We start from the raw sequence: 113928 nt of genomic DNA, 5'->3' as shown, positions 1-113928 counted from the left end.
AGCGCATCCTTCTTGAGCGCGGCCGACAGCACGCCCACGCCCAGCGGTTTGCCCAGCACCAGGCGGTCGCCCGCGCGCGCGTCGGCGTTGCGCTTGACGCGTTTCGGGTGCACCAGGCCCAGCGCGACCAGGCCGTAGATGGGCTCGACGGAATCGATGGTGTGGCCACCCGCGATCGGGATGCCGGCGGCCTGGCACACGCTCTGGCCACCCGCCAGGATCCGGCCGATGGTCTCGGTGGAGAGCACATTGATCGGCATGCCCACCAGCGCCAGCGCCATGATGGGCGTGCCGCCCATGGCGTACACGTCGCTGATGGCGTTGGTGGCGGCGATGCGCCCGAAGTCGAAGGGGTCGTCGACGATGGGCATGAAGAAATCGGTGGTGGCGATCAGCGCCTGCTCGTCGTTGAGCTGGTAGACCGCCGCGTCGTCGGCGGTCTCGATGCCGACCAGCAGTTCCTTGGGAATGGGCATCGCGCTGGTGCCCTTGAGGATGTCGCTGAGCACGCCGGGCGCGATCTTGCAGCCGCAGCCACCACCGTGCGAGAGGCTGGTGAGGCGGGGTTCTGCGCGGGGGGATGAGAGGGTGGGAGTGGTCATGCCCGCCATTGTGCGTGCTTCTCGCCACACATGCGGATGGCGGATTCCACCTTCGCCATGCAGTCCAGCAGGAAATCCGAGAACCAAATGATGAATATCCAGACTTCTACGGCAAGTCGAGGGAATCGTTCGCCGACATCACCGCTAGGCAATTAATGAAAGCAGCTGTCTTGGGATTTGGAAACGTCGCAGCCGCGACGATCGAGCATTTCATGCGCAATGAGGATCTCATTCGGTCCAAAGTTCGAACACCTATCGAGTTCGTGCACGTCGCAACACGCTCGCCCGCACGTGCCCAAGGGCGGGTGCCGCAAGGATGCCACGTCTCCAACGATTGCTGGGCCCTCGTCAACGATGTAGACGTGGACGTGGTGTTGGAACTGACGGGCGATGTGGCGCTGGCTCGACAGCTTTTGCTGCAAGCGCTGGCCAATCGCAAGCACGTCATCACCGCCAACAAGGCCTTGCTGGCCCAACATGGCGAAGAGATCCTGTGCAAGGCAGACGAAGTAGAACGCAGCGTGCTGTTCGAGGGCGCCGTCGCCGTATCGATTCCCATCATCAAGACCCTTCGTGAGTCGGCGGCGGCCAACCGCATTTCATCGATCACGGGCGTTCTGAACGGTACCTCCAACTATGTGCTGTGGCAGATGAGCGAGCACGGCGTCGACTTCGCCACCGCCATCGCGGATGCCCAGCGCAAGGGCTATGCCGAGGCGAACCCGTCCCTCGACGTCAGTGGCGAAGACGCCGCACACAAACTGACGCTGCTGGCCTCATTGGGCTTCGGCGTCCCAATCAACTTCGGCGCGGTGGAGTTCCAAGGTATCGAGGCCATCGATCAACGGGACATTCAGTTTGCTCAACGCCTGGGTTACCGGATCAAGCTGATCGCACAGGCCAGGATGGCGTCCTCCGGACTCTTCGTCAGCGTGCGGCCAACGCTGGTCCCCATAGCATCGATGCTGGCTCAGGTGGGCGAAGCCATGAACGGCATCACCCTACAAGGTGACCTGCTGGGGACGGCCTTCCTGTACGGCTCGGGGGCAGGTGGACGTCAGACCGCCAGCGCCGTGCTGGCCGACCTGATCGAACTCGCCAACCGCGGAGGTTCTGCGAACACGGGTGGCGCATTCAACATGGGGTTTCGCCGCAGCCATGTCGCGACCCGCAACGTGCACTACAGCCGTGAGCATGTGGCTGCGTTCTACATCCGGCTGACATTGGATGACCAAGCGGGCATGCTGGCCAAAGTCAGCCAAGTGCTGGCAGACACCGATGTCTCAGTCAATGTGTTGCTTCAGGACGTTGGGCATGGCGGACAGACCGACTTGATTGCCATCACCCACAAGACCACCAGCCGCCAGCTGCGGAACATGCTGCCCAAACTGCAGGAAGCTGCGGGGCCGGGCCACTCGGTGGTCATCCACCCCGTCTTGGGCGAGGTGGATTGACCTCCGCTACGCCGGCGCCCAGAACACACTGAACCACCCATTGGCGTCCGTCCAGTGCCGGGGCGCGCCGAAGCCGGCTTCGCGCAGCAGCGTCTCGAAATCCTCGGGTATCCACTTGTACGAATTCTCGGTGTGCAGGCGCTCGCCATCGGCGAAGCGGCGCTCGCCGCCGGGCCAGCGCACGGTCTGCGCGCCCATGGATTGCAGGTGCATCTCGATGCGCGATTCGTCCGCGTTGTACAGCCCCACGTGCTGCCACGCGGCGGGTGCGAAGTCGGCGGCGAGCAGGCGGTTCACGTGCCGCAGCAGGTTGCGGTTGAAGGCCGCGGTCACGCCCAGCGCGTCGTCGTAGGCCGGCTCGAGCACGGCGCGCGGTTTGACGCGGTCCACGCCGATCAGCAGCCCGCCGCCGGTGCCGCCGGCTTCGCACACCGCGTGCGCCTGGCACAGCAGGGCCAGGGCCTCGTCGGGCAGGAAGTTGCCGATGCTGGAGCCGGGGTAGAACACCACGCGCGGCTGCTGCGCCAATGCGCGTTCGCTCAGCCAGGTGGTGGCGTCGGCGCCCAGCGCGAAGCGCGTGGAGAAGTCCATGCCCAGGCCGAGCATGGGCAGGTCGGCGTGGCGCTGCTGCAGGGCCACGAGCGTGTCGCGCAGGTAGTCCACCGAGATGTCCACCGGCACATAGGCCGAGGGCTGCAGCACGGGAAACAGGCGCGCGGCCTTGGTGCAGCTGCCTGCGCCCAGATCGACCAGCACCGCGCCCTCGGGCACGTGGCGCGCCATGTCGGCGCCATGCTCGGCGAACACGGCGGCCTCGGTGCGTGTGGGGTAGTACTCGGGCAGTTCGGTGATGGCATCGAACAGGCGCGAGCCCAATGCGTCGTAGAAGAACTTGGGCGCGATGCGCGCCGGTGTCGCCATCAGGCCGGCAATGAGTTCCGGGTGCGTGGCGCCGGGGCGCGGGTGGTGCAACTGGACAAAGTGCGGCGCCTGGTCGATGTATCGCATGGGAAGTCTCCTAGGCGCTTCGCGCCAGCCGCAGGCCGCTGAACTGCCAGCGCGCGTCGGTGGGGAAGAAATTGCGGTAACTGTCGCGCAGGTGCGACGTCGGCGTGGCACACGAGCCGCCGCGCAGCACGTACTGGTTGATCATGAATTTGCCGTTGTACTCGCCGACCGCGCCTTCGGCGGGCTGGTAGCCGGGGTAGGCGTTGTAGCTGCTGCTGGTCCATTCCCACACATCGCCGTACATCTGCAGCAGGCCCTCGCCGGCGGCGCGCGCGGGCAGCGGGTGCAGCGCGTGGCCTTCCTGCAGGTTGCCCTGCACGGGCAGCGCGGCCGCAGCCGCTTCCCACTCGGCCTCGGTGGGCAGGCGCGCGCCGCGCCAGTCGGCGTGTGTGGCGGCGGCCCAGCGCGCGAAGGCGTCGGCTTCGAAGTGGCTGATGTGCGTGACCGGGGTATGCGGGTCCAGCGGTGCTTCGCCGTGCAACGTGAACACGGTGGGCAAGGTGGCCGAGGCTTCGGGCGGCAGCGTCCAGTACAGCGGTGCGCGCAGGCCCTGGGCCCGCACCCAGTCCCAGCCGGCGGCGAGCCACCAGCGCGGCTCGGTGTAGCCACCGTCCTGCACGAAGGCCCACCACTCGCCGTGCGTCACCAGCCGGTTCATGAGGGCGTAAGGCTCCAGCCACTGGCGATGGCGCGGCAGCTCGTTGTCGAATGCGAAGCCCTCGCCCGCGTGGCCGATCTCGACCAGGCCACCGGCTTGCTCGACCCAGCGCGGCGCCACCGTGGTCACCGACACCAGCGGCCAGTGGCGCTGGTAGACCGGGCGCAAGGGGTTGATGGACAGCAGGTGCTTCACGTCGGTGAGCAGCAGTTCCTGATGCTGTTGCTCGTGGTGCAGGCCGAGTTCGATCAGGCGCAGCGCGTCCGCGCTGTCGGTGTGTTCGATGAGGTGGGCGATGCGCGCGTCCACCTGCTCGCGCCACTGCCACACGGTGGCGAGGTCGGGCCGCGTGAGCAGGCCGCGCTGCGGTCGCGAGAAGGGCTCGCCGACGCCCTGGTAGTAGCTGTTGAAGAGCACGCGGAACGCGGGGTCGAACGGCCTGAAGCCCTGCTCGAAGCGTTCGAGCACGAAGGTCTCGAAGAACCACGTGACGTGCGCGAGGTGCCATTTGGTCGGGCTGGCATCGGGCATGGACTGGGCCTGGCAGTCCTCGGGCGAGAGCGGCGCGGCCAGCGCGCGGCTGCGTTCGCGCACCGATGCGTAGTGGCGCGCGAGCCCCGCGCGGTTGGGCCGTGGGTCGGAAGAACGCTGTGGAGCAACCGGTCGGGGCGTGGGGTTCATGGTGTCAGCTTCCGGGCTTGAGCCGCAACAGCTGGCCGTCGCGGTCGTCGGTGAGGAGGTAGATGAAGCCGTCCGGACCCTGGCGCACGTCGCGCACGCGCTGGGCCAGTTGGGGCAGCAGTTTTTCTTCGCGCGCCACGCGGTCGCCGTCCATCACGAGGCGCACGAGGTACTGGAACTTGAGCGAGCCCACCAGCAGGTTGCCTTGCCAGTCCTTGCCATAGGGGCCGCCTTTCACGAAGGCCATGCCCGAGGGCGCGATGGAAGGTTTCCAGTACAGCAGTGGCTGCTCCAGGCCGTCCTTGCTGGTGAGGCCGTCGCCGATCTGACCGCCGCCGTAGTTCTCGCCGTAGGTGATGACGGGCCAGCCGTAGTTCTTGCCGGCGTCGGTGCGGTTGAGTTCGTCGCCGCCCTGCGGGCCGTGTTCGATGGTCCAGAGGCGGCCATCGGGGCCGATCGCCGCGCCCTGCACGTTGCGGTGGCCCAGGCTCCAGATCTCGGGCAGGGCGCCGGCGCGGCCGATGAAGGGGTTGTCGGGGTGCGCGCGGCCATCGGGGCGCACGCGCACCACCTTGCCATGGTGGTTGTCCAGCGTCTGCGCATCGGCCATGCGCTGGAAACGGTCACCAAGGGCCAGGAACAGGCTGCCGTCCTCGGCCTGCGCGATGCGGCAGCCGAAGTGCAGCCGGCTGCTCACCTTGGGTTGCTGGCTGAAGATGACTTTCACGTTCTCCAGCGACCGGGCATCGGCCGAGAGGCGCGCCGAGGCCAGCGCGGTGGAGTTGCGCATGCCCATCGCGCCGGGCTCGGCGTAGCAGAAGTGCACCGTGCGGTTGCGCGCGAAGTCGCGGTCGGTCACCAGGTCGAGCAGGCCGCCCTGCCCCACCGCGTCCACGTCGGGCACGCCCTTCAGGGGCTCACCCACGCGGCCATCGGTGCCAATCACGCGCATGCGGCCGGGCCGCTCGGTCACCAGCATGCGGCCCTCGCCGATGAAGGCCACCGCCCAGGGGTTGTGCAGGCCGCGCGCGACGACTTCGGTGGTGACAGCGGGGGCTTGCGCATGCGCGGCAGGGGCAAGCAGCGTGCCCAGGAGGGCGCACAGAGGCAGCAGGGGGGCGGTGAAGGGACGGGTCATGATGGTGTGGAAGGGATGGCGGAAAAAGAGGCGGCAAGGCGGTTGGTGCGCGCGAACCGCTCAGGGTTCCCCGTCAGCCGCCCATGGGGCGCACGCCGAACAGCCAGGCGTGGGCCCAGAACACGAGGAGAAGGTAGACCACCAGCCCGCCGACCAGGGCGATCGCGTCGTTGGCCGTGCTGCCGGGCAGCGCGGGCGGGCTGCGCAGCAGGCCGGCGGCCGCGCGGCGCTTGACCGAGATGCGGTCGGCCACGGCCCAGGCCAGAAAGCCGCCGAACAGCAGCACATCGGCCAGCGTGCCATTGGCCAGCAGGTGGGCCAACGCCCAGCACTTCACGGCCAGCAGCATGGGGTGTTTGGCCGCGCGCTGGATGCGCCCGGGCAGGTAGGCCGCGAACAGCAGCACGAACACCGGCAGCATCAGCAGCAGCGCCAGGTGGCGCAGGCCGGTGGGCGGCGTGTAGAGCAGCACCGGGGCCTGGCGCGCGAGGCCGTAACCCCAGACGATCAGCGCCAGACCGACGAAGGAGACCAGCGCGTACGCGCCCTTGTAGCCGCCCTCGCCGATGCGCCCGGCCAGGGCATGGCGGCCTTGCGGCGAGACGATGGACACCGAGTGCACACCCAGGAACAACACCAGGCCGATGATCAACCACGTCATGACAACCCCTTTGGCTGGTGCGGCACCAGACCACCCGGCGCCGCGTTGGCGAAAGGGCACTGTAGCGCCGCTGGCGCGGCGGTCAACCCGCCGGGGTGGTGGCGCCGGGCGGTGGGCGCCGGTCGGTGGTGACGAGCCAGATGCCGCCGCACACCAGCAGCAGGGCCACGGCATTGCGCCAGGCCAGGATCTGCTCGCCCAGGAACAGCGCGGAGAGCAGCGCGCCGAACACCGGAATGAGGAAGTTGAACACCGAGACCATGCCGACGCGGTTGTATTTCAGCAGCGCGGCCCACAGCGCGAAGGCCACCGCCGAGAGCACGGCCATGTAGAGCAGCAGCACGGCCGGCGCGAGCGACATGCCGTGCAGTGCGCCGCCGAAGGCGTGGCCCGCCAGCAGCAGCGCCAGGCCGCCGATGGCCAGCTGGTAGCCGGTCATGACCATGGCGTCGATCCGCTGCGACAGCCGCTTGCCGTAAATGCTCGCGGCCGAGAGCACGAAGGCCGCGATGACGATGAAGCCCTCGCCCAGCAGCGTGAAACCAGCATCCAGCCCCTGGCCACCGCTCCGCAGGTTCACCGCCATCACGCCCGCGAAGCCCACCAGGCAGCCCAGTGCCTTGCGGTGATCCAGCCGGTCGTTGTGGTAGATGAAATGCGCCAGCAGCACGCTGAAGAAGGTGCCGGTGGCGTTGAGGATGGACGCCTTGACGCCGGTGGTGTGGGCCAGGCCGACGTAGAAGAACACGTATTGCAGCGAGGTCTGCGCCAGCCCGAGCAAGGCGATGCGCCCGATGCTGGCGCGCGGCAGCGCGAACACCGGCCGCCCGATGGCGCGCGCGATGCCGAGCAGCAGCACGCCGGCGAGCAGGAAGCGCCAGCCCGCGAACACGAGTTGCGAGGCCGTGTCGTCGCGGCCGATGGACAGCAGCGCATAGCCGCTCTTGATGGCCGGGTAGGCGCTGCCCCAGAGCAGGCAGCACAGGGTGGCGAGCAGCACCACGTTGCGCGGCCGGCTGAAGAAGGCCGCGCCGCCGAGGCGGTCCGTCATGCCGGGCTGTCGGGTTGGGCGCGGCGCAGGCGTTCGCGGCTGTTGGAGAGGTGCAGGCGCATGGCCTGGCGAGCGGCCTCGGGCTCACGCAGGCGGATCGCGTTGTAGATGCTCTGGTGCTCGCCGTGCACGCGCCGCAGGTAGGCCAGGCGGCCTTCGGGCGCGCTGCTGGCGGTATTGAGGCGGGTGCGCGGAATGATCATCGTGCCCAGGTAGGTCATGAGGTCGGCGAAGTGGCGGTTGCCGGTGGCGCGCGCCACTTCCATGTGGAACTGGAAGTCCGAGGGCACGGCGTCGGAGACGTCGTCGATGGAGGCCTCGAAGGCCGCGAGCGCGGCGGCCATGTTCTGCAGGTGGCTGTCGTCGCGGCGCTGCGCGGCCAGGCTCGCGGCCTCGCTCTCCAGGCTGATGCGCAGCTCCAGCAGCGAGATGACGTCGGCCACGGTGGCGAAGTCCTCGGGCGCGACGCGGAAGTTGCTCTGCTCGGGCGGGGCCATCACGAAGGTGCCGATGCCGTGGCGCGTCTCCACCTGGCCCGAGGCCTGCAGGCGCGAGATGGCCTCGCGCACCACGGTGCGGCTGACCGCGAAACGGGCCATCAGCTCGGATTCGGTGGCCAGCTTGTCGCCCGTCTGAAGGCGGCCTTCGCGCACGTCGGCCGTCAGCGTATCGACGATCTCGGGCACCAGGCCGCGCTGCCGGCGGGGGCGCGGTGGCGGCGCTGCCATCGGCATCGCCTCGTCTCCTAGGGTTTTCACGGGGAGCATTGTTTTTTCCTTGACACGCCATTGTGGCGTTCACACAATTCGCCCAAGTTGTCTGACAACCGACAACAGACAACAAGATGGCCGGACTGTAGCAAACCCCTCGCGAAAGTCCAAGCCCTTCGAGACAAGACCGCACACACCATGGACGTCATTCTCAAAACCCACCACCGCCTGCTGCTCACCGGCGCCGCCGGCGGCCTGGGCACCGCCCTGCGCGAGCGCCTCAAGCGCAATTGCGAAGTGCTGCGCCTCTCGGACCGCGCCGACCTGGGCGCGGCACAGGCCGGCGAGGAAGTCGCGCTGGCCGACCTGGCCAACGCGGAAGAGGTCGACGCCATGGTGAGCGGCTGCGACGCCATCGTGCACATGGGCGGCATCTCGGTGGAGGCGCCCTTCGCCGCCATCCTGCAGGCCAACATCCTGGGCGCGTACCACCTGTACGAGGCCGCGCGGCGGCACGGCGTCAAGCGCATCGTGTTCGCCAGCTCCAACCACGTGACCGGCTTCTACAAGCAAAGCGAGACCATCCACGCCGACCACCCGGCCCGGCCCGACGGCTTCTACGGCCTGAGCAAGGCTTTCGGCGAGGACCTGGCGCGCCTGTACTACGACCGCCACGGCATCGAGACCGCCTGCGTGCGCATCGGCTCCTCGTTCCCCGAACCCAAGGACCGCCGCATGCTCGCCACCTGGCTGAGCTTCGACGACCTGCACCGCCTCATCAGCGCCTGCCTGAGCACGCCGGTGCTGGGCCACAGCATCGTGTTCGGCATGTCGGACAACGCCGTGACCTGGTGGGACAACAGCCGCGCGCGCCACGTGGGCTACGTGCCCCGGGACACCTCGGACGTGTTCCGCGAGGCCGTCTTCGCGCGCACCAGCGCGCCCGACCTGAACGACCCCGCCGCGATCTACCAGGGCGGCGGCTTCGTCAAGGCCGGCCCGTTCTGAACGGCACGCCCACCATGACCACGCAGGCCGACCTGGTGCTCGACGCGCGCAACGGCGTGGGCGAGAGCCCGGTGTGGGACGCGCAGCGCCAGTCCCTGTTCTGGCTGGACATCCCCGGCCGCGCGCTCTGGTGCTGGAACGCGGCCACCGGGCAATCGCGCCAGTGGGCCACGCCCGAGATGGCCGGCTGCATGGCGTTGGCCGCCGGCAGCGAAGCGACGCCGCACGGCCGCTGGGTGGCCGCCATGGAAACCGGCGTGGCGGTGCTCACGCCGCAGGACGACGGCACGCTGACCCAGGAAGCGCGCGCCCGCGTGCGGCACCCGCAGGGCGGCATGCGCTTCAACGACGGCCGCTGCGACCGCCAGGGCCGGCTGCGCGCCGGCACCATGGTGATGGACATGTCGCTGGCCGCGCCCGCTGGCAGCCTGTACGCCTTCGACGGCGCCGCGCTGCGCGCGCTGCAGGGCGGCTTCATCACGCCCAACGGCATGGCCTTCAGCCCCGACGGCAAGACCATGTACCTCTCGGACTCGCACCCCAGCGTGCAGACCATCTGGGCCTACGAGTACGACACCGACAGCGGCACGCCGCACCGCCCGCGCGCCTGGGTCGACATGAAGGCCCTGCCCGGCCGGCCCGATGGCGCGGCGGTGGACGAAGACGGCGGCTACTGGATCTGCGGCAACGACGCCGGCCTGGTGCACCGCTTCACGCCCGACGGCCGGCTCGACCGATCGCTCGCCGTGCCGGTGAAGAAGCCCGCCATGTGCGCCTTCGGCGGCAGCGGGCTCGACACCTTGTTCGTCACCTCCATCCGGCCCGGTGGCGACCTGTCCGACCAACCGCTGGCGGGCGGCGTGTTCGCGCTGCGCCCCGGCGTGCGCGGGCTGCCCGAGCCCGCCTGCACGATTTTCTGAGCCCTGCATTCCCACAAGAGGCCCCAGGCCCAAGCCCCTGTTTTCAACCACCCAACCGAAAGCGCTGAGGACGACATGAACATCAAACCCCTCCTGACCATCGTGGCCGCCTGTGCCGCCCTCGCGGCCCAGGCCACCGAGTTCCGCTCGGCCGACACGCACAACGCCGACGACTACCCCACCGTGGCCGCCGTGAAGCACATGAGCGAGCTGCTGGAGAAGAAGAGCGGCGGCAAGCACAAGATCTAGGTCTTCAACAAGCAGGCACTGGGCAGCGAGAAGGAAACGATCGACCAGGTGAAGATCGGCGCGCTGGACTTCACGCGCGTCAACGTGGGCCCGATGAACGCCATCTGCCCGCTGACCCAGGTGCCGACCATGCCCTTCCTGTTCAGCTCCATCGCGCACATGCGCAAGTCGCTGGACGGCCCGGTGGGCGACGAGATCCTCAAGAGCTGCGAGTCGGCCGGCTTCATCGGCCTGGCCTTCTACGACAGCGGCGCGCGCTCCATCTACGCCAAGAAGCCGATCAAGACCGTGGCCGACGCCAAGGGCCTGAAGATCCGCGTGCAGCAGTCCGACCTGTGGGTCGCGCTGGTCAGCGCCATGGGCGCCAACGCCACGCCCATGCCGTATGGCGAGGTCTACACCGGCCTGAAGACCGGCCTGATCGACGCCGCCGAGAACAACATCCCCTCGTTCGACACCGCCAAGCACGTCGAGGCCGTGAAGATCTATTCCAAGACCGAACACTCGATGGCGCCCGAGATCCTGGTGATGTCCAAGGTGGTCTACGACAAGCTGCCCAAGGCCGAGCAGGACATGATCCGCGCCGCCGCCAAGGAGTCGGTCGCGTTCGAACGCCAGAAGTGGGACGAGCAGGAAGCCAAGTCGCTCGCCAACGTGAAGGCCGCCGGCGCCGAGATCGTCGAAGTCGACAAGAAGTCCTTCCAGGCTGTGATGGGCCCGGTGTACGAGAAGTTCATGATCACGCCGGACATGAAGCGCCTGGTCAAGGCGATCCAGGACACCAAGTAAACGGCGTCCCTTTTTTTCCCCCCATCCCTCTCCTCCAGCCCTCGTCCGCTCCGGCGGGCGGGGGAGCAAGGTTTCCCATGTTCACCAAATTGTGTGCCGGCTTGTCCAAGCTGTGCCTGATGCTGGCCGTGGCCGGGCTGATCGCGGTCGTTCTGTGCGTGCAGTGGCAGGTGATCGGCCGCTACGTCTTCAACGACACGCCCACCTGGGCCGAGGCCCTGGCCATGCTGCTGGTGCTCTTCGTCACCGCCTTCGGCCTGGCCGTGGGCGTGCGCGACGCGGGCCACATCGGCCTGGAGTCGCTGGTGAGCCTGCTGCCCCTGCGCTGGCAGCGCCGCATCGAGTACGTGATCCACACCCTGGTGGCGATCTTCGGCGCGCTCATGGTGCAAAGCGGCTGGCTGTGGATGACCGCCAAGTGGGGCGAGAAGAAACCCATGCTGCCGGTGCCCGACGGCATCGACTACCTGCCCATCGTGATCGCCGGCGCGCTCATCGTGCTGTTCTCGATCGAACACATCGTCGCGCTGATCCGCGGCACCCTCGTGGAGCCCGCATGGAACTGACTGTCCTGGGGTTGAGCTTCACCCTGTTCCTGATCCTCGGCGTGCCGGTGGCCTTCGCCATCGGCCTGTCCTCGGTCGCCACCATCCTCGTGGCCGGCCTGCCGGTGGCGGTGGTGTTCCAGAAGATGGTCGGCGGCATGCAGGTGTTCAGCTTCCTCGCCATCCCCTTCTTCGTGTTCGCCGGTGAGCTGATGCTGTACGGCGGCATCGCCGACCGCATCGTGCGCTTCGCCAACAGCCTGGTGGGCCACGTGCGCGGCGGCCTGGGCATGAGCAACGTGGTGGGCTGCACGCTGTTCGGCGGCGTGGCCGGCTCGCCGCTGGCCGACGTCTCGGCCATCGGCTCGGTGATGATCCCGTTGATGAAGAAGGAGGGCTACGACGCGGACTACGCGGTCAACGTCACCACCCACGCCTCGCTGGTCGGCGCCATCATGCCGACCTCGCACAACATGATCATCTTCACGCTGGCCACCTCGGGCATCGCCTCGGTGAGCGTGCTCAGCCTGATCCTGGCCGGCCTGATCCCGGCGCTGATCCTCACGATCTGCAACCTGGGCGCGGCCTACTACGTGGCCGTCAAGCGCGGCTACCCCACGCACGGCAAGTTCCCCGGCTGGGGCGAGGTGCTGCGCGCCTTCGGCGCCGCGCTGCCGGGCCTGCTGGTGATCGTGATCATCCTCGCCGGCATTCTCTCGGGCGCGTTCACCGCCACCGAGTCGGCCTCCATCGCGGTGGCCTGGGCATTGGCCATCACCGTGCTGGTGTACCGCACGCTGTCCTGGCACAACTTCCTGAAAGCCTGCGCCAAGGCCTGCAAGACCACCGGCGTGGTGCTGCTGCTGATCGGCATCTCGGCCGCCTTCGGCTACTTCATGGCGCTCTACGAAGTGCCGCAACTCACCGGCGAGCTCATGAAGTCGGTGTCGGACAAGCCCTGGGTGATCTTCCTCATGATCAACCTGCTGCTGTTCGTGCTCGGCACCTTCCTGGACATGGCGGCCACCATCCTGATCTGCACGCCGATCTTCATGCCGATCGCGATGCAGTTCGGCATGGACCCGACGCAGTTCGGCATCGTGATGCTGATCAACTGCGCGCTCGGTCTCAACACCCCACCCGTGGGTTCGGTGCAGTTCGTGGGCTGTGCCATCGGCGGCATCTCGGTCGGCCAGGTGATGCGCACCATCGCACCGTTCTACGGCGCGCTGGGCATCTGCCTGATGCTGGTCACCTACGTGCCCGCGTTCTCGCTCTGGCTGCCCGGCCTGGTCAAGTAAACCCTTCAAGGAGAGATCACCATGTCCATCAACCGCCGACAACTGCTCGCCTCGTCCGCCGCGCTCGCCGTGACCGGCCTGCCCGCCGCGCACGCGCAGGGCTTTCCGAACAAGCCGCTGAAGATCATCGTGCCCTACCCGCCGGGTGGCTCCTCGGACATCATCGCGCGCGCCATCAGCCAGCCGCTGTCCGACAGCCTGGGGCAGCCGGTGATCGTGGAGAACCGGCCCGGCGCCAACGGCAACCTGGGGGCCGATCTGGTGGCGAAATCCACGCCCGACGGCCACACCGTGCTGCTGTGCGACGTGGGCGCGCTGGCCATCAGCCCGGCGGTCTACACCAAGCTCTCGTTCGACCCGAGCAAGGACCTGCGCGGCGTGACCATGCTGGCGTACTCGCCGCACATGCTGGCCGTGCACCCCTCCGTCAAGGCCAACAACCTCAAGGAACTGGTGGCCCTGTCCAAGACCACCGACCTGAACTTCGCGGTGACGGCCGTGGGCAGCGCGCCGCACGTGGCCGGCGTGGCCGTGGAGCGCGCCACCGGCGCCAAGTGGACCTACGTGCCCTACAAGGGCGGCTCGCAGGCCGTGACCGACACGGTGGCCGGCCAGACCCAGGTCATCATGAACGGGATGCTGGCCACGCTGCCGCACGTGCAGAGCGGCCGGCTCAAGGTGCTGGGCATCTCCAAGAAGACGCGCATGCCGCTGGTGGGCGAGGTGCCGACGCTGGCCGAACAGGGCGTCAAGGACTTCGAGTCCGGCACCTGGCAGGGCGTGCTGGTGGCCAACGGCACACCGGCCGCGCTCATCGCGCGCCTGAACGCCGAGCTGATCAAGGCCATCCGCAGCCCCGACGTGCGCGCCCGCCTGACCGGCCAGGGCGCCGAGGTGGTGACCATGCAGTCGGCCGAGCAGGACCGCTTCTTCGACGCCGAACGCAAGCGCTGGGGCGCGGTCGTCGCCGAGGCCAACATCAAACTGGACTGAGCTGCCCCGTGAACCCCCAGGAACTCCAATCCATCGTCGGCAGCGGCCTGCTGTCTTTCCCCTTGACCGACTTCGATGCGCAGGGCGACTTCAACGCCCGAGGCTATGCCGAGCGCCTGGAGTGGCTCGCGCCCTACGGGGCCAGCGCGCTGTTCGCCGCGGGTGGCACCGGCGAGTACTTCTCGCTCTCGGGCGCCGAGTACAGCGAGGTGGTGCGCACCGCGGTGACCACCTGCCGCGGCAAGGTGCCCATCATCGCGGGCGCGGGCGGGCCCACCCGCACCGCCATCGCGCACGCGCAGGAGGCCGAGCGCCTGGGCGCGCACGGCGTGCTGCTGTTGCCGCACTACCTCACCGAAGCCAGCCAGGCCGGCCTGATCGCCCACGTGGAGCAGGTCTGCAAGAGCGTGGACTTCGGCGTGATCGTCTACAACCGCAACGTCTGCAAGCTCACGCCCGACTCGCTCGCCATCCTGGCCGAGCGCTGCCCCAACCTGATCGGCTTCAAGGACGGCATCGGCGACATCGAGCTCATGATGTCGATCTACCTGAAGATGGGCGATCGTTTCTCCTACCTGGGCGGCCTGCCCACCGCCGAGGTGTACGCGGCGGCCTACAAGGCGCTGGGCACCCCGGTGTACTCGTCGGCGGTGTTCAACTTCATCCCGAAGACGGCGATGGCCTTCTACGAGGCGGTGCGCCGCGACGACCACGCCACGCAGCACGGTCTGCTGAAGTCCTTCTTCATGCCCTACCTCGACATCCGCAACAAAGGCGCGGGCTACGCGGTGAGCATCGTGAAAGCCGGCGCTCAGCTCGTGGGCCGCGGCGCCGGCCCGGTGCGCGCGCCGCTCACCGACCTGCAGCCCGCCGAGCGCGAGCGCCTGGGCGAGCTGATTCACGCGCTCGGCCCACAATAGGGCCGATGAACCCAGCCGCATTCCCTCATCTGCTCGACCCGGCGCGCTTCCAAGGCGAAGTGGACGGCCGGCCCACCGCCCTCTTCTTCCTGCGCAACGCGCGCGGCATGGTGGTGGCCATCACCAACCTCGGGGCCAAGGTGCTGCAGATCGTCGTGCCCGACCGCTCGGGCGCGCTGGACGACGTGGCGCTGGGCTACGACCAGCTGGCCGACGTGATCACCGGCTCACCCTCCATGGGCGCTTTCGTGGGCCGCTACGCCGGGCGCATCGGCGGCGCGCGCTTCACGCTCGACGGGCACGAGCACCACCTCACGCCCAACGCGGGCGCGCACTGCATCCACGGCGGGCCGCGCGGCTCGCGCCACCGCGTGTTCGACGCCACGCAGACCGACGCCCAGACCCTGCGGCTGCACCACCGCTTCCTCACCGCCGAAGACGGCTTCCCCGGCACGCTGGACCTGCAGCTGACCTACCGGCTCGACGACGACAACGCGCTGGTGCTCGAACACACGGCCACCGCGCTCGACGCACCCGGCCCCGCGAGCTTCACCAGCCACATCTACTTCAACCTCGATGGTGTGGGCCAGGGCCAGCGCATCGATGGCCACGTGCTGCAGGTGCCCGGCTCGCGCGAGGTGCTGGCCACCGGGGCCGACGGCATCGCCACGGGGGCCCTGGTTTCGCTCGACGGCCACCCGCAGAACCTGCGCACGGCCCAGGTGCTGGGTGATTTGCCCGACATCGACCTGAGCTACGTGCTGGAACCCCGGCTCACATCCGCCGCACGCCTGTGCGCGCAACTGCGCAGCGACACCAGCGGCCGCACCCTGGACGTGTGGACCACCGAACCGCTGCTGCAGGTGTACACCGCCGGCCAGCTCGGGGTGGCGGAGCGCCCCGACCTCGGCAAGTGGGGCGTGCGGCACCGGCCCCGCTCGGCCGTCTGCCTGGAGCCCCAGCATTTTCCCAACGCCCCCAACTGCCCGGCGCTGCCGCAGAACACCGTGGCGCCCGACCGGCCTTACCGCGCCACCACGGTCTATCGTTTCGGCACGGTCAACGATTGAACACCGGCTCTCGTCGGACGCACTCCGGCGGCTCGCCATAACCCGCTGAGCGCACCACGTTCTCCAGGGAGATCTCGACCTGGAACCAGCGGCAGAACGGGTTCACGAAGCGGTAGCTCCAGACCATGCCGCGCTCCCGCCCCAGTCCTTGCACCTCGCCCGGGCGCCCCAGCCTGGCGCGAACCTCGTCGGCGCTCATGCCGGGGTTGATCTGGGTGAAACGCGCCTCGGTCAGCACCTGCTCCGAGCGGACCACGCGGCCCGAGGCATCGAGGTCCACGAACCAGGTGTGCAGGCCATAAGGGCCCCGGGGATATTCCAGCCGGGTGCCCCCGTCGATCTGGCGCGTGGTTTCCGGTGGACCCATCCGCGCCACGACCTGGTCGCGGTTCTGGCCGGCCATGTCGGCCGTCGGTCCGTAGCCCGCGCACGCGCTCAGGAAGGCCACACCGACCAAACACCACAAGCGCAAACGCATGGACAGCTCCTGTTCGGTGGCTCAAGCCATTTCGATGGTTTTCAGGGAGGCGAGTTCCTGCCGTTCAGCCCAGCAGCGCGGCCAGGCCGTTCTCGGGCTCGAAGCGCTGGTTGCGGTGCAGCAGGCGCGTCGGGCCGGGCCAGACCCGGGTGGCGATGCTGTGCCTCGGGTCGCCGGGATAACAGATCACGCGCCGGCCGTCCTCGTCGAACGGCTCGGGCTCGATCAGCGAGGGCGGGCGGCTGCGCGCGGTGGCCAGCACCTGCGCCACATCGGCCAGGCGGCTGAGCTCGCTCAGGCTCATGATCTGCGGCGGCGCCAGGTCGATCTCGCCGGCCCAGTAGCGCTCCAGGCCAGTGCGCGGCGGAAGCCACACGGCTTCCGTCGCTTCGTGGGCGCAGTGCTCCACCGTCTGGTCATCGGGTGCCACGGCCACGAAGAAGCGCGTGTCGAAGCGCTTGTTGGTCACCGAAGGCACGCGCGGCGTGACCCAGCGCGACCACGGCAGCACACAGGCGGTGGGAATGGGCAGGCCCTGGGCCTGCAGGGCGGCGGCGAACGCGATGCCGGTGGCCGTCTGCTCGCGCACGGGCTGCACGTGCCTGGCGCCGTTCGCCTGGCCCAGCAGCAGGCCGCATTCCTCGAAGGTCTCGCGCAACGCCGCCACGTGCAGGCCCAGGGCCGTGTCCACGTCCAGGCCGGGTTCGCCCAGCCCAGCGAGGCAGGTGGCGGCGGGTCGGTCCAGCGCCGCTGGGTCGGTCCGCCGGTCGGCCGCATCCAGCTTGCCACCCGGGAAGACATGCACGCCACCGAGCACGCCCGAATTGCCATGCCGGCGCACGAGCAGCACCTCCAGGCCAGCAGGCCCGTCGCGCACCACCATCACGGTGGCAGCGGCCACGGGCGGGGTGAGCACTTCGTCGGAATTGATGGCAATGGGCATGGACCGATTGTCGGTGCATGGGCGAAGGCCTGCAGTCGCCGTGGCGCAACCTCCAAAAATGGATACTTTTTTATCAAATGAATGACGGTGAATGCAAAACCGCATCCGGCCAAGGGCAAGGAACTTCTGCTTTAGCACTCGCTCCTAGAGAGTGCTAATATTCTTCGCAGACACCTGAGGAGGGTTCACATGTCCCACACGCTTGCTCCTGTTGCCACCGCCACCACCGGCTCGATCGCCGTGGCGAATCCGTGGGCGCTCGTGCCGCCCCTGGGCAACCTGGACGCCTACATTTCCGCGGTCAACCGCCTGCCGTTGCTCACGCTGGAGCAGGAGCAGCAGGCCGCCCGCCGCCTGCGCGACGACAACGACCTGGACGCCGCCGGCCAACTGGTGATGTCCCACCTGCGCCTCGTCGTGTCGATCTCGCGCCAGTACCTGGGCTACGGCCTGCCCCATGGCGACCTGATCCAGGAAGGCAACGTCGGCCTGATGAAGGCCGTCAAGCGCTTCGACCCCGACCAGGGCGTGCGCCTGGTGAGCTACGCCATGCACTGGATCAAGGCCGAGATCCACGAATACATCCTGAAGAACTGGCGCATGGTCAAGCTGGCCACGACCAAGGCCCAGCGCAAGCTGTTCTTCAACCTGCGCTCGCGCAAGCAGGGCTTCCGCGCCGATGCGGTCGATGGCGACACCCACCGCGAGGTGCTGTCCGACAGCGAAGTGGGCGTGATGGCCCGCGAACTCAACGTGAAACCCGAAGAAGTGCGCGAAATGGAAACGCGCCTCTCCGGCGGCGACGTGGTGCTGGACCCGGCCCCGGGCGACGACGGCGAAGACAGCTTCGGCCCCATCGCCTACCTGGCGGACGCCACCCACGAACCCACCGCGGTGCTCGAATCGGCCCAGCGCGATGCGCTGGCCACCGAAGGTGTGGCGCGCGCCATGAGCGAGCTCGACGAACGCTCGCGCCGCATCGTGAGCGAGCGCTGGCTCAAGGTGAACGACGACGGTTCGGGCGGCATGACGCTGCACGAACTGGCGGCCGAGTACGGTGTGAGCGCCGAACGCGTGCGCCAGATCGAGGTGGCGGCCATGAAGAAGATGCGCAAGGCGCTGGCCGCTTACGCCTGATCCACGGCCCCCATTGCCACCACGGCCCCGGCGGTTTCGCGACCCCGGGGCTTCTTTTTTACGAACGGCGCCCGTCGCCGGACCTGCGTCACGCCCGGTCAATGTCACAGGCGACACAATCGGGGGATGTCTGACGTTTTGTGGAAGGGCGCGACGCCCGGGATCCGTCGCGCTCGCAGGCTGGCCGCCTGGCTGGCGCTGGCCTTCTTCTCCCTTTTTCCTGTCCTGCGCGGCGTGGCCGCCGAGCTGCCGCCTGTGGTGCTCGACGGCACACAACCCAGCGTGCCCCTGGCCCAGCGCAGCCTGTATTGGGTGGATACCGGCGGCCAGCTGACGGTGCAGGAGGTGGAAGCCCAACAGGACCAACTGCCGTTTGCGGTGCGCAGCGCCGAACACCGCCTCCTCCTTCCGGACGGCGGCGCGCTGTGGATTCGCTTCGATGCCGAGGCCCGCGACGACCATTCGCGCTGGGAGCTGGAGCTGGCGCGCTCGGGCACCGACCGCATCAGCCTCTACCACCGGCTGTCCAATGGCGAATGGAAAGCGCAAAACGCCGGCGACCGCCTCGCGGTGAGCCACTGGGCCTTTCCCGACCGCTACCCGGTGTTCTCGCTCGACCCCCGCACCGACGCTGTAGTGACCTACTGGGTGCGCATCGAACACGCTCGCGTGCCGTTCTCCGGCACGCTGCAGATTCACGACCACCACACCTTGCGCGAGCTGCGCATCCACCAGCAGTTTCTGCTGGGCGCCTACTTCGGCATGGCGTTGCTGCTCACCGCGACCGCAGTGGCCAATGCGCTGGTGTTCCGGGACACCAGCTTTGCCGCCTATGCCATCTACATCACAGTCCTCGGGCTGGCCATGGCCGCGTCGCTGGGTGTGGCCGGCCAGTTCCTCTGGCCGAACTCGGCGCAGTGGAACGGATTGGCCGAGTTCGTGCTGATGCCGATGGCGGCGGTGTTCGGTCTGCTGTTTGTGCGGCAGGTGGTTCAACCCAGGCGCATCGGTCGCTGGCTGGACCGCTCCGCCCTGGCACTGCCCGCGGTTCTGGCGGGCTTGATTCTGTGGGACACGCTGTACCCCACCCATGGCAGCCTGCAGGCCGTGACGGCCGCCTCCGCCGCCACGCTCGCGTTGGTCTACGCCATGCTCTGGGCAGCCTGGCGCACGGGGGACCGCTGGGTGCGCTGGATCGCGCTGGGCATGCTGCCGGTGCTGCTGGCCGGGGCGCTGCCGGTGATGCGCAACTTCGGTCTGATCTCATCGGGTTTCCTGTCGCAGTACGGCATGGTGATCGCCGCCGCCCTCGAGGCGCCCTTGCTGATCTACGGCCTGCTGCAACGCTCGTCCCTGCAGCACGAGGCCCAGGCCCGCGCCCGCGCACTGGCCCTGACCGAGCCGCTCACCGGCCTCACGAACCGGCACAACTTCATGTTGCGGCTGCACGACAGCGTGGTGCGGGCCCAGCGCTACGGGCACCAGAGCGCGCTCCTGCTGATCGGCCTGGACAACCACGGCTGGTTTGCCGAGCAGCACGGCCGCGAGGTGGCCGACCGCGCGCTGGTGATCACCGGCTCGCTGTTGCGCTCGGTAGCGCGCGACGTGGACACGGCAAGCCGGGTCGACGACAGCACCCTGGCGCTGTTGATGGAAGGGCCGGTGCGCGAGGCGCAGGCCCTGGCCGCGGCCACCAGCATCGTCGCGGGCGGCCTGCGCCCCTCGGTGCAACTGCCCGTGGGCACCACGCTGAAGTTCAAGATCGTCGTGGCGCTGCTGCCCGATCCCACGCCCGAGCTTCAGCAGGACGCCCAGGCGCACCTGGACTGGCTGCGCCAGGCGCTGGACGCCCTGCGCAAGGACCCGCGCAAGGCCATCCTCAAACTGAATTTCTGATCGTTCCTGACAGCTTCGGAGCGCCAACAGCGCCCACCAGGGGCATCAAGGGTCCGGCTCCGCCGGCCCAAGATGCCGTCCCCCTCCCAGCCGAAGGCGCCAGAGAGGGGGAAGCCGCGAAGCGGCGCAGGGGGTGCCCTCTTCAAACCTCGCGGCGCAGCGCGGGGAAGAGGATCACGTCGCGGATGCTGGGGCTGTCGGTCAGCAGCATCATCAGGCGGTCGATGCCGATGCCACAACCGCCGGCGGGCGGCATGCCGTACTCCAGCGCACGGATGTAGTCGGCGTCGTAGTACATGGCCTCTTCGTCACCCCCGTCCTTGGCCGAGGCCTGCGCCTGGAAGCGCGCGGCCTGGTCCTCGGCGTCGTTGAGTTCCGAGAAGGCATTGCCGAACTCGCGCCCGGTGATGTAGAGCTCGAAGCGCTCGGTGACGGCAGGGTTCGCGTCGTTGGCGCGCGCCAGCGGCGAGATCTCCGTCGGGTGGTCCATGATGAAGGTCGGGTTCCAGAGCTTGTCCTCGACCTTCTCTTCAAAGTACAGCACCTGCAGGCTGGGCAGGCTGCGGCCGGAGAGCTGGTGCTTTTCCTCGCTCAGGCCCAGCTTCTTGAGCTGTGCCTGCAGCCAGGCGGCATCGTCCACGCTGTCGCCCGCCTCGGTGTACTTGACGATGGCTTCGCGGATCGTCAGGCGCTCGAACGGCGACAGGATGTCCACCGGCTGGCCCTGGTAGGTCAGCGGCTCGTCACCGCGCACCTGGCGCACCACGTGGCGAATGAGCTGCTCGTTGAAGTCCATCAGGTCCTGGTAGTTCCAGTACGCCGCGTAGAACTCCATCATGGTGAACTCGGGGTTGTGGCGGACGCTGATGCCTTCGTTGCGGAAGTTGCGGTTGATCTCGAACACACGGTCGAAACCGCCCACCAGCAGGCGCTTGAGGTAGAGCTCGGGCGCGATGCGCAGGAACATCTCCTGGTCCAGCGCATTGTGGTGGGTCTTGAACGGCTTGGCGTTGGCACCGCCCGGGATCGGGTGCAGCATGGGCGTTTCCACCTCGAGGAAGCCGTGGCTCACCATGAAGTCGCGGATGCTGGCGAGGGCCTGGCTGCGCGCGACGAAACGCTTGCGAGCGGTTTCGTCGGTCATCAGGTCCACGTAGCGCTGGCGGTACTTGATTTCCTGGTCGGCGATGCCGTGGAACTTGTCGGGCAGCGGGCGCAGGCTCTTGGTGATCAGGCGGATGCGGTCGGCCTGGATGGTGAGTTCGCCGGTGCGGGTGCGCATGAGCACGCCCTCGACCGCGATGATGTCGCCCAGGTCCCAGTGCTTGAAGGCGCTGTGCTGAGCCTCGCCCACGCCGTCGTTGTTCAGATAGATCTGGATGCGGCCACCCGAGGGACCGAAGGACGCGTCCTGCAGCGTGGCGAAGCTGGCCTTGCCCATCACGCGCTTGAGCATCATGCGACCGGCCACGCTGGCGCGCACCGGCTCGGCTTCCAGCGCTTCCTTGGTGGTCTCGCCATAGCGGGCGAACAGGTCGGCCGCCTTGTCGGCGGGTTTGAAGTCGTTGGGAAACGCCACCCCCTGGCCCTGTTTCTGCGCCTCGCGCAGCGCCTTGAGCTTCTCGCGGCGTTCGGCGATGAGCTGGTTGTCGTCGTGCGCCGCAGGCGCACCGGTCTCGGCGGTGGGGGGGTTTGGGCTTGGGTCATGAATGAAAAATGGGTTGGGCACCGAGGTGCGCAACCCATGATTGTAGTTTTCGGCCCGATACGGGCCGATTTCGTGTTATTCGCCCAAATAGGCGGCGCGCACCTTGGGGTCGTCGAGCATGTCGCGGCCCACGCCGGTCATGATGATTTCGCCCGAATCCATCACGTAGCCGCGGTCGGCGATCTGCAGCGCGCGGCGGGCGTTCTGCTCCACCAGCAGGATGGTCACACCCTGGGCGGAGACGTCGCGCACGACCTCGAAGATCTTGTCCACCATGATGGGCGACAGGCCCATGGACGGCTCGTCGAGCAGCAGCACCTTGGGCTGGCTCATGAGCGCGCGCGCCATGGCCAGCATCTGCTGCTCGCCACCGCTCATGGTGCCGGCCAGCTGGTCCTTGCGTTCGCGCAGGCGCGGGAAGATGCCGAACATCTTCTCGATGTCCTGCGCGATGCCGGCCTTGTCCTTGCGGATGTAGGCGCCCATCTGCAGGTTCTCGGTGATGGTCATGCGGGTGAACACGCCACGGCCTTCCGGCACCATGGCCAGGCCCTGCTTCACGAGATCCCAGGCGCCCTTGCCCTTGATGCTCTGGCCCAGGTACTCGATGTCGCCGGCCTCGTAGGCGAGCGAACCGGTGACGGCCTTCATGGTGGTGGTCTTGCCGGCGCCGTTGGAGCCGATGAGCGAGATCAGCTCGCCCTCGCGCACTTCGAGATCGATGCCCTTGACGGCCTTGATGCCGCCGTACGCGACCTTCAGACCGCTGACTTTGAGGAGTGTGTTTGCCATTTGCGTCAATCCTTGATCAGTGGCCGCCAGTGCCGAGGTAGGCCTCGATTACCTTGGGGTCCTTCTGCACGTCGGCCGGTGAGCCGGAGGCGAGCTGCTTGCCGTAGTCGAGCACGGTCACGCGGTCGCACAGGCCCATCACCAGTTTCACGTCGTGTTCGATCAGCAGGATGGTGCGATTGTCCTTGCGGATGCGGTCGATCAGCTCGCGCAGCTGCACCTTTTCGGTGGCGTTCATGCCGGCGGCCGGTTCGTCCAGCGCGATCAGCTGCGGGTCGGTCGCCAGGGCGCGCGCGATTTCCAGGCGGCGCTGGTCGCCGTAGCTCAGCGTGCGCGACTTGTAGTCGGCGAACTTCTCAATGCCCACATAGGCCAGCAGCTCGCGCGCGCGCGCCGTGATCGCGGCCTCTTCGCGCTTGAAACCGGGCGTGCGCAGCACGGCGCCGATCAGGCCCGAATGGGTGCGCACGTGGCGCCCGACCATGACGTTTTCCAGCGCGGTCATCTCGGCGAACAGCCGGATGTTCTGGAAGGTGCGGGCAATGCCGGCCTTGGCCACCTCGTGCACCGCGCTGGGCGTGTAGGGCTTGCCCGCGAGCTCGAAGGAACCGCTGTCGGGTGTGTACAGCCCGGTCAGCACGTTGAAGAAGGTCGTCTTGCCGGCGCCGTTGGGGCCGATCAGGCCATAGACCTGACCGCGCTTGATTTCGATGCCCACATCGCTCAGGGCCTGCAGGCCCCCAAAGCGCTTGGAAACATTCGCCACTTTGAGAATGGTGTCGCTCATGTGAATGCTCCGCTTACTTGGTCAGGGACTTGCCGTGCTCGGGCGAGGGCCACAAGCCTCTGGGGCGCAGCAGCATCACGACCACCATGGCCAGCGCGATGAGCAGTTGGCGCAGGATCTCGGGGCCAAGGCGACCCCCCGTCAGTTCGGTCAGCGGGTGTGCCACATGGCGCAACACCTCAGGCAGGCCTGCCAGCAACAGAGCACCCAGCACCACGCCCGGGATGTGCCCGATGCCGCCCAACACCACCATGGCCACCACCATCACCGACTCCATCAGCGAGAAGGACTCGGGCGAAACGAAGCGCTGGAACGAGGCGAACAACACGCCGGACACGCCACCAAAGGACGCGCCCATGCCGAAGGCCAGCAGCTTGAGGTTGCGGGTGTTCAGGCCCATGGCCTTGGCGGCGATCTCGTCTTCACGAATGGCCATCCAGGCGCGGCCGATGCGCGAATCCTGCAAGCGGTAGGAGATGACGATGGCCAACACCACGAAGAACAGGAACAGGTAGTAGTACAGCGTGACCGGCTGGAAGGTGTAGTCACCGATGGTCAGGCGCTTGCCGAGGTCGAGGCCGAACACCGAGATGGTGTCGATCTGGCTGATGCCCTTGGGACCGTTGGTGATGTTCAACGGGCGGTCCATGTTCAGCAGGAAGATGCGGATGATCTCGCCGAAGCCCAGGGTGATGATGGCGAGGTAGTCGCCACGCAGCTTGAGCGTGGGTGCCCCCAGGATCATGCCAACCACCCCCGCAATCGCCGCCGCCAGGATCATCACCAGCCAGATGTTGTAGTGCAGGCCGTTGGGGAACATGGCCTTGATGGCCGGGAAGGTGTCGGCGAGGTGGGGCGAACCCAGCAAGGCAAACACATAGGCCCCCACCGCGAAGAACGCGATGTAGCCCAGGTCCAGCAGGCCGGCGTAGCCGACCACGATGTTCAGGCCGAGGGCCAGCAGCACGTACATGAGCGCGATATCGACAATGCGCACCCAGGAGTTGCTGCCGGTGGACTGCAGGATGATGGGCAGCAGCAGCAAAGCCACCGCCGCGATCAGGAAGACGATCAGCTTGCCGGTTTTGGTGTTCATCATGGTGTTTCTCCCGGACGGTCAGGCACGGTCCGCCACACGTTCACCCAGCAGCCCCGAGGGACGCAGCGTGAGCACGATGGCCAGCACGATGAAGGCGAAGATGTCGGTGTACTGGCTGCCCAGCACCCCACCGGTGAGCTTGCCGAGGTAGCCGGCGCCCAGGGATTCGATCAGGCCGAGCGCAATGCCCCCGACCACCGCACCGGCGAGGTTGCCGATGCCGCCCATCACCGCGGCCACGAAGGCCTTGAGGCCGGGCATGAAGCCCATGGCGTGCTGCACCGTGCCGTAGTTGGAGGCCCACATCACGCCGGCAATGGCCGCGAGCATGGCGCCGATGATGAAGGTGGCGGAGATGACCACGTCGGGCTTGATGCCCATGAGCGCGGCCACACGCGGGTTCTCGGCCGTGGCCCGCATGGCTCGGCCCAGATTGGTGCGGTTGACCAGCCACATCAGGAAGGCCAGCGTGACCGCCGTGGTGGCCAGGATGACGACCTGCGTCACCGAAATCACCGCGCCACCGAACGCGATCGGCTCGCGAGACAGCATCGAGGGATAGGACTTCGGGTTCGGCGCCCAGATGATCATGGCGAAGGTCTGCAAGAGCAGCGACATGCCGATGGCGGTGATCAGGGGCGCGAGTCGGTTGGAATTGCGCAGCGGCCGGTAGGCCAGTTTCTCGATCGTGAAGTTGAGCGTGGCGCAGACCACCATCGCGATGATGGTGGCCAGCAGGAGGACCACCCAGGTCGGTAGTCCGGTGGACGCACTGGTCATCCAGCCGATGACCGTCCAGCTGGTGAGGGCCCCCACCATCAGCACGTCGCCGTGCGCAAAGTTGATCAGTCCGATGATGCCGTACACCATGGTGTACCCCAGTGCCACCAGCGCATACATACTGCCCAACACCAGACCGTTGATGATCTGCTGCAGCAAAACTTCCATGAATGTTTCTCCGTGTTTTGTGACAGGCCGGGAAGCGCTTGTGGCGCCGGCCCGTTTCAACCTAGCAAAAAACCCGCCAGACATGACCTTGAAACAGGACCGACTGCGGGTTGGTGGACGGATTGTAATGAGGGGCTTTTGGGGCCCACATGCGTGTAAGCCCTTAGCGGACGCGGGTTTACCCTGGTTTTAGGTGCAACTCCCCAGACCGCATCAGCGCGATTGGCAGTGCATTAGTCTTTTTGATTGTTGAGTTTCTTGAGCTCGCGCAGCTTATCGGCGATGCGCAACTCCAGCCCACGCTCGACCGGGCGGTAGAAGCCCGGGTCGGCCATGCCATCGGGCAGATAGCGTTCACCGGCCGCGAAACCGCCCTCTTCGTCGTGCGCGTAGCGGTAGCCCTTGCCGTAGTCCAGCGACTTCATGAGCTTGGTCGGCGCGTTGCGCAGGTGCATGGGCACGGGGCGGGTGCCGTCCTTCTTCACAAAGGCCTTGGCTTCATTGAAGGCTTTGTAGACCGCGTTGGACTTGGGCGCCACCGCCAGGTACACCACGCACTCGGCCAGGGCCAGCTCGCCCTCGGGACTGCCCAGGCGTTCGTACACCTCGGCGGCGTCCAGGGCCAGGCGCAAGGCGCGGGGATCGGCCAGGCCGATGTCCTCGCTGGCCATGCGGATGAAGCGGCGGGCCATGTACCGGGGTTCGGCGCCCCCGTCGAGCATGCGCACGAACCAGTACAGGGCGGCATCGGGGTCGGAACCGCGCACGCTTTTGTGCAGGGCGCTGATGGTGTCGTAGAACTGTTCGCCGCCCTTGTCGTAGCGGCGCATGCGCTCGCCCAGGACCTTGAGCAGCCAGGCATCGCTCACCTCGGCGAGTTTTTCCCGCCCGGCCGCCACCGCCAGGGTCTCCAGCGTGTTGAGCAGGCGGCGCGCATCCCCATCGGCGTAGGCGATAAGGCGGTCCACGGCGGTCGATTCGATGGCCGGTACCGCGTCGATCGCCTGGGACTTGGCCACGATCTGACGCAGATCGTCTTCCGACAAGGGTCGCAGCACGTAGACAGCCGCGCGCGAGAGCAACGCCGAATTGACCTCGAACGAGGGGTTTTCGGTGGTGGCACCTATGAAGGTGAACAGGCCGCTTTCCACGTGCGGCAGGAAGGCGTCCTGCTGGCTCTTGTTGAAGCGGTGCACCTCGTCCACGAACAGGATGGTGCGCTGGGGCGAGAGGCCACTGCGCGCCACCTCGGCCCGCTCCACGGCCTCGCGGATGTCCTTGACGCCGCCCAGCACCGCGCTGATGGTGAGGAACTGCGCGTCGAACGCGTCGGCCATCAGGCGGGCGATGGTGGTCTTGCCCACGCCCGGTGGGCCCCAGAGAATGCAGCTGTGCGGCTGTCCCGATTCGAAGGCCAGGCGCAAGGCCATGCCCTCGCCCAGCATGTGCTGCTGGCCGATCACCTCGGCCAGCGTGCGCGGGCGCAGGCGCTCGGCCAGGGGCACGTGGGTACTGGCGGTCGACACGGCGAAACGATCAGGGTTTGACGACAGCGGCACCCGGTGGCGGCTGGAACTTGAAGTCCCCCGCCTTCAGCGGCGCATTGGCCTGCCAGCTGTTGAAGGTGAGCACCGAGCGCTGGCCCAGGCTGTCCTCGATGTCCAGCACCGACAGCTGCCCCTGGCGAAAGCCCACGCGCACCACTTGCAGCTGGCCGTTGCGATCCTTCGGGCGGGCTTCCAGCCACTCCAGGCCATCGCGGGCGGCGGCCGGCTTGAGTTCGAACGCGTCCGAGAGCCCTTTGAGATCGGTCCCGGCCGCGATCAGCGCGGCAGGCGTGCTGCCCAAGGCTTCCTTCTGCGAACGCGATGTCACCTGGTTCAGGTCCACGTCGTAGAGCCACAGGGTCTGGCCGTCGGCCACGATGGTCTGCTCGAACGGCTTGGCGTACACGAAGCGGAAACGGTTGGGCCGCAGGAATTCGAACGTGCCGCTGGAGGTCTTGCTGCGCGCCACGGTTTCGTTGGCGCGCTTGGGCGAGGTCACGACCTGGGTGAAGCCGGCCTTGCCGCTGTCCACTTCACGCAGGAATCTTTCGAGGTCTTGCAGGCCATCGGCGTGGGCGGCGAGCGCGGCCAGCGACAACGCGCAGGAAGTGAGGAGTTGCTTGATCATGGACGGTAGGACCCGGTTGCGCCGACTTGGTTGCATGCCGGCGGGCTTCATTCCCCGCCGCGCGAGGGCACCAGGATGTCGCGCTGCCCGCTGGAGGTGAGCGCGCTGACCAGCCCCGCGTTCTCCATATCCTCCAGCAGACGCGCCGCGCGGTTGTAACCAATCTTCAGCTTGCGCTGCACATAGGAGATGCTGGCCTTGCGGTCCTTGAGCACGATCTCGACGGCCTGGTCGTACAGCGCATCCTTCTCGCCACTGCCACCCTCGCCACCGCCTTCGCCGAACAGGTCGCCCCCTTCGCCGTCGCCCATGCTGCCTTCGAGCACGCCGTCGATGTAGTTGGGTTCGCCGCCCTGCTCTTTCAGGTAGGCCACCACGCGGTGCACCTCGTCGTCGCTGACGAAGGCGCCGTGCACGCGGATCGGGAAACCCGTGCCGGAGGGCATGTAAAGCATGTCGCCCATGCCCAGCAGGCTTTCGGCGCCCATCTGGTCGAGGATGGTGCGGCTGTCGATCTTGCTGCTGACCTGGAACGACAAGCGCGTGGGGATGTTGGCCTTGATCAGGCCGGTGATCACGTCCACGCTCGGGCGCTGGGTCGCCAGGATCAGGTGGATGCCGGCCGCGCGCGCCTTCTGGGCCAGGCGGGCGATCAGCTCCTCGATCTTCTTGCCCACCACCATCATCAGGTCGGCGAGTTCGTCGATCACGACCACGATGTAGGGCAGGCGCTCCAGCGGCTCAGGCTGCTCCGGCGTGAGGCTGAACGGGTTGCCGATGATCTCGCCGCGCGCCGTGGCCTCGTCGATCTTGGTGTTGAAGCCCGCGAGGTTGCGCACGCCCATCTTGCTCATGAGCTTGTAGCGCTTCTCCATCTCGGCCACGCACCAGTTCAGGCCGTTGGCCGCGTGCTTCATGTCCGTCACGACCGGCGCGAGCAGGTGCGGAATGCCCTCGTAGACGCTCATCTCCAGCATCTTGGGATCGATCAGCAACAGGCGCACGTCGCGCGCGTCGGCCTTGTAGAGCAGCGACAGGATCATCGCGTTGATGCCCACCGACTTGCCCGAACCGGTGGTACCGGCCACGAGGCAGTGCGGCATCTTGGCGAGGTCGGCCACCACGGGCTGGCCCCCGATGTCCTTGCCCAGGCCCATGGTCAGCATGGACTTGGCGTCGTTGTAGACCTGCGAACCCAGGATCTCGCTGAGCTTGATGGTCTGGCGCTTGGCGTTGGGCAGTTCCAGCGCCATCAGGTTCTTGCCGGGGATGGTCTCGATCACGCGGATCGACACCAGCGACAGCGAACGGGCCAGGTCACGGCCCAGGTTGACGATCTGTGAACCCTTCACTCCGGTGGCGGGTTCGATTTCATAACGCGTGATCACGGGGCCCGGGGCCGCCGCCACCACGCGCACTTCCACGCCGAAGTCCTTGAGCTTCTTCTCGATCAGCCGGCTGGTCATCTCCAGCGTCTGGCTGTCCACCCCGGCCTGGTGCAAGGGGGCGCTGTCGAGCAGGTCCACCTGCGGCAGCTTGCTGTCGGGCAGCTCGGTGAACAGCGGTTTCTGGCGCTCCTTGGCCACGCGCTCGCTCTTGGGCACATCGACCAGCGTGGGTTCGATCACCACGGGCACCGGGTGGTGCTCCTCGATCTCGACGCGCTCGACCTTCACCACCTCTTCGCGCTCGCGCGCGGCCTTCTCGCCGATGCGCTGGTCCTCCACCGCCTCGCGCTTCTCGCGCCGGGCCTCGAACCAGCCATCCAGCGTGTGCCCGACTTCCTCTGCCCAGTGGCCCCAGGAGAAGCGGAAGACGGTGGGCAGACACACCAGCAGCACCGCCAGCATGGCCAGCGCCGAACCGGTGAAGCCCAGCCAGCGCATCGCCACAGGCCCCAGCGCATGGCCCAGCACGCCCCCTGCGTGGTCGGGCAACAAGGCTTCCAACCGGTAGAGGCGGCTCCATTCCAGCACCGTGCTGGCCGCCATCAGGCCGACCAAGGCCAGCCAGAACAGCGCGCGGCGCGCCCAGGGGCGGTGCCAGAGGCGATCGCCGGCCATGGCTTCATCGCCCGAACCTTGCGCGCCGCGGATCCAGCGCGCCAGGGTGGACAACCAGGCCCGCACCCCGGCGAGAAACAGCCACCAGACCGAAAAGCCGAGCAGGTAATAGCTCCAGTCCGACAGCATGGCGCCCAGGCGGCCACCCCAGTTGCTCACCTCGGTGGAGGTGCCCGTGGTGCTCCAGGCAGGGTCGGCCAGGGAATGGCTGAGCAGCGCCAGCAGCCAGAACGCGAGCGCCGCAGCGCCCAGCACCAGGCCGATTTCCTGGGCAAACCGGGACACACCCGCTGGCGCCGCGGAACCGCGGTCGGCGTTGAGGGTGTTGAGTGAATAAGTCATAGGCCTCGCTGAAATCCAGCGACAAGCTTACCCCATGACAGCCACCGACCGGGCGACGCCGGCCGGGTGCGAAAGAGCCCTCAACCGAGCGAGTTGAGGCGCTCCTTGATGACGGTGCTGCCCTCTTCGGTCACCTCGATGAAGCCCCGGTCTTCCAGGTCCTTCATGACGCGACTGACCATCTCGCGGGAAGCCCCGATCATCTTGGCCACGTCCTGGCGCGAGACCCGGTCCTTGATGGTCAGGACGCCGTCCTTGTCGGGCTGGGCGAACTCCAGCAGGGCTCGGGCGACACGCCCATACACATCCATCAGCGCGAGTGACTCGATCTTGCGGTCCGCGTGGCGCAGGCGCTGCACCAGGCCGCGCATGACCGCATAAGCCATGGAGGTGTTTTCCGGCAGGCAGCGCGCGAATTCGGTGCGCCCCAGGATCAGCACGTCGGTCTGCACCTCGGCGCGCACGGTGGCCGAATGCGGCTGGTTGTCGATCAGGCTCATCTCGCCCACGTAGTCGCCCGGGTTCATGGTGGCCAGGATCACCTCACGCCCCCGGGTGTCGGTGGTGACCACCCGCGCCCGCCCGGTCAGCACGATGGCCAGGCAGTTGGACTTCTTGCCCTGCTCGACGATGCACTCCCCCCGCTTGAAGCGCCGCTTGACCACCGAATCGGCCACCGATTCGGCCTGGGCCTGGGTCAAGGTGGAAAACAAGGGAACCCTGCGGATCAGGTCGAGATTGGACAGGAGAGACATGCGTGTATTCCTTGGTTGGGACGGCGCGCGCGGCGCTCTTTCATACAATGATTCGCACACATTGGGCGCCACGCGGCACTGGATTTGCCCCCGAACGCGCCCATATAACCACCGACTCTAAACCACTTGGCCCCAAATTCGATGGGGCGCTCAACATGAAACACGCGAAAGTCCTCATCCTGGGTTCAGGCCCTGCCGGCTACACCGCGGCCGTCTACGCCGCGCGCGCCAACCTCAACCCCGTGCTCATCACCGGCATCGCCCAGGGCGGCCAGCTCATGACCACGACCGATGTGGACAACTGGCCCGCCGATGCCGAAGGCGTGCAGGGCCCCGACCTGATGCAGCGTTTCCTGGCGCACGCCGAGCGCTTCAAGACCGAGATCATCTTCGACCACATCAACGCGGTCGACTTCTCCAAGCGCCCCTTCGTGCTCAAGGGCGACAGCGGTGAATACAGCTGCGATGCACTCATCATCGCCACCGGCGCGTCGGCCAAGTACCTCGGCCTGCCCTCCGAGGAAGCCTTCATGGGCAAGGGCGTGTCGGGTTGCGCCACCTGCGACGGCTTCTTCTACCGTGGCCAGGAAGTCAGCGTGGTCGGCGGCGGCAACACGGCCGTGGAAGAGGCGCTGTACCTGTCCAACATCGCCAGCAAGGTCACGCTGGTCCACCGCCGCGACACCTTCAAGGCCGAAGCCATCCTGATCGACAAGCTGATGGAGAAGGTCGCCGCCGGCAAGATCGAGCTCAAACTGCACAGCACGCTGGACGAGGTGCTGGGCGACCCGACCGGCGTGACCGGCGTTCGCCTGAAAAGCGTGAAGACCGGTGCGACCGAAGACCTGGATGTCAAAGGCTGCTTCATCGCCATCGGCCACCAGCCGAACACCGACATCTTCAAGGGCCAGCTGGACATGAAGGACGGCTACATCACCACCCGTTCGGGCCTGCAGGGCATGGCCACCATGACCAGCGTGCCCGGCGTGTTCGCCGCCGGCGACGTGCAGGACCACGTGTACCGCCAGGCCATCACCAGCGCCGGCACCGGCTGCATGGCCGCCCTCGACGCCCAGCGTTTCCTGGAGCAGAACGCCGCCTGAACGCGGGGCTGATGGCCGGCCTTGGCGGCTTGGCCGCCAGTTGGCTATAATTGCGGGCTTTGCTGAGATTTACCGGCTTGCCCGGGCACGAAGCAGATTCGGGTTACCGCCACCCTTTCCTGGCGAGGTGAGGCTGATGGGCCGACACGGAGACACCTCCGGTTCGCGGTCCGCAGCTGTTTGAAATGATCGGAGTGTCCTCATGGCACGCGTCTGCGACGTCACGGGCAAGAAGCCCATGGTCGGGAACAACGTTTCCCACGCCAACAACAAAACCAAGCGCCGGTTCCTGCCGAACCTGCAATACCGCCGATTCTGGGTCGAGAGCGAAAACCGCTGGGTGCGTCTGCGCGTCTCCGGTGCCGCCCTGCGCCTGATCGACAAAAACGGCATTGACGCCGTGCTCGCCGACCTGCGCGCACGCGGTCAAGCTTAAGGAGAACCGAACATGGCAACCAAAGGCGCACGCGAGAAGATCAAGCTGGAATCCACCGCTGGAACCGGCCACTTCTACACCACCACCAAGAACAAGAAGACCACGCCCGAGAAGATGCTGATCAAGAAATTTGATCCCAAGGCTCGCAAGCACGTGGACTACAAGGAAATCAAGCTCAAGTAATCGAGCCGATTCCCAACAAAAAACCCGCTGTGAAAACAGCGGGTTTTTTTATTCCTTCCAAGGGCCACGGATCCGGCTTTGCCAGTAGTCCGTCAGCGCCGCCCCCTTGAGGGGGGTGACGCGCCGCAGGCACGGCGCAGGGGTGGGCCAATCAGGCGTGGGCGGAACGCAGGCGGATCGAGAAGTCGCGCAGTGCGGCGATGCCACTTTCCTCAGCGCGGCGGCACCAGGCCTGCAGATCCACGGCGAGCTGTTCGCGGGTGGAGTTCGTGCTCGACCACAGGGCGCGCAGTTCTTCGCGCATGGTCACCATCTTGTCGAGCACCGGGTGCTCGGCGCGCACCTGGGCCAACTGGGGCTTGACGTTGGCCGGCACCTTGTCGTCATCGCGGTGCAGCCAGCGGCGCGCGGCCTGCAGCACGGTGGCGTCGCCGCGGCGCTGCTTCAGGGCCTCGAGTTCGTGCTTGCAGGCGGCGCGCATTTCGCGCGCATAACCGGCCATCACCTCGTAGCGGTTGGCGATGATCGCCTCCAGCGTCTTCTCGTCGGCCACCGGGCGCACGGCGCCATAGGCCATCTTCGGCGGCACCTTCTTCACCGAGGCCAAGCCCACGGACTTCAGCATGGTGATGTACATCCAGCCGATGTCGAATTCGTAGGGCTTGACCGACAGCTTGGCCGAGGTCGGGTAGGTGTGGTGGTTGTTGTGCAGCTCTTCGCCGCCAATGAGGATGCCCCAGGGCGACACGTTGGTGCTGCCGTCGGCGGCTTCGAAATTGCGGTAGCCCCACCAGTGGCCGATGCCGTTGATGATGCCGGCGGCGGTGATGGGAATCCAGGCCATCTGCAGCGCCCAGACCGACAGGCCCAGGACCCCGAACAGCGCCACGTTGATGATCAGCATCAGGCTCACGCCCAGGCGCGAGCGGCCGGTGTAGAGGTGCTTTTCAATCCAGTCGTTCGGCGTGTTGTGGCCGTAGCGCTCCATGGTCTCGGCGTTCTTGGCCTCGGCCCGGTAGAGTTCGGCGCCCTCGTAGAAGACCTTCTTGATGCCGAAGATGTGCGGGCTGTGCGGATCACCTTCGTGTTCGCATTTGGCGTGGTGCTTGCGGTGGATGGCCGTCCACTCCTTGGTGACCATGCCGGTGGTCATCCAGAGCCAGAAGCGGAAGAAGTGCGACGCGATCGGGTGCAGGTCCAGCGACCGGTGTGCGGAATGGCGGTGCAGGTAGATGGTGACGCTGGCGATCGTGATGTGCGTGAACACCAGGGCCACGATAAGCACCTGCCACCAGGCGGCGCCCGTCAGGCCGCTGGCCAAAAACTGGATCAGGCCATCCCAGACAGCAGAGAAGATTCCGGAATCGGAAGAAAACATGGGGTTCCTAAAAGACCGCCCTGGGTCACGGACATGGAGGGGCGCCAAGCCCATGGGCGGTGTGGGCCAGCGAAGCTTGGATTTTAAGGCCGGGGGTGCAAATCACCAACCCATGGACGGCCAGGGATGAAAACTTAAGCCTTTATTTCAGGCGACTTGAACACAATTCAAGCCTTTTTCCGCCAAACGGCAGCAAAAAAGCCGTCTGTTGCGTGCCGATGCGGCCACAAACGCAGCCATTTCCCATTGTCGCCCGCACACAGGGTGGATGCCCCGAAAACGTGCACCCCCTCCAGCAGGCTGGCTACCGGCATCGGTTCGAAGTCCGGGTGGGCCGGTTCGAATGCCGCGCACACGGCCTCGTTTTCGGCCTGGAGCAGGCTGCAGGTCGCGTACACCAGCCGGCCGCCGGGCTTGAGCAGGCGGGCGGCGCTGTGCAGGATGGCCTGCTGCAGCTCGGCCTGGGCGGCCACGGTCTGCGGCGTCTGGCGCCATTTCAGGTCCGGGCTGCGCCGCAGGGTACCCAGGCCCGAGCAGGGCGCGTCGACGAGCACGCGGTCGATCTTGCCGGCCAGGCGTTTGATGCGGTCGTCCCGCTCGTGGGCGATCGCCACCGGGTGCACGTTGGACAGGCCGCTGCGCGCCAGCCGGGGCTTGAGCGCGTCGAGCCGGTGGCCGGAGGTGTCGAAGGCATAGAGCCGGCCGCTGTTGCGCATGGCGGCGCCGATGGCCAGGGTCTTGCCCCCGGCACCGGCGCAGAAATCGACCACCATCTCGCCGCGCTTGGCATCCAGCAGCAGGGCCAGCAGCTGAGAGCCTTCGTCCTGCACTTCCACCTCACCCTGCACGAAGGCCGGCAGTTTGGCCAGCGAGGGCTTGCCCTGCAGGCGGATGCCCAGGGGCGAATACGGCGTGGCCGCCCCCGTGAGCCCGGCCTTCTGCAGGCCGGCCAGGGCGGCATCTCGCTTGGCCTTGAGCACGTTCACCCGCAGGTCCAGGGGCGCGGGCTGGTTCAGGCTGGCGACCAGCGCGTCGAATTCGTCGCCCACCTGCTCGCGCAGGGCCGTGGCCAGCCATTCGGGCAGGTTGTGGCGGTGCGGCGCCATCAGGTCGGCGTCGGTGACGGCGTCGCAATGGTCGAGCCAGCTTTTTTCGGCGTCCGTCAGGGCGCTCTTGACGAAGTCGCGGTCGCCCGGAAAGGCCAGGATCGCCAGCCGGCGCCATTTGGAGCCGCTGCCGGAGCGGGCCAGCCACTCCAGCTTGAGGCGCTCGCGCAGGATGGTGTAGACGGTGTCGGACAGCGTGGCCCGCTCGCGTGGGCCCAGGGAACGGTTTTCACGGAAATGGCGCGCGACGACCGCGTCGGCGGGGTGCTCGAACTTGAAGACCTGCTCGATCAGGCTGGCGCTTTCGTCCAGAAGGGCTTTGGGGTGCATAAGCCGTATTGTCCACCGGGGATAATCAGAGGCTATGTCCGACATCCCGAACCAGGTGCGCCGCCGGCGCACTTTCGCCATCATCTCCCACCCCGACGCGGGCAAGACCACCCTCACCGAGAAGCTGCTGCTGTTCTCGGGCGCGATCAACATCGCGGGCAGCGTGAAGGCGCGCAAGGCCGCGCGCCACGCCACCAGCGACTGGATGGAAATCGAAAAGCAGCGGGGCATCTCGGTCGCTTCATCGGTGATGCAGATGGAGTACCGCGACTGCGTGATCAACCTGCTGGACACCCCGGGGCACCAGGACTTCTCGGAAGACACCTACCGCGTGCTCACGGCCGTGGACGCGGCGCTGATGGTGATCGACGCCGGCAACGGCGTGGAGCCCCAGACCCGCCGCCTGCTGCAGGTCTGCCGCGCGCGCAACACGCCCATCCTGACCTTCGTCAACAAGATGGACCGCGAGGTGCAGGCCCCGCTGGACCTGATGGACGAGATCGAGCGTGAGCTGGGCATGACGGTCGTGCCCTTCACGTGGCCGGTGGGCATGGGCAAGACCTTCCGGGGCGTGTTCGACCGCCGCACCGACCAGATGCGCGTGTTCGCCGCCGGTGAAGATCGCCGCGGTGGCGACGAGGACGTGCTGGCCGGCCTGGACAACCCCGAGAGCCTGCAGCGCTTCGGCGCCGAGTTCGCGCAGGCGCGCGACGAGCTGGAGCTGGTGGCCGGCGCCTCGCCCGCGTTCGAGGAGGCCAAGTTCCTCGCCGGCCAGCAGACGCCCATGCTGTTCGGCTCGGCGGTGAACAACTTCGGCGTGCGCGAGGTGCTCGACGCCCTGGTCGATCTGGCGCCGCCCCCGGGCGAACGGCCCGCGATCCAGCGCGTAGTGAAACCCGAGGAGACCAAGTTCAGCGGCGTGGTCTTCAAGATCCAGGCCAACATGGACCCGGCGCACCGCGACCGCATCGCTTTCGTGCGCGTGGCCAGCGGCCATTTCGAGCGCGGCATGAAACTCAAGGTGGTGCGCTCGGGCAAGGACCTGCGACCCAACACCGTGGTGAGCTTCCTGTCACAGCGCCGCGAACTGCTCGACGAAGCCTTTGCCGGCGACATCATCGGCATCCCCAACCATGGCGTGCTGCAACTGGGCGACACCCTCACCGAGGGCGAAAGCCTGCAGTTCACCGGCCTGCCCTTCTTCGCGCCGGAAATCATCCGCAGCGTGGAAGTGGCCGATCCGCTGCGCAGCAAGCAGCTGCGCGCGGGCCTGACCCAGCTCGGCGAAGAGGGTGCCATCCAGGTGTTCCGCCCTGTGGCGGGTTCGGTGCTGCTGCTGGGCGCCGTGGGTCAGCTGCAGTTCGAGGTGGTCGCGCACCGCCTGGAGCACGAGTACGGCGTGAAAGCCCGCATCATGAACAGCCCCTACCAGGTGGCGCGCTGGGTGACCTGCGCACCCGAGGACGGTGGCGAGGTCGAACTCAAGCGCTTCATCGACGCCAACAGCCACCGCGTGGCGCTGGACGCGGTGGACGCGCCCACGCTGCTGGTGGACCACTCGGCCACCCTGCGCGCCGTGGAGGCCAACTGGCCGAAGATCAAGTTCCACGCCATGCGCGAACACGCGGGGCTGGTGTTCGCCAAGGGCGTCTGATCAGGCGGCGGCCAGCAGCCGCTCCACCGCGCGGGGGTAGATCACATGCTCCTGCGTGAGCACCCGCGCCGCCAGCGCCTCGGGCGTGTCGCCCGGCAGCACCGGCACCACCGCCTGCGCCAGGATCTCGCCGTGGTCGAGCTCGCTGGTCACGCGGTGCACCGTGGCACCCGCGAAGCGGCAACCCATCTCGATCGCGCGCTGGTGCGTCTTGAGCCCCGGGAAGGCGGGCAACAGGCTGGGGTGGATGTTCACCAGCCGGCCTTCGTAGTGCTGCACGAAACCCGGGGTGAGAATGCGCATGAAGCCCGCCAGCACCACCAGCGCGGGGCCGTGGCGGTCGATCTCGGCCATCAGCGCGGCGTCGAAGGCCTCGCGGCTGGCGTAGGTGGTGTGGTCCAGCGCGGCGGTGGCGATGCCCTGTTCCTTCGCCCAGGCCAGGCCCTGGGCCGCGGCCTTGTTGCTCACCACGGCCGACACGCGCGCGCCGAACCGGGCCTGCCAGCGGTGCGTCCGGGCGGTTTCCACGATGGCGGCCATGTTGGAGCCGCTGCCGGAGATGAGAATCACGATGTTTTTGTTCACGCCAGACATGGCCGGGAAGTGTAATGACCTCAGACCTGCAAACCCCTTCAGCCGGCCGCCCGCGCGGCCACGATTTCCAGCAGCGCCCGCTCTCGCCCGCCGAGGCGCGCGTGCTCGGCACCCTCATGGAGAAGGCGCGCACCGTGCCCGACAGCTACCCCATGACGCTCAACGCCCTGGTGACGGGCTGCAACCAGAAGTCCAGCCGCGACCCGGTGATGAACCTGGCCGACGCCCTGGTGCTGGAGGCGCTGGACGAGCTGCGCAGCCTGCACATGGTGATGGAGGGCAGCGGCAGCCGGGTCACCCGCTACGAACACAATTTCGCGCGCGCCGTGGGCGTGCCCGAACAATCCGCCGTGCTGCTGGGCATGTTGATGCTGCGCGGCCCGCAGACCGCCGGTGAGCTGCGCCTGAACACCGAGCGCTGGTACAAGTTCCTGGACATCGCCTCGGTCGACGGCTTCCTGGAGGAACTGCAGGGCCGCAGCGCCGAGAAAGGCGGCCCGCTGGTGGTGAAGCTGCCGCGCGCACCCGGCGCCCGGGAGCAGCGCTGGGCCCACCTGCTCTGCGGCCCGGTGGACACCAGCGCCGTCGCGGCGGCGCCGTCCACCCAGGGCAGCGCGGCCACCGAAGACGAACTGATCGCCCTCACCCGCCGGGTGGCCACGCTGGAAAACACCGTGGCCCAGTTGCAGGACCAGCTTCAGAATCTGAATGAGCAGCTCGGCTTGTCGCAGCCCGGACAGCCATAAAACGAACGGTCGTGCGAAACTGGCCGGCGTTGTTCAATTTGCCGGCACACATCCTGTGGCGGCCACCAGGAGACATTCCATGGATTTGGCATTCACGCCCGAAGAACAGGCGTTTCGCGAAGACATCCGGGGCTGGGTCAAGGCCAACCTGCCCGCCGAGATCGCCCACAAAGTGCACAACGCGCTGCGCCTGACGCGCGACGACATGCAGCGCTGGGCCAAGATTCTCGGCAAGAAGGGCTGGCTGGGCTGGGGCTGGCCCAAGGAGTTTGGCGGCCCGGGCTGGACCGCGGTGCAGAAGCACCTGTTCGAGGAAGAATGCGCCCTGGCCGGCGCTCCGCGCGTGGTGCCCTTCGGCCCCGTGATGGTGGCGCCGGTGATCATGGCCTTCGGCAACAAGGAACAGCAGCAGCGTTTCCTGCCCGGCATCGCCAGCGGCGAGGTGTGGTGGAGCCAGGGCTACAGCGAACCCGGCTCGGGCTCGGACCTGGCCTCGGTCAAAACCCGCGCCGAGCGCCAGGGCGACAAGTACATCGTCAACGGCCAGAAGACCTGGACCACGCTGGGCCAGTACGGCGAGTGGATCTTCTGCCTGGTGCGCACCAGCACCGAGGGCAAGCCGCAGACCGGCATCTCCTTCCTGCTGATCGACATGAAGTCTCCCGGCGTCACCGTGCGGCCCATCAAGCTGCTGGACGGTGAGAGCGAGGTGAACGAAGTCTGGTTCGACAACGTCGAGGTGCCAGCGGAGAACCTGATCGGCGAGGAGAACAAGGGCTGGACCTACGCCAAGCACCTGCTCAGCCACGAACGCACCAACATCGCCGACGTGAACCGCGCCAAGCGCGAGCTCGAGCGCCTGAAGCGCATCGCCAAGACCGAAGGCGTGTGGGACGACCTGCGTTTCCGCGACCAGATCGCGCTGCTCGAAGTCGACGTGGTGGCGCTGGAGATGCTGGTGCTGCGCGTGCTCTCGGCCGAGAAATCGGGCAAGAACTCGCTCGACATCGCCGGTCTGCTCAAGATCAAGGGCAGCGAGATCCAGCAGCGCTACAGCGAACTCATGATGCTCGCGGCCGGCCCTTACAGCCTGCCCTTCATCGAGGAGGCCATGGAAGCCGGCTGGCAAGGCGACTTCCCTGGCGGCGTCACCGCCAACGCGCCGCTGGCGTCCACCTACTTCAACATGCGCAAGACCACCATCTACGGCGGCAGCAACGAAGTGCAGCGCAACATCGTCGCGCAAACCGTTCTGGGCTGAGGAGAAAAACATGGACTTTGATTTCAGCGACGACCAACAGCAACTGCGCGACGCCGTGCGCAAATGGGTCGACAAGGGCTACACCTTCGAGCGCCGCAACGGCATCGTGGCCGCGGGCGGCTTCGCCCGCGCCGCCTACGGTGAATTGGCCGAACTCGGCCTGGCCGGCCTTTACGTGAGCGAGGACGACGGCGGCCTGGGCATGGGCCCCATCGAAGGCATGGTGGTCATGGAAGAGCTGGGGCGCGGCATCGTGCTCGAACCCCTGGCCCAGACCCTCATCACCTCCGGCGTGCTGGGCGGTTACGCGCCGGCCGACCTCAAGGCCGCGTGGTTGCCGCGCATGGCCTCGGGCGAAGCGCTGGTGGTGCTCGCGCACCAGGAGCGCAAGGCCCGCTACAAGCTCGACGTGTGCGCCACCACCGCCACCCAGGCCGGCAGCAGCTGGACGGTCTCGGGCAGCAAGAACGTGGTGCCCGCCGCCGACCAGGCCGACGCCTTCGTCGTGCCCGCCGTGGCCGGCGGCAAGCTCGCCCTGTTCCTGGTGGAGCGCACCGCCGCTGGTGTGGCCACGCGCGGCTACGGCACGCAGGACGGCGGCCGTGCGGGTGACCTCACGCTCAAGGACGCCCCGGCCCAACTGATCACCACCGATGGCCTGACCGCGCTGGAACACGCCGTGGACATCGGCATCGCCGCCGCCTGCGCCGAAGCCGTGGGCGTGATGGACAAGACCGTGGCCATCACCGTCGAGTACATGAACACGCGCAAGCAGTTCGGCGTGGCCATCGCCAGCTTCCAGGCGCTGCGCCACCGCGTGGCCGACATGAAGATGCAGCTGGAGCTGGCGCGCTCCATGAGCTACTACGCCAGCCTCAAGCTCAACGCCCCGGCGCCAGAGCGCCGCGCGGCCATGGCGCGGGCCAAGGTGCAGCTGGGCACGGCCATGCGCTTCGTCGGACAACAGGCGGTGCAGCTGCACGGCGGCATCGGCGTGACCGACGAGTACATCGTGAGCCACTACTTCAAGAAGCTCACGCAGCTGGAAATGACCTACGGCGACACCCTGCACCACCTGGGCGAGGTCTCCGCCCGGATGCAGGACACGGCCGGCGTGTTCGCCTGATCCCCCCAGCGGCCCGCACCCAGCGGGCCGCGGTGTTTTGGCCACCCCTTCAACAGGAGAGACCCGATGCCCACCCGCCGAACCGTTTTCGCCACCGTCGCCAGCGGCCTGTTGCTGGCGGCCTGTGCCAGCGCACCCCGAGGTGCGGGGCAGCCACCCATCGTGTTCGTGCACGGCAACGGCGACTCCGCCTCGATCTGGCAGACCACCCTGTGGCGCTTCGAGTCCAACGGCTGGCCGCGCGAGCGCCTGCACGCGATCGACCTGCCCTACCCGCTCGCGCGCGACGACGACGGCAAGGCCCAGCCGGGGCGCTCGTCCACGGCCGAGCACATGGCTTTCCTCAAGGCCGAGGTGGACAAGGTCCTGAGGGCCACCGGCGCGCCGCAGGTGGTGCTGGTGGCCAATTCGCGCGGCGGCTACGCGGTGCGCAACTACATCCAGAACGGCGGCGGCGACAAGACCGTGAGCCACGCGGTGCTGGGCGGCACACCCAACCACGGCGTCTGGGCCATCAAGGGTTTCCGGGAGGCCAACGAATTCGCTGGCACCGGCCCCTTCCTGAGCGCGCTGAACGCGCCCAAGAACGCCGCCGGCGACGAAGTGGCCGGCCCGGTGAAGTGGATGACCCTGCGATCCGACAACAACGACAAGTTCGCCCAGCCCGACGGCGTGTGGATCGGCGCCCGGGGCACGCCCACCAACGTCGGTTTCGACGGGCCGGCGCTCAAGGGTGCCCACAATGTGGTGCTGCCCCGCGTGGACCACCGTGAAACGTCCTTCTCACCCGCGGCCTTCGACGCCATGCACCGCTTCATCACCGGCCAGGCGCCGCGCACGCTGGCCATCACCGCCCAGACACCGGTGGTGCTCAACGGCAAGGTCACCGGCCTGGGCGTGTCGCCCACCGACCCGGCCTCGGGCAACGAGACCAACAACCTGCCCGTGCCGGGCGCGCAGCTCACGGTGTACGCCACCGACCCCGCGACGGGCGAGCGCCTGGGCGCGGCCGTGCACAGCAAGACCGTGGGCGCCGATGGCCTCTGGGGCCCGTTCACCGCCCAGCCTGGCGTGGCCCACGAGTTCGTCATCAGTGCGCCGGGCTACGCCACCACGCACATCTACCGCAGCCCCTTCCCGCGTGGCAGCGAACTGATTCACCTGCGCGCCGAGCGCATCGCGGCCGCCGACCGCAGCGCGAAGTCCATCGTCACCTTCACCCGGCCGCGCGGCTACTTCGATGCCGCGCGCGACACGATGTCGTTCGATGGCAAGGCCCTGCCCGGTGTGCCGCCCGCCGGAGCGGGCGTGTCGAGTTCGAAGCTGCTGTCGACCCAGGACGGCACGCGCCTAGTTGCGGCTGAATTCAACGGCGAGAAGCTCGCCGGCCGCACCTGGCCGGCCGCGGACAACCATGTGGCAATTCTGGAGCTGACCTACTAGAGCGGCCGGCGTGCCATCCGCTCAGGCGTAGCGCGCCAACTGCTCGCGCAGCATGCCCCAGAGCGCTTCGGCGGGCCGGCTCAGCGTCGCGTCGCGCCGCCGGATCAGCCCGATGCGGCGGGCGACGTCGGGAGAGTGCAGCGGCCGCGTCAACAAATCGACAGCGGCGCCCGAATGCAGCGCCAGACGGGGCAGCACGCCAATGCCGACGCCGCCGCGCAGCAGCCCAAGCATGGACGACAAATGCTCCACCTCATCGAACCAGGGCGACGCGATGCCCGCGGCGGCGAGGGCTTCATCGATCTGCTGCCGGTTGGCGCTGGTGGAGCGGAGCGCCACCACGCGCCACGATTGAAGGTCTTTCCACGCCACGCGCCTGCGCCGTTGCAGCGGGTGCCCGGCGCGGAATGCGATCACATAGGGGTCATCGGCGCAGTGCTCGGCAAGCAGTTCGGCGGTCGGGTGCCCCAGCACACCGATGCCGAACTCGGCCTCGCGCGAAAGCACGGCCTGCGTCACACGCTGACCCGTGTCGTCCCGCAGGTGCAGTCGCACCTGGGGATAGCGCCGGCGGAATGCGTCGAGCACCGGCGGTAGCACCGCATAGGCCACCGTGGTGAGACAGGCCACGTCAATTCGGCCGGACTCTCCGCGCGCGCAACGCCCGGCCTCGGCGACGGCATCGTCGAGCTGATCGAGCAACAGCCCCGTCTTGCGCACCAGATCGAGCCCGAGCGGGCTCAGCGAGACGCGGCGCGTGGTTCGTTCCACCAGTGTCCCACCCACCACGGCCTCCAGTTGCGCGATGCGCCGGCTGAAGGCCGACTGCGTGATGTGCACGCTCTCGGCCGCGCGCACAAAACTCCCCGTGCGGTGCAGCGCCGTCAGTGCCCGCAGATCGTCCACCCGGTAATTCATGATCGCCATACATCAATTTCTGAAAATTGAGCAATATACAGAAAGTAACTGCACCTCAAGAATCCGCATCCGGTTCCTTCCCCTGGTTTGCGCCCATGCCCGTCATCAAAATTTTCACCGCCGATCCCGTAACCGCCGCCCAGGCCGAAGCCATGGGGCGCGACATGGAGCAACTCTGCCTTGGCCTGCTGCGCGCGAAGCCCTCAGCGATCCAGATTGCCTTCTTGCCCGCCGTCATGGCACGCGGCGCGCCCTCGCTGCTGGAGATGCACTACCGCGCCCAACCGTTTCGCGATGCCGCCGCGCTGGCGGGTTTCATGGACGGTGCCGAGCGCTCGCTGCGGAAGCACCTGGGCCGGGTGCCGCGCATCCGTTGCTTCTCGGTGGATGCGGTGGGTCTGTCCGCGCTCAACTGAGCGATGCCCATGAACGACGACCAACGCCCCCCAGTCCCGTTGTGCTTGCGGGAGATCCGCAGCTTCTTCGTGGGCGGCACCATCCGCACCCTGAATGGACTGCCTGTCGAGCAGCGGCGGTTTGCCCAGAACGGCCCGGCGCGCAGCGTCGACCCCAACGGCGATCATGTGTGTGGGCAGATGTATGTGCAGGCCTACCTGCAGGCGAGCCCCACGCGGCGCGTGCCGCTGCTTCTATGGCATGGCGGCGGCATGACCGGCGCCAACTGGGAAACGACGCCCGACGGGAGGCCCGGCTGGCTCGCGTTTTTCCTTCGGGCGGGCTTCGATGTGTATGTCAGCGACGCGGTCGAACGGGGTCGCGCGGGCTGGGCCCGCTGGCCCGAGATCTATGCCGAGCCCCCCTTGCACCGCACCCTCGACGAGGGCTGGGACATGTTCCGCATCGGGCCACGCGAGGGCTATGCCAGCACCGCAGATGCGCGACGCGCGCATGCGGGCCAGCAGTTTCCGATCGAGGGTTTCGACACCTTTGCCGCGCAGTGGGTGCCGCGCTGGGCCGACCACGAGGCGATGACGCTGGCGGCCTACGATGCGCTGCTGCACCAGGTCGGTCCCTGCATCGTGCTGGGCCACAGCCAGGGTGGCGGGTTCGCGCTCGAGGCGGCTCGCCGCCGGCCGCGACAGGTGGCGGCGGTCATCGCGGTCGAGCCGTCCGGAGCACCGCAAACGCCGCACACTGACGACATGAGCGCACTGCCCCCCCACCTGTACGTGTGGGGCGATCGCATCGTGGACCACCCCATCTGGCAGCGCTACCGCACCAACGTGGACGCCCACGCGGCGGCGGTCAGGGCCGCTGGGGCTCGCGCGGATCTCTGCGACCTGCCCGGTGAAGGCATCCGTGGCAATTCGCACTTTCCGATGATGGACCGCAATTCGGATGCCGTCGCGGCGCTTGTCCTTCGCTGGCTCGACACCATCGCGCCGCCCACCGTCCAGATCTGAATCCCCTTTTCAAGCTCACCGTTCCTTCAGGAGACCCAACGACATGACCCGACGCCAATTCCTTCAAACCGCCGCCTGCGTGGCTGCAGCCCTGAGCACCGCGCCTGCCTGGGCGCAGGAACTCCACTGGCCCACACGGCCACTGCGCATCATCGTGCCGTTTGGCGCGGGCAGCGGCAACGACATCGTCGCGCGCCTGGTCGGGGACCATCTCACCCGCGTACTGGGTCAGCCGGTGGTGATCGACAACCGCGCGGGCGGCAACGGCACCATCGGCGCGGACGCCGCGGCCCGCTCGGCACCCGACGGCTACACGCTGTTCGTGACGACGAATACCACGCAGGCCGCCGCCCCGAGCCTCATGAAGAAGATCAACTACGACCCGATCAAGGACTTCGCGCCAATCGGCCGCATCGCCAACACTCCCGCCCTGCTGCTGGTCAACCCCGCGCTGCCGGTCAAGGCACTGGCGGACCTGATAGCGCTGGCCAAGGCCCGCCCCGGCAAGCTCACCTACGCATCCGGCAGCGCGGGCACGCTGGTGCCCGGGGCCATGCTGACCAGCATGGCCGGCATCGACATGCTGCATGTTCCCTACAAATCCATTCCACTCGGGCTCAATGACGTGATCGCGGGCCAGGTCGACATGATGTTCACCGACATGGCCACCGGCACGCCGCAAGTCAAGGGCGGCAAGCTGCGCGCCCTGGGGGTGAGCAGCTTGGCACCGGTGCCCGCGCTGCCCGATGTGCCGCCGATCGCGCAGACGCTCAAGGGCTTCGAGCTGCTCGCCTGGTACGCCATGTACGCGCCCGCAGGCACGCCAGCCCCCGTGATCGAACGCCTCAACCGCGAGCTGCGAGCTTTCGTGGGCGCCCCCGCCACGGTGGAGCGGCTGACGGCGCTGGGTCTGCAGCCCATGACCAGCACGCCCCAGGAACTGGCCGATTTCGGTCGCGGTGAACTGGCCAAATGGGCCCGGCTGATCCAGCAGGCAGGCATTCAGCCCGAATGAGGTCCGTGGCGGCGCTCGGGCCGCCCGAAAACGTCAGGCGTGCAGCCGCGATGTCTTGGGCAGGTGCGACATCAGGAACTCCATCTGGTCCGCCAGAATGCGGCGGTTGCGCAGGATGAAGTCTTCCCACAGGCTGGGCACGTAGGGCGTGTACAGCAGCCCCATGTGGGCCTGTTCGGGCGTGCGGTTGCCCTTGCGGTGGTTGCAGGACTTGCAGGCCGTCACCACGTTCATCCAGGTGTCGCGGCCGTTCTGTCCCAGCGGCACGATGTGCTCTCGCGTGCACACCTCGTCGTGGCAGCTCTCGCCGCAGTAGGCGCACACGTTGCGGTCGCGCGCGAACAGCTTGCTGTTGGTCAGCGTGGGCCGCAGGTCGAAGGGGTTGATGCGCGGCACGCCCTGGGTGCCGATGATGGAATTGACCGTGATGATGGACTGGCGCCCGGTCACCGCGTTGTGCCCGCCGTGGAACACCGCGACCTCGGCCCCCATTTCCCAGCGCACCTCATCCGCCGCGTAATGCAACACGGCTTCCTCCAGGCTGATCCACGACTGTGGCAGCCCCTGCGCGGAGAGCTTCAAGACCTTCAAGACGGGCTCCTTCCAACGAACATGTCACCGGGGAGGGGCGGCCCTGGGCAAGCCGCCCTGCGGCCGCGGGCAAGGCCTGCGGGCGCATATCATCGTGTGCCAATATAGCAAGACTTTGCGACAGGCGTTTGAACGATTGGCCCGCTCAATGTCCTATGGCCACAAAAGGTCATCTGTCTCCGTAACGCAACAAGTAGTTATGGACGCAGCCCCGGCTTACTGAGTAAGCATCGGCAACGTCAATCAGCGGGACACCGGCACACACCAACTCGGCCACCTCGATACGCTGCTCAAGAGGCAGGCGATACCTCCTCCCCCACTGGACACCCCGCGCCCTAGCAGCATGGATGCCCGCAGTGGTCCGCTGGATGATCAATGCACGCTCGAGCTGCGCAACTGCACCAAGGATCTGCAGCACGAACGTGCCCATGGCCGACGACGTATCAATGGGCTCAGTGAGCGACCTAAAGCACGCACCGCGCGCCTCGATCAGCGTAAGCAAGTGGAGCAGATCGGAAAGACTCCTCGCGAGGCGATCAACTTTCCACACCACAAGCGTGTCACCCGCCTTGAGCGAGGCGAGAGCACGATGCAGCTGGGGCCGCTTGCCGATGCTGCTCGCTTTCTCCTGATACACCGTATCAACACCGGCAGCACCGAAGGCATCCAGCTGAAGGCTGGTCTCCTGGTCTGAAGTCGAAACGCGGGCATAGCCCACAAGCCTGTTAGCCAAGTCCCCCCCTTTTCTATTCCGCTACGCGTGTGGAGCCATTCCGTCGATTCGCACTCTGGCACTCGCACTCGCACAAAAAACGGCACTGCGTGTCCTACCTTTTTTGGTCTACGTGTCTACGTGTCCGACGTGTCTACATCGACTCCAGGCACCACCCGCTACGCTAGATGTTTTATAGCGGGAGGAGGGGATTCAGTACAGAGCCAGAGACCATCTGACCACTTTGAAACGCGGTGCGCGATAACTACGTCACCCTCACCCTGCTCGAAAGTCACATCGATCAACTCACGCAGCGTGCACTTCAATCGCATGTGGTGGACCTTACCGACCTGAGTCCCATTGCTGCGGCTGTAGCGATTGGTCTCCATAGGCGCTTGCTCGAAGTCCTTGAGGATGTATTTCGACACGTAGGCCGCCATCTTGGCCAAGCCCATGCGCGTGCGCCGCGACTTGCCCCACTTCGTCTTACCGCCCACGAAGCACAGGCCGTTATCAGGCCCCACGATGTCACGCCAGATGCGCGTGCCGAGCTTCCAAGCCTCGATCTTTACCCCCTTGTAGTCCGCATGCTGGGGCAGCTTGTGAGTCGCCACGTGGATGTGCATCGCGCCCCGATCCTGCCGCTCAAACGATGCACAGAACCGGAACGTGCCGAGAGCACGCCTCATCCGCTTGAACCAGATGTTGAAATGCTGTTTGCACAGCTCACGGTCAGTCTGGTTCTCGCGATACGTAAGCGTCAGCAGCTCATTGAACCCTTCGGTGATGATGACCCTTCGGCACATCGTCTTCGCACGCCTAGCGGCCGATCTGAGCGACCTGAGGCGCTTTTCCTCGACCTCTTCATCCAACTCCCTGAGGCGCGTCTCCCGCTTCTTGCCGAAGAAGTTATCGATGATGTAGGCCACACGTTCCTCGTAGGTCATGGGGGCATCACACACCCCGACTTCCGCCCAGGCTATCGCTGGCCGCGCAGAGCGCTCCAGAACGCCATTAGCGCGCCATTCGCGCACATCCCAACAGTCCGGCACCACCGTGCCCTCGTAACGCAGGTGCGTTCCGTCCGGCATGCGTACAATTCGATCCATCGTCAAACCCCTTTTTTGATGATCCGCCCCGGGAAGTACCAGCTTCGCCGGGGCATTTTTTTGGCCGCGTAAAGGGCCTATTTCCTAAAGTGTTCTAAGAATGAATTAGCGGCGCTGCGCGCCGCTGGCCACGCTGCGCGTTCGGCCGCGGCGTGCTCGCGCCTGGTGAGAGTGAGGCCGTGGCCATTGAAGTGAAGGTCATTGGTGTGCGTTGCGTTGACATGGGGCCTTGCAGCCCCATACCCCAGCCCCCGACCCTACGGGTGGCCCACAAGGGGCCGATCGGGGCCCCCGGTGTTGTCCCCAGAGAGCGAAACGGGCTTGGCTTGGGCCTGGGTGGCGGGATTGGGCTCGAAGGGCAGGAAGATGCCGTAGCGCACCACCTGCAAGCAGATGTCGGTGCTGGTGGCGTAGGGGGTACCTTGCTGCGTGAAGCACTTACAGCCCTTGCCAGTCCATTGGATGCATGCGGCAGGCACGGGAACCACCTTGGGGACCGTCAGGCCGTCGTAGACGGGCGCAGTGTGCTCCAGGCCGGGTACACGCGGTGTCTGGTCCGCAAGGTACTCAGCGACCGTTTTCGGGGCATTGCGCTGGCCCTCTGACGCCATGCGCATCGGTTGCACAGATCCACCGGGCTGCGGCTGGCCAGGAACTGCCTCAGGCGTGCGATCGCGGAACACGTAGGCAAAGGCCCCCACCACGAACACCGGCAGCAGCAACGCTAACGCAAGCTTCCAGGGGATGCGCACTTTGTGCGTGTGCTGCTCAGAAGACTTGTACCAGCCGTACACCTCTTTGGGGTAACGCCACTGGCTGGCAATGCCGTCCCTGCGCGACTTGTCGCAGTTCTCGCGGACCCCCTGGAACTGGTGCACCGTGGCCCAGGTCGAGCCGAACTTGCGCATGATGTGCCGGTGCACCTCGATGTCCTTGCGCAATGACGCATCGAGCTTGCCAGGGTGCTGCGTGATCAAAAACACGTCGTGCCCCTGGTGCCGATGCACAGCAGCCTGCGCAACGTGCTTAGGGACCGGCTGGCCAGCGCCACGCGTAGGGAAATGGAACTGCGCCTCGTCGATCACGATGATCGCCCCCACAGGGCATTCGTGCCACTTCTTGGGGTCGTCGAGCAGCTGCCACGGCAGCGTCAAATCCTTGATGCCGTAGTAGTAGACATCGCGCCCCTCACGCTTGCGCAAAGCCTCAACGAAGGCAATGGTCCACAGGGTTTTACCGGCACCGGGAAGGCCTGATGTCACATTGAACATCAGGTCACCTGCATGCGCTTGATCACACCTTCATTCAACCCAAAGAGGGTCGCCCTCATCATCAATGCACTGAAAACGATCCTGATGCATGTCCCTACCTTGAGCACACCAAGCAGTTGCACCGCCGTAGGTGGCAAGGTCTGAATCAGCGTCAGTATCTGCGCCTCATTGAGGGTAATAAGCGCATCCAGCCCGGTGTAGCTCACGTAACCGATACCGAGTGTGACGAGCGTCTTAGCGACGATCTGCCCGACACCGGACGCGAGCCCGGCAACGATCCAACCGGCCAAGCCGGCAGCGAGTGGCAAGGCCATTACGCAGTCCCCCTGAACACAAAGACGGTCGCACTCAGCAGCGTGAACGCGACCAGCAGGTTACCCATCATCTGCAGCTGCGGACAGAAGCGCGCCAACGGGATCACCACCGACACGCTAGCGATCTGCACCGCAATGTCACCAGGGCACGCAGCGTTGAGTGGGTTGGTCTGATCGAACGAACCGAGATTCTCGGTACGCGGCGCATCTTTCGGGTTCTGCTCCCACGTACCAGCAAGCACTGAGTCAACAAGCGCACGCGTGCCCGTGTCCATTTCGAACACATCTTTGAACTTGCACAGCGACTCGTTTGCAGCCTTGGCCGTGGCGCACTGGATGGCATCCCCTTTACAGACGAATGACGCGTTGCAATTGCCCGTAAACGAGCCTGCATCCTTGCATTGCGTCGCGGTCGGATTGTTCTTGCAGAACTGGTCCTGCGGCTCCGATGTCGTGGTGGTTTTCGTCGTCGGAGTGCCGCCGTTGATGCTCGTGGTGATATTGGCCGTCGTGCTACAGCTACCGTTTGAACATGTCGTGTTGTTCGTGGTCGACGTGGACGTGGTGCTACCACCTTCCTCCGTGGTTGAGTCCGATTTCCCGACAGTCTCAATAGTGTTTTCCTTTGGGTCGTAAGGCACGCACACCGTCACACCGTTCACCTGACCCGTCGCCCCACCAGGGCACGCGTCCTCGGTACTACCACTCGATTCGGAGTACGTGCATGTGGCCCCTGTAAAAGTGGCCGCGCCCTCAGTGACGTATTGACCCTGAGCGTTCTTCACGCGGATTAGCGTGCTAGCGAAAGTGGTCATGCACCCGGAGGCGTTGCACGAGGACGCACCAGGGGCGATGTTCCCTGGGGCACTCGCGTAGGTCTCAGTGCCATTGAGCGCGTTGCATAGCGCCTCAGAGGGGTTCACACACGCACTGCCTTGCTGCTCATAACCACTGTTGCAGTTGCAGACCGTGCCCGACAGCGTGGAATTCGCAGGGCACGTACGCACAGGCTGAGAGTACGCAAGGATGGTGGCAGTTGCACCATTCCACTGGAGGATAGCGGTGCAGTTGCCACCACTCCACCCATAAGGAGGCCCAACAGCCCCGGGGTTGTAAGTCGCCACCCAGGCGGCAACGGCTGCAGTCGTGGTCGCGTGCCAACCACCATGCCCGGGCTGACCCCCACAGCTATAGCGCGTTGACTCGGTGGCGGGAATGGACGCATGAGCGTTGAAGCCGCACAGCGCCAGGAGCAAAAGCACGATCAGCCGTGAAACAGCAGCCATGCGCCCCCCAGCAACGCCACCACCACGTAGATACCCATCACATCAGGATTCATCGCATGCCCCCGTTAAGCCCATTCCATGGCCCGGTGCACCGAGCCACAGGATGGACTCAAATCACATCGTGCGACGGAACCACTTCCAGATCGCGATGCCCACGATCACCGCGAACACCGCAGCACCCAGGGTTGCGATGTCAGCGCTGGCAGTGGTCAGCGAGGTCAGCACACCAGCGGGCACCTCGGCCATGGCTGCGGTGGACGCGCCCACCAGGGCGACAGCGGCGCCGTAGCGCAGTTTTTGACGGAAGGTCAGCATTTCAGTTTCCTTGGTTGATTTCAATCAGCGTCTCGACTGGGAAAAACCACTCCGTACATCCACCGGAACACAGCTGCGGTCAGCCACACACCGATGACGAGGAATGACAAGGTGGCACCGTCCGCGACGCTCAGGACGAACGGACCACCATGCACGAGCGTGACCGTGCAAGCGCTGGAGCACTCGACGATCACGGGTTCCATCAGGAAGCCTTAGCCGCAGCAGCGGCAGGCGGGTTCTGGCCCTTCACGGGCACGGGCACGAGCCCGGTGAGCATGCACACCACGTCGCCCTTGTCTTCGCCGAAGTCCGGCACCTTGAGCGCGAACGTGGCGCGGTAAGTACCCAACTTCATAGCATCGCGCAGCTCAGGTGTGATGCGACGGCTGTTGATGACACCCACCGTGTCCACCTCACCGTCGTCGGTCAACAGGATCACGCGGGCTGCGAAGTGGTTGTAGGCGTTGCCGGTGCGCTTGCTAGTGCGCTCCTCGTTTTCGACCTTGAGAACTTGGATGGTGCTGGAGAAGGACATGGGTTACCTCGATGGTTTGGAAGCGGCAGGAACACCGCCCAAGGCCCCACACGTGAGGCTATGGGCGAGGCTCATGCCCGGCAAAAAGCAGCGCGCACCACCCACCGAAAGACGAACGGCAATAGGGCGAGCGAGACGACGATGTACGCCACAGCCCACACGACATCCGGCACCTCAGCAAGCCAAGACGACACGCCGCCGTTAACACGATGCTGGGCGTCCGACAGCCACACTAGGAGCGCGTCGGCATAAGGATTGACCCACTCGATAAGCGCACGGCCGAGCGACGACCAGTCAACAAGGAATCGGGAATCGCTCATGGCAGCACCTCAAGCACGTAGAGCACCAGCGACAGACCCAGCAACACGCCAAGCCCCGTAGCACCACCAAAGTCCACCAGCAGGTCGTAGACATGCATCGGCCAATGGGCCTTGAAGTCCGACCACTGTTGCGCGTTGAGCTCGCGCAGTTGTTCGCGGGTTTTGAGGTTCATGCGGAGCCCTCGATGAACGCACGGAGACGCCGCCCCTCAGCCTCAGCCGCCTCGATCAGCTCCTCCACTGCATCAAGCCGCTCACGAGCGGTGCAAGCAACAGCCAAGCCAGTGTTCGCCTCATCGATGGTCTTTGGCTTCTGCCGGCAAGCGCCACCGCCACACGGGATGCAGATGCGGCGATAGGTATGCAGCGCACTCATGGGTTCACCACGCGGTCAGCCAGATGCAGGGCGATCTGTTGCCATTGAGCAGCGTTGCGGGTGGCCCCCTGCGCCTTCACAGCCCGGGGAGCCCGCAAAGGTCGCGGGGCCGATTCTTGTGACGCAGAGGGCCGAAACGGACGCTTCGCCGAACGGTATTCGGCATCGCAGACTTGCGCAGACGTCAGCCCGTCAGAATGGCGGCCAGGAGGAACCACCATGGAACAGTGGACGCAATTCGAGATCGCGATGCGGCGAGAGGTTTTCGTGATGATGGTGCTGGGAGTGATCGCGTATGCGATCAGCTTCGCAATCACCATGTACGTGCTGTACATCGTGATCAAGAGCGCCGTGAGGGACGGCATCAACGAATCACGCTTGACGGACAACTGGCGAGGGAGAGTAGCCGCCGCCAGACGGACTACCCATGACGGCGACACGTTGCCACCGATGCATGCGGACTGACGCGAGAGAGGGTGCATTGCGGGCTCCTGTAAAAATTCACTTCAAGTGAAGCAAACGGAACCTTAACCCAAAGTGAAGCAATTCCTTCACTTGAAGTAAGAGAATGGGTGCCCGATGTGGACCCCCTTGACAAAGGAGCACGAAATGCACTCAACAATGGAACTGCTCTCAAAAGCCCTCGACGTAAAGCGCGCGGCTAGCTGGTGCCGTGACCTAAACGTGACGGAAGCCGCACTGTCAAACGCGAAGAAGAAAGGCCACCTAAGCCCCAAATTCGCTGCGCATATGGCTATCGAAACAGGAGCAGACCCTATTTACTGGAGTGCGCTCGCTGTAGCAGAAGCAGAGCCGGAAGGCCCACTCAAGAGGCAACTGCTCGACCGGCTAAATCGCCAAAAAACCAAGCTTTGAAGAATCGGCCGTGACGGCAGGCCTGGAAGCCATGGCTTTCGCCCTCAAATGCCCCTTCGACCCAGCCTCTGACCACCTCTCACGGCATGAAAATCTATCGCGGCCTGCGCTCCCGCTCCCCCGGCTCCCCGGGCTGCGCATTGACCATCGGCAACTTCGACGGCGTGCACCGGGGCCACCAGGCCATGCTCGCGCTGCTCAACAACGAAGCGCGGCACCGCGGCGTGCCCAGCTGCGTGATGACTTTCGAACCGCACCCGCGCGACTACTTCGCCGCCCTGCACCACAAGCCCGAACTGGCGCCCGCGCGCATCGCCACCTTGCGCGACAAGCTGCAGGAGCTGGAGCGCTGCGGCGTGCACGAATGCGTGATCCTGCCGTTCAACGCCCGGCTGGCCAACCAGGCGCCCGAGGCCTTCATCGAGGACACGCTGGTGGGCGCATTCGGCGTGCGGTACGTGCTGGTGGGCGACGATTTCCGCTTCGGATCCAAACGGGCCGGCGACTACGCCATGCTCGATGCCGCCGGCGGTCGCCTGGGTTTCGACGTGGCGCGCATGCAAAGCTACGAGGTGCACGGCCTGCGTGTGTCCAGCTCCGCCGTGCGCGAGGCCCTGGGCGCCGGCCGCATGGACGACGTGGCCGCCCTGCTGGGCCGGCCCTACAGCATCAGCGGCCACGTGGTGCACGGGCGCAAGCTCGGCCGCCAGCTGGCCGAGAGCAGCCCCGGGCGCGGCGACGGCTTTCGCACCCTCAACCTGCGCTTTTCGCACTGGAAACCGGCGGCCAGCGGCATCTTCGCGGTGCACGTGCATGGCCTGGGCCCGCATGCCGATTCGCCCCCCTGCCGGGCGTGGCCAACCTGGGGGTGAGGCCCTCGCTGGACCCGGACGATGTCAACGGCGGTCGGGTGCTGCTGGAGACCCATTGCCTCGACTGGCCGCCCGCCCTGGCCGCCAGCCTGCCCGACGGAGAGGCCTACGGTAAAATCGTGCGCGTGGAACTGCTGCACAAACTGCATGACGAGCTGAAGTACGACAGCCTCGACGCCCTGACCCAGGGCATCGCACGGGACTGCGACGACGCACGCGCGTTCTTTGCGTCGCTGCACACCCAGACCCACCGGCAGACCACCCGCGACCGAATTTAGACGACCTGTCTGTCCGGTCGCTGCCCTTCGACAGGCTCAGGGCGAACGGTTTCTGTCTCCAGTCCCCTCGCACTCCCCCGGTTCGGGCTGAGCTTGTCGAAGCCACCATGGAATTCCCGTCATGTCCGACACCCCCACCGACTACCGCAGCACCCTCAACCTGCCCGACACCCGCTTCCCCATGCGCGGCGACCTGCCCAAGCGCGAGCCGGGCTGGGTGAACAGCTGGAACCAGGAAGGCCTCTACAAGCGCCTGCGCGACGCCCGCGAAGGCGCGGCGCTGTTCGTGCTGCACGACGGCCCGCCCTACGCCAACGGCCAGATCCACATGGGCCACGCCGTCAACAAGGTGCTCAAGGACATGATCGTCAAAAGCCGCCAGCTGGCCGGCTTCGACGCCCAGTACATCCCGGGCTGGGACTGCCACGGCCTGCCGATCGAGAACGCGATCGAGAAAAAACACGGCCGCAACCTCAGCCGCGACGACATGCAGGCCAAGAGCCGCGCCTACGCCACCGAACAGATCGGCCTGCAGCGCGAGGACTTCAAGCGCCTGGGCATCCTGGGTGACTGGGAGCGCCCCTACCGCACCATGGACCCGGCCAACGAGGCGGGCGAGATCCGCGCCTTCAAGCGCGTGATCGAGCGTGGTTTCGTCTACCGCGGCCTCAAGCCCGTCTACTGGTGCTTCGACTGCGGCTCCTCGCTGGCCGAGTTCGAGATCGAGTACGCCGACAAGAAGAGCGACACGCTGGACGTGGCCTTCGAAGCCAACGACCCGGCCGCGCTCGCCAAGGCCTTCGGCCTGGCCGCGCTGCCGGCCGGCAAGACAGGCTTCGCCGTCATCTGGACCACCACCGCCTGGACCATCCCGGCCAACCAGGCGCTCAACGCCCACCCGGCCCTGGGCTACGCGCTGGTCGACACGCCGCGCGGCGTGCTGCTGCTGGCCGAGTCGCTGGTCGAGAAATGCCTGGAGCGCTTCCAGCTCGAAGGCCAGGTGATCGCCACCGCCCCCGGCGAGGCCCTGCGCGACCTGAGCTTCCGCCACCCCCTGTACGACGTGGACGCCGGCTACCGACGCCTCTCGCCGCTGTACCTGGCCGACTACGTGAGCGACAGCGACGGCACCGGCATCGTGCACTCGGCCCCGGCCTACGGCCTGGACGACTTCAACTCCTGCGTGTCGCACGGCCTGGCCTACGATGACATCCTCAACCCGGTGCAGGGCAACGGCACCTACGCGGCCGACTTCCCGCTGTTCGGCGGCCAGCACATCTGGAAGGCCGTGCCGGCCATCCTGGAGGCGCTGAAGAACGCCGGCCGCCTGATGGCGACCCAGCCCATCACCCACAGCTACCCGCACTGCTGGCGCCACAAGACGCCGGTGATCTACCGCGCCGCCGCGCAGTGGTTCATCCGCATGGACGAGGGCGAGGGCGTGTTCACCAAGGACAAGGCGCCGCGCACCCTGCGCCAGACCGCGCTGGACGCGATCGAGCACACCCACTTCTTCCCGGAGAACGGCAAGGCGCGCCTGCACGACATGATCGCCAACCGGCCCGACTGGTGCATCTCGCGCCAGCGCAGCTGGGGCGTGCCCATCCCCTTCTTCCTGCACAAGGACTCGGGTGAGCTGCACCCGCGCACCATGGAGATCCTCGACCAGGCCGCCGACATCGTCGAGAAGGGCGGCATCGAGGCCTGGAGCCGCGTGACGGCCGAGGACATCCTGGGCGCGCAGGACGCGCCGAACTACACCAAGAGCCAGGACATCCTGGAGGTCTGGTTCGACTCCGGCTCGACCTTCCAGCACGTGCTGCGCGGCAGCCACGCCAAGGCCTACGTCAATGGCGCCTTCCACTCGCAAGGACCCGAGGCCGATCTGTACCTCGAAGGCCACGACCAGCACCGGGGCTGGTTCCATTCCTCGCTGCTGCTGGGCTGCGCCCTGCACGACCGCGCGCCGTACCGCGGCCTGCTCACCCACGGCTTCACCGTGGACAGCCAGGGCCGCAAGATGAGCAAGTCGCTCGGCAACGGCATCGATCCGCAGGACGTGACCAAGAAGCTGGGCGCCGAGATCATTCGACTGTGGGTGGCCGCGAGCGACTACTCGGGCGACATCGCCGGCGACGACAAGATCCTCGCCCGCGTGGTCGACGCCTACCGCCGCATCCGCAACACGCTGCGCTTCCTGCTCGCCAACGTGAGCGACTTCGACCCGGCCACCGACGCCGTGCCGCTGGACCAGATGCTGGAGATCGACCGCTACGCGCTCGCGCGCGCGGCGCAGTTCCAGGCCGAGGTGCTGGCGCACTACGACGTGTACGAGTTCCACCCCGTGGTGGCCAAGCTGCAGGTGTACTGCTCGGAAGACCTGGGCGCGTTCTACCTCGACGTGCTCAAGGACCGGCTCTACACCACCGCACCCAAGAGCCTGGCGCGGCGCAGCGCCCAGACCGCGCTGCACCAGATCACCCACGCCATGCTGCGCTGGATGGCCCCGTTCATGAGCTTCACCGCCGAAGAAGCCTGGCCGGTGCTCGCGGGTGCGCAGAACCAGGGCTCGATCTTCTTCGAGACCTACGCCCAGCTGCCCAACGCCGACGAGGCGCTGCTGGCCAAGTGGACGCGCCTGTGCGAGGTGCGCAACCTGGTGAACAAGGAGATCGAGACCCTGCGCGCCGCCGGCCAGGTGGGGGCCTCGCTGCAGGCCAACGTGCGCCTCACGGCACCGGCCGATGACCATGCCCTGCTGGCCTCGCTGGGCGATGACCTGAAATTCGCGCTGATCGTCTCGGCCGTGGAACTGCTGGCGGGCGACGAGCTGTCGGTGCAGGTCGTGCCGTCCAGCGCCACCAAGTGCGAGCGCTGCTGGCACTACCGCGACGACGTGGGCACGGACGCCGCCCACCCCACGCTGTGCGGCCGCTGCACCAGCAACCTGTTCGGCGCGGGCGAGCCGCGCACGGTGGCCTGATGCCGAACAACAGCCCCAACAGCCACCTCTGGCCCTGGCTCGGCCTGGCGGCCGCCCTGCTGGTGGCCGACCAGCTCACCAAGCAGTGGATTCTGGCCGCCTACCAGCTGGGCGACAGCACGCACGTCACCAGCTTCTTCAACCTCGTGCGCGTGCACAACACGGGCGCGGCGTTTTCGTTCCTGGCAGGCGCCGGGGGCTGGCAGCGCTGGTTCTTCACCGCCGTGGGCGTGGGCGCGGCGGTCTTCATCGTCTGGATGCTGCGCTCGCACCCGGGCCAGAAGCTGTTCGCGTTCGCGCTGTCGTGCATCCTGGGCGGCGCCCTGGGCAACGTGATCGACCGCCTGTGGCACGGCTACGTGGTGGACTTTCTCGACTTCCACTGGTCCTTCCTGGCCGGCCTGTTCCCGGGCGGGCATTTCCCCTCGTTCAACCTCGCGGACATCGCGATTTCGGTCGGTGCCGCGGCCCTGATCCTGGACGAGATCCTGCGCGTGCGCCGCCGCCGCTGACCCCCCGCGCAGCCCCGCGAGTCCGCACCGCCCACGGGGCTTCGCCCCGGGGCGTATAGTTTTGAGGTTCATGAAACATCTGCTGGACCTTCTCGCGGCCATTGCCTTGCTGGTTTGGGGCACCCACCTGGTGCGGGCCGGCGTGCTGCGCGTCTTCGGCAGCAACCTGCGGCAGTTCCTCGCCGCGAGCATGGGCAACCGCTTCACCGCCGCCCTCTCCGGCCTGGGCGTGACCGCCCTGGTTCAATCCAGCACCGCCACCGCGCTGATCACCGCCTCCTTCGTGGGCCGCGGCCTGATCGCGCTGCCCGCCGCCCTGGCGGTGATGTTGGGCGCCGACATCGGCACCAGCCTGATGGCGGTGGTGTTCTCCTTCGACCTGTCCTGGCTCTCGCCGCTGTTCATCTTCCTGGGCGTCACGCTGTTCATCTCGCGCCAGGGCACGCCGGTGGGCGACTTCGGCCGCGTGCTGATCGGCCTGGGCCTGATGCTGCTGGCCCTGCGGCTGATCTCGGCCGCCACCAGCGTGCTGACGCAGAACCCCGCCGTGCAGCTGATGCTGGAATCGCTCACCAGCGACCTGCTGCTGGAGATCCTGCTGGGCGCTGCGCTGGCCGTGGTGGCCTACTCCAGCCTCGCGGTGGTGCTGCTGGCGTCCTCCCTGGCGCTGCAGGTGGTCGGGCTGGACGTGGCCCTGGGCATCGTGCTCGGCGCCAACCTGGGCAGCGGGCTGCTGGCCGTGATCACCACCGCCAAATCCGGCATCAGCACCCGCCAGGTGCCGCTGGGCAACCTGCTGTTCAAGGTGCTGGGCGTGGCCATCGCGATCTGGCTCATTCCCCTGTGGCTGCAGGTCATGCAGCCGCTGGTGCAGGACCCGGCCACGCTCACCGTGCTGTTCCACCTGAGCTTCAACCTGATGGTCGGCGCGGTCTTCATCGGCCTGACCAAGCCGGTCGCCCGCATGGTCAACCGCCTGCTGCCGCTGAAGAAGGACAAGAGCCCGCTGGACCGGCCCAACCACCTCGACCCTTCGGCCCTGGCCACGCCCTCGCTGGCCATCTCCTGCGCCGCGCGCGAGGCCATGCACCAGGCCGACGTGGTCGAGACCATGCTGCGCGGCGTGGTCACCGTGATCCGCAACAACGACGCCAAGCTCTCGCAGGATCTGCGCAAGCTCGACGACACCGTCGACAACCTCTACTCCTCGATCAAGTACTACCTCACCAAGATCTCGCGCCAGCAGCTCAGCGAGGCCGAGAGCCGGCGCTGGACCGACATCATCAGCTTCACCATCAACATGGAGCAGATCGGCGACACGGTCGAGCGCGTGCTGCTGGACATCGAGGACAAGAAGATCCGCAAGGGCCGCAGCTTCTCCGAGGCCGGCATGGCCGAGATCACCGAACTGCACGCGCGCCTGCTCGACAACCTGCGCCTGGGCATGAGCGTGTTCCTCAACGGCAACGTGCGCGACGCGCAGAAGCTGGTGGAAGAGAAGGTGCGCTTTCGCGACATGGAGCGCGAGTACGCCGCCACCCACCTGGACCGGCTCTCCGGCATGACCCCGCAGAGCATGGACACCAGCTCGCTGCACCTGGACCTGATCAGCGACTTGAAACGCATCAACTCGCACATCTGCTCGATCGCCTACCCCATCCTGGACAGCGCCGGTGTGCTGGCCCCCAGCCGCCTGCGCGAACCCACCCCGCCGTCGCACGCCAGCCGGCTCTGAGCATCCGCACGGGTGCAAGCCCGGGAGGGCTGTGCTACGCTGGCTCTCCGTTTTTGCGCCCGACACAGGAGACAACATGCCCGGACTGCTGCCCCACATCGACCCCGACGGTCTGCTCGAGTTCTCGGTCGTCTACACCGATCGTGCGCTCAACCACATGTCCAAGCGCTTCCAGGGCGTGATGACCGACATCTCGGCCATGCTCAAGCGCGTCTACGGCGCGCACTCGGCCGTGCTGGTGCCCGGCAGCGGCACCTTCGGCATGGAATCGGTGGCGCGCCAGTTCGCGCACGGCAAACATGTGCTGGTGATCCGCAACGGCTGGTTCAGCTACCGCTGGACGCAGATCTTCGACATGGGCGGCATCCCCGCCAGCCACACCGTGATGAAGGCACGGCGCACCGGCGACGGCGCGCAGGCCGCCTGGGCGCCCGCGCCGATCGACGAGGTGGTGGCCACCATCGCGCGCGAAAAACCGGCCCTGGTGTTCGCCCCGCACGTGGAAACCGCGGCCGGCATGATCCTGCCCGACGACTACCTCAAGGCCGTGGCCGATGCGGTGCACGCCGTGGGCGGCCTGTTCGTGCTCGACTGCATCGCCTCAGGCGCGATGTGGGTGGACATGAAGGCCACCGGCATCGACCTCCTCATCTCGGCGCCGCAGAAGGGCTGGAGCAGCTCGCCCTGCTGCGCCATGGTGATGCTCAGCGAACGCGCCCGCAGCGCCATCGACGCCACGCAGAGCACCACCTTCGCGATGGACCTCAAGAAGTGGCTGCAGATCATGGAAACCTACGAAGGCGGCGGCCACGCGTACCACACCACCCTGCCCACCGACGCGCTCACGCGCCTGCGCGAGACCATGAAGGAAACCGAGGCCTATGGTTTCGAGCGCGTGCGGCAGGAGCAGGTGGCGCTGGGCGCGCAGGTGCGCGCTCTGCTGGTGCGCCACGGCTTCCCCAGCGTGGCCGCGGCCGGATTCCAGGCGCCGGGCGTGGTGGTGAGCCACACCACCGACCCCGACATCCAGTCGAGCAAGAAATTCCTCGCGCAAGGCCTGCAGACCGCCGCCGGCGTGCCGCTGCAGTGCGACGAAGGCCCGGACTTCAAGACCTTCCGCATCGGCCTGTTCGGCCTGGACAAATGGCACGACGTGCCGGCCACGCTCCAGCACCTGGAGCGGGCCCTGGCCGAGGTCGCGCCCAGGGTGGCGCAACCGGCCTGACGAGAAAAGCGGCCCAGGCCGCTTTTTTTACGGCAACAGCACCGTGCAGCCGGTGGTGGTGCGCGCCTCCAGGCTCTTGTGCGCGGCCTGCACATCGGTCAACCCGAAGCGCTGGTCGATGCGCACCTTCACCTTGCCACCCTCGACCACGGCGAACAGGTCGTCGGCCATGGCCTGGGTGCGCTCGCGGCTGGTGATGTGGGCGAACAGGGTCTGGCGCGTCACGTAGAGCGAGCCCTTGGCCGCCAGGATGCCGGGCGCGAACGGCGGCACCGGGCCCGAGGCGTTGCCGAAGCTCACCATCAGGCCGAAGGGGCGCAGGCAGTCCAGCGATTTTTCAAAAGTGTCCTTGCCCACCGAGTCGTAGACCACCTTCACGCCCTGGCCGTTGGTAATGTCCTTGACGCGCGCCGCGAAATCCTCGGTGCGGTAGTTGATGGCGTGGGTCGCGCCGTGCGCCAGGGCCAGCGCGCACTTCTCGTCGGACCCCGCGGTGCCGATCAGCTGCAGGCCGAGCGACTTCGCCCACTGGCTCGCGATCAGGCCCACGCCACCGGCGGCGGCATGGAACAGCACGAAATCACCCGCCTCCAGCCCCTCGACGGGGCGGCAGCGCTTGAGCAGGTACTGCGCGGTCAGGCCCTTGAGCATCATGGCCGCGCCAGTCTCGAAGTCGATCGCATCGGGCAGCCGGCAGACGTTCATGGCCGGCATCACGCGCACATCGCTGTAGCTGCCGGGCGGGTTGGCGGCATAGGCCGCGCGGTCCCCCGCTTTCAGGTGCGTCACGCCCTCGCCCACCGCCTCGACCACGCCCGCGCCTTCCATGCCCAGCGCCAGCGGCAGGGGGAAGGGGTACAGGCCGGTGCGCTGGTACACGTCGATGAAGTTCAGGCCGATGGCGTGGTGTCGGATGCGCACCTGGCCCGGCCCGGGCTCGCCCACGCTCACGGTGTCGATCACCAGTTGTTCGGGGCCGCCCACGGCATGGATGCGCACGGCGCGGCTGGTCTGTTCGCTCATCTCGGTTTCTCCTCGGGGTTCGAAAGCGGCCATGCTGCCACGAAACGCCCGCCCTGCCGATGCCGCTTCGCATCACCCCCAGGCCCTCGCCGGTCATGGGCTCGCGGGTACAGTGCGGGCCATGTCCCAGAACGCCAGTGCCCGTCTCAGCCCCACCACCCTTCTGCTGCTCGTCATTCCGCCCCTGATGTGGGCGGGCAATGCGGTGGTGGGCCGCATGATGCAGGGCGTGGTGCCGCCGGTCACGCTGAACTTCCTGCGCTGGACCCTGGCCTTCCTGCTGTTGCTGCCGTTCGCCGGCCGGGTGCTGCGCCCGGGCCCCGACGGCCTGTGGCCGCACTGGCGGCGCTTCGCCCTGCTGGGCCTGCTGGGCGTGGGTTGCTACAACGCCTTCCAGTACGTGGCCCTGAAGACCTCCACGCCGATGAACGTGACGCTCGTCGCGGCCAGCATGCCGGTGTGGATGCTGCTGCTGGGCCGGATCTTCTATGGCGTGGCCATCTCCCGGCGCGCGGCGCTGGGTGCCCTGCTCTCGCTGTCCGGCGTGGCGGTGGTGCTCTCGCACGGCGAGCTCGACCACCTGCTGGCGGTGAAGCTGGTGCCGGGCGACGGCTGGATGTTGCTGGCCTCGTTGCTCTGGGCCTGGTACAGCTGGCTGCTGGTGCGCCCCAAGCCCGGCACGGAGCCTGCCCACATCAAGGCCGACTGGGCCGCCTTCCTGCTCGCGCAGATCGTCATGGGCGTGCTGTGGTCGGGCCTGTTCGCCGCGGGCGAGTGGCTCACGCTGCCGCCATTGGCCGAAGGGCAGCACCCCATCCAGTGGGGCTGGCCGCTCGCGGCCGCGCTGGTGTACGTGGCCGTGGGCCCGTCGCTGGTGGCCTACCGCTGCTGGGGCGCCGGCGTGGCGCGCGTGGGCCCGGCCATGGCCGCGTTCTTCAACAACCTCACGCCGCTGTTCGCCGCCCTGCTCTCCGCCACCCTGCTGGGCGAGCCGCCCCGGCTCTACCACGCGCTCGGTTTCGTGCTGATCGTGGGCGGCATTCTGGTCTCTTCGCGCAAGTGATCAGGCGAGTCTGAACGCCGCCACCGCCTGCACCAGCTGATCGGCCTGCGACTTCAGGCTCTGCGCCGCCGCGGCGCTTTCCTCCACCAGCGCGGCATTCTGCTGCGTGGCCTGGTCCATCTGCGTCACCGCCTCGCCGACCTGCGACACGCCGTCGCTCTGCTCGCGGCTGGCCGCGCTGATCTCGCCCACGATGTCGGTCACGCGGCGGATCGAGCCCACCACCTCGCTCATGGTGCTGCCGGCCTGGTCCACCAGCGCCGTGCCCTGCTCCACGCGGTCCACGCTCACTTCGATCAGGCCCTTGATCTCCTTGGCCGCGGCGGCGCTGCGCTGCGCCAGGCTGCGCACCTCGGCCGCCACCACCGCGAAGCCCCGGCCCTGCTCGCCCGCACGCGCCGCCTCCACCGCGGCGTTGAGCGCGAGGATGTTGGTCTGGAAGGCGATGCCGTCGATCACGCTGATGATGTCGGCGATCTGCCGCGAGCTGTCGTTGATGCCCTTCATCATGTCGACCACCCGGCTCACGGCGTCACCGCCCTGCGTGGCCACTTCGGAGGCGCTGATCGCCAGCCGGTTGGCCTGCTGCGCGTTCTCGGCGTTGAGCTTCACGGTGGAACTCAGCTCTTCCATCGAAGCGGCGGTTTCCTCCAGCGCCGAGGCCTGCTGCTCGGTGCGCGCCGACAGGTCGTGGTTGCCCTGGGCGATCTGCGAGCTGGCCGCGGCCACGCCCTCGGCGTTGCCGCGCACGCTGCCCACCACGCGGGTGAGCTCGGCCTGCATGGTCGACATGGCCTGAAGCAGCTGGCCCATCTCGTCGCCACCACCCGATGGCACGGCCTGGCTCAGGTCGCCCGCGGCCACGCGGGCCGCCACCGTGCGGGCCAGTTCGGCCGGGCGCGTGATCGAGCGGCCGATGACGATCGCGAAGGTCACGCCCGCGCCCAGCAGCGCCGCGATGGTGCCCAGCACCCAGCCCAGCTCGCCGCGCTGTTCGGTGTAACGACTGTCGATCTCCACACCCAGTTCCTTCGTCGCGCGGTCGCTCAGGCCGTACATGCCGTCGATCGCGGTGGTCGTGGCCTTGAAGTAGTCGGCCGAGGCGTACTGCAGCACCGGCGCCTCGACGATCTGCTCGCGCGCCAGCTTGAGCGCGCCTTCGAATTCGTTGCGCGCCTGCGCATGCGAAGCGGCCAGGCGGGGCTTGAGCGTGGGGTCGTGTTCGAACGCCTTCTCCAGGCTGATGTCGAGCTCGCGCACCCCCACGCGCGCGCGCTCGACCAGGCTGGCGATCTGCGCCCTCTCTTCCGGCGTGGCCGACTGGCGCACCAGCAGCGCGGACCCACGCGCCCGCGCCTGGCCCAGCATCTCGGTCAGGCGCGGCATCTGCTGCAGCGTGCCGATGATCAGAAAGTAGGTGGACTTGTCCGGGTCGGAGGTCAGGCCGAAGTGGTCCGACACGCGGTCGTTGAGTTCGATCAGGCCCGCGATCATCGCGGTGTGGCGAGCGAAGCTCTCCGGCCCCGTGACACCGCGCGCGGCCACCGCCTGCGACAGCGACTGCCACTGCTCCACGATGCCCCGCCAGTCGCGGCGGATGCGCGCGTCGTCCACGTCGCTGGCCAGCAGCGCCTCGAAGCGCTGCACCGCCTGCTGCACCTCGGCCGCGCGGGTCTGGCGCTGGGGCTCGGCATCGGCCTTGCCGCCCAGCACGGTGGCCGTCATGCCGCGGTGGATCTGCGCCAGGCGCACCACCTCCAGCAGCGAGCGCGAAGGCGCCAGGCCCTGGCGCTCGGCCTCGATGGCGGCGAGTCCATCCAGCGCGTCGCGCACATAGGCCGTCAGGGGGACGGCCACCAGCAAGGCGGCGATGAGTCCGAGCAGGACGAGCTTGTGGACCAGGCGCAGGTTTCGGATCAGGGACGGCATGAGGGGGCGATCGAGGAGGGTTGAACGTGGTCCAACTATCGACGGGCACCCCCACAAGTTGAGGCATCAACGCACGACTTTTCCGCAGCGGTTTTCATTCGGAAAAACCGCATGGAAGTGGTGCGGAAAATGCGCCTCGGCGGTGCGTTTTCACCGCTTTTAGACCCCCTCGCACAAGCCTGGTGCAAGGGTGCCGCGCGGCCTCAGAACGTGCCTGGGTAGGCGCCGCCGTCGGCCAGCACGTTCTGGCCCGTCATGTAACCCGCGTGCACGCTGCACAGGAAGGCGCAGATCGCGCCGAACTCCTGCGGGTGGCCAAAGCGCTTGGCCGGGATGGTGCTGCGGCGCGCGTCCATCACGGCGTCCAGCGGCTGGCCCGCCTTGCTCGCGGCACCGGCCATGGTGGTCTTGAGGCGGTCGGTCTCGAACGCGCCCGGCAGCAGGTTGTTGATGGTCACGCCCTGCGCGGCCAGCGGGCTGCGCGCGGCACCGGCCACGAAACCCGTGAGGCCGCTGCGCGCGCCGTTGGACAGGCCCAGGATGCCGATGGGGGCCTTCACCGCGCCCGAGGTGATGTTGACGACGCGGCCGAAGCCACGCTGCGCCATGCCGTCCACCACGGCCTTGATGAGTTCGATCGGCGTGAGCATGTTGGCGTCCAGCGCCTGGATCCAGTCATCGCGCTCCCACGAGCGGAAATCGCCCGGCGGCGGACCGCCCGCGTTGTTGACCAGGATGTCGAAGGCCTTGCCCGGCCCGCCCGCCACCGACAGCGCGGCCGCGCGGCCTTCGGCCGTGGTGATGTCGGCCGCCACGCCCAGCACGTTGACGCCGGGTGCCGCAGCGCGCAGCGCGCTCACCGCCGCGTCGAGGTCGGCCGCGCCGCGCGCGACCAGCACCGCGTTGACGCCCTCGGCCACGAGCGCCTGCGCGCAGCCCAGGCCCAGGCCCTTGCTCGCGCCGCACACCAGCGCCCATTTGCCCTTGATGCCCAAATCCATGTAAATCTCCAGAGGTTATTTTTTCGGTGCCGAGCCGAAGCGCGTCACCAGGAAGACACCGCCGAGCACCAGCACCGTGCCCGCGACGATCCAGCGGTTGAAAGGTTCATCGAGGATCAGCACGCCCATCACGATGGTGGACATGGGGCCGATCATCCCGGTCTGCGCCGACAGGCCGGCGCCGATGCGCTCGATCGCCATCATCACCATCACCACCGGCGCGAAGGTGCACAGCGTGGCGTTGAGCAGCGAGAGCCAGATCACCTCGGGCGCCACGGCGGCCGCGCTCATCGGCCGCAGCAGCACGAACTGCAGCAGGCACAGCACGCAGGCCACGCTGGTGGCCAGGCCCACCAGGCGCATCGAGCCCAGCCGCTTGACGAGTTCGCCGCTGTACACAAGGTAGATGGCGTAGCTCACGGCGCTGCCGAACACCAGCACCGTGCCCAGCACCGCATCCGGCCCCTGAAAGCCGGCCTCGTGGCCGAACACCAGCGTCACGCCGGCATAGCTCACGGCCATGGCGATGGCCTGCAGGCCGGTGACGCGCCGCTTGTAGACCACCCATCCCAGCAACAGCACCAGCGTGGGGTTGAGGTACAGGATCAGGCGCTCCAGGCTCGCGCTGATGTACTGCAGGCCCCAGAAGTCCAGGAAACTCGCGAGGTAATAACCGGTGAAGCCCAGGCCGAGCACGCCCAGCCAGTCGCGCCGCGTGAGCGGGGCCGGTTTCTCGCCGCCGGGCCGGTGGCTGGCCCACCAGGCCAGCGCCAGGAACAGCGGCAGCGCGAACAGCATGCGGTACATGATGAGCGTGACCGCATCGACCCCATGGCGGTAGGCCAGCTTGACGATGATGGCCTTGCCGCTGAAGGCGATGGAGCCCGCGCTGGCCAGCAGCAGGCCGGTGGCGAGGTGGGGCGAGGGGTGGGAAGCGGAAGGCGCGGCGGGCATCCGGCCGATTATCCGGGCGCGGCGAAGGGCCCGCGGCGCGCGGGGCTTCGTCTTTGGCGATGGCAGGCTGCGTCAGTCCGGCGCGCGCCGGCGCGGCTGCAGCACCACGACCAGCAGCAACAGGATGGCCACCATCAGCAGCAGGGCCGAGACAGGCCGCTCCAGGAACACGAACCAGTCGCCGCGCGAGAGCCGCAGCGTGCGGCGCAGCTGCTCTTCCAAGCCTGGGGCGAGCACGAAGCCCAGCAACAGCGCCACGCCCTCGCAGCCCAGGCGCTGCAGCACGAAGCCCAGCAGGCCCAGCCCGATGACCAGCCACACACCCCAGCCGTGCGGGCCGAGCGCCAGCGCGCCCAGGCCGGCGGCCACCAGCAGGCCGGCCAGCAGCGCGCGGCGCGGCACGCGCAACACGCCCAGCAGCACAGGCGCCCACCAGCGCGCCAGCGGCAGGTTGAGCAGCAGCAACAGCAGGTTGCCCACCCACATGGATACCAGCAGGCCCCAGAACAGCGAAGGCTGCACGCCCATGACCGAGGGTCCGGGCTCGATGGCGTGCAGGCCGAGTGCGCCCAGCAGCAGCGCCATCACGGTGTTGGGCGGCAGGCCCAGGGCCAGCATGGGCAGGTAGGCGGTCTGCGCGCCCGCGTTGTTGGCGGCCTCGGGCGCGGCCACGCCGCGCAGGTTGCCCTGGCCCAGCGGCGGCGTGCGGTGGCGCGAGACCACGACCTCCAGCCGGTACGCCGCCAGCGAGGACAGCAGCGCACCGCCGCCCGGCACCACGCCGAGCACCGCACCCAGGCCGGTGCCGCGCAGCAGGGCCGGCAGCGCGTCCTTGAGTTCCTCGCGCGTGGGCCGCGTCGCCATGCCCGAGACCACCGGTGCGCCCGGAGGCGTTTCGCGCACAGGCGCCGCAGGCGCCAGGGCGGAGAGGCCCGCCAGTTCGGCCGCCACCGGCGCGACCACGAAAAAGCCCAGCGCCAGCGCGATGAAGCCCACGCCTTCGGTCAGACCGTGGTGGCGCCCCATCCAGGGCTCCAGGCCTTCGGGCACGAAGCGCGCGGTGCCGGTGTGCACGTCCCAGCCCATCAGGCCCAGCAACAGGCCCAGCACCGTCATGGCCAGCGCCTTGAGGAACGAGCCCGAGGCCAGCACCGTCGCGCCCACCAGCCCGACGACCAGCAGCAGGAACCGCTCGGCCGCGCCGAACTGCAGGCCCAGTGACACCACCGCCGGCGCGAGCAGGACCACCAGCGCGATGGCCAGGCAACCGGCGGCGAACGAACTGATCGTCGCCATGGACAGCGCCACGCCCGCCCGGCCCTGCAAGGCCATCGGATGCCCGTCGTGGCTAGTCATCACCGACGAGGCCTCGCCAGGCTGGTCGAGCACGATGGCCGGCAGCGAGCCCCCGTACTGCGCGCCGTAGTAGACGCCCGCGAGCACCAGCAGCGCGGGCAGCGAGGGCAGGCCCAGCGTGGCCGGCAGCAGCAGCGCGATGGCGGCCACCGGCCCCAGGCCCGGCAGCACGCCGAACACGCTGCCCACCAGCACACCGAGCGCGATCAGGCCCAGCGCCTGCCAGCCCCACACCGCGGCCAGGCCCTGCGCCAGCGAATCCCACCAGGAAAAGTCCACCATGCCCGTGCGTCCCTGCGGTATTCAGCGCAAGGCGCGCGTGGGCCACAGCGGCAGATCCAGCCCCAGGGGGCCGATCCACAGCGCACACACCACCGCCGCCAGCGCGACGGCCCACAGCCACACGCGCCCGCTGGCGCCACCGGGCTCACCCGGCACCACCGCCAGCACCAGACCCGACACCCCCGCCGCCAGGCCCAGCGTGGGCCAGCCAGTGAACCAGGCCCCGATCCAGGGCCACTGCGCCGGCCCGCTGCACAAGGCCAGCCACAAGAGGCCGCCGAGCAGGCGCAGCAAGGGGCCCCAGCCCCAGTGCCGCACGCGCCCGCCGCCCAGGGCCTCGAAGGTCAGCGCCTTGAACAGGATGAGCAGGCCCAGCAGCCCCAGCACCAGGCCCAGCAGCAGGGGCACATACCCCGGGCCCATCTGCGCCGCCGAGCCCAGCGCATGGCGCGAGGCGGCCCAGCCGAAACCCACGCCCAGGGCCAGGAACAGCAGCCCGGCCAGAAAGTCCTGCAGGTTCTTGATCATGCGTCGTGGTGACCGCGCGGACGGCTCACTGCACGGGCGGCGTGCAGGCCAGCACCTCGTCCATGGTGGTCAGGCCCTCGGCCACGCGCGCCGCGCCCGCCAGGCGCAGCGGCCGCATGCCATCCTGCACGGCCTGCCGGCGCAGCGCGTCGAGCACGGGCTCGCGGCTGACCTTGTCCTTGAAGGCCTCGGTGACCACCAGCAGTTCGTACAGGCCCATGCGCCCGCGGAAGCCGGTCATGCGGCAGTCCACGCAGCCCACCGGCTGGTAGGGCCGGTAGCTGCCGCTGACCTGCCAGGGCTTGACCAGCTCGGTCAGCGTCGCCCGCGAGGCCGTGGTCTCGTCCCGGTCCTGCGGCTTGCGGCAGGCCGGGCACATCGTGCGCACCAGGCGCTGGGCGAGCACGCCCAGCACGGTGGCGTTGATCAGGTAGGGCGGAATACCCAGCTCCATCAGCCGCATGATGGCCGAGGGCGCGTCGTTGGTGTGCAGCGTGGTGAACACCAGGTGGCCGGTGAGCGCGGCCTGCACCGCCATCTCGGCGGTGGCCAGGTCGCGTACCTCGCCGACCATGATGATGTCCGGGTCCTGCCGCATCAGCGAGCGCAGGCCCTGCGCGAAATCGAGGTCCAGGTGAGGTTGCACCTGGGTCTGGTTGAAAGCCGGCTCGATCATCTCGATCGGGTCTTCCACCGTGCTCACGTTGACCTCTTCCGTGGCCAGGCGCTTGAGCGTGGCGTACAGCGTGGTGGTCTTGCCCGAGCCTGTGGGGCCGGTCACCAGCACGATGCCGTGCGGTTGCCGGGTCAGGCCTTCCCAGCGCTGGGCGTCGTGCGCGGCGAAGCCCAGGGCGCTGAGGTCCTTCACGGTCGACTCGGGGTCGAAGATGCGCATGACCAGCTTTTCGCCGAACGCGGTGGGCAGGGTGGACAGGCGCATTTCCACCTCGTCGCCGCGCGCGCCGCCCACGCCCGGGCGCAGGGTCTTGATGCGGCCGTCCTGTGGGCGGCGCCGCTCGACCACGTCCATGCGGCCCAGCAGCTTGATGCGCGCGGTCATCGCGTTCATCACGCCGATGGGCATCTGGTAGACGGGGTGCAGCACGCCATCGATGCGGAAGCGGATCACACCCTGCTCGCGCCGGGGTTCGAGGTGGATGTCGCTGGCGCGCTGGTCGAAGGCGTATTGCCAGAGCCAGTCCACCACCTGCACCACGCCCTGGTCGTTGGCGTCGAGCTGCTTGTTCGCCTTGCCCAGCTCCACCAGCTGTTCGAAGCTGCCGAAGCCGCCCGGCGCGCCGCTCTTGTTGGCCGCGCGCACCGACTTGGCCAGCGCGAAGAACTCCCCGGTGAAGCTCTTGATGGACTGCGGGCTGGAGAGCACCAGGCGCACGCTGCGCCGGGTCTGGCGCTCCACCTCGGGCACCCAGTCGCGGATGAAGGGCTCGGCCGTGGCCACCACCACCTCGCTCGGGCTCACCAGCACCGGCAGCACCTTGTGGCGTTCGGCGTAGGCGGCGCTCATCACGTCGGCCACCTTGCCCACATCCACCTTCAGCGGGTCGATGCGCATGTACTCCAGGCCGCTGCGTTGGGCGAGCCATTGCGTGAGCATCTCCACGTCGAGCACGTGCTGGTCGGCCTTGCGCGACATGCCCACCACCGCCAGCCGCTGCAGCGGGTGCTGCGAGCTGTGCGCCGAGGCGCAGCGCGTGGTGGTGCGCTCGGCCTCCTCGGCGGAGATGATGCCGTCCTCGCGCAGCCAGCCCACGAGGCTGCGCCAGTCGAGCGGGCCATCGAATGTCTTCTGTTGCTGCTGCGGTGGCGTCGGCGAGGTCTTCATGCGTCGATCAGGATACCGGTTTGAACAGGCGCAGCCACTTCACAGCGGGTAAACCCCAGCGCGCCTGCACCGCTTCCGCGCGCGCCAGCAGGGCCATGCGGGTGGGCCGCTCGGCGGTGCGTTGGGCCAGCACCACCGTGTTGCCCTCGCGCGTGGGCTTGAAGGCCCAGACCGCGTCGGTGCCGAAGGCGGCGCAGATGCTTTGCAGCGAGCGCTCGTAGCTGGCGTCGCGGCCGAAGAGGTTGACGGTGAGGCAGCCTTCGTCGGTGAGCACCGTGCGGCAGTCGGCGTAGAAGTCGGGGCTGTCGAGCACGGGGGCGGCGGCTTCGTGGTCGTAGAGGTCCACCTGCAGCGCGTCGTAGGCGCCGACGTGGTCGGCGCGGCGGATCTCTTCACCGGCGTCGGCGAGCAGCACGCGCAGGCGCGGTCCGTCGGCGGGCAGTTTGAACCACTGCCGGCACACCGCGACCACCTGCGGATTGATCTCGATCGCGGTGGTGTCCATGCGCAGTTTCTTGAAGCAGAACTTGGTGAGTGCGGCGGAGCCCAGGCCCAGCTGCAGTGCGCGGCGTTTGGGCACCGAGTCCGGATCGACGAAGAGCAGCCAGGCCATCATGCGCTGGACGTAGTCGAGTTCGATGTCGAACGGCGACTCCAGCAGCATCGAGCCCTGGATCCATTCGGTGCCCAGGTGCAGGAAGCGCACTTCGCTGTCTTCGGAGATGGTCACGTCCGGCAGGGTCTGGACCGCGCGCCTCGCGCGAGCGGCGGCGTTGGCGCCGGCCTTCATGCTTGGCCCTCGCTGTCACGCGGGGAATGTTCGGGGGGTGGGGGGAGTGCTGCATCTGGGTGTCTGACCTTGGGAGGACGATTATGAACACTGTGTTGGTTGGTGCTTTTCTCCGGCGGCTCCCTGCGGTTCGCCTGGGGTGGCCGACTCCGCTCATGTCCCCCGACCCGGCTGCGCCGGGTCTCCTCCTTTACTTCGCTGCGTCGGCCCCCCCAGGCGAACCGCAGGGTTGGTATGCGGGAGGTTTGCGTGCCTGCCTGTTGTCGGCCCGGAGCGATGGGGCGTTCTGCGCAGCGGGGTAAAGGAGGAGAACCGGCGAAGCCGGTTCGGGGGACACCCGCGGAGCAGAGCGCCCCATCGCTCCGGGCCCGCGAGGTCATCCGTGAGAGATCAACCACCCACCCCATGCCGCCGCAACACCTCAGCCCAAGCCGCCAGCTTGCGATCAAAACTCCAACTCGCATTCGCCGGACTCGTGGAAGGCAACCGGTACACCGGCACCCCCAGCTTCTCCGTGTGCCGCGAATGCCGGAAACTCTCGCCCCCGTTGTGGGCGATCGCCTCCAGCATCGGGCACTCACGCAGCACCATCGAAAAATCGTTCAACTCCGCATTCAGGATGTTGGCGTCCAGACTCCCCTCGCGCTCGCAGGCCCCGTACACATCCCACACCCCCAGCCCGTGCTCGCGCAATGCCCCCACCCGCTCCGCGTACGCCATCGCGGGCAAAGGCAAGGCCCACAAAGCCCCCAGAATCTTCCAGAAATGGTTCTGTGGATGGCCGTAATACTGCTGCGCCCGCAACGACGCCACCCCCGGAAAACTGCCCAGCACCAACACCCGCGTGTTCGCGCTCAACACCGGGGCCAGACCCTGCAACCGGCTCATGCCAAAGCCCCCAGCCGCGGCAACGCCGCCAGGGCATTCGCGGTGCTCGCCACCATCAGATCCTCCACCGGCACGCCCCGCAACTCCGCCACCACCGCCCCGATGCGCGGCAGCTCCGCCGGGCTGTTGAGGCCCTGCGCGCGCCCGGCCTCGCGCTCGGCCGCCGTCACGTACAGCCACTGCGGCGGAATGTCCGGCGCATCGGTCTCCATCACCAACGCCGACAAGGGCAATTCGGCTGCGAGCCGGCGCAGCTGCCGCGCGGGCTCGAAGGTGCTCGCGCCACCGAAGCCCAGCTTGAAACCCAGATCGATGAAGGCCTGCGCCTGCTGTTCGCTGCCGTTGAAAGCGTGCGCGATACCGGCCACCGGCAGTTCACGCAAATGCTTGAGCAACAGGTCGGCACTGCGCCGCACGTGCACGATCACCGGCAGGCCGTGCTTTCGCGCCAGCCGAAGCTGCGCGCGGTAGAAGGCGGTCTGCCGCTCGCGCATCTCGGGCGTGCAGAGTTCGGGCACAAAAAAATCCAGACCGATCTCACCCACCGCCACGAGGCGGGGATCGTCGCGGTGATCGGTGAGCGCCGCGTCCAGGGCCGTGAGGTCGTCTTCCGTCGCCTTGGGCACGCACAGCGGGTGGATGCCCAATGCATAGGCGTCGCCCAGGCGGTGCGCGAGCAGGCGCACGGTGTCGAAATTGAAGCGCGCGACAGCGGGAATGACGCACCGGCCCACGCCGCGCGCGGCCGCGAGTTCACGCAGGCTGATCGCGAGAGCGTGGTCGGCGCCGAACTCGGGCGCATCCAGATGGCAGTGTGTGTCGATCCACATGGCGGTATAACGGCCATTGTGCCGGCAAGCGCCAGCGCACCGGCCCGCTCACAAGAATGCAAGCAAGAAAGGAAATCACCATGTCACACACCACCCGCCTCGCCTCGCTCGCCGTGCCCGCCCTGCTGGCCCTCAGCGCCTGCGCCCTGCCCGGCGTCCCCGCGCCCGCCCCGCTGGTGGGCAGCGAATGGCTGTTGGAAGACCTGGGCGGGCGTGGCGTGCTGGACCGCGTGCAGGCCACGCTCGCCTTCCCCGAAGCCGGGCGCGTGGCCGGCAACAGCTCGTGCAACCGCTTCTTCGGCTCGTACACCTTGATGCAGGACCGCGTGGCCTTCGGCCAGCTCGGCGGCACGCGCATGGCCTGCCCCGAAGCGGTGAACGACCAGGAAGCGCGCTACCTGGACGCGCTGCAGAAGGCCCAGCGCCTGGAGGTGCAGGGCCGGACGATGCTGATGCACGTGCAGGGGCTGGACAAGCCGCTGCGGTTCACCAGAACAAAACCCTGAGCCCCCACACTCCACCGCTGCGCGGGTCGCCTTAAGTCAAGACCCCTGCCGTCAACCGCAGCACGCGGGCGCAGCGGGCGGCCAGGGCCTCGTCGTGCGTGACGACGATGAAGGCCGTGCCCTGGTCGCGGGCCAGTTCCAGCATGAGCTGGAACACGCCCTCGGCCGTGCTGCGGTCCAGGTTGCCGGTGGGTTCGTCGGCCAGCACGCAGGCCGGTTGCGTCACCAGCGCGCGCGCGATCGCCACGCGCTGGCGCTCGCCACCCGACAGCTCGGCCGGCCGGTGGTGCAGGCGCTCGCCCAGGCCCACGCGCGCGAGCATCTGCTCGGCCTGCTGCGCCGCCTCGGCGCGCGGCAGGCGGCGGATCCAAAGCGGCATCGCCACGTTGTCGCGCGCGCTGAATTCGGGCAGCAGGTGGTGGAACTGGTAGACGAAGCCCAGGTGCCGGTTGCGCAGCGTGCCTTGTTGCGTGGCGCTCAGGCCCGAGAGGGTCTGGCCCATCAGCTGCACGCTGCCGCTGGTGGGCGCGTCCAGCCCGCCGAGCAGGTGCAGCAAGGTGCTCTTGCCCGAGCCTGAGGCGCCGACGATGGCCACGGTTTCGCCCGCGCGCACCGCGAGGTCCACGCCCTTGAGCACGGTGACGTCGAGCCGGCCTTCGTGAAAGCGCTTGGTGAGGCCCCGGGCCTGGAGAACGGTGTCACTCATAGCGCAAGGCCTCGGCGGGGTTCACGCGGCTGGCGCGCCAGCTCGGGTAGATCGTGGCCAGGAAGGCCAGCACCAGCGAAATCAGCGCGACCGGCAGGATGTCGGTCTGCTGCGGGTCGCTGGGCATGCGGCTGATGAGGTAGATGTCCTGCGGCAGGAAACTCGCGCCCAGCAGGCGTTCGAGCGCGGGCACCAGGGTGTCGATGTTGAAGGCCACGCCCAGGCCGAGCAGCAGGCCCGCGCCGGTGCCGATGATGCCCACCATGGCGCCCTGCACCATGAACACGCCCATGATGCTCTGCGGGCTCGCGCCCAGCGTGCGCAGGATGGCGATGTCGGCGCGCTTGTCGGTCACCGTCATCACCAGCGTGGACACGAGGTTGAAGGCGGCCACGGCCACGATCAGCGTGAGGATGATGAACATCATGCGTTTCTCGAGCTGCACGGCGGCGAACCAGGTGCGGTTCTGGCGCGTCCAGTCGCGCACCAGCAGGCCGGGGTCGAGGTCGGAGGCGATGGACAGGGCCACCTCGCGCGCCTGGTGCAGGTTCTTGATCTTCACGCGCACGCCGGTCGGGCCCTCCACGCGGAAGATGCGCGCGGCGTCGTCCTGGTGCAGCAGGGCCAGGGCCGAGTCGTACTCGAAGTGGCCCGAATCGAAGGTGCCCACCACCGTCATCTGGCGGATGCGCGGCACCACGCCGGCCGGCGTCACCTGGCCGTTGGGCGCGATCAGCGTGACGCTGTCGCCCGCGATCACACCCAGGCTGCGCGCCAGCTCGCCACCGAGGATGACGCCGAACTCGCCGGGCACCAGGCGCGGCAGCATGGTGTCGGCCAGTTCCGCCGCCAGGTCGGTCACCTTGGGTTCGAGCGCGGGGTCGATGCCGCGCACCAGCGCGCCCTTCATGTCCTCGCCGCGTGCGATCAGCGCCTGCGCGCCCACGAACGGCGCGGCGCCCACCACCTCGGGATGGCGCTCGATGCGGGCCAGCGTGTCGGCCAGGTTGGGGATCGCCTGGCCGCTGGGTTCGAACACCTCGATGTGCGAGAGCACGCCCAGCATGCGGTCGCGCACCTCCTTCTGGAAGCCGTTCATCACCGAGAGCACGATGATGAGCGCGGCCACGCCCAGCGCGATGCCCAGCATGGACACGCCCGAGATGAAGGAGATGAAACCGTTGCGCCGGGTGGCGCGGCCGGCGCGGGTATAGCGCCAGCCCAGGATGAGTTCGTAAGGGGTTTGCATGCAGTTGGTGGTGGGATGCAGCGGGCATTGTGGCATCCCCGACAATCACGGCATGCCCGCCCCCTACCCGGCCTCTGAGCCTCGCCTGCACCTGCTGGTTCCTTTCGCCAGCGCGAGCGACCCCGCCTGCCGCACCGCGCTCCCGGGTTTGCCCTTGCCCCAGCTCACCGCGCTGCTGGCCGAACTGGTGCCTGTCTACACCGACGCGGGCGACGACCACAGCCTGAGCCCGCCGCACGAACGCGCCTTGGCGCAGGCGCTGGGCCTGGTGCGCGCCGACGGCTGCCCCTTCGGCGACGGCCTGATTCCCTGGGCCGCGATGGAAGACGCGCAACCCGACACGCCTCAGGCCTGGTTCACGCCCTGCCACTTTCAGGTCGGCATGGAACAGGTGACGCTGTTGCCCGGTGATCAATTGGGCCTGAGCGACGACCACTCGCGCGCGCTGTTCGACGCCCTGGCGCCCTATTGCGCTGAAGACGGCATCACCCTCACCTACCAGTCGGCCACGCGCTGGCACGCGCGCGGGGAGCCGCTGCGCGGCATCGCCTGCGCCAGCCTGGACCGCGTGAGCGGCCGCTCGGTGGAGGCCTGGATGGCCGAAAGCACGGCCAACCCGGCCGGGGGCCTGCTGCTCAAGCGCCTGCAGAGCGAGGCGCAGATGCTGTTCTACACCCACGCCGTGCACGATGCGCGCGAGGCCGCGCGGCTGCACCCGGTCAACGGGTTCTGGGTCAGCGGGGCCGGCGCGCTGCACCGCCCCATCACGCCGCAGCCCCCACCGGCCCAGCCCGATGCGTTGCGCCGCGCCGCGCTGCAGGCCGACTGGGCCGCCTGGCGGCAAGCCTGGGCCGCGCTCGATGCCGGCCCCATCGCCGAGTGGCGCGAGCGCGCGCAACACGGCGAAGCGGTCACCCTCACCCTGTGCGGCGAACGCGCCGCACAGCGCTTCACGAACGCCCCCCGAGGCGCCGGCGCGCGCCTCGGCCGCTTCATCAAGAACCTGCTGGGCCCCACCCCGGCCTGGAAGACCCTGGACACCCTATGAAGATCATCACCCGCGACGTGCCTCCCCGTGCCGCCTGGGCGCTGGAGCAAAGCGGCCTGCACCCCCTGCTGGCGCGCCTGTTCGCCGCGCGCGGCATCACCAGCAAGGACGAGCTCGACGACGCGCTCGCGCGCCTGCTGCCGCCGTCCTCGATGCTCGGCGCCCAGGAGGCCGCGCGCGCCTTGGCCGACGCGATGGCCGCCGGCAAGTCCATCTGCATCGTGGCCGACTACGACTGCGACGGCGCCACCGCCTGCGCGGTCGGCCTGCGCGGCCTGCGCCTGCTGGGCGCGCCCCTGGGTTTCGACCGCGTGAACTACCTGGTGCCCGACCGCGTGACGGACGGCTATGGCCTCACGCCCTCGATCGCGAAGCGCGTGAAGGCCCAGGGCGCCGACGTGCTGGTGACGGTGGACAACGGCATCGCCAGCGTGAACGGTGTGCGCGCCGCGCGCGAGCTGGGCCTGGACGTGATCGTGACCGACCACCACCTGCCCGCGCTGAAGGACGGCGAGATCGCCCTGCCGGTGGACTGCATCATCGTCAACCCCAACCAGCCGGGCTGCGCCTTCGAGAGCAAGTCGATCGCGGGGGTGGGCGTGATGTTCTACGTGCTGCTGGCGCTGCGGGCCGAGCTGCGCGAGCGCGGTGTGTTCACGGCGCAGAACCAGCCCAAGATCGACACCCTGCTGCCGCTGGTGGCGCTGGGGACCGTGGCCGACGTGGTCAAGCTCGACGCCAACAACCGCCGCCTGGTGGCGCAGGGCTTGAAGCGGGTGCGCGCGGGTGCGATGCCGCCGGGCATGACGGCGCTGTTCAACGCCGCCGCGCGCAAGCCGGCCGCCGCCACCGGTTTCGACTTCGGCTTCGCCCTGGGCCCACGCCTGAACGCGGCGGGCCGCCTGGCCGACATGACGCTGGGCATCGAGTGCCTGACCACCGAGGACGCGCTGCGCGCCGACGAACTGGCGCGCACGCTGGACGGCATCAACCGCGAGCGCAAGGCGATCGAGGGCGACATGCGCGAGCAGGCCTTGCAGATGGCCGAGGAGATGTTCGACGAATCGGAGGAGCCGCCGCCTGCGCTGGTGGTGTTCGACCCCGATTTCCACGAGGGCGTGGTCGGCATCGTGGCCTCGCGGCTGAAGGACAAGCTGCACCGCCCCACCTTCGTGTTCGCCGCCAGCGGCGCCGAGGGCAAGGAGCACGAGCTCAAGGGCTCGGGGCGCTCGATCGCGGGTTTTCATCTGCGCGATGCGCTCGACCTGGTGGCCAAGCGGCATCCGGGGGTGTTGTTGCGGTTTGGTGGCCATGCGATGGCGGCGGGCTGCACGATCGATGAGGAGCAGCTGGAGACTTTCGAGGCGGCCTTGCAGCAGGTGGCGCACGAGTGGCTGGACGCCGCGACGTTGCAGCGCCGCATGGAGGCGGACGGGCCGCTGGACACGAAGTACCGGCGCGCGGATCTGGTGGACACGTTGCACCAGGAGGTGTGGGGTCAGGGGTTCGCGCCGCCGGTGTTCTGCGAGGAGGTGGTGGTGGTGTCGCAGCGTCTCGTGGGCGAGAAGCACCTGGCGTTGAAGCTCAAGCACCAGGGTGAACCGGTGGACGGCATCTGGTTCGGCCACACGGAGCCGCTGCCGCAGCGGGTGAAGATCGCTTTCCGGTTGGATGCGGATGAGTGGCAGGGGCAGCGGCGGGTCCGGTTTCTGGTGGAGGCTGCTGAGGTTTGAGATTTTTCTCTCACTTTGACCTCGCGGTCGCCTGAGTGTGGGCGCTCTGCTCCGCGGGTGTCCCCCGGCGGCTGGTGCCGCCTCCTCCTTTACCCCGCTGCGCAGAACGCCCCCACCCAGGCGCCAGTGACACCGATTAGAGAGGACCAACGCTCCGCACGCCAGGGAGGTCGCCAGTGGCTGGGGTGATCGCCGCAGCGAAGTAAAGGAGGAGAACCGGCGAAGCCGGTTCGGGGGACATTCGCGGAGGCGATCACCCCAGCCGCCGGCGACCGGAGCCCCGCCAACGAAAACAATCAGCTCATGAGAGCTTCACGAACCGCCGCCAATTGACGGCGAGAAACGGCCAGGCGTTCCTCGACCCCGTCGAGCCGCACCATCCAGCCCTCGCCCTCGACCGGATCGTTGTGCTTCTCAACAGCGCGAACCGCCCGGCGCGACACCAGCGCATTGCGGTGCACCCGCACGAACAGGTGGGCATAACGCTGCTCCAGATCGCTCAGCGCGCCGTCGAAGATGTGTTCCTTGTCCGCCGTGCGCACGGTGATGTATTTCAACTCGGCCTTGAGGTAGATCACATCAGCCAGCGCCACCCGCTCGCTGCGGCCCCGCTCCTGGATGATCAGGCTCTCGGGCAAACCCCCGTCCTGCACACCCTCGCCCGCACTGCGCTGCTTCATCACCTTCTGCAACGCCTGCTGCAGACGCTCGCGCCGCACCGGCTTGGTCAGGTAATCCACCGCTTCCAGCTCGAACGCATGCACCGCATGCTCGGCATACGCCGTCACGAACACGATCGCCGGCGGCGCCGCCATCTGGCGCAGCGTGCTCGCCAGCGCCATGCCGTCCACACCCGGCATGTGGATGTCCAGCATCACCAGGTCACAGCCCGTGCGCTGGATCTGCTCCATCGCCTGCACCGCGTTCGACGCCTCACCGACCACGTCCGCCCGTGGCTCGGTGCATTCGCCCAACAGCGTGCGCAGCCGGGATCGCGCCAGCGCTTCATCGTCAACGATCAGTACCTTCAGTGCCATGTCACGCTCCGTTGCCAGATCCGGTTCGGGGGTTCATTCAAACCCCGCTTATACCGGTATTTCAAGTCTCACCTGAAACACGCCATTCACCAAGGCGCTCTGAAAGCGCCCTTGTACATCATGCAGCAGCGTCAGGCGCTGGCGCACATTGTCCAATGCCAGACCATTGCCCCGCCGCCCACTGCCTGCCGGCACGGTGTTGGTGACCTTGATCACCACCACACTGCCCCGGCGCTGGGTGCTGATGCGCACCACCGCCCCGCTGGCACTGGGCTCCACCCCGTGCTTGACCGCATTCTCCACCAGCGGCTGCAGGATGAGGGGAGGCAATTTGGCCTTGGACGCCGTGTCGTCCACGCTCCACTCCACCTTCAGCCGCTCGCCGAAGCGCACCTGCTCGATCGCCAGGTAGTGCTCGGCCAGCTCCAGCTCCTGCCACAGCGGCACGGCCTCCTTGGCGTCGGCCAGCGCGTGGCGGAACAGTTCGCTCAGGTCTTCAAGCAAGTTTTCGGCCTTGGCCGGCTCCTCGCGCACCAGCGCGATCGCGCTGTTGAGCGTGTTGAACAGGAAATGCGGCCGGATGCGCGCCTGCAGTTCGGCCAGGCGGGCCGTGGCGCCGGCCGGTCCGCGCGCCTTGGAACGCCACATCAGCGCCGCCACCAGCACCGCCGACACCAGCGCGCCCGAGGCCGCGCTGGCCAGCCAGGGCGAGGGCTCCACCAAGCCCATCCAGACCAGCAGGCCGCAACCGTAGAGCCCCGAGAGCGCACCAAACCCGACCGCCGCCGCCCATTGGCCCGGAATCGGCAGCAGGCCCAGCTGGCGTTTGAGGCCGCACACGGTCAGCAGCCAGGCCAGCACGGCGGGCAAGGCCGCGCCGGTGTAGATGGCCAGTTGCGTGACCCAGGCAATGAAGGTCTGGGCGCCGAACAGGGCCGCTACCGCCACGATGGCCTGCACGAACAGCACCGCGCGCAGCACCGTGCCGACCTGGCAAGTGTCGAACACCTGCACCCGCGCGCGCAGGTCCTCGGGCATGTCCGCGATCGGGCGCGCACCCGCGGCATGCGCCAGTTCCTGGAAGCTCGATAAAATTCTGGAATCTTTCATGGGAAGCACATCCGTCTTCGGGTCGGCCCCGTGAGGGCCTCTACAGGGGTCTGCCGCGCCGCCAACCGGCCCAGGGCCCACTGCCCCAAGCCCCATCCCTGGCGCACTCGCGCTCCTTCCTTTTTCCATCCAGCCGCTGGTAACACCATGTCCACCAACCAACTCGACAAAAAATCCGAAGCCTGGTCCGCCCTATTCTCGGAGCCCATGAGCGAGTTGGTCAAGCGCTACACCGCCAGCGTCTTCTTTGACAAACGCCTGTGGCAGGCCGACATCACCGGCAGCCTCGCCCACGCCGAGATGCTGGCGCACCAGGCCATCATCGGCGCCGCCGACCTCGAGGCCATCCAGCGCGGCATGGCCCAGATCACGGCCGAGATCGAGTCCGGCGAGTTCGAGTGGAAGCTCGACCTGGAGGACGTGCACCTCAACATCGAGGCCCGCCTGACCCAGCTCGTGGGCGACGCCGGCAAGCGCCTGCACACCGGCCGCAGCCGCAACGACCAGGTCGCCACCGACGTGCGCCTGTGGCTGCGCGGCGAGATCGACCTCATCGTCCCGCTGCTCGACGAGCTGCAGACCGCGCTGGTGGCGGTGGCCGAGAAGAACGTGGACGTGATCCTGCCCGGCTTCACCCACCTGCAGGTGGCGCAGCCGGTGAGCTTCGCGCACCACCTGCTGGCCTATGTGGAGATGTTCTCGCGCGACGCCGAGCGTTTCGCCGACGTGCGCCGCCGCACCAACCGCCTGCCGCTGGGCAGCGCCGCGCTGGCCGGCACCACCTACCCGCTGGACCGCGAGCGCGTGGCGCGCACGCTGGGCATGGTGGACGAGCGCGGCGAGCCGCAGGTGTGCCAGAACAGCCTGGACGGCGTGAGCGACCGCGACTTCGCGATCGAGTTCACCGCCGCGGCCAGCCTGTGCATGGTGCACATCAGCCGCTTCAGCGAGGAACTCATTCTCTGGATGAGCCAGAACTTCGGCTTCGTGAAGATCGCCGACCGCTTCACCACCGGCAGTTCCATCATGCCGCAGAAGAAGAACCCCGACGTGCCCGAGCTCGCGCGCGGCAAGACCGGCCGCGTGGTCGGCCACCTCATGGGCCTGATCACGCTCATGAAGGGCCAGCCGCTGGCCTACAACAAGGACAACCAGGAAGACAAGGAGCCGCTGTTCGACACCGTGGACACGCTCAAGGACACGCTGCGCATCTTCGGCGAGATGGTGGGCGGCCAGCTGAACCCGGCCACGGGCACCAAGGAAGGTGGCATCACCGTCAACGCCGTGGCGATGGAAGAAGCCGCCAAGAAGGGCTACGCCACGGCGACCGACCTGGCCGACTACCTGGTGAAGAAGGGCCTGCCCTTCCGCGACGCGCACGAAACGGTGGCGCACGCCGTCAAGGCCGCCGTCTCGCACAACTGCGACCTGTCCGAGCTGCCGCTGACCGTGCTGCAAGGCTTCAACGCCTCGATCGAGAAAGACGTGTACGAGTGCCTGAGCCTGCGCGGCAGCCTGAACGCGCGCAACACCCTGGGCGGTACCGCGCCGGCCCAGGTGCTGGCGCAGATCGCGCGCCACCGCAAGCGCCTGGGCTGAAACCCCTCGGCCCGCCACGGCGGGCACACGGGCGGCGGCGGGCTTTCAGCTACCCTTGGCGTCTGCCATGGAGGAAGCCTTGAAAAACAACATCCCGCTCCGCTTTGCCGCCACCGCGTGGCTGGCCATCGCCCTGCCCGCGTCCGCGCTGCAGATCACCAGCGTTTCCCCCCAGGGCGAAGTGGCCCGGGTGCGCCAGGTGGTCGTCAAGTTCAACGACAGCGCCGTCAACTTCGGCGACGCCAAGGCCCCCGCTCCCGTGTCGCTCAGTTGCAGCGACGCCCAGGCCACCCGGGGCAACGGCCGCTGGACCAGCGACCGCGAATGGGCCTTCGAGTTCGAGAACGACCTGCCGCCCGGCGTGAATTGCACGGTGCAGGTGAAAAGCGGCTTCAAGTCGCCCAAGGGCACGGAACTGCCCGTGACCCGCACCGGCTTCAACACCGGCGGCCCGTTCGTGCAGCAGGTGCGCCCGGGCCCCTCGTCGCGCATCGACGAAGAACAGTATTTCGTGCTGCGGCTCAACGGCGCGGCGACGGCGGCCAGCCTGCAGTCCCAGGTGTGGTGCGCGGTCGAGGGCCTGGGCGAGCGGGTGCCGATCCGGCTCATCGAAGGCAAGGACCGCGGCGAGCTGCTGAAAGCCAACGGCTGGGACAAGCTGGCGGACAAGGAGCCGCAGCGTTATGTGACGCTCTCGTGCAACCGTCGCTTCACGCCGGACACCAAGGTCTCCCTCGTGTACGGCAAGGGCGTGGCCACACCCTCGGGCATCGCGAACACCGTGGAGAAGCGCTTCGACTTCCAGGTGCGCGAGGCCTTGACGGTCGGCTTCAGCTGCGAGCGCGAGAACGCCCAGGCCGCCTGCCTGCCGATCCGGCCGATGACGCTCAACTTCAGCGCGCCGGTGCCGCGCAAGCAGGCCGAGGGCATCCGCCTGAAGTCGGCCCAGCAGACGCACAAGCCGGTGTTCGAAGAAGAGAACGCCGACGGCGACAGCGTGGTCACCGAGCTGACGTTCAAGCCGCCCTTCGCCGAGCAGGCCGCGTTCACCATCGAACTGCCCAAGAACTTCAAGGACGACGCGGGCCGCACGCCGGCCAACGCCGACAGTTTTCCGCTGCCGGTGGCCACGGGCGCCATGCCCCCGCTGGCCAAGTTCGCCGCCTCGCCCTTCGGCATCGTCGAGCGTTTCGCCGAACCCGGCGGCACCCCGCTGCTGCCCGTGACCCTGCGCAACGTCGAGGCCGCGCTGCAGGTGCAAGGCCTCAGCCCCGGCCAGGTGAACGACCTGCAGCCCAAAACCGACGCGGAGATCATTGCCTGGTTCCGCAAGCTGCAGCGCTACGACCAGTTCAACGTCTCGCGCAAACAGGCGCAGGCCGACACGGTGGGCCCGCTGCCCAAGGTGCTGGAAGACCGGGACAAGCGCTGGGTCGAGTCGCGCGCCGTGTCGCTGCTCAAGGGTCAGGCCGGCGTGAAGGCGATGAGCCTGCCCCAACCCGCCGTCAGCGACCCGCGCCCCTTCGAGGTGGTCGGCATCCCACTCACGCCGGGCTTCCACGTCGTGGAGATCGCCTCGCCTGCCCTGGGTGGCGCCCTGCTGGACGCGCGCTATGGCGGCTCGCGCACGATGTACGTGCGCACCTCCGCGCTGGTGACCAACCTGGGCGTGCACTTCAAGCTGGGCCGCGAAAACGCGCTGGCCTGGGTGACCACGCTGGACAAGGGCAAGCCCGCCGCCGGCGCCCGGGTGCGCGTGTCCGACTGCGCGGGCAAGGAAGTCGCCACCGGCACCACCAACGCGCAGGGCGTGGTCGAGTTCAAGGACGTGCCGCCGCAAGCCCCTCGCTGCAACAGCGGGGACGGTGAAAGCACGCAGGCCTATTTCGTCAGCGCGCGGCTCAAGGACGGCGCCACGGAGGACATGGCCTTCACCTGGAGCGACTGGTACCGGGGCATCGAGCCCTGGCGCTTCAACGTGCCGACCAGCCGCGATCCGCGCCCGGACGCGCGCGCCCACACGGTGTTCGACCGCACGCTGCTGCGCGCGGGCGAGACGGTGTCGATGAAGCACCTGATCCGCACCGAAACCAGCCGGGGCTTCGGCCTGCCGGAAACCTTGCCCGACACGCTGGTGATCACGCACACCGGCAGCGGCCAGCAGTTCACGCAGCCTATGGCCTGGCGCAAGACGGCCACGGGCGGCCAGAGCGCGGAAAACAGCTTTGCCATCCCCGCCGGCGCCAAGCTGGGCAACTACGAGGTCACGCTCAAGAGCGCCGACGAGCGCCTGCGCCAGTACAGCAGCGGTGAGTTCCGCGTGGAAGAGTTCCGGCTGCCGGTGTTCGAAGGCCGCATCGCGCCGCAGGCGAGCCAGGCGCTGGTCAACGTGAAGACCGTGCCGACCCAGCTGCAGGTCAGCTACGTCTCGGGCGGCGGCGCGGCCAACCTGCCGGTGCGCGTGTCGGCCTCGGTGCGCGACAAGTTCCTCAGCTTCCGCGACTTCGACGGCTTCAGCTTCCAGCCGCCCCGCGCCGACAACGCGCGGGGGAACGAAGACGGCGAGGAAGAAGCCACCGCCTCGCAGGACCAGCGCGTCATCGCCGACAAGCTGCCCGTCACGCTGGACCGCAACGGCGCGGGCGCGCTCACCATCGAGCAGGTGCCCACCGCCCCTCAGCCGCAGGAACTGTTGCTGGAGGCCACCTACGCCGACCCGAACGGCGAGGTGCAGACGCTGCGCAGCGTCTCCACCGTGTGGCCGGCGAGCGTGGTGGCGGGCATCAAGACCGAAGGCTGGGTGTCGGCCAGCCAGAAGATCAAGTTCCAGGCGCTGGCGCTGGACCTGGCGGGCAAGCCCGCGGCCCAGGTCGCGCTGAGCGTGAAGGCCGTGGCCCACATCACCACCACCAGCCGCAAGCGCATGGTGGGCGGCTTCTACACCTACGACAACCAGACGCAGACCAAGGACCTGGGCACGGTCTGCAGCGGCCAGAGCGACGCGCGCGGCCTGCTGCTGTGCGAAACCAGGCTCGGCGAACCGGGCGAGGTGGAACTCATCGTGACCGCGCAGGACGCGGCGGGCCTGAGCATCCAGGCCGCCAGCTCGGTGTGGGTGACGCGCCAGGGCGAGCTCTGGTTCGGCGGCGAGAACCACGACCGCATCGACCTGCTGCCCGAGAAGAAGAGCTACCAGCCCGGCGAGACCGCGAAGTTCCAGGTGCGCATGCCGTTCCGCTTCGCCACCGCGCTGCTGACGGTGGAGCGCGAAGGCATCCTCGAATCGCAGGTGGTGCAGCTCAACGGGCAGGACCCGACGGTGCAGCTGAAGATCCAGGAGGGCTGGGGGCCCAACGTGTACGTGAGCGTGCTGGCCCTGCGCGGCCGGCTGCGCGAGGTGCCGTGGTACTCGTTCTTCACCTGGGGCTACAAGGCCCCGCGCGAGTGGTGGACCTCGTTCTGGTACGAGGGCCGCGAGTACGTGGCGCCGACCGCGCTGGTGGACCTGAGCAAGCCGGCGTTCCGCCTGGGCCTGGCCGAGATCCGCGTCGGCACTCGGGCGCACCAGCTCGATGTGAGCGTCAAGGCCGACCAGGAGACCTACCCGGTGCGCGGGCAGGCGAAGGTGACCATCACCGCGAAGCTGCCCAACGGCCAGCCGGCGGCAAACGCGGAAGTGGCGCTCGCGGCGGTGGACCAGGCCCTGCTGGAACTCATGCCCAACCGCAGCTGGAACCTGCTCGACGCCATGCTGCAGCAACGCGCCTGGGGCGTGGAGACGTCCACCGCGCAGATGGAGATCATCGGCCGGCGGCACTACGGCCGCAAGGCGGTGCCGGCGGGGGGCGGCGGGGGCAAGAGCGGCGCGCGCGAACTGCTCGACACCCTGCTGCTCTGGAACCCCAGGGTGACGCTGGACGCGAAGGGCCAGGCCGTGGTCACGGTGCCGCTCAACGACGCGCTCACCACCTTCCAGATCGTCGCCGTGGCCGACCTGGGCACCGGCCTCTTCGGCACCGGTCAGACCAGCGTGCGCGCCACGCAGGACCTGCAGATCATCAGCGGCCTGCCGCCGCTGGTGCGCGAGGACGACCAGTTCCGCGCGCAGCTCACCCTGCGCAACACCACGCAGAAGGCGATGAAGGTGGCCGTGTCGCCGCGCGCCACGCTGCTCGAGCTCGCGCCGCAGACGGTGGACATCCCGGCCGGTGAGGCGCGCGAGGTCGCCTGGACGGTGACCGCGCCCGCGCAGCTCGCGCAGACGCGCGCCGAGGCCATCCTGTGGGAGATCGAGGCGAAGGACACGCTGGGTGGCGCGAAGGACGCGCTCAAGGCCCGGCAGCGCATCGTGCCCGCCGTGCCGCTGACGGTGCAGCAGGCCACGCTGGTGCAGGTCGATGGCGCGTTCAACCTCGACGTGGCGCCGCCGGCCGGCGCGCTGCCGGGCCGGGGCGGCCTGAAGCTCGCGCTGCAACCGAAGCTGGCCGAGGGCCTGCCCGGCGTGCGCGACTGGTTCGCCAACTACCCCTTCGTCTGCCTGGAGCAGAAGACCAGCAAGGCCGTGGGCCTGCGCGACGCCAGGCTCTGGCAGGGCGTGGTGGCGCAGTTGCCCAACTACCTCGACGCCGACGGCCTGGCCAATTACTTCCCGCCGCGCGAAGGCGACGCCAACCGCGGCAGCGACATCCTCACGGCCTACCTGCTGGCGGCCACGCACGAGGCGGCCACCATCGACCCGGCCTTCGGCCTGCCGGACGAGGTCCGCGCGCCGATGGAGCGCGGCCTGATCGCGTTTGTCGAAGGCCGCATCTCGCGCGAGTTCTGGAGCCCGCGCAAGGACCTGGACGTGCGCAAACTCGCCGCCATCGAGGCCCTCTCGCGCTACGGCAAGGCGCGCGGCCGCATGCTGGGCAGCGTCACCCTCGCGCCCAACCAGTGGCCCACCAGCGCGGTGATCGACTGGGTCAACATCCTCCAGCGCGTGAGCGACGTGCCGCAGCGCGAGCAGCGCCTGGCCGAGGCCATGCAGGTGCTGCGCGCGCGCCTGAGCTTCCAGGGCACGAAGCTGGTGTTCAGCACCGAGCAGGACGACTACTGGTGGTGGCTCATGGCCAACGGTGACGTGAACACCGCGCGCCTGATGCTCACCGTCATGAACGACCCGGCCTGGCAGGACGACATGGGCCGGCTGGCCAGCGGCTTCATCGGCCGCCAGCAAAGCGGCGCCTGGCACACGACGACCGCCAACCTCTGGGGCGGCCTGGCGCTGGAGAAGTTCTCGGCCAGGTTCGAGGCCACCCCCGTCGCGGGCACGACGCGCGCCACCCTGGGCACGGGTGCCGCCGCGATCGACTGGGCCAAGGTCGATCGGGTGAGGACCACCGATGCACTCGGCGCATCGAACCAGACGACCTGGTTCGGCGCCCCCGCCGGCCCGGGCAACCTGAAGAACAACACCGGTTTCCTGCCCTGGTTGGCCGACGGTGGCAAGGGCACCCTGAGCGTGGCCCACCAGGGCAGCGGCAAGCCCTGGCTCACGCTGCAGTCCCTCGCCGCCGTCCCGCTCAAGGCGCCGTTCAGCGCGGGCTACACGATCAAGAAGAGCATCACGCCGGTGGAGCAGGCCGTGAGCGGCACGCACACGCACACGCACACGCGCGGCGACGTGTGGCGCGTGGCGCTGGAGGTCAACGCCTCCGCCGACATGACCTGGGTGGTGGTCACCGACCCGATCCCGGGCGGCGCGACCATCCTCGGCGGCGGGCTGGGCCGCGATTCGCAGATCGCGACCTCGGGCCAGAAGAGCCCGGCCGGCAACGCCTGGCCGGCCTTCGAGGAACGCAGCTTCGAGGCCTACCGCAGCTACTACGAGTACGTGCCCAAGGGCGTGTTCAAGATGGAATACACCGTGCGCCTGAACAACGTCGGCGAGTTCTCGCTGCCGCCCAGCCGCGTGGAGGCGATGTACGCGCCCGAGATGTTCGGCGAAACGCCGAACGCCCGCGTGAAGGTGGAGGCCGTGCGGTGAACCTGCGCCATGCGCTCGCGGCGGCCGCGCTCGGCCTGGGCCTGGCGCTGCCGGCACAGGCCTTGCCGAGCTTCGCCGAGGTGCACGCCGGCTGGCGCTCGTCCGAGGCGCGGGTGCTCGATCGCCAAGGCGAGCTGCTGCAGCGCGTGCGCATCGACCACCAGGTGCGCCGGGGCGAGTGGATCGCTCTCGCCGACGTGTCGCCCGCGCTGCGCACGGCCCTGGTGCTGAGCGAGGACAAGCGCTTCCACGAACACAGCGGCGTGGACTGGCGCGCCGTCTCGGCCGCGGCCTGGAGCAACCTGTGGAACAGCCGCACGCGCGGCGCCTCGACCATCACCATGCAGCTGGCGGCCCTGCTCGACGAGCCCGATGGCGAGCTGCAGCGCGGCGCGGGCGGGCGCCGCCTGACGCAGAAGCTCGGCCAGGCGGTGGCCGCGCAGCAGCTGGAGCGGCGCTGGCGAAAGGACCAGATCCTGGAGGCCTACCTCAACCTCGTGCCGTTCCGGGGCGAACTGGTCGGCATCGATGCGCTCTCGCGCACGCTGTTCGGCAAGGCCGCCCACGGCCTGGACGAGCGCGAAGCCGCCGTGGCCGCCGCCCTGGTGCGCGCGCCCAACGCGAAACCCGCGCAGGTCGCGCAGCGCGCCTGCGGCGTGCTCCAGCTCATGCAAGCCGGCACGCCGGTGGACTGCGGCGAAATGAAGATCCTGACCACCATCGCCCTGCAAGGCCGCGAATTCACCGCCAGCGAAGGCATCGCGCCCCACCACGCGCGGCGCGTGCTGGCGGCCGGCCCGGCGCAGACGGTGCGCTCCACCGTGTCCGCCCCGCTGCAGCGCTTCGCCGTGCAGACGCTGCAGCGCCACCTGCGCGAGCTCAAGGGCCGCCACGTGCAGGACGGCGCGCTGGTCGTGCTCGACAACGCCAGCGGCGAGGTGCTGGCCTGGGTGGGCTCGTCGGGCGAGCTGAGCGCCGCGTCGGAGGTGGACGGCGTGACGGCACCGCGCCAGCCCGGCTCCACGCTCAAGCCCTTCCTCTACGCCCAGGCCATCGCCGAGCGGCGCATGACGGCGGCGTCCCTGCTGGAGGACTCGCCCGCCGCCATCCCCACCACCAGCGGCCTCTACATCCCGCAGAACTACGACCGCCGCTTCAAAGGCTGGGTGTCCGCGCGCACCGCGCTGGCGTCGTCGCTCAACGTGCCGGCGGTGCGCGCGCTGGTCATGGTCTCGCCCGACGCGTTTCACCACCAGCTCGGCGCGCTTGGCCTGCCCCTGCGCGAACCCGCCGGCTACTACGGCTACAGCCTGGCCCTGGGCAGCGCCGAGGTGCCGCTGCTCGCGCTGACCAACGCCTTCCGCACGCTGGCCAACGGCGGGCGCCACGGCCCCGTGGGTTCGCCGCCGCAGGCCGCGCCGGCCATCGACCCGCGCGCCGCCTTCATCGTGGGCGACATCCTGAGCGACAGCAACGCGCGCGCGCGCACCTTCGGCACGGACAGCATCCTGGCCACGCGCTTCTGGGCCGCCGTGAAGACCGGCACCAGCAAGGACATGCGCGACAACTGGGCGGTGGGCTGGTCCGAGCGCTTCACCGTCGGCGTGTGGGTGGGCAACGCCAGCGGCGCGCCGATGTGGGATGTGAGCGGCACCAGCGGCGCGGCACCCGTCTGGGCCACCGTCATGCAGCACCTGCACGCCCACACGCCCAGCCGCGCGCCGCGGCCACCGGCCGGCCTGGTGCAGGCGCGCGCCTCGTTCGAAGGCACGGATGGCGCGCGGCCGCTGGAAGCGGCGCGCAGCGAATGGTTCCTCGCCGGCACCGAGCAGGCCCGCTTCGCGATGGACACGCCGGCCCCGGCGAGGGCGCCGGGCAGCGCGCTGCGCATCCGCAGCCCGGCCCCGGGCACCATCGTCGCCCTGGACCCGGACATCCCGCCCAACCGCCAGCGCCTGAGCTTCGTGGCCAGTGGCGCGGGCGGCCGCTGGCGCCTGGACGGCAAGCCCCTGGGCCAGGGCACCCGGCTGCAGTGGCTGCCCTGGCCGGGCCGGCATGTGATGCAACTCACCGATGCGCGCGGCACGGTGCTGGACGAGGTGCGTTTCGAGGTGCGCGGCGCGGGAGTGAAAGAGCATGCAAGAAGCCATTGACCTGAGCACCCTGCGCGTCGTGGTGGCGGCGGCCGACCTCGGCTCCATCAGCGCCGCCAGCGAACGCCTGCAGCTGGCCGTGGCCGCCGCCAGCTCGCGCATCACGGCGCTCGAAGAATCGCTCGGCTTCCGGGTGTTCGAGCGCTCGTCGCGCGGCGTGCAGCTCACCCCTGCCGGCCAGATGCTGGTGCAGCGCAGCCGCGCGCTGCTGACCGACGCCGACCGGCTGGCCCAGCACCTGCGCGGCTACAGCGAGGGCCTGCAAGGCCATGTGCGCGTGCTGGCCAACACCTCGGCCCTGCTCGAGGTGCTGCCGCAGCGGCTGGCGCAGTTCATGAAGGCGCACCCGCTGATCCGCATCGACCTGGAGGAGCGCGGCAGCCCCGAGATTCCGCTCGCGCTGATCGAAGGCCGCGCCGACTTCGGCGTGGTGGACCTGCCCGTGCCGCCCGCCGGCCTGGCCTTCACGCCCTTCTTCAGCGACACCCTGGTGCTGCTCACGCCGCGCTCGCACCGGCTGGCGACCCGCCGCCGGCTGCGGCTGGCCGACGCGCTGGACGAGCCCTTCATCACGCTCACCGACGGCACCGCCCTGTCCAACCGCCTGCTCGCCTCGGCCGCCGACGCGGGCCAGCCGCTGCACGTGCGCATGCGCATGCGCGGCTTCGACGCCGTGTGCCGCATGGTGGCCGCCGGCCTGGGCGTGGGCGTGCTGCCGCTGGAGGCGATCGCGCCCCAGCTGGCGCACCTGCCGCTGGCGGCGGTGCCGCTGTCCGACCCCTGGGCGCGGCGCACCCACCACATCGCCACCCGCACCGACGCGCCGCCGGCTCCGGCCGCGCTCACGCTGATCCGCGCACTGACCTCCCGCTGATCGGGCTTTCGCGAAACGCGAAAGCGGCCTTTGCCGCACGCCATTGCGGCCCACACGGGGCCGTTCCTACACTGGCCCCCAGACCCCACAACACAAGCGCCGCCGCCCCGGCCGCGCCGGAGACTTCATGAAAATCGCCCGCGTCAGCGCCACGCCGCTGAACCTGCCCGTCACCGTGCAATCCCCCAGCCGCAGCCAGACCACCAGCCTCTCGGTCTGCCTGGTCACCATCGAAACCGACACCGGCCTCATCGGCACCGGCATGACCGCCATCACCGAGGAAGAGGTGATCGGCAGCATCGTCAACGACATCGCCGCGCACCACCTGGTGGGCATGGACCCGATGCGCCACGAGCAGGTCTGGGAGCGCCTCTACTGGCTGCTCACGCCGCGCGGCCAGTCGGGCTACGCCAGCCACGCCATCGCCGCCATCGACCTCGCGCTGTGGGACATCAAGGGCCAGGCGCTGGGTGAACCCTGCTGGCGCCTGCTGGGCGGCGCGCGCGCCGAGGTGCCGGTGTACGCCACCTTCGGCTTCAACTTCTTCGACCGCGACGAGCTCGCCGCCGCCGCGCGCGAGTGGGTAGGCCGGGGCTTCTCGCGCCTGAAGATGACGGTGGGCCACCACGCGCTGCAGCGGCGCGACGAGCCCCGCCCGCTGGACCAGGTGATCACTGAGGACGTGCAGCGCATCCGCGCGGTGCGCGAGGCGGTCGGGCCCGAGGTGCAGATCTACATCGACGCCAACTGCAGCCTGGACTACTTCCACGCGCTGTCGCTGGCCAGGAAGGTGGAGCCCTACGACATCAGCTTCTTCGAGGAGCCGGTGTCGCAGAACGACATTCCCAACCTCGCGCGCCTGCGCGCCAAGACGTCCATCCCGCTGGCCGCCGGACAGAACGAAGGCCTGGCCTCGCGCTTTCGCGACATGCTGGTCGCGCAGGCGGTGGACGTGGTGCAGCCCAACGCCTGCATCAGCGGCGGCTTCACGCAATGCAGCCGCATCGCGGGCATGGCAGCGGCCTTCAACACGCGCTTCGCCAACGGCGGCGCCTGGCCGCACCACAACATGCACCTGCACGCCGGCCTGGCCAATGGCTCGCTGGTGGAATACCACTCGGTGGCCGTGCAGTGCTGCGAGCTGGTCTTCGACGACCTGCCCAAACCCGAGCGCGGCGTGCTGCGCCTGCCCGAGACACCGGGCCTGGGCTTCAAGCCCAACCCCGAGCGGCTGGCGGAACTCGCCAGGCGCCCGGGCTCGCGCGGCGCCGGCAAGGCCTGAAAAAGATTCCCCACGATAAAAACGGAGACAAGACATGCAGAACCTCAACAACCGCTTCTCCATGGGCCGGCGCTCCGCGCTGGTCCTGGCCCTGGCCGCGACCCTCGGCACCGGCGCCTGGGCGCAGGCCTGGCCCAGCAAGCCGGTGCGCCTGCTGGTCGGCTACTCGGCGGGCGGCGGCGTCGATGCCATGGCGCGGCTGATCGCGCCGCGCCTGTCCACGCTGCTCGGCCAGCAGGTGGTGGTGGACAACCGCACCGGCGCGGCCGGCCTGATCGCGGGCGACGCGGTGGCGCGCGCCGCGCCGGATGGCTACACCCTGATGCTGGGCGACAGCTCGCTGCTGATCGCGCAGCACCTGCAGCCGCGCATGAGCTTCGACCCCATCAAGGCCTTCACGCCGGTGGCCGGCGTGTTCACCCTGCCCCTGGTGATCGTGGCGAACAACGAGGTGCCGGCGAAGACGCCGGCCGAGTTCGTGAAGCTGCTCAAGGACAACCCCGGCCGCTACTCCTACGCCACCTCGGGCGTGGGCACGGTGCACCACCTGGGCTTCGAGATGCTCAAGGGCCAGGCACGCACGTTCGTCGTGCACATCCCCTACCGGGGCGCGTCGCAGATCGTGCCCGACGTGATGAGCGGCCAGGTGCCGTTCGGCGTGGTGAGCGCGACCTCGGCCATCGCCCAGGCCAAGGCAGGCAAGCTGCGCGCCGTGGCGGTGATGAACCCGGTGAAGCTCGCCGGCGCCGAAGACATCGCGCCGCTTTCCGACGCCCTGCCCGGCTTCTCCGCCGTGCCGCGCCTGTACATGCTGGCACCGGCCGGCACACCGGCCGCCATCGTCGAACGCCTGAGCGACTCGCTGCGCACCGTGATGGAAGCGCCGGACATCGCGCAGATCGCCGCGCAGCAGGGCGCCGTGCCGGCCTACATGCCGGCCGGCCCCCTGGCCGCCGACATCGTGCGCGAGTCCGCCGAGTGGGGCAAGGTCATCCGCGAGCAGAAGATCACCGCGCAGTGACCCCCCCGTGGCCCGACTCGGGCCCGCGCTCAGGTGCAGGGATCGGGCTGGGGCACCTCGGTGCAGCGCCGGTAGGCCTCGGGTTTGAGGCCACCGCCGACCACGCGGTACTGGTCGAAGCACGCGGCGCTGGCCAGGTAGCGGTGCCAGCGCGCCTCGCACGCGCTGGTGCCCGGCGGCAGCGGCGCATCGGCCGGCACGGCCCGGACCCGGTGCTGCGGCGGCACCTGGGTCCCGTAGACGGTCTGGCCGCGCTCGTCCACCCAGCGGAAGACATCGGCGGCCAGGGCCGCGCCGGGCAGCGCCAGGGCGACGACAAGGGTCAGGGCGTTCAGCTTCATGGCGGTGGGACTCCCGCGACCCGGGGGCGGTTCCGCCGTCCGTCCCCCCAGCGCTGCGGCACCGCAGCAAAAATTTCAAAGCCGCGCCACCCGCTTTCACAAGCGAGGGCCGGGGCGCGCGGCTAACATGCCACGACACCCAAAACACCGGAGACTTTCGAGATGACCGTGATCACCAACGTGGAGGACCTGCGCGTCCTGGCCCAGCGGCGCGTGCCCCGCATGTTCTACGACTACGCCGACAGCGGCTCGTGGACCGAGGGCACCTACCGCGCCAACAACGCCGACTTCCAGAAGATCAAGCTGCGCCAGCGCGTGGCGGTGAACATGGAGAACCGCAGCACGCGCAGCACCATGGTGGGCCAGGAGGTGGCGATGCCGGTGGCGATCGCGCCCACCGGCCTCACCGGCATGCAGCACGCCGACGGTGAGATCCTGGCCGCGCGCGCCGCGCGCAAGTTCGGCATCCCGTTCACGCTCTCCACCATGAGCATCTGCTCGATCGAGGACGTGGCGCAGCACGCAGGCGAAGGCTTCTGGTTCCAGCTCTACGTGATGCGCGACCGCGCTTTCATCGAGCGCCTGATCGACCGCGCCAAGGCCGCGAAGTGCAGCGCGCTGGTGCTGACGCTGGACCTGCAGATCATCGGCCAGCGCCACAAGGACCTGAAGAACGGCCTGACCGCGCCACCCAAGATGACCCTGGCCAACCTGATCGACATCGCCAGCAAGCCGCGCTGGGCGCTGGGCATGCTGGGCACCAAGCGCAAGCAGTTCGGCAACATCGTCGGACACGTGAGCGGCGTGGAGAACATGGGCAGCCTGGGCGAGTGGACCGCCAGGCAGTTCGACCCCTCGCTCAACTGGGGCGACGTGGAATGGATCAAGAAGCGCTGGGGCGGCAAGCTGATCCTCAAGGGCATCCAGGACGTGGAGGACGCCAAGCTGTGCGTGGCCTCGGGCGCGGACGCGCTGATCGTGAGCAACCACGGCGGCCGCCAGCTGGACGGCGCGCAAAGCAGCATCGAGGCGCTGCCGGCGATCGTGGACGCGGTGGGCAGCCAGATCGAGGTGCACATGGACGGCGGCATCCGCAGCGGGCAGGACGTGCTCAAGGCGCGCGCGCTCGGTGCCCGGGGCGTCTACATCGGGCGACCCATGCTGTACGGCCTGGGCGCGATGGGCGAGGCCGGCGTGAGCAAGTGCCTGGAGATCCTGCACAAGGAGCTCGACCTCACCATGGCCTTCTGCGGCCACACGCAGATCGAGAAGGTCGATAAAGGCATCCTGCTGCCGGGCACGTACCCGAGGTAGAGAACACCCCCCGCGCGGCGTCGCCGCGCCCCCCTCCGCTGCGCGAGGGGGCGCACCCCGAGGCCCGGCAAAGCCGGTTCCTTGGGTGCTCTGGAGCAGGCAGCCTGCGCCGAAAACACCTGGGACTCAGCAGCGGCATCGATGCCGCTATGCTCACCGCCGTGACCTCTCCCACGGCCCGCATCCGGCGCATCGCGCACCTCGACATGGACGCCTTCTTCGCGTCCGTCGAGCTGTTGCGCTACCCGCAGCTCAAGGGCCTGCCGGTGGTGATCGGCGGCGGGCGGCGGCGCGAGGACGACATGTTCGCGCGGCTGCGCGAGACCTACCCCGAACGCGAATGGACCGGCGAGGACCTGGCCCACATCCCGATCGAGTTCTTTCCCCTGCTGGAACACTACGTCGGCCGCGGCGTGGCCACCACCGCCACCTACGCGGCGCGCCAGTTCGGCGTGGGCTCGGCCATGGGCCTGATGAAAGCGGCCAAGCTCTGCCCGCAGGCCATCCTGCTGCCAGTGGACTTCGACGAGGTGCGCCGCATCTCGCGCCTGTTCAAGCACACCATCCGCGAGATCGCGCCGGTGATGGAAGACCGGGGCGTGGACGAGGTCTACATCGACTTCACCGACGTGCCCGGTGGCCAGCGCGAGGGCGGGCGCGTGCTGGCGCGCCTGATCCAGAAGAGCATCTTCCAGGCCACGGGCCTGACCTGCTCCCTCGGCGTGGCGCCCAACAAGCTGATCGCCAAGATGGCGAGCGAATTCCAGAAGCCCAATGGCATCAGCATCGTGCACATGGACGACCTGCAGACGCTGATCTGGCCCCTGCCCTGCCGCAAGATCAACGGCGTGGGCCCCAAGGCCGATGCCAAGCTGCACGGCCACGGCATCCACACCATCGGCGACCTCGCGCAGCGCGAACGGCCCTGGCTGGTCGAGCACTTCGGCAAGAGCTATGGCGCCTGGCTGCACGAGGTGTCCTGGGGCCGCGACGAGCGCGCGGTGCAGACCGAGAGCGAGCCCGTGAGCATGAGCCGCGAGACCACCTTCGACCGCGACCTGCACGCCGTGCGCGACCGCGCCGAGCTCGGCGCCATCTTCACCCAGCTGTGCGAACAGGTGGCCGACGACCTGCAGCGCAAGGGCTACGTGGGCAAGACCATCGGCGTGAAGCTGCGCTACGACAACTTCCAGATCGTCACGCGCGACAGCACGATCGCCCATTTCACCAGCGACGCGACCAGCATCCGCCGCCACGCCGGCCTGTGCCTCAAGCGGGTGGACCTCACGCGCCGCATCCGCCTGCTGGGCGTGCGCGTGGGCTCGCTGGCCAAGCTCGGCGAGGTGCCGCCCGAGCCCGAGCGCCCCCCGGAGCCGGCCCAATTGTTCTGAGGCCGCGCGGCCGCCATTGACGGAAGCTGACGCCAAACTTACAGTGTCAGAGACTGGATGTCAGCCGCATTCCCGAGGGGTCTGCCATGAATCTCTGTCTCAGGCTTGACGAGTTGGAGCGCATCAAACGCTGGCACGTGGCGCACCGCCGGGACCACCCGCTGGAATACCAGCTGTGGGACGGCATGCTCACGTTCTGGGTGATGGGCTGGGTGGGTTGCGTGCCGGCCTTTTTCTCGGAGGCCCTGTGGCTGCTGCCCTTCTGCGTGATGGGCATCTGGGCGCCCGGGCTGTACGTGCGCTGGCGCCGCAAGGTGCACCGGTCGCACCGCCTGCGCTGCGACTGGCTGGGGCCGTACAACTGAGCGGCGGGGCCGTCCGGGCCGGGACAGCCCCCGTGGCGCGCGCGGACTACAGTGGTCCGTTGCCCACCACCACCGAGACCAGCCCGCCATGACCGCACCGACCTGCTTCACCCTCAGCACGACCGACCACATTGCCCACCTGGTGCTGAACCGGCCCGCCGAGCTCAACACCATGCACCCGACCTTCTGGCGCGAGCTCGACGAGCTGCTCACGCGGATCCACCACGAGGGCCAGGCGCGCGCGCTGGTCATCAGCAGCACGGGCAAGCACTTCAGCGCCGGCATGGCGCTGGAGACCTTCGGTGGCGCGATCCAGATGGACGACCAGAGCCCCGAAGGCCGCGCGGCCATCTACGACCTGCTCACCGACATGCAGGCCACCTTCACCAAGATCGAAAACCTGCGCATCCCGGTGATCTGCGCCATCCAGGGCGGGTGCATCGGCGGCGCGGTGGACATGGTCACGGCGGCCTGCATCCGCTACGCGAGCGCCGACGCCTTCTTCTGCATCCAGGAGATCAACATCGGCATGGTGGCCGACGTGGGCACGCTGCAGCGCCTGCCCAAGCTGATCCCCTTCGGCGTGGTGAAGGAGCTGGCCTACACCGGCCGCCGCCTGCCCGCGGGCAAGGCGCTGGGCTACGGTCTGGTCAACGAGGTGTTCGACACCGCCGAAGCCACGGTGGCCGCCGCGCTGCAGTGCGCGAAGGAAATCGCCGCCAAGCCCCCGGTGGCGATCTGGGGCACCAAACAGGCCGTGACCTACGCGCGCGACCACTCGGTGGAAGACAGCCTGCGCCAGATGGGCTGGCTGCAGGGCACGGTGTGGAGCAACGCCCACGTGCGCGAGGCCATCAGCGCGATGAAGGACAAGCGCGCCGGCCAGTTCACGCCGCTGGCCGAGCTGCCATCGTTCAAGGCCCTGGGCTAGGACAGGCGGTACGTCGCCAGGTGCAGGCTGGTCTCGGTGCTGCTGATGCCGCGGATGAGGCGGATGCGCTCCAGCACCTGGGACAGCTCCGCCAGGCTGCTCGCGCGCAGCTCGGCGAGCAGGTCCCAGCGGCCATTGGTGTCGTGCAGCTCGGCCACGCCGGGCTCGCCCAGCAGGCTGGCGATCACCGCGCGGGTCTGGTTGCCATCCACCGCCACGCTCATCCAGGCGCTGATCTCGTCGGGCTTGGCATCGGGCCGCAGGCGCACCGTGTAGCCCACGATGACCCCGCTGTCCTCCAGCCGTGCGATGCGGTTGGTGACCGTGCCGCGCGACACGCCCAGCTTCTTGGCCAGCGCGGCCACGTTGGTGCGCGCGTCCTTGCGCAAAAGGCCGATCAGTTGCTGGTCCAGGGCGTCCATTCGGGCATTATGCAATCCGAGGCTGACTTTTTGACAATTTTCTGTCGAAATTCAAGCACAGTTGACGATTTACATTGAGCGGGCGCCTGGCGACACTGAGGACATCACCCAAGGATTCCCCATGAAAGCCGCCACCTCCTCCTCCCTGCCCACCCTGTTCCTCAGCGCCCAGGATGTGGCCACCCTGGTCCACCGGCTGGGCCTGCCCGCCGCGCTGGACCGCCTGGCCGGCACCCTGCACGCCGACTACCTGCGCTGGCCCTCGTTCGACAAGTCGGCGCGCGTGGCCAGCCACTCTACCGACGGCGTGATCGAGCTGATGCCGATCGCCGACGACACCACCTACGCCTTCAAGTACGTCAACGGCCACCCCAAGAACACCCAGAGCGGCCTGCCCACGGTGATGGCCTTCGGCGTGCTGGCCGAGGTGGCCACCGGCGTGCCCGTGCTGCTGAGCGAACTCACGCTCACCACCGCGCTGCGCACCGCCGCCATGTCGGTGGTGGCCGCCCGCGCGCTGGCCCGCCCCAACAGCCGCCGCATGGCGCTGATCGGCAACGGCGCGCAGAGCGAGTTCCAGGCCCTGGCCTTCCACCATCTCATGGGCATCGACGAGATCCGTCTGTACGACACCGACCCCGCCGCCACGCGCAAGCTGATGGACAACCTCGCGGGCCAGCCCGGCCTGAGGCTGCTCGCCTGCGACAGCATCGCCCAGGCGGTGCGCGGCGCCGACATCGTGACCACCGTCACCGCCGACAAGACCAACGCCACCATCCTCACGCCCGACCTGATCGAGCCCGGCATGCACATCAACGGCGTGGGCGGCGACTGCCCGGGCAAGACCGAGCTGCACCCCGACGTGCTGCGCATGGCCTCGGTCTTCGTCGAGTACGAGCCGCAGACCCGCATCGAAGGCGACCTGCAGCACCTGCCCGCCGACTTCGCCGTGACCGAACTCTGGCACGTGCTCGCGGGCAACGCCGCCGGCCGCACCAGCGCGGCGCAGGTCACGCTGTTCGACTCGGTCGGCTTCGCGCTGGAAGACTATTCGGCCCTGCGCTTCCTGCGCGAGGTCGCGGGCGAGCTCGGCCTGGGCCAGGCGTTGCCGCTGATCCCCGCGCTGGCCGACCCGAAGGACCTGTTCGGCCTGCTGCGCCGGTCCGAGCCCCGGCAGGTGGAGCTCGCGCTGGCGGCCTGAGGCGGCCGCTTTCGCTACGATGGGCGTCCCCCATCGTTCGCCAGCGCATGAAAACCTTTCACAACCCCCACCACGCCGGCCACGCCGGCCAGCAGGAAATGTTTCGCGGCCGCATGGTGCCCTGCCATGAGGTGCCCGCGCGGCTGGACTTCGTGCTCACCGAACTGCAGCGCCGCCCGCTGGGGACCCTCACCCCGCCGGCCGTGGACGCCGCCGCGCTGGACACCGCCATCGCCCGCGTGCACGACGCGCGCTACCTGGCTTTCCTGGCCACCGCCTGGGACGACTGGGTGGCCATGGACCCGGCCAACGCGCAGCGCGACGCCCTGCCCTCGGTGTGGCCGCTGGCCAACCGGCACGGCTTTCGCAACGACGTGTTGCCGCACAACTTCGCGGCGCGCCTGGGCCTGTTCTCCTTCGACTCCGGCTCACCCCTGACCGCCGGCACCTGGGCCGCCGCGCGCGGCGGCGCGGCCTGCGCGCTCGCGGCGGCGCAGGCCGTGGCGGGTGGTGATCGCAGCGCCTTCGCGCTCTCGCGCCCGCCCGGCCACCACGCGGGGCCTGATTTTCTGGGCGGCTACTGCTTCCTGAACAACGCCGCGATCGCCGCGCAGGCGCTGCGCGACGCCGGCCACGCCAAGGTGGCGGTGCTGGACGTGGACTACCACCACGGCAACGGCACGCAGACCATCTTCTACGAACGCGCCGACGTGCTCACGGTCTCCCTCCACGGCGACCCGGCGACCGAGTACCCCTTCTTCCTCGGCCACGCGGACGAGCGCGGCGCGGGCGCGGGCGCGGGCTTCAACCTCAACCTGCCGCTGCCGCGCGGCACCGGCGTGCAGGCCTGGCGCGCCGCACTCGACACGGCCCTGCGCGCGGTGAGCGATTTCGGTGCGGATGCGCTGGTGGTGCCCCTGGGCCTGGACACCTTCGAGGGCGATCCGATCTCCGGCTTCACGCTCCAGACCGGCGACTACGCCGCCGTCGGCGCGGCGCTGGCCGGCGCGGGCCTGCCCACGGTGTTCACCTTCGAGGGCGGTTACGCGGTGGACGAGGTCGGCACCAACGCCGTCAACCTGCTCGAAGGCTTCCAGCGGGCGGCCTGAGCACCCGGCTGAATCCAGGCGCTCCCCGGGTGCGTATCCAGAGGGCCATGAAGCCCTCACCACCCCCTCAACGCCCTGACATTCCCCGCCCCACCGCGCGCGGTTCCCGCCCCGTGCTGGTGTGGAGCCGGCCCGGCAATGCCCCGCAGGAGCCCCCGCAGCCCCACAATGCGCGCATGAGTGACCAACCCGACGACACCCTCATCGCCCTGCTCGACCGCATCGCCCAGCGCGACGAGGCCGCCCTCAAAGGCCTCTACGACCTGGTGTCGTCCAAGCTCTACGGGCTCTCGCTGCGCGTGGTGAACAAGCACGAATGGGCCGAGGACGTGCTGCAGGAAACCTTCTTGCAGATCTGGCGCTCGGCCGGCGACTACCGCGCCAGCCTGAGCCCGCCCATGGCCTGGCTGGGCCTGATCGTGCGCAGCCGCTCGCTCGATGCCCTGCGCCGGCGCAGCGCCGAGCGCGCCCACCTCACCGACGAGATCGACGACGTGATGGCCGACACGATGGAGGGCACGTCTCCCAACCCCATGGACGTGAGCCTGGCGAGCCAGCAGGCCTGGGCGCTGCACCAGTGCCTGGGCCAGCTGGAAAGCCGCCAGCGCGAGGTGGTCAGCCTGGCCTACCTGCGCGACCTGAGCCACAGCGAGCTGGCCGAGCAGCTCAAGCTGCCCCTGGGCACGGTCAAGACCTGGATCCGCCGGGGGCTGGACCAGCTGCGCACCTGCATGGCGCGCTTCGCGTGAGGACCTCGCCATGAACCTCATGAAACACCCCGAACTGCTGGACCAACTGGCCGCGGCCCACGCGCTGGGCACGCTGCGCGGGGGCGCGCGCCGCCGCTTCGAAGCCATGGCGCGCGAACAGGCGCCGGTGCGCGCCGCCGCCCTGGTGTGGCAGAGCCGCGTGGCCAGCATGAACGAACTGCAGGCCCCGAGCGAACCGGCCCCGGCGGTCTGGACGCGCATCGAGAACCTGGTGCGCGCCGACAGCGACCAACAGGCCATGGCCGCCGCGCGTGCCACCCCGCCCAACGGCCCGGGCGGCTGGCTGCGCAGCCTGGCGCTGTGGCGCGGCGCCACCGCCGCCGGCGCCCTGGCCACCGTGCTGGCCGTGGTCACGGCCGTCGGCCTGCGCGACAACCTGGGCACGCGAATCAGCGAGCTGCAAGCCCAACTCGAAGCAACGCCGCAGGTGGAGTACGTGGCCGTGCTGCACGACGACCAGGCCAGCGCGTCCATGCTGGTCACCTTCGATCCCAAGAGCAGGAAGCTCACGCTGCAGCGCGTGAGCGGCTTCCAGGAAGCGAGCGACAAGTCGCTGCAGCTCTGGGCGCTGCCGCCGTCCGGCGGCCCGCGCTCGCTCGGCGTGCTGGGTCAGGAGCGTCTGCTGCAGCTCGCCGCTGGCGAGGGCGATGTGCGCGAGGTGCCGACCCTGGCGATCAGCCTGGAGCCCAAGGGCGGCGTGCCGAGCGAACGCGGCCCCACCGGGCCGGTGCTGTTCAAGGGCGCGCTGATCCAGAAGATGCTTTGAACCGGCTCACTGCCGCGCGGTGCGCACGTTGGCCGGCGGCGATTGCGGGTGGCTGCTGCGCCAGGGGTTGATGTCCAGCCCGCCCCGGCGCGTGTAGCGCGCGTAAACCGTGAGCTTGGCCGGCTTGCAGCGCTGCCAGACATCCATGTAGATGCGCTCGACGCACTGCTCGTGGAATTCGTTGTGGTTGCGAAAGCTCACGATGTACTGCAGCAGGCCGGCCTGGTCGATCTGCGGGCCGCTGTAGCTGATCTGCACGCTGCCCCAGTCGGGCTGGCCGGTCACCAGGCAGTTGCTCTTGAGCAGGTGGCTCACCAGGGTTTCGGTCACGGGCTGCTCGTCGAGCGCGGCCGCGAGCAGCTCGGGCGCGGGCTGGTAGCGCGTGCACTCCACGTCGAGCCGGTCGATGGACAGGCCGCTGAGTTCGTGCACCGGCTCGCGGTCGAAGTGCTCGGGCAGCAGCAGCTTCACGCCGGCGCTGGCCTGGATCGGGCCGCCGTGCCAGATCGCGGCGCTCACGTCGGCGCGGATGCGGTCGCGCACCGCGTCGGCGCTCGAAAACGGCGTGTTGTTGAAGCTGTTGAGGTAGAGCTTGAACGACTTGCTCTCCACGATGTGCGTGCTCTCGCAGGGCACGGTGATGTGGGCCAGCGCGACCATGGGCTTGCCGCGTGGGTTGAGCCAGCTCAGCTCGAAGGCGGTCCAGAGGTCGGCGCCCAGAAAGGGCACGCTGCCGGTGATGCCGATCTCGCGCCGCTTGGTTTCGCGCGGCAGCGGAAACAGCAGCGAGGCGTCGTACTGGTCGATGTAGGCCGAGGCGCGGCCGAGCTGGGACTGTTCGGGGGTGTTCTGGGACATGAGAGCGTCAGATGAATTCGCGTTCGCGCAGCCACTTGGTGGCGACCCACTTCTCGCCTTCGATCACAGGCGCACCGCCGTGCAGCGTGCGGGTGGAGGGGTGGGGCCGGTCGTAGCTGAAGAAGACGGCGTTGCCGCGCACCGGCGCCACCTCGAAGCCCACGTCGGGGAAGGTGGTGCCGCCGCCGCGTGCGGGCTCGTTGAGGTACATCACCAGCGTGGCCACGCGCTGGCCGCCGCGCCGCAGGATGGTGGGCGTGCCCGGCTCGGCGGGATCGAAGTAGTCGTAGTGCGGCTTGTACTCGGCGCCGGGCTTGTAGTTGAGCACCTGGAAGCCCTCGCCGTTCTCCAGCGGCCAGTTCAGCAGCCGCGCGATGCGCGCCTCCACGGCGGCCACCTCGGGCGTCTGGCCCCGGGTGAAGAACATGCCGCTGCTGGTGCGGTCGGGGTTGAGCTCTTCGCCGCCGGTCTTGGTTTCCACCGTGAGCGAGCGCGCCAGGTGCGGGCGCGCGGATGCGATCAGCGCCTCGCACTCTTCGGCGCTCAGCAGGTTGCCCAGCACCACCACGCGCGGGTGGTTCAGCGTGGCGATCACGTCCACCAAACGGTCGCCCGCGTCGATCTGGCGCGGGGACTGGCTCAGAGCGAAGTCGGGCACCGGCACGCCCGCCGCGGTGGAAGCCGCGTCGGGCTGGGCTGCAGGCGCGACCACCGGAGGCTTGGCGGCCTGGGCGCGCAGGTGCTCGCGCAGCGTGCTCTCCAGCGCCGCCACGGCCACCGACTCCTGCCAGCCGGAGGACACCATGGAGGCCAGCACCACCTCGGGGGTGAAGCCGGCGGACGCCTGCTCGATGATCCAGCGGCGCAATTCGGGGGTGATGGTCTGGCTCATGTGTGTGTCGAGGCGGTCAGGCCTTCTGTTCGCGGCGGAACACCAGCCGGTCGGGCGAGGACGCGGCGGGCACGAAACGGTAACCCTCAAGGTCGAAGCCCTTGAGCTGCTCGGGCGTGGTGGCCCGGTGCGTCACAGCGTACCGCACCATCAGGCCGCGCGCGCGTTTGGCCATGAAGCTGATGACCTTATAGCCATCGGCCTTGCGCTCCTCGAAGGCGCAGGTGACCACGCGCGGCAGCAGGGCCTTGCGGTCCACCGCCTTGAAGTACTCCTCGCTGGCGAGGTTGATCACCACCGGGCTCAGGTCGGCCTTGGCGCGCTGGTTGAGGTACTCGGCGATCTGGCGGCCCCAGAACTCGTAGAGGTTCTTGCCCCGGGCCGTCTTCAGGCGCGTGCCCATCTCCAGCCGGTAGGGCTGCATCCAGTCGAGCGGGCGCAGCACGCCGTACAGGCCGCTGAGGATGCACAGGTGCTGCTGCAGCCAGTCGAGTTCGGCCTCGCCCAGGGTCTTCGCGTCCAGCCCGCCGTACACGTCGCCGTCGAAGGCGAGCACAGCCTGCTTGGCGTTCTTCGCGGTGAACTTCGGGCGCCAGGCCTGGTAGCGCGCGACGTTCAGACCCGAGAGCGCGTCCGACAGGTCCATGAGCTCGCCGATCTGCAACGGCGTTTTTTCGCGCAGCACCTCGATGAGTTCGGTCGAGTGTTTCACGAACAGCGGCTGGGTGTGGGTGGGCACGTGCGGGGGCGTCTCGTAGTCGAGCGCCTTGGCGGGCGAGATCAGGAAGAGCATGTCGGGCTGGAGGCGGGCGGGGCCGCAGAGGGAGGCGAACACGGAAGCGGCAAGGCTTCCCGGGGGAAGCCCTGATTATCCCCAACGGGCCGTGTTACTTCAGGTCACCGGCGAGAGACGCCAGCGTTTCCGGGGGCACTTGCAGGTGCGCCGGGTAGTGGGTGTGATCGCACCCCAGCTTGACGGCCGCGCCGGCCAGCACCGCCGCGCGCATCGGGGCGGTGAGCTCGAAGCGCACGAAGTGCACGGCCGAGGTCTTTTCGTCGTTCTCGCGGTCCAGGTCCTCGTCGGCGATGGCGTACACACGGGCATGGCCCTCGACCTCGACGAACATGCGGTCTTCCACCCCGATGAGCCGCGCGAGTTCGCGCTTGCGCTCGTTGATGTCGATGTACTCGATCATCATCGTGGCCTTCCAGTTCGTGCCATCGGGCACCAGCGGCGCGTAGGCGTCGATCTCCTGCTGGATGCCCTCCTCCTCGAAGATCTTCTCGATGCGCAGCATCTCCTGGATCTGGTAGCGCATGGTGGTCTCGCTCTCGAACTGCAGGTGCAGGTGTTCGCCCAGCTGCACGCTGCGCAGCCGGCGGTGCGCCATGATCTCGGGCTTGTGCACCTTGCGCCACTTGGTGTAGGCCTCCAGGCTCATGAGGGAATCGGCGGTGATGCGGCCGGTGAGTTGCATGGTGGGTGCTCCTTGCTTTCTTACTTCAGGCCATAGGCCCGGGCCACCAGGCTCAGCGGGTGCAGCAGTTCCGGCGCACCCAGGCCGTTGACCTCGAAGCCCTGCGCGATGTGGTGACCACCGAGCGGGCAGTCCGAGCTGATGACGTCGGGCTTCGCGCCGTCCTTCATGGTGGCCATGGCCTTGAACACCGGCTTGCCGATCTTCATGGCCTGCTGGTGGTGCGCCTTCTTCACGCCGAAGGTGCCGGCGTGGCCGGAGCAGCGCTCGATGGTGTTCACCGTGGTCCCCGGCACCATCTTCAGCATCTCCTCGGTCTTGCGGCCGATGTTCTGCACCCGGCCGTGGCAGGGGATCTGGTAGCTCACGTTGCCGAGCGCTTGCGGGAACTCGGTCTTGAGCAGGCCGTCGCGCTTGCGCGCCATCAGGTACTCGAACGGGTCCCACACGCTCTCCTTCACGAGCTGGGTGTCGGCATCGTCGGGGAACATCAGCGGGATTTCCTGCTTGAACATCAGCGCGCAGCTGGGCACGGCCGCGAGGATCGCGTAGCCGTCCTTCGCGTACTTCGCGAGCACCGGGATGTTGGCCTCCTTGCTTCGCTGCACCGAGTCCAGGTCGCCCAGCTCCAGCTTGGGCATGCCGCAGCATTTTTCCTTCTCGACCAGGGTGTAGGGAATGCCGTTGTGGTCGAGGATCTTGAGCAGGTCCAGGCCGATGCCGGGCTCGTTGTAGTTGATGTAGCAGGTGGCGAAGATCGCGACCTTGCCCGGTGTCTTCTCGCCATCGACCACCTTCGAGGCGGTGGCTTCGGGCGCGCCCGAGCGGAACTTCTTCGTCGCCAGCTCAGGCAGCCAGGCGTCCTGGTCGACGCCGGCCACGCGCTCCATCAGGCCGCGCGCGGTCCTGGTGCGGTTCACCGCGTTGGCCACCTGCACCACGATCGGAATGCCGGCGAACTGGCCGTGCACGTCGGTGGAGGCGAGAAAACGTTCGGCCAGGCCCACCTCGCCCTTCTTGAACTGGATCGCCTTGGCGCGCAGCATGGTGTGCGGAAAGTCCAGGTTCCATTCGTGCGGCGGTGTGTAGGGGCACTTGGTCATGTAGCAGAGGTCGCACATGTAGCACTGTTCGACCACCTTCCAGTAGTCCGCCTTGGCCACGCCGTCCACCTCCATGGTGCTGCTCTCGTCGACCAGATCGAACAGCGTGGGGAAGGAGCCGCACAGGCTCACGCAGCGCCGGCAGCCATGGCAGATGTCGAAGATGCGCTCCATCTCCTGCAGGCACTTGTCCTCGTCGTGGAAGTCGGGGTTCTTCCAGTCGAGCGCGTGCCGCGTTGGTGCCTGCAGATTGCCTTCTGTGGCCATGGGGATGTCTCCTCGTCTGGTGCGAGTCGTTTCGTGGGTTTTTGAAAGGGCTCGGCCAAGCCCTTTCAAAAACGCTGCGCCTACGGCGCAGCGACAGGCGGTGGTTCAGTCCACCAATTCGTTCAACGCCTTCTGGTAACGGTTGGCGTGCGAGCGCTCGGCCTTGGCCAGGGTCTCGAACCAGTCGGCCACTTCGTCGAAGCCTTCCTCGCGCGCGGTCTTGGCCATGCCCGGGTACATGTCGGTGTACTCGTGGGTTTCGCCGGCCACGGCGGAGGCGAGGTTGTTGCGGGTGGAGCCGATCGGCAGGCCGGTGGCCGGGTCGCCCGATTGCTCCAGGAATTCCAGGTGGCCGTGCGCGTGGCCGGTTTCACCTTCGGCGGTCGAGCGGAACAGGGCCGCCACGTCGTTCTGGCCTTCCACGTCGGCCTTGTTCGCGAAGTACAGGTAGCGGCGATTGGCCTGGGATTCGCCGGCGAAGGCGTCTTTCAGGCACTGCTCGGTTTTCGAGCCTTTCAATGCGGGCATGTGGTATCTCCTTGCTTGCGTGGGTGGAAGAAACGCCCATGAGGCCCGGACAACAGGCGCCGAACCTGACAGGACTTCCGCAACATACGCCCGCTGGTCAGCCAGCGTCCAATAGTTCTGGGCTATGCGGGGAATTGCCCTCGCCTATCCTTGGACGGGCGTTGATATCGGCGCTCAACAGGATCGACACCCCCGGCCGAAAGCATCAAACTGGAGTGCGCCGCAGGCCTATTGAATTACGATAAGAGAAATGCGTTGCATAATGGTGAATCACAGGCCCCGCTTTCGCCCATCCAGGAGACCGACATGCCGACCACCGCCACCCTGCCCCCGCCCGCGCCGATCCAGCAGTTGCACCACTATGCGTACCGCGCGAAGGACGCCGAGGAAACGCGCCGGTTCTACGAGGACATCCTGGGCCTGCCGCTGTACCACATCATCCAGAGCGACCATGTGCCGAGCACGGGCGAATACTGCCCGTACACGCACTTTTTCTTCCGGCTGCAGGACGGCTCGTTCATCGCCTTCTTCGACCTGGGCGACGACGAGGCCGCGCTGCCGAGCCCGAACACGCCGAAGTGGGTGAACCACATCAGTTTCCGCGTGGACACGGTGGAGGAGCTGGAGAACACCAAGGCGCGCCTGGAAGCGGGCGGCATCGAGGTGCTGGGGGTAACGGACCACCACATCTTCAAGAGCATCTATTTCTTCGACCCGAACGGCATCCGCCTGGAACTCACGGCGCAGCTGGCCGACGAGTTCGAGATGCTCAAGGAGAGCAAGACCGCGCATGCGCGCCTGGCCGAGTGGACGGCGCGCAAGGAGCAGTGGCGCAAGGAACGCGCCGAGGGCAAATCCGCCGCGCCGCTGAAGCCGCAGCAGAACGACCGGCCGGAGGTGGTTGCGCGCGTCAAGGCCTGAGGGTTTTGGCTCTTGGCGTTGACCGGGTCCGGTCGGCGAAGGGTGGGTGAGGGGCTCCGCTCATGTCCCCCGAACCGGCTTCGCCGGTTCTCCTCCTTTACTTCGCTGCGCCCCTCACCCACCCTTCGCCGACCTCCGTGCGCACCAACAACTGCGGGCACTCAACGGTCACTCTGGCGCGGTGATGCCCGGTGCTCTGCGCAGCGGGGTAAAGGAGGAGGCGGCACCAGCCGCCGGGGGACACCCGCGGAGCAGAGTGCCGGGCGTCGCCGGGCCCGCGAGGTCTGCGAACGAACAGAAAAACGGAAGCATGAAGGCAACCAGAACAAGGAGCGATGCATGTCACTGACCGCATACCGAGAGACAGCCCACACCAACAGCTACGAATTCACCAGCGGTGCCGGCTACGTGCTGCCCGAATACGAATTCGTGCCCCCACCCGAACTGAAAAGCGAAACCCGGGTCCGCCACCCCATCGTCATCGTGGGCGGCGGCATCACCGGCCTCACCCTCGCCTGCTCCCTCGCCCGCCTGGGCGTGAAAGCCGTGCTCATCGACGAAGACAACACCGTCGGCGTCAAAGGCGCCTCCTCGCGCGGCATCTGCTACACCCAGAAATCGCTCGAAATCTTCCAGCGCCTGGGCATCTTCGAGCGCATCGCCGCCAAAGGCACCCAGTGGAGCGTCGGCCGCACCTTCGCCGGCGACGACGAGGTCTACAACTTCGACCTGCGCCAACAAGGCAACTTCCACCTCTCCAGCCAGCCACCCTTCATCAACATCCAGCAGTTCTACATCGAAGCCTTCCTCGTCGACCGCGTGCAGGAACTCGGCACCGTCGAACTGCGCTGGCAGAACCGCCTCACCGCTTTCGAGCAAAACGCCGACGCCGCCACCCTCACCATCGAAACCCCCGCCGGCAGCTACCGCATCGAAGCCGAGCACGTCATCGACGCCACCGGCTCCAACAGCCCGCTGCGCAAATGGCTCAACGTGCCCTTCGACTCGCGCCGGGGCGACGACCGCTGGTGCATCGCCGACGTGCGCTTCACCACCCACCCGCCGGCCGAACGCCACACCTGGATCGAAGCCCCGTTCAACGAGAACCGCGCCGTCTGGCAACACCTCATGGCCGACGACGTCTGGCGCATCGACTACCAGATGGCCCCCAACGCCGACCCCGCCTACGTGAGCCGCGAAGACGTGGTGCGCGAGCGCCTGGCGCGCCAGTTCGGGCCCGATGTGGGCGTGGAAATCGTCTGGGTCGGCCCCTACGCCTACCGCAGCGAGTGCGTGCACGCCATGCGCCATGGGCGCGTCTTCCTCATGGGCGACTCGGCCAAGGTGGTCAGCCCCTTCGGCGCGCGCGGCGGCAACACCGGCGTGGCCGACGCCGACAACCTGGCCTGGAAACTCGCCGCCGTGCTGCGCGGCAAGGCCGACGCGGCCCTGCTGCAGAGCTACCAGGACGAGCGACTGGAGGCCGCGCAGCAGAACGTGTGCGTGACCAACCGCACCGCGCGCTTCCTGCGCCCGGCCGACGGCAGCGAGCGCCTGTTCCGCCAGGCCGCCATCGGCCTGGCCAAGCAGTACCCGTTCGCGCGCAGCCTCATCAACACCGGGCGCATGGCCGTGGCCAACCCCTACAGCCAGTCCAGCGCGTGCACCTACGCAACCGGCAGCGCCGCCGGCCAGTCGGTGCAGAACGTGCCTTTCCAATGGGCCGACGGCACCCCCGGCCAGGTCAACGACCTGCTGAACTGGGCCCAGGGCGATCTGCTGGTCCTGGTGTTCGGCGACCTCGCGCCCGCTGCGCTGCAGCGCCTGCGCCGGCTCTGCCTGGACGCGCCGGTGCGCAGCGTGCAGGTGCTGGGCACCGACGGCGTGCCCGCCCAGGCCCTGGAACACGTGCGCGACCCCAAGGGCCACCTGCAGGGTGCCTGCCATGTGTTCGGCCACGCCTGGGCGCTCGTGCGCCCCGACGGCTACCTCGCCGCCACCGGCGAAACCATCAACGCCCGGCTGGTCACGGCCATCGAGCGCTCCCTCGGCCTGCGCGGAGACAAAACCTCATGAGACAAGACCTGCATTTCCAGGACGCGGACGCGTTCTACGAACAGCTGCTGGACGCCCACGCCGGCCTCAGCCGCGAAGACGCCGAACTGCTCAACGCCCGCCTGATCCTGCTGCTGGCCAACCAGATCGGCGATGCGAAGGTGCTGAAAGCCTGCATCGAAGCGGCCCGCCAACTGCCTAGCTAAAATCAGGGTCTTCCCCCTGCTCTCCCAGACGGCATCCTGCGGGATGCCGTTTCCATTTTTGGCGCGCCCATGACCGACACCCTGAACCAGCCTGGCCTGCAATCCCTGGCCAAATCGTTCGAACCCGCTCCGCTCGAAGCCCGCTGGGGCCCCGAGTGGGAACAGCGCGGCTACGGCGCTGCCGGCTTCCGGGGCACGGGAGTACCGGAGGCCGGCGCGCCTTCGTTCGCGATCCAGCTGCCGCCGCCGAACGTGACCGGCACCCTGCACATGGGCCACGCGTTCAACCAGACCATCATGGACAGCCTCACGCGCTACCACCGCATGGCGGGCGCGAACACGGTCTGGGTGCCCGGCACCGACCACGCCGGCATCGCCACCCAGATCGTGGTGGAGCGCCAGCTGCAGGCCCAGGGCATCAGCCGCCACGACATGGGCCCGACCCCGGCCGAGGCGCGCAAGAACTTCGTCGCCAAGGTCTGGGAGTGGAAGGAGCACAGCGGCAACACCATCACCACGCAGATGCGCCGCATGGGCGACAGCGTGGACTGGGGCCGCGAGTACTTCACCATGGACGACAAGCTCAGCACGGTCGTCACCGAGACCTTCGTGCGCCTGTACGAACAGGGCCTGATCTACCGCGGCAAGCGCCTGGTGAACTGGGACCCGGTGCTCAAGACCGCCGTCTCCGACCTGGAGGTGGAGAGCGAGGAGGAAGACGGTTTCCTCTGGCACATCGCCTACCCGCTGAGCGACGGCAGCGGTTCGCTCACCGTGGCCACCACCCGCCCCGAGACCATGCTGGGCGACGTGGCCGTGATGGTGCACCCGGAAGACGAGCGCTACACCGCCCTGATCGGCAAGACGGTGAAGCTGCCGCTGTGCGACCGCGAGATCCCGGTGATCGCCGACGCCTACGTGGACCGCGAGTTCGGCACCGGCGTGGTCAAGGTCACGCCCGCGCACGACAACAACGACTACGCCGTCGGCCAGCGCCACGGCCTGCCGCTGATCGGCGTGCTCACGCTGGACGCGGCCATCAACGAGAACGCCCCGGCCAAATACCGCGGCATGGACCGCTTCGTGGCCCGCAAGGCCGTGGTGGCCGACCTGGAAGCCGCCGGCCTGCTGGTGGAGACCAAGAAGCACAAGCTCATGGTGCCGCGCTGCGCGCGCACCGGCCAGGTGATCGAGCCCATGCTGACGGACCAGTGGTTCGTCGCCATGTCCAAGGTCAGCGAATCCGACCCCACCGGCAAGAGCATCGCGCAGAAGGCGATCGATGCCGTCGCCTCGGGCGAGGTCAGCTTCGTGCCCGAGAACTGGGTCAACACCTACAACCAGTGGATGAACAACATCCAGGACTGGTGCATCAGCCGCCAGCTCTGGTGGGGCCACCAGATTCCGGCCTGGTACGACGAGGCCGGCAACGTCATCGTCGCGCGCAACGAAGCCGAGGCACAGGCCAAGGCCCCGGGCCGCACGCTCACGCGCGACCCGGACGTGCTCGACACCTGGTATTCCTCGGCCCTGGTGCCCTTCAGCACGATGGGCTGGCCGAACCAGAAGGACGGCGCGACCGAGGACTACAACCTCTACCTGCCCAGCACCGTGCTGGTGACGGGCTACGACATCATCTTCTTCTGGGTCGCCCGGATGATCATGATGACCACGCACTTCACCGGCCGCGTGCCGTTCAAGCACGTCTACATCCACGGCCTGGTGCGCGACGCGCAGGGCCAGAAGATGAGCAAGAGCGAAGGCAACGTGCTCGACCCGGTGGACCTGATCGACGGCGTCGCACTCGCGCCTCTGCTCGAGAAACGCACCACCGGCCTGCGCAAGCCCGAGACCGCGCCCAAGGTGCGCAAGCAGACCGAGAAGGAATTCCCCGACGGCATTCCCGCCTACGGCGCGGACGCGCTGCGCTTCACCTTCGCGGCGCTGGCCTCGCTGGGCCGCAGCATCAACTTCGACAGCAAGCGCTGCGAGGGCTACCGCAACTTCTGCAACAAGCTCTGGAACGCCACGCGCTTCACGCTGATGAACTGCGAAGGCCACGACTGCGGCCTGCAGGAACACACCAAGGCCGAGTGCGCACCCGCTCGCACTGACAGTGCGAGCGGCCAGTCGATCCCTGCCGGCCCTTTTCACGGCTACCTGAGCTTCAGCCAGGCCGACCGCTGGATCAGCTCGGTGCTGCAGAAGGTCGAGGCCGAGGTGGCCAAGGGCTTCGCCGAGTACCGGCTCGACAACGTCGCCAACGCGATCTACGACTTCGTCTGGAACGAGTTCTGCGACTGGTACCTGGAGATTGCCAAGGTGCAGATCCAGACCGGCGACGCCTCGCAGCAGCGCGCCACGCGGCGCACGCTGATCCGCACGCTCGAAGCCATCCTGCGGCTGGCGCACCCGATCATCCCCTTCATCACCGAGGAACTCTGGCAGAAGGTCGCGCCGGTGGCCGGCCTGCCCGGTGCGTCGGTGAGCATCGCGCGCTACCCCGAGAGCCAGCCCGCCAAGATCGACGAGGCCGCCATCGCGCACGTGGTCAAGCTCAAGGCCCTGGTCGACGCCTGCCGCACGCTGCGCGGCGAGATGAACGTGTCACCCGCCACGCGCCTGCCGCTCTACGTGCTGGGCGACACCGCCTTCATGCAGGCCGCCGGCCCGGTGCTGCAGGCCCTGGCCAAGCTCAACGAGGTGCGCGTGTTCGAAGACGAGGCCGCCTGGGCCGCCGCCGCGCAGGCCGCGCCCGTGGCCGTGGTGGGCGAGGCGCGCATGTGCCTGTTCATGGAGATCGACGTCGCCGCCGAGAAGGCCCGCCTGGGCAAGGAAGCGGCCCGCCTGGAAGGCGAGATCACCAAGGCCAACGGCAAACTCTCGAACGAAGCCTTCGTGGCCAAGGCACCGCCGGCCGTGATCGAGCAGGAGAAGAAACGCGTGGCCGACTTCAGCGCCACGCTGGACAAGGTGCGCGAGCAACTGGCCCGTTTGGGCGCCTGAGCTTCGACCAAAGAGGGGTAGCCCTTCCAGAATGCCGCGGGACTGGCTTTGCCAGACCGCAGGCATTGCCCCCTGGGGGGTGACGCACCGCAGGTGCGGCGCGGGGGGATCACCCTCTGTGCATCGCGATCGAACTCCACTGCGACGGTGACACCGCCTGCGGATCGCTCGTCGTGTCCTGGTAGTCGACGTTGTCGAGCGCCGAGAAGTCGCTCACCCGGTTCTCGTTGTGCTGCGCGGACTCTGGCGACAGGGTCTCGTGC

At 68.1% G+C, this 113928-nt stretch carries 104 protein-coding genes and 2 pseudogenes (2 of these 106 cut by a window edge); 51 read left to right on the top strand and 55 right to left on the bottom strand.

The window, feature by feature from the left end; translation table 11 throughout:
- Positions 1-602: the 5' portion of a selenide, water dikinase SelD gene (gene selD / locus ABSY19_RS20075; RefSeq protein WP_382155250.1), read on the bottom strand. 475 nt of this gene lie to the left of the window's left edge; the window shows 602 of its 1077 coding nt (coding positions 1-602); it begins with the start codon at positions 600-602; its stop codon lies off the left edge, out of view.
- A 14-nt stretch (positions 603-616) separates the two neighbouring features.
- Here selD and ABSY19_RS20070 point away from each other — a divergent pair, with 14 nt between their 5' ends.
- On the top strand, positions 617-2056 hold the full coding sequence (locus ABSY19_RS20070; RefSeq protein ID WP_382155247.1) for a homoserine dehydrogenase: 1440 nt from the start codon (positions 617-619) through the stop codon (positions 2054-2056).
- A gap of 6 nt (positions 2057-2062) precedes the next feature.
- Here the strand turns inward: ABSY19_RS20070 and egtD are convergent, their stop codons facing one another.
- From egtD to ABSY19_RS20040, 6 genes are all read right to left on the bottom strand, one after another.
- Entirely contained in the window at positions 2063-3064 is a 1002-nt protein-coding gene (gene egtD, locus ABSY19_RS20065; protein WP_382155244.1) for an L-histidine N(alpha)-methyltransferase, read from the bottom strand.
- A 10-nt stretch (positions 3065-3074) separates the two neighbouring features.
- Positions 3075-4403: an ergothioneine biosynthesis protein EgtB gene (gene egtB / locus ABSY19_RS20060; protein ID WP_382155241.1), complete on the bottom strand. Its 1329-nt coding sequence runs from the start codon at positions 4401-4403 to the stop codon at positions 3075-3077.
- A 4-nt stretch (positions 4404-4407) separates the two neighbouring features.
- Complete coding sequence (locus ABSY19_RS20055) at positions 4408-5541, bottom strand: PQQ-dependent sugar dehydrogenase (protein WP_382155238.1); 1134 nt, start codon at positions 5539-5541, stop codon at positions 4408-4410.
- A gap of 73 nt (positions 5542-5614) precedes the next feature.
- Positions 5615-6202 carry an NnrU family protein gene (locus ABSY19_RS20050; RefSeq protein WP_382155235.1) on the bottom strand — a complete coding sequence of 196 codons (588 nt, stop codon included), beginning with the start codon at positions 6200-6202 and terminating at the stop codon, positions 5615-5617.
- A gap of 82 nt (positions 6203-6284) precedes the next feature.
- Positions 6285-7253 carry a DMT family transporter gene (locus tag ABSY19_RS20045; RefSeq protein ID WP_382155232.1) on the bottom strand — a complete coding sequence of 323 codons (969 nt, stop codon included), beginning with the start codon at positions 7251-7253 and terminating at the stop codon, positions 6285-6287.
- Complete coding sequence (locus ABSY19_RS20040) at positions 7250-8020, bottom strand: FadR/GntR family transcriptional regulator (protein WP_382155230.1); 771 nt, start codon at positions 8018-8020, stop codon at positions 7250-7252. Before ABSY19_RS20040 ends, ABSY19_RS20045 begins: the two co-directional genes overlap by 4 nt.
- A 141-nt stretch (positions 8021-8161) precedes the next feature.
- On the opposite strand from ABSY19_RS20040, the gene ABSY19_RS20035 reads away from it, so the two are divergent.
- The 8 genes and pseudogenes from ABSY19_RS20035 (at position 8162) to ABSY19_RS20000 (ending at position 15758) form a co-directional block, all read left to right on the top strand.
- Positions 8162-8971: an NAD-dependent epimerase/dehydratase family protein gene (locus tag ABSY19_RS20035; RefSeq protein WP_382155227.1), complete on the top strand. Its 810-nt coding sequence runs from the start codon at positions 8162-8164 to the stop codon at positions 8969-8971.
- A gap of 14 nt (positions 8972-8985) precedes the next feature.
- Positions 8986-9891: an SMP-30/gluconolactonase/LRE family protein gene (locus ABSY19_RS20030; protein ID WP_382155224.1), complete on the top strand. Its 906-nt coding sequence runs from the start codon at positions 8986-8988 to the stop codon at positions 9889-9891.
- A 75-nt stretch (positions 9892-9966) separates the two neighbouring features.
- Positions 9967-10929, top strand: a pseudogene (locus ABSY19_RS20025) (TRAP transporter substrate-binding protein).
- Positions 10930-11006: 77 nt separating this feature from the next.
- Positions 11007-11495, top strand: a complete 489-nt coding sequence (locus tag ABSY19_RS20020; RefSeq protein WP_291121111.1) for a TRAP transporter small permease — start codon at positions 11007-11009, stop codon at positions 11493-11495.
- Positions 11486-12775 carry a TRAP transporter large permease gene (locus ABSY19_RS20015; protein ID WP_382155221.1) on the top strand — a complete coding sequence of 430 codons (1290 nt, stop codon included), beginning with the start codon at positions 11486-11488 and terminating at the stop codon, positions 12773-12775. The genes ABSY19_RS20020 and ABSY19_RS20015 overlap by 10 nt, the downstream gene beginning before the upstream one ends.
- 21 nt (positions 12776-12796) lie before the next feature.
- On the top strand, positions 12797-13768 hold the full coding sequence (locus ABSY19_RS20010) for a Bug family tripartite tricarboxylate transporter substrate binding protein (RefSeq protein WP_382155219.1): 972 nt from the start codon (positions 12797-12799) through the stop codon (positions 13766-13768).
- A gap of 8 nt (positions 13769-13776) precedes the next feature.
- Positions 13777-14688: a 5-dehydro-4-deoxyglucarate dehydratase gene (kdgD, locus tag ABSY19_RS20005; RefSeq protein WP_382155216.1), complete on the top strand. Its 912-nt coding sequence runs from the start codon at positions 13777-13779 to the stop codon at positions 14686-14688.
- A gap of 5 nt (positions 14689-14693) precedes the next feature.
- The gene (locus ABSY19_RS20000) at positions 14694-15758 is read left to right on the top strand and encodes an aldose epimerase family protein (RefSeq protein ID WP_382155213.1); all 1065 of its coding nucleotides are present in this window, start codon (positions 14694-14696) and stop codon (positions 15756-15758) included.
- On the opposite strand, the gene ABSY19_RS19995 is transcribed toward ABSY19_RS20000, so the two are convergent.
- Together ABSY19_RS19995 and ABSY19_RS19990 are read right to left on the bottom strand one after the other, a co-directional pair.
- Positions 15748-16236: a hypothetical protein gene (locus tag ABSY19_RS19995; RefSeq protein ID WP_382155210.1), complete on the bottom strand. Its 489-nt coding sequence runs from the start codon at positions 16234-16236 to the stop codon at positions 15748-15750. The genes ABSY19_RS20000 and ABSY19_RS19995 overlap by 11 nt on opposite strands.
- A gap of 64 nt (positions 16237-16300) precedes the next feature.
- Positions 16301-17179 carry an NUDIX hydrolase gene (locus ABSY19_RS19990; protein ID WP_382155207.1) on the bottom strand — a complete coding sequence of 293 codons (879 nt, stop codon included), beginning with the start codon at positions 17177-17179 and terminating at the stop codon, positions 16301-16303.
- Positions 17180-17368: 189 nt separating this feature from the next.
- On the opposite strand from ABSY19_RS19990, the gene rpoH reads away from it, so the two are divergent.
- A complete protein-coding gene (gene rpoH / locus ABSY19_RS19985) occupies positions 17369-18316 on the top strand; it encodes an RNA polymerase sigma factor RpoH (RefSeq protein WP_382155205.1) in 948 nt (315 codons plus the stop codon).
- 126 nt (positions 18317-18442) lie between these two features.
- Positions 18443-20212, top strand: a complete 1770-nt coding sequence (locus ABSY19_RS19980) for a 7TM diverse intracellular signaling domain-containing protein (RefSeq protein WP_382155202.1) — start codon at positions 18443-18445, stop codon at positions 20210-20212.
- Between the two features lie 142 nt (positions 20213-20354).
- Here the strand turns inward: ABSY19_RS19980 and lysS are convergent, their stop codons facing one another.
- The 9 genes from lysS to ABSY19_RS19935 all read right to left on the bottom strand — a co-directional run bounded on the left by lysS (position 20355) and on the right by ABSY19_RS19935 (position 30881).
- Positions 20355-21923 (bottom strand): lysine--tRNA ligase, encoded by a 1569-nt coding sequence (lysS, locus tag ABSY19_RS19975; RefSeq protein WP_382163883.1) that lies wholly within the window; start codon positions 21921-21923, stop codon positions 20355-20357.
- Positions 21924-21995: 72 nt separating this feature from the next.
- Entirely contained in the window at positions 21996-22712 is a 717-nt protein-coding gene (locus tag ABSY19_RS19970) for an ABC transporter ATP-binding protein (RefSeq protein ID WP_382155199.1), read from the bottom strand.
- Between the two features lie 16 nt (positions 22713-22728).
- Positions 22729-23499: an ABC transporter ATP-binding protein gene (locus tag ABSY19_RS19965; protein WP_291121139.1), complete on the bottom strand. Its 771-nt coding sequence runs from the start codon at positions 23497-23499 to the stop codon at positions 22729-22731.
- A 13-nt stretch (positions 23500-23512) separates the two neighbouring features.
- A complete protein-coding gene (locus ABSY19_RS19960; RefSeq protein ID WP_291121141.1) occupies positions 23513-24598 on the bottom strand; it encodes an ABC transporter ATP-binding protein in 1086 nt (361 codons plus the stop codon).
- 18 nt (positions 24599-24616) lie between these two features.
- Positions 24617-25546, bottom strand: coding sequence for a branched-chain amino acid ABC transporter permease (locus ABSY19_RS19955; RefSeq protein WP_382155195.1), 930 nt, complete (start codon positions 25544-25546; stop codon positions 24617-24619).
- Positions 25547-25779: 233 nt separating this feature from the next.
- On the bottom strand, positions 25780-27072 hold the full coding sequence (locus ABSY19_RS19950; RefSeq protein ID WP_382155192.1) for a replication-associated recombination protein A: 1293 nt from the start codon (positions 27070-27072) through the stop codon (positions 25780-25782).
- Positions 27073-27082: 10 nt separating this feature from the next.
- Positions 27083-27718 carry an outer membrane lipoprotein chaperone LolA gene (gene lolA / locus ABSY19_RS19945; protein ID WP_382163881.1) on the bottom strand — a complete coding sequence of 212 codons (636 nt, stop codon included), beginning with the start codon at positions 27716-27718 and terminating at the stop codon, positions 27083-27085.
- Positions 27719-27768: 50 nt separating this feature from the next.
- Positions 27769-30126 (bottom strand): DNA translocase FtsK, encoded by a 2358-nt coding sequence (locus ABSY19_RS19940; protein ID WP_382155189.1) that lies wholly within the window; start codon positions 30124-30126, stop codon positions 27769-27771.
- A gap of 80 nt (positions 30127-30206) precedes the next feature.
- Positions 30207-30881, bottom strand: a complete 675-nt coding sequence (locus ABSY19_RS19935) for a Crp/Fnr family transcriptional regulator (protein WP_204734019.1) — start codon at positions 30879-30881, stop codon at positions 30207-30209.
- Between the two features lie 155 nt (positions 30882-31036).
- Between ABSY19_RS19935 and trxB the strand changes: the two genes are divergently transcribed.
- The 3 genes from trxB to rpmG all read left to right on the top strand — a co-directional run bounded on the left by trxB (position 31037) and on the right by rpmG (position 32603).
- Complete coding sequence (trxB, locus tag ABSY19_RS19930) at positions 31037-31984, top strand: thioredoxin-disulfide reductase (protein ID WP_382155186.1); 948 nt, start codon at positions 31037-31039, stop codon at positions 31982-31984.
- Positions 31985-32186: 202 nt separating this feature from the next.
- A complete protein-coding gene (gene rpmB, locus ABSY19_RS19925; RefSeq protein WP_056269541.1) occupies positions 32187-32420 on the top strand; it encodes a 50S ribosomal protein L28 in 234 nt (77 codons plus the stop codon).
- A 12-nt stretch (positions 32421-32432) separates the two neighbouring features.
- A complete protein-coding gene (gene rpmG, locus ABSY19_RS19920) occupies positions 32433-32603 on the top strand; it encodes a 50S ribosomal protein L33 (RefSeq protein WP_056269543.1) in 171 nt (56 codons plus the stop codon).
- A 151-nt stretch (positions 32604-32754) separates the two neighbouring features.
- On the opposite strand, the gene ABSY19_RS19915 is transcribed toward rpmG, so the two are convergent.
- Together ABSY19_RS19915 and ABSY19_RS19910 are read right to left on the bottom strand one after the other, a co-directional pair.
- Entirely contained in the window at positions 32755-33981 is a 1227-nt protein-coding gene (locus ABSY19_RS19915; RefSeq protein WP_382155182.1) for a fatty acid desaturase, read from the bottom strand.
- A 167-nt stretch (positions 33982-34148) separates the two neighbouring features.
- A complete protein-coding gene (locus ABSY19_RS19910) occupies positions 34149-35417 on the bottom strand; it encodes an RsmB/NOP family class I SAM-dependent RNA methyltransferase (protein WP_382155179.1) in 1269 nt (422 codons plus the stop codon).
- Between the two features lie 34 nt (positions 35418-35451).
- On the opposite strand from ABSY19_RS19910, the gene ABSY19_RS19905 reads away from it, so the two are divergent.
- Entirely contained in the window at positions 35452-37071 is a 1620-nt protein-coding gene (locus ABSY19_RS19905; RefSeq protein ID WP_382155176.1) for a peptide chain release factor 3, read from the top strand.
- On the opposite strand, the gene purN is transcribed toward ABSY19_RS19905, so the two are convergent.
- Positions 37072-37665, bottom strand: a complete 594-nt coding sequence (gene purN, locus ABSY19_RS19900) for a phosphoribosylglycinamide formyltransferase (RefSeq protein WP_382155173.1) — start codon at positions 37663-37665, stop codon at positions 37072-37074. It abuts the gene before it with no gap.
- A gap of 14 nt (positions 37666-37679) precedes the next feature.
- Between purN and ABSY19_RS19895 the strand changes: the two genes are divergently transcribed.
- From ABSY19_RS19895 to ABSY19_RS19880, 4 genes are all read left to right on the top strand, one after another.
- On the top strand, positions 37680-38411 hold the full coding sequence (locus tag ABSY19_RS19895) for a YceH family protein (RefSeq protein ID WP_382155170.1): 732 nt from the start codon (positions 37680-37682) through the stop codon (positions 38409-38411).
- Positions 38412-38490: 79 nt separating this feature from the next.
- Positions 38491-39672, top strand: a complete 1182-nt coding sequence (locus tag ABSY19_RS19890; RefSeq protein ID WP_382155167.1) for an acyl-CoA dehydrogenase family protein — start codon at positions 38491-38493, stop codon at positions 39670-39672.
- A 10-nt stretch (positions 39673-39682) separates the two neighbouring features.
- Positions 39683-40798 carry an acyl-CoA dehydrogenase family protein gene (locus tag ABSY19_RS19885; protein ID WP_382155166.1) on the top strand — a complete coding sequence of 372 codons (1116 nt, stop codon included), beginning with the start codon at positions 39683-39685 and terminating at the stop codon, positions 40796-40798.
- A 66-nt stretch (positions 40799-40864) separates the two neighbouring features.
- Positions 40865-42241, top strand: a complete 1377-nt coding sequence (locus ABSY19_RS19880) for an alpha/beta fold hydrolase (protein WP_382155163.1) — start codon at positions 40865-40867, stop codon at positions 42239-42241.
- Between the two features lie 21 nt (positions 42242-42262).
- On the opposite strand, the gene ABSY19_RS19875 is transcribed toward ABSY19_RS19880, so the two are convergent.
- Positions 42263-43168, bottom strand: a complete 906-nt coding sequence (locus ABSY19_RS19875; RefSeq protein ID WP_382155161.1) for a LysR family transcriptional regulator — start codon at positions 43166-43168, stop codon at positions 42263-42265.
- 86 nt (positions 43169-43254) lie between these two features.
- On the opposite strand from ABSY19_RS19875, the gene ABSY19_RS19870 reads away from it, so the two are divergent.
- From ABSY19_RS19870 to ABSY19_RS19860, 3 genes are read left to right on the top strand one after another with little or no spacing between them, the layout of a single operon-like run.
- A complete protein-coding gene (locus ABSY19_RS19870) occupies positions 43255-43575 on the top strand; it encodes a hypothetical protein (protein ID WP_382155158.1) in 321 nt (106 codons plus the stop codon).
- 9 nt (positions 43576-43584) lie between these two features.
- Entirely contained in the window at positions 43585-44583 is a 999-nt protein-coding gene (locus ABSY19_RS19865) for an alpha/beta fold hydrolase (protein ID WP_382155155.1), read from the top strand.
- A 43-nt stretch (positions 44584-44626) separates the two neighbouring features.
- Entirely contained in the window at positions 44627-45598 is a 972-nt protein-coding gene (locus ABSY19_RS19860; RefSeq protein WP_382155152.1) for a Bug family tripartite tricarboxylate transporter substrate binding protein, read from the top strand.
- A gap of 33 nt (positions 45599-45631) precedes the next feature.
- Here the strand turns inward: ABSY19_RS19860 and ABSY19_RS19855 are convergent, their stop codons facing one another.
- The 10 genes from ABSY19_RS19855 to ABSY19_RS19810 all read right to left on the bottom strand — a co-directional run bounded on the left by ABSY19_RS19855 (position 45632) and on the right by ABSY19_RS19810 (position 52224).
- Positions 45632-46189, bottom strand: a complete 558-nt coding sequence (locus ABSY19_RS19855; RefSeq protein ID WP_382155149.1) for an HNH endonuclease — start codon at positions 46187-46189, stop codon at positions 45632-45634.
- Between the two features lie 169 nt (positions 46190-46358).
- Positions 46359-46922 (bottom strand): recombinase family protein, encoded by a 564-nt coding sequence (locus ABSY19_RS19850; RefSeq protein ID WP_382155146.1) that lies wholly within the window; start codon positions 46920-46922, stop codon positions 46359-46361.
- A 158-nt stretch (positions 46923-47080) separates the two neighbouring features.
- Positions 47081-47992 carry a hypothetical protein gene (locus tag ABSY19_RS19845; protein WP_382155143.1) on the bottom strand — a complete coding sequence of 304 codons (912 nt, stop codon included), beginning with the start codon at positions 47990-47992 and terminating at the stop codon, positions 47081-47083.
- A gap of 275 nt (positions 47993-48267) precedes the next feature.
- Positions 48268-49281: a zonular occludens toxin domain-containing protein gene (locus ABSY19_RS19840; RefSeq protein ID WP_382155140.1), complete on the bottom strand. Its 1014-nt coding sequence runs from the start codon at positions 49279-49281 to the stop codon at positions 48268-48270.
- On the bottom strand, positions 49281-49595 hold the full coding sequence (locus tag ABSY19_RS19835; RefSeq protein ID WP_382155138.1) for a DUF2523 domain-containing protein: 315 nt from the start codon (positions 49593-49595) through the stop codon (positions 49281-49283). Before ABSY19_RS19835 ends, ABSY19_RS19840 begins: the two co-directional genes overlap by 1 nt.
- Positions 49595-50257: a hypothetical protein gene (locus ABSY19_RS19830; RefSeq protein WP_382155135.1), complete on the bottom strand. Its 663-nt coding sequence runs from the start codon at positions 50255-50257 to the stop codon at positions 49595-49597. The genes ABSY19_RS19835 and ABSY19_RS19830 overlap by 1 nt, the downstream gene beginning before the upstream one ends.
- Positions 50258-50995: 738 nt before the next feature.
- The gene (locus ABSY19_RS19825) at positions 50996-51196 is read right to left on the bottom strand and encodes a major capsid protein (RefSeq protein ID WP_382155132.1); all 201 of its coding nucleotides are present in this window, start codon (positions 51194-51196) and stop codon (positions 50996-50998) included.
- A gap of 202 nt (positions 51197-51398) precedes the next feature.
- Entirely contained in the window at positions 51399-51731 is a 333-nt protein-coding gene (locus ABSY19_RS19820) for a hypothetical protein (RefSeq protein WP_382155129.1), read from the bottom strand.
- 71 nt (positions 51732-51802) lie between these two features.
- Positions 51803-52051 carry a hypothetical protein gene (locus ABSY19_RS19815; protein WP_382155126.1) on the bottom strand — a complete coding sequence of 83 codons (249 nt, stop codon included), beginning with the start codon at positions 52049-52051 and terminating at the stop codon, positions 51803-51805.
- On the bottom strand, positions 52048-52224 hold the full coding sequence (locus ABSY19_RS19810; protein WP_382155123.1) for a hypothetical protein: 177 nt from the start codon (positions 52222-52224) through the stop codon (positions 52048-52050). Before ABSY19_RS19810 ends, ABSY19_RS19815 begins: the two co-directional genes overlap by 4 nt.
- Before the next feature lie 422 nt (positions 52225-52646).
- Here ABSY19_RS19810 and ABSY19_RS19805 point away from each other — a divergent pair, with 422 nt between their 5' ends.
- From ABSY19_RS19805 to ABSY19_RS19775, 7 genes and pseudogenes are all read left to right on the top strand, one after another.
- Positions 52647-52892 carry a hypothetical protein gene (locus ABSY19_RS19805; protein ID WP_382155120.1) on the top strand — a complete coding sequence of 82 codons (246 nt, stop codon included), beginning with the start codon at positions 52647-52649 and terminating at the stop codon, positions 52890-52892.
- A gap of 156 nt (positions 52893-53048) precedes the next feature.
- On the top strand, positions 53049-53303 hold the full coding sequence (locus ABSY19_RS19800) for a hypothetical protein (RefSeq protein WP_382155117.1): 255 nt from the start codon (positions 53049-53051) through the stop codon (positions 53301-53303).
- Positions 53304-53389: 86 nt separating this feature from the next.
- Positions 53390-54453, top strand: a pseudogene (locus ABSY19_RS19795) (bifunctional riboflavin kinase/FAD synthetase).
- Between the two features lie 121 nt (positions 54454-54574).
- Positions 54575-57436 carry an isoleucine--tRNA ligase gene (gene ileS / locus ABSY19_RS19790; protein ID WP_382155114.1) on the top strand — a complete coding sequence of 954 codons (2862 nt, stop codon included), beginning with the start codon at positions 54575-54577 and terminating at the stop codon, positions 57434-57436.
- Positions 57436-57948, top strand: a complete 513-nt coding sequence (lspA, locus tag ABSY19_RS19785; RefSeq protein ID WP_382155111.1) for a signal peptidase II — start codon at positions 57436-57438, stop codon at positions 57946-57948. Before ileS ends, lspA begins: the two co-directional genes overlap by 1 nt.
- 70 nt (positions 57949-58018) lie before the next feature.
- Positions 58019-59683 carry a Na/Pi cotransporter family protein gene (locus ABSY19_RS19780; RefSeq protein WP_382155108.1) on the top strand — a complete coding sequence of 555 codons (1665 nt, stop codon included), beginning with the start codon at positions 58019-58021 and terminating at the stop codon, positions 59681-59683.
- Between the two features lie 76 nt (positions 59684-59759).
- Positions 59760-60908, top strand: coding sequence for an aminotransferase class V-fold PLP-dependent enzyme (locus tag ABSY19_RS19775; protein ID WP_382155105.1), 1149 nt, complete (start codon positions 59760-59762; stop codon positions 60906-60908).
- A gap of 27 nt (positions 60909-60935) precedes the next feature.
- Here the strand turns inward: ABSY19_RS19775 and ABSY19_RS19770 are convergent, their stop codons facing one another.
- On the bottom strand, positions 60936-61931 hold the full coding sequence (locus ABSY19_RS19770; protein ID WP_382155102.1) for a quinone oxidoreductase family protein: 996 nt from the start codon (positions 61929-61931) through the stop codon (positions 60936-60938).
- Between the two features lie 121 nt (positions 61932-62052).
- On the opposite strand from ABSY19_RS19770, the gene ABSY19_RS19765 reads away from it, so the two are divergent.
- Positions 62053-62994, top strand: coding sequence for a DMT family transporter (locus ABSY19_RS19765; RefSeq protein WP_382155099.1), 942 nt, complete (start codon positions 62053-62055; stop codon positions 62992-62994).
- Here ABSY19_RS19765 and ABSY19_RS19760 read toward each other — a convergent pair whose 3' ends face one another.
- From ABSY19_RS19760 to ABSY19_RS19720, 9 genes are all read right to left on the bottom strand, one after another.
- Positions 62995-64923, bottom strand: a complete 1929-nt coding sequence (locus ABSY19_RS19760) for a methyl-accepting chemotaxis protein (RefSeq protein ID WP_382155096.1) — start codon at positions 64921-64923, stop codon at positions 62995-62997.
- 203 nt (positions 64924-65126) lie between these two features.
- Entirely contained in the window at positions 65127-65924 is a 798-nt protein-coding gene (locus tag ABSY19_RS19755) for an SDR family oxidoreductase (protein WP_382155093.1), read from the bottom strand.
- A 15-nt stretch (positions 65925-65939) separates the two neighbouring features.
- A complete protein-coding gene (locus tag ABSY19_RS19750) occupies positions 65940-66878 on the bottom strand; it encodes a DMT family transporter (RefSeq protein ID WP_382155091.1) in 939 nt (312 codons plus the stop codon).
- Positions 66879-66950: 72 nt separating this feature from the next.
- The gene (locus ABSY19_RS19745; RefSeq protein WP_382155089.1) at positions 66951-68516 is read right to left on the bottom strand and encodes a tripartite tricarboxylate transporter permease; all 1566 of its coding nucleotides are present in this window, start codon (positions 68514-68516) and stop codon (positions 66951-66953) included.
- Between the two features lie 21 nt (positions 68517-68537).
- Positions 68538-69044, bottom strand: a complete 507-nt coding sequence (locus tag ABSY19_RS19740) for a hypothetical protein (RefSeq protein WP_382155086.1) — start codon at positions 69042-69044, stop codon at positions 68538-68540.
- A 25-nt stretch (positions 69045-69069) separates the two neighbouring features.
- A complete protein-coding gene (locus ABSY19_RS19735; RefSeq protein ID WP_382155083.1) occupies positions 69070-70887 on the bottom strand; it encodes a GspE/PulE family protein in 1818 nt (605 codons plus the stop codon).
- A gap of 7 nt (positions 70888-70894) precedes the next feature.
- On the bottom strand, positions 70895-71677 hold the full coding sequence (locus ABSY19_RS19730) for a spermidine synthase (RefSeq protein WP_382155080.1): 783 nt from the start codon (positions 71675-71677) through the stop codon (positions 70895-70897).
- Between the two features lie 390 nt (positions 71678-72067).
- Positions 72068-72565: a DNA-deoxyinosine glycosylase gene (locus ABSY19_RS19725; protein WP_382155078.1), complete on the bottom strand. Its 498-nt coding sequence runs from the start codon at positions 72563-72565 to the stop codon at positions 72068-72070.
- Positions 72562-73395 (bottom strand): TatD family hydrolase, encoded by an 834-nt coding sequence (locus ABSY19_RS19720; protein WP_382155075.1) that lies wholly within the window; start codon positions 73393-73395, stop codon positions 72562-72564. The genes ABSY19_RS19725 and ABSY19_RS19720 overlap by 4 nt, the downstream gene beginning before the upstream one ends.
- 80 nt (positions 73396-73475) lie before the next feature.
- On the opposite strand from ABSY19_RS19720, the gene ABSY19_RS19715 reads away from it, so the two are divergent.
- Complete coding sequence (locus ABSY19_RS19715; RefSeq protein WP_382155072.1) at positions 73476-73901, top strand: META domain-containing protein; 426 nt, start codon at positions 73476-73478, stop codon at positions 73899-73901.
- 31 nt (positions 73902-73932) lie between these two features.
- On the opposite strand, the gene lolD is transcribed toward ABSY19_RS19715, so the two are convergent.
- Both lolD and ABSY19_RS19705 read right to left on the bottom strand, forming a co-directional pair.
- Positions 73933-74607, bottom strand: coding sequence for a lipoprotein-releasing ABC transporter ATP-binding protein LolD (gene lolD / locus ABSY19_RS19710; protein WP_382155069.1), 675 nt, complete (start codon positions 74605-74607; stop codon positions 73933-73935).
- Positions 74600-75856 (bottom strand): lipoprotein-releasing ABC transporter permease subunit, encoded by a 1257-nt coding sequence (locus ABSY19_RS19705; RefSeq protein WP_382155066.1) that lies wholly within the window; start codon positions 75854-75856, stop codon positions 74600-74602. The genes lolD and ABSY19_RS19705 overlap by 8 nt, the downstream gene beginning before the upstream one ends.
- A 52-nt stretch (positions 75857-75908) precedes the next feature.
- On the opposite strand from ABSY19_RS19705, the gene ABSY19_RS19700 reads away from it, so the two are divergent.
- The gene (locus ABSY19_RS19700; RefSeq protein WP_382155063.1) at positions 75909-76904 is read left to right on the top strand and encodes a phosphoglycerate mutase; all 996 of its coding nucleotides are present in this window, start codon (positions 75909-75911) and stop codon (positions 76902-76904) included.
- On the top strand, positions 76901-78637 hold the full coding sequence (gene recJ / locus ABSY19_RS19695; RefSeq protein WP_382155060.1) for a single-stranded-DNA-specific exonuclease RecJ: 1737 nt from the start codon (positions 76901-76903) through the stop codon (positions 78635-78637). Before ABSY19_RS19700 ends, recJ begins: the two co-directional genes overlap by 4 nt.
- 296 nt (positions 78638-78933) lie before the next feature.
- On the opposite strand, the gene ABSY19_RS19690 is transcribed toward recJ, so the two are convergent.
- Positions 78934-79674, bottom strand: a complete 741-nt coding sequence (locus ABSY19_RS19690) for a LytTR family DNA-binding domain-containing protein (RefSeq protein ID WP_291121688.1) — start codon at positions 79672-79674, stop codon at positions 78934-78936.
- 48 nt (positions 79675-79722) lie between these two features.
- Positions 79723-80784, bottom strand: coding sequence for a sensor histidine kinase (locus ABSY19_RS19685; protein ID WP_382155057.1), 1062 nt, complete (start codon positions 80782-80784; stop codon positions 79723-79725).
- A 147-nt stretch (positions 80785-80931) separates the two neighbouring features.
- On the opposite strand from ABSY19_RS19685, the gene argH reads away from it, so the two are divergent.
- The 6 genes from argH to ABSY19_RS19655 all read left to right on the top strand — a co-directional run bounded on the left by argH (position 80932) and on the right by ABSY19_RS19655 (position 93741).
- Complete coding sequence (gene argH / locus ABSY19_RS19680) at positions 80932-82383, top strand: argininosuccinate lyase (RefSeq protein WP_382155055.1); 1452 nt, start codon at positions 80932-80934, stop codon at positions 82381-82383.
- Between the two features lie 67 nt (positions 82384-82450).
- Positions 82451-88411 (top strand): alpha-2-macroglobulin, encoded by a 5961-nt coding sequence (locus tag ABSY19_RS19675; protein WP_382155052.1) that lies wholly within the window; start codon positions 82451-82453, stop codon positions 88409-88411.
- Positions 88412-88413: 2 nt separating this feature from the next.
- Positions 88414-90564 carry a penicillin-binding protein 1C gene (gene pbpC, locus ABSY19_RS19670; RefSeq protein WP_382163879.1) on the top strand — a complete coding sequence of 717 codons (2151 nt, stop codon included), beginning with the start codon at positions 88414-88416 and terminating at the stop codon, positions 90562-90564.
- Entirely contained in the window at positions 90548-91438 is an 891-nt protein-coding gene (locus tag ABSY19_RS19665; protein ID WP_382155049.1) for a LysR substrate-binding domain-containing protein, read from the top strand. The genes pbpC and ABSY19_RS19665 overlap by 17 nt, the downstream gene beginning before the upstream one ends.
- A 127-nt stretch (positions 91439-91565) precedes the next feature.
- Positions 91566-92720 (top strand): mandelate racemase/muconate lactonizing enzyme family protein, encoded by a 1155-nt coding sequence (locus ABSY19_RS19660; RefSeq protein ID WP_382155046.1) that lies wholly within the window; start codon positions 91566-91568, stop codon positions 92718-92720.
- Positions 92721-92754: 34 nt separating this feature from the next.
- On the top strand, positions 92755-93741 hold the full coding sequence (locus tag ABSY19_RS19655) for a Bug family tripartite tricarboxylate transporter substrate binding protein (protein WP_382155043.1): 987 nt from the start codon (positions 92755-92757) through the stop codon (positions 93739-93741).
- 29 nt (positions 93742-93770) lie between these two features.
- Here the strand turns inward: ABSY19_RS19655 and ABSY19_RS19650 are convergent, their stop codons facing one another.
- The gene (locus ABSY19_RS19650; protein ID WP_382155040.1) at positions 93771-94082 is read right to left on the bottom strand and encodes a DUF4124 domain-containing protein; all 312 of its coding nucleotides are present in this window, start codon (positions 94080-94082) and stop codon (positions 93771-93773) included.
- Positions 94083-94244: 162 nt separating this feature from the next.
- On the opposite strand from ABSY19_RS19650, the gene ABSY19_RS19645 reads away from it, so the two are divergent.
- The 4 genes from ABSY19_RS19645 (at position 94245) to ABSY19_RS19630 (ending at position 98083) form a co-directional block, all read left to right on the top strand.
- On the top strand, positions 94245-95396 hold the full coding sequence (locus ABSY19_RS19645) for an L-lactate dehydrogenase (RefSeq protein ID WP_382155038.1): 1152 nt from the start codon (positions 94245-94247) through the stop codon (positions 95394-95396).
- 149 nt (positions 95397-95545) lie between these two features.
- Positions 95546-96787 (top strand): Y-family DNA polymerase, encoded by a 1242-nt coding sequence (locus ABSY19_RS19640; protein ID WP_382155035.1) that lies wholly within the window; start codon positions 95546-95548, stop codon positions 96785-96787.
- Between the two features lie 86 nt (positions 96788-96873).
- Complete coding sequence (locus tag ABSY19_RS19635) at positions 96874-97152, top strand: hypothetical protein (protein ID WP_382155032.1); 279 nt, start codon at positions 96874-96876, stop codon at positions 97150-97152.
- An 88-nt stretch (positions 97153-97240) separates the two neighbouring features.
- The gene (locus tag ABSY19_RS19630) at positions 97241-98083 is read left to right on the top strand and encodes an enoyl-CoA hydratase-related protein (RefSeq protein WP_382155029.1); all 843 of its coding nucleotides are present in this window, start codon (positions 97241-97243) and stop codon (positions 98081-98083) included.
- Here ABSY19_RS19630 and ABSY19_RS19625 read toward each other — a convergent pair.
- The gene (locus tag ABSY19_RS19625; protein WP_382155027.1) at positions 98080-98505 is read right to left on the bottom strand and encodes an Lrp/AsnC family transcriptional regulator; all 426 of its coding nucleotides are present in this window, start codon (positions 98503-98505) and stop codon (positions 98080-98082) included. The two genes, ABSY19_RS19630 and ABSY19_RS19625, sit on opposite strands and share 4 nt — an antisense overlap.
- 121 nt (positions 98506-98626) lie before the next feature.
- Between ABSY19_RS19625 and ABSY19_RS19620 the strand changes: the two genes are divergently transcribed.
- The 4 genes from ABSY19_RS19620 (at position 98627) to ABSY19_RS19605 (ending at position 102351) form a co-directional block, all read left to right on the top strand.
- Positions 98627-99706 (top strand): ornithine cyclodeaminase, encoded by a 1080-nt coding sequence (locus ABSY19_RS19620; protein WP_382155024.1) that lies wholly within the window; start codon positions 98627-98629, stop codon positions 99704-99706.
- A gap of 47 nt (positions 99707-99753) precedes the next feature.
- Complete coding sequence (locus ABSY19_RS19615; RefSeq protein WP_382155021.1) at positions 99754-100815, top strand: histone deacetylase family protein; 1062 nt, start codon at positions 99754-99756, stop codon at positions 100813-100815.
- Between the two features lie 176 nt (positions 100816-100991).
- Complete coding sequence (locus ABSY19_RS19610) at positions 100992-101564, top strand: RNA polymerase sigma factor (RefSeq protein ID WP_382155019.1); 573 nt, start codon at positions 100992-100994, stop codon at positions 101562-101564.
- Between the two features lie 10 nt (positions 101565-101574).
- Entirely contained in the window at positions 101575-102351 is a 777-nt protein-coding gene (locus ABSY19_RS19605; RefSeq protein WP_382155016.1) for an anti-sigma factor domain-containing protein, read from the top strand.
- A 6-nt stretch (positions 102352-102357) separates the two neighbouring features.
- Here ABSY19_RS19605 and queF read toward each other — a convergent pair whose 3' ends face one another.
- From queF to ABSY19_RS19575, 6 genes are all read right to left on the bottom strand, one after another.
- Positions 102358-103209, bottom strand: coding sequence for an NADPH-dependent 7-cyano-7-deazaguanine reductase QueF (queF, locus tag ABSY19_RS19600; RefSeq protein WP_382155013.1), 852 nt, complete (start codon positions 103207-103209; stop codon positions 102358-102360).
- Between the two features lie 7 nt (positions 103210-103216).
- Positions 103217-104101: a 2OG-Fe(II) oxygenase gene (locus ABSY19_RS19595; RefSeq protein WP_382155010.1), complete on the bottom strand. Its 885-nt coding sequence runs from the start codon at positions 104099-104101 to the stop codon at positions 103217-103219.
- 16 nt (positions 104102-104117) lie between these two features.
- On the bottom strand, positions 104118-104894 hold the full coding sequence (gene yaaA, locus ABSY19_RS19590; protein ID WP_382155007.1) for a peroxide stress protein YaaA: 777 nt from the start codon (positions 104892-104894) through the stop codon (positions 104118-104120).
- A 94-nt stretch (positions 104895-104988) separates the two neighbouring features.
- Positions 104989-105579, bottom strand: coding sequence for a DUF3501 family protein (locus ABSY19_RS19585; RefSeq protein WP_382155004.1), 591 nt, complete (start codon positions 105577-105579; stop codon positions 104989-104991).
- A 20-nt stretch (positions 105580-105599) separates the two neighbouring features.
- Complete coding sequence (locus ABSY19_RS19580) at positions 105600-106949, bottom strand: (Fe-S)-binding protein (RefSeq protein WP_382155001.1); 1350 nt, start codon at positions 106947-106949, stop codon at positions 105600-105602.
- Between the two features lie 105 nt (positions 106950-107054).
- A complete protein-coding gene (locus ABSY19_RS19575; protein ID WP_086125420.1) occupies positions 107055-107477 on the bottom strand; it encodes a rubrerythrin family protein in 423 nt (140 codons plus the stop codon).
- Positions 107478-107783: 306 nt separating this feature from the next.
- Here ABSY19_RS19575 and ABSY19_RS19570 point away from each other — a divergent pair, with 306 nt between their 5' ends.
- The 4 genes from ABSY19_RS19570 (at position 107784) to ABSY19_RS19555 (ending at position 113665) form a co-directional block, all read left to right on the top strand.
- Positions 107784-108398, top strand: coding sequence for a VOC family protein (locus ABSY19_RS19570; RefSeq protein ID WP_382154998.1), 615 nt, complete (start codon positions 107784-107786; stop codon positions 108396-108398).
- A 339-nt stretch (positions 108399-108737) separates the two neighbouring features.
- Positions 108738-110474 (top strand): FAD-dependent oxidoreductase, encoded by a 1737-nt coding sequence (locus ABSY19_RS19565; protein WP_382154995.1) that lies wholly within the window; start codon positions 108738-108740, stop codon positions 110472-110474.
- Positions 110471-110659, top strand: coding sequence for a DUF2783 domain-containing protein (locus tag ABSY19_RS19560; RefSeq protein ID WP_382154992.1), 189 nt, complete (start codon positions 110471-110473; stop codon positions 110657-110659). The genes ABSY19_RS19565 and ABSY19_RS19560 overlap by 4 nt, the downstream gene beginning before the upstream one ends.
- Positions 110660-110728: 69 nt before the next feature.
- Positions 110729-113665, top strand: coding sequence for a valine--tRNA ligase (locus ABSY19_RS19555; protein WP_382154989.1), 2937 nt, complete (start codon positions 110729-110731; stop codon positions 113663-113665).
- 109 nt (positions 113666-113774) lie between these two features.
- On the opposite strand, the gene ABSY19_RS19550 is transcribed toward ABSY19_RS19555, so the two are convergent.
- On the bottom strand, positions 113775-113928 hold the 3' end of the coding sequence (locus ABSY19_RS19550; RefSeq protein WP_291121549.1) for a D-isomer specific 2-hydroxyacid dehydrogenase family protein. It continues 893 nt past the right edge of the window; the window shows 154 of its 1047 coding nt (coding positions 894-1047); its start codon lies beyond the right edge, outside the window; the stop codon is at positions 113775-113777.

The sequence above is a fragment of the Hydrogenophaga sp. ANAO-22 genome (assembly GCF_042466645.1).
GTDB lineage: Bacteria > Pseudomonadota > Gammaproteobacteria > Burkholderiales > Burkholderiaceae_C > Hydrogenophaga.
Note: the sequence above shows the minus strand (reverse complement) of the source record. Positions and strands in the feature narration are given on the sequence as shown.

Coding starts and splice junctions, on each gene's coding strand:
- egtD (WP_382155244.1), bottom strand. CDS start 3,064: ATGCGATACATCGACCAGGCGCCGCACTTTGTCCAGTTGCACCACCCG.
- egtB (WP_382155241.1), bottom strand. CDS start 4,403: ATGAACCCCACGCCCCGACCGGTTGCTCCACAGCGTTCTTCCGACCCA.
- ABSY19_RS20055 (WP_382155238.1), bottom strand. CDS start 5,541: ATGACCCGTCCCTTCACCGCCCCCCTGCTGCCTCTGTGCGCCCTCCTG.
- ABSY19_RS20050 (WP_382155235.1), bottom strand. CDS start 6,202: ATGACGTGGTTGATCATCGGCCTGGTGTTGTTCCTGGGTGTGCACTCG.
- ABSY19_RS20045 (WP_382155232.1), bottom strand. CDS start 7,253: ATGACGGACCGCCTCGGCGGCGCGGCCTTCTTCAGCCGGCCGCGCAAC.
- ABSY19_RS20040 (WP_382155230.1), bottom strand. CDS start 8,020: ATGCTCCCCGTGAAAACCCTAGGAGACGAGGCGATGCCGATGGCAGCG.
- ABSY19_RS20035 (WP_382155227.1), top strand. CDS start 8,162: ATGGACGTCATTCTCAAAACCCACCACCGCCTGCTGCTCACCGGCGCC.
- ABSY19_RS20030 (WP_382155224.1), top strand. CDS start 8,986: ATGACCACGCAGGCCGACCTGGTGCTCGACGCGCGCAACGGCGTGGGC.
- ABSY19_RS20020 (WP_291121111.1), top strand. CDS start 11,007: ATGTTCACCAAATTGTGTGCCGGCTTGTCCAAGCTGTGCCTGATGCTG.
- ABSY19_RS20015 (WP_382155221.1), top strand. CDS start 11,486: ATGGAACTGACTGTCCTGGGGTTGAGCTTCACCCTGTTCCTGATCCTC.
- ABSY19_RS20010 (WP_382155219.1), top strand. CDS start 12,797: ATGTCCATCAACCGCCGACAACTGCTCGCCTCGTCCGCCGCGCTCGCC.
- ABSY19_RS20000 (WP_382155213.1), top strand. CDS start 14,694: ATGAACCCAGCCGCATTCCCTCATCTGCTCGACCCGGCGCGCTTCCAA.
- ABSY19_RS19995 (WP_382155210.1), bottom strand. CDS start 16,236: ATGCGTTTGCGCTTGTGGTGTTTGGTCGGTGTGGCCTTCCTGAGCGCG.
- ABSY19_RS19990 (WP_382155207.1), bottom strand. CDS start 17,179: ATGCCCATTGCCATCAATTCCGACGAAGTGCTCACCCCGCCCGTGGCC.
- rpoH (WP_382155205.1), top strand. CDS start 17,369: ATGTCCCACACGCTTGCTCCTGTTGCCACCGCCACCACCGGCTCGATC.
- ABSY19_RS19980 (WP_382155202.1), top strand. CDS start 18,443: ATGTCTGACGTTTTGTGGAAGGGCGCGACGCCCGGGATCCGTCGCGCT.
- ABSY19_RS19970 (WP_382155199.1), bottom strand. CDS start 22,712: ATGGCAAACACACTCCTCAAAGTCAGCGGTCTGAAGGTCGCGTACGGC.
- ABSY19_RS19965 (WP_291121139.1), bottom strand. CDS start 23,499: ATGAGCGACACCATTCTCAAAGTGGCGAATGTTTCCAAGCGCTTTGGG.
- ABSY19_RS19960 (WP_291121141.1), bottom strand. CDS start 24,598: ATGATGAACACCAAAACCGGCAAGCTGATCGTCTTCCTGATCGCGGCG.
- ABSY19_RS19955 (WP_382155195.1), bottom strand. CDS start 25,546: ATGGAAGTTTTGCTGCAGCAGATCATCAACGGTCTGGTGTTGGGCAGT.
- ABSY19_RS19940 (WP_382155189.1), bottom strand. CDS start 30,126: ATGACTTATTCACTCAACACCCTCAACGCCGACCGCGGTTCCGCGGCG.
- ABSY19_RS19935 (WP_204734019.1), bottom strand. CDS start 30,881: ATGTCTCTCCTGTCCAATCTCGACCTGATCCGCAGGGTTCCCTTGTTT.
- trxB (WP_382155186.1), top strand. CDS start 31,037: ATGAAACACGCGAAAGTCCTCATCCTGGGTTCAGGCCCTGCCGGCTAC.
- rpmB (WP_056269541.1), top strand. CDS start 32,187: ATGGCACGCGTCTGCGACGTCACGGGCAAGAAGCCCATGGTCGGGAAC.
- rpmG (WP_056269543.1), top strand. CDS start 32,433: ATGGCAACCAAAGGCGCACGCGAGAAGATCAAGCTGGAATCCACCGCT.
- ABSY19_RS19915 (WP_382155182.1), bottom strand. CDS start 33,981: ATGTTTTCTTCCGATTCCGGAATCTTCTCTGCTGTCTGGGATGGCCTG.
- ABSY19_RS19910 (WP_382155179.1), bottom strand. CDS start 35,417: ATGCACCCCAAAGCCCTTCTGGACGAAAGCGCCAGCCTGATCGAGCAG.
- ABSY19_RS19905 (WP_382155176.1), top strand. CDS start 35,452: ATGTCCGACATCCCGAACCAGGTGCGCCGCCGGCGCACTTTCGCCATC.
- purN (WP_382155173.1), bottom strand. CDS start 37,665: ATGTCTGGCGTGAACAAAAACATCGTGATTCTCATCTCCGGCAGCGGC.
- ABSY19_RS19895 (WP_382155170.1), top strand. CDS start 37,680: ATGACCTCAGACCTGCAAACCCCTTCAGCCGGCCGCCCGCGCGGCCAC.
- ABSY19_RS19890 (WP_382155167.1), top strand. CDS start 38,491: ATGGATTTGGCATTCACGCCCGAAGAACAGGCGTTTCGCGAAGACATC.
- ABSY19_RS19885 (WP_382155166.1), top strand. CDS start 39,683: ATGGACTTTGATTTCAGCGACGACCAACAGCAACTGCGCGACGCCGTG.
- ABSY19_RS19880 (WP_382155163.1), top strand. CDS start 40,865: ATGCCCACCCGCCGAACCGTTTTCGCCACCGTCGCCAGCGGCCTGTTG.
- ABSY19_RS19875 (WP_382155161.1), bottom strand. CDS start 43,168: ATGGCGATCATGAATTACCGGGTGGACGATCTGCGGGCACTGACGGCG.
- ABSY19_RS19870 (WP_382155158.1), top strand. CDS start 43,255: ATGCCCGTCATCAAAATTTTCACCGCCGATCCCGTAACCGCCGCCCAG.
- ABSY19_RS19865 (WP_382155155.1), top strand. CDS start 43,585: ATGAACGACGACCAACGCCCCCCAGTCCCGTTGTGCTTGCGGGAGATC.
- ABSY19_RS19860 (WP_382155152.1), top strand. CDS start 44,627: ATGACCCGACGCCAATTCCTTCAAACCGCCGCCTGCGTGGCTGCAGCC.
- ABSY19_RS19845 (WP_382155143.1), bottom strand. CDS start 47,992: ATGCCGGACGGAACGCACCTGCGTTACGAGGGCACGGTGGTGCCGGAC.
- ABSY19_RS19840 (WP_382155140.1), bottom strand. CDS start 49,281: ATGTTCAATGTGACATCAGGCCTTCCCGGTGCCGGTAAAACCCTGTGG.
- ABSY19_RS19835 (WP_382155138.1), bottom strand. CDS start 49,595: ATGGCCTTGCCACTCGCTGCCGGCTTGGCCGGTTGGATCGTTGCCGGG.
- ABSY19_RS19825 (WP_382155132.1), bottom strand. CDS start 51,196: ATGCTGACCTTCCGTCAAAAACTGCGCTACGGCGCCGCTGTCGCCCTG.
- ABSY19_RS19820 (WP_382155129.1), bottom strand. CDS start 51,731: ATGTCCTTCTCCAGCACCATCCAAGTTCTCAAGGTCGAAAACGAGGAG.
- ABSY19_RS19815 (WP_382155126.1), bottom strand. CDS start 52,051: ATGAGCGATTCCCGATTCCTTGTTGACTGGTCGTCGCTCGGCCGTGCG.
- ABSY19_RS19810 (WP_382155123.1), bottom strand. CDS start 52,224: ATGAACCTCAAAACCCGCGAACAACTGCGCGAGCTCAACGCGCAACAG.
- ABSY19_RS19805 (WP_382155120.1), top strand. CDS start 52,647: ATGGAACAGTGGACGCAATTCGAGATCGCGATGCGGCGAGAGGTTTTC.
- ABSY19_RS19800 (WP_382155117.1), top strand. CDS start 53,049: ATGGAACTGCTCTCAAAAGCCCTCGACGTAAAGCGCGCGGCTAGCTGG.
- ileS (WP_382155114.1), top strand. CDS start 54,575: ATGTCCGACACCCCCACCGACTACCGCAGCACCCTCAACCTGCCCGAC.
- lspA (WP_382155111.1), top strand. CDS start 57,436: ATGCCGAACAACAGCCCCAACAGCCACCTCTGGCCCTGGCTCGGCCTG.
- ABSY19_RS19780 (WP_382155108.1), top strand. CDS start 58,019: ATGAAACATCTGCTGGACCTTCTCGCGGCCATTGCCTTGCTGGTTTGG.
- ABSY19_RS19775 (WP_382155105.1), top strand. CDS start 59,760: ATGCCCGGACTGCTGCCCCACATCGACCCCGACGGTCTGCTCGAGTTC.
- ABSY19_RS19770 (WP_382155102.1), bottom strand. CDS start 61,931: ATGAGCGAACAGACCAGCCGCGCCGTGCGCATCCATGCCGTGGGCGGC.
- ABSY19_RS19765 (WP_382155099.1), top strand. CDS start 62,053: ATGTCCCAGAACGCCAGTGCCCGTCTCAGCCCCACCACCCTTCTGCTG.
- ABSY19_RS19760 (WP_382155096.1), bottom strand. CDS start 64,923: ATGCCGTCCCTGATCCGAAACCTGCGCCTGGTCCACAAGCTCGTCCTG.
- ABSY19_RS19755 (WP_382155093.1), bottom strand. CDS start 65,924: ATGGATTTGGGCATCAAGGGCAAATGGGCGCTGGTGTGCGGCGCGAGC.
- ABSY19_RS19750 (WP_382155091.1), bottom strand. CDS start 66,878: ATGCCCGCCGCGCCTTCCGCTTCCCACCCCTCGCCCCACCTCGCCACC.
- ABSY19_RS19745 (WP_382155089.1), bottom strand. CDS start 68,516: ATGGTGGACTTTTCCTGGTGGGATTCGCTGGCGCAGGGCCTGGCCGCG.
- ABSY19_RS19740 (WP_382155086.1), bottom strand. CDS start 69,044: ATGATCAAGAACCTGCAGGACTTTCTGGCCGGGCTGCTGTTCCTGGCC.
- ABSY19_RS19735 (WP_382155083.1), bottom strand. CDS start 70,887: ATGAAGACCTCGCCGACGCCACCGCAGCAGCAACAGAAGACATTCGAT.
- ABSY19_RS19730 (WP_382155080.1), bottom strand. CDS start 71,677: ATGAAGGCCGGCGCCAACGCCGCCGCTCGCGCGAGGCGCGCGGTCCAG.
- ABSY19_RS19725 (WP_382155078.1), bottom strand. CDS start 72,565: ATGAGCCGGTTGCAGGGTCTGGCCCCGGTGTTGAGCGCGAACACGCGG.
- ABSY19_RS19720 (WP_382155075.1), bottom strand. CDS start 73,395: ATGTGGATCGACACACACTGCCATCTGGATGCGCCCGAGTTCGGCGCC.
- ABSY19_RS19715 (WP_382155072.1), top strand. CDS start 73,476: ATGTCACACACCACCCGCCTCGCCTCGCTCGCCGTGCCCGCCCTGCTG.
- lolD (WP_382155069.1), bottom strand. CDS start 74,607: ATGAGTGACACCGTTCTCCAGGCCCGGGGCCTCACCAAGCGCTTTCAC.
- ABSY19_RS19705 (WP_382155066.1), bottom strand. CDS start 75,856: ATGCAAACCCCTTACGAACTCATCCTGGGCTGGCGCTATACCCGCGCC.
- ABSY19_RS19700 (WP_382155063.1), top strand. CDS start 75,909: ATGCCCGCCCCCTACCCGGCCTCTGAGCCTCGCCTGCACCTGCTGGTT.
- recJ (WP_382155060.1), top strand. CDS start 76,901: ATGAAGATCATCACCCGCGACGTGCCTCCCCGTGCCGCCTGGGCGCTG.
- ABSY19_RS19690 (WP_291121688.1), bottom strand. CDS start 79,674: ATGGCACTGAAGGTACTGATCGTTGACGATGAAGCGCTGGCGCGATCC.
- ABSY19_RS19685 (WP_382155057.1), bottom strand. CDS start 80,784: ATGAAAGATTCCAGAATTTTATCGAGCTTCCAGGAACTGGCGCATGCC.
- argH (WP_382155055.1), top strand. CDS start 80,932: ATGTCCACCAACCAACTCGACAAAAAATCCGAAGCCTGGTCCGCCCTA.
- ABSY19_RS19675 (WP_382155052.1), top strand. CDS start 82,451: ATGGAGGAAGCCTTGAAAAACAACATCCCGCTCCGCTTTGCCGCCACC.
- ABSY19_RS19665 (WP_382155049.1), top strand. CDS start 90,548: ATGCAAGAAGCCATTGACCTGAGCACCCTGCGCGTCGTGGTGGCGGCG.
- ABSY19_RS19660 (WP_382155046.1), top strand. CDS start 91,566: ATGAAAATCGCCCGCGTCAGCGCCACGCCGCTGAACCTGCCCGTCACC.
- ABSY19_RS19655 (WP_382155043.1), top strand. CDS start 92,755: ATGCAGAACCTCAACAACCGCTTCTCCATGGGCCGGCGCTCCGCGCTG.
- ABSY19_RS19650 (WP_382155040.1), bottom strand. CDS start 94,082: ATGAAGCTGAACGCCCTGACCCTTGTCGTCGCCCTGGCGCTGCCCGGC.
- ABSY19_RS19645 (WP_382155038.1), top strand. CDS start 94,245: ATGACCGTGATCACCAACGTGGAGGACCTGCGCGTCCTGGCCCAGCGG.
- ABSY19_RS19640 (WP_382155035.1), top strand. CDS start 95,546: ATGCTCACCGCCGTGACCTCTCCCACGGCCCGCATCCGGCGCATCGCG.
- ABSY19_RS19635 (WP_382155032.1), top strand. CDS start 96,874: ATGAATCTCTGTCTCAGGCTTGACGAGTTGGAGCGCATCAAACGCTGG.
- ABSY19_RS19630 (WP_382155029.1), top strand. CDS start 97,241: ATGACCGCACCGACCTGCTTCACCCTCAGCACGACCGACCACATTGCC.
- ABSY19_RS19625 (WP_382155027.1), bottom strand. CDS start 98,505: ATGGACGCCCTGGACCAGCAACTGATCGGCCTTTTGCGCAAGGACGCG.
- ABSY19_RS19620 (WP_382155024.1), top strand. CDS start 98,627: ATGAAAGCCGCCACCTCCTCCTCCCTGCCCACCCTGTTCCTCAGCGCC.
- ABSY19_RS19615 (WP_382155021.1), top strand. CDS start 99,754: ATGAAAACCTTTCACAACCCCCACCACGCCGGCCACGCCGGCCAGCAG.
- ABSY19_RS19610 (WP_382155019.1), top strand. CDS start 100,992: ATGAGTGACCAACCCGACGACACCCTCATCGCCCTGCTCGACCGCATC.
- ABSY19_RS19605 (WP_382155016.1), top strand. CDS start 101,575: ATGAACCTCATGAAACACCCCGAACTGCTGGACCAACTGGCCGCGGCC.
- queF (WP_382155013.1), bottom strand. CDS start 103,209: ATGTCCCAGAACACCCCCGAACAGTCCCAGCTCGGCCGCGCCTCGGCC.
- ABSY19_RS19595 (WP_382155010.1), bottom strand. CDS start 104,101: ATGAGCCAGACCATCACCCCCGAATTGCGCCGCTGGATCATCGAGCAG.
- yaaA (WP_382155007.1), bottom strand. CDS start 104,894: ATGCTCTTCCTGATCTCGCCCGCCAAGGCGCTCGACTACGAGACGCCC.
- ABSY19_RS19585 (WP_382155004.1), bottom strand. CDS start 105,579: ATGCAACTCACCGGCCGCATCACCGCCGATTCCCTCATGAGCCTGGAG.
- ABSY19_RS19580 (WP_382155001.1), bottom strand. CDS start 106,949: ATGGCCACAGAAGGCAATCTGCAGGCACCAACGCGGCACGCGCTCGAC.
- ABSY19_RS19575 (WP_086125420.1), bottom strand. CDS start 107,477: ATGCCCGCATTGAAAGGCTCGAAAACCGAGCAGTGCCTGAAAGACGCC.
- ABSY19_RS19570 (WP_382154998.1), top strand. CDS start 107,784: ATGCCGACCACCGCCACCCTGCCCCCGCCCGCGCCGATCCAGCAGTTG.
- ABSY19_RS19565 (WP_382154995.1), top strand. CDS start 108,738: ATGTCACTGACCGCATACCGAGAGACAGCCCACACCAACAGCTACGAA.
- ABSY19_RS19560 (WP_382154992.1), top strand. CDS start 110,471: ATGAGACAAGACCTGCATTTCCAGGACGCGGACGCGTTCTACGAACAG.
- ABSY19_RS19555 (WP_382154989.1), top strand. CDS start 110,729: ATGACCGACACCCTGAACCAGCCTGGCCTGCAATCCCTGGCCAAATCG.